At 37.7% G+C, this 115,343-nt stretch carries 120 protein-coding genes, 1 tRNA gene and 1 riboswitch (1 of these 122 running past the window's edge); of the genes, 86 read left to right on the top strand and 35 right to left on the bottom strand.

Annotation, left to right across the window (positions count from 1 at the left end; all coding sequences use genetic code 11):
• The 4 genes from MLOOGBEN_RS15315 to yhfH (MLOOGBEN_RS15300) form a co-directional block, all read right to left on the bottom strand.
• Positions 1–229, bottom strand: the 5' portion of a protein-coding gene (locus tag MLOOGBEN_RS15315) for a transcriptional regulator SplA domain-containing protein (RefSeq protein ID WP_179159288.1). 23 nt of this gene lie to the left of the window's left edge; 229 of the gene's 252 nt are visible here — the first part of the coding sequence; its start codon is at positions 227–229; its stop codon lies beyond the left edge, outside the window.
• Positions 230–248: 19 nt separating this feature from the next.
• Positions 249–419 carry a hypothetical protein gene (locus MLOOGBEN_RS15310; RefSeq protein ID WP_179159134.1) on the bottom strand — a complete coding sequence of 57 codons (171 nt, stop codon included), beginning with the start codon at positions 417–419 and terminating at the stop codon, positions 249–251.
• A gap of 107 nt (positions 420–526) precedes the next feature.
• Positions 527–661, bottom strand: coding sequence for a protein YhfH (yhfH, locus tag MLOOGBEN_RS15305; protein WP_133367049.1), 135 nt, complete (start codon positions 659–661; stop codon positions 527–529).
• 84 nt (positions 662–745) lie between these two features.
• Positions 746–880 (bottom strand): protein YhfH, encoded by a 135-nt coding sequence (gene yhfH, locus MLOOGBEN_RS15300; RefSeq protein ID WP_179159133.1) that lies wholly within the window; start codon positions 878–880, stop codon positions 746–748.
• A 305-nt stretch (positions 881–1,185) separates the two neighbouring features.
• On the opposite strand from yhfH (MLOOGBEN_RS15300), the gene MLOOGBEN_RS15295 reads away from it, so the two are divergent.
• Positions 1,186–3,729: a PAS domain S-box protein gene (locus MLOOGBEN_RS15295; RefSeq protein WP_179159132.1), complete on the top strand. Its 2,544-nt coding sequence runs from the start codon at positions 1,186–1,188 to the stop codon at positions 3,727–3,729.
• Positions 3,730–3,855: 126 nt separating this feature from the next.
• Complete coding sequence (gene fdhF, locus MLOOGBEN_RS15285; protein ID WP_256989116.1) at positions 3,856–5,937, top strand: formate dehydrogenase subunit alpha; 2,082 nt, start codon at positions 3,856–3,858, stop codon at positions 5,935–5,937.
• Between the two features lie 502 nt (positions 5,938–6,439).
• On the opposite strand, the gene MLOOGBEN_RS15280 is transcribed toward fdhF, so the two are convergent.
• Positions 6,440–7,741: an MFS transporter gene (locus MLOOGBEN_RS15280; RefSeq protein WP_179159129.1), complete on the bottom strand. Its 1,302-nt coding sequence runs from the start codon at positions 7,739–7,741 to the stop codon at positions 6,440–6,442.
• Positions 7,742–7,946: 205 nt separating this feature from the next.
• Positions 7,947–9,446: a nitrate/nitrite transporter gene (locus MLOOGBEN_RS15275; RefSeq protein WP_179159128.1), complete on the bottom strand. Its 1,500-nt coding sequence runs from the start codon at positions 9,444–9,446 to the stop codon at positions 7,947–7,949.
• A 267-nt stretch (positions 9,447–9,713) separates the two neighbouring features.
• On the opposite strand from MLOOGBEN_RS15275, the gene MLOOGBEN_RS15270 reads away from it, so the two are divergent.
• Complete coding sequence (locus tag MLOOGBEN_RS15270) at positions 9,714–10,865, top strand: acyl-CoA dehydrogenase family protein (protein WP_179159127.1); 1,152 nt, start codon at positions 9,714–9,716, stop codon at positions 10,863–10,865.
• A gap of 44 nt (positions 10,866–10,909) precedes the next feature.
• Positions 10,910–11,062, top strand: a complete 153-nt coding sequence (locus MLOOGBEN_RS15265; RefSeq protein ID WP_179159126.1) for a hypothetical protein — start codon at positions 10,910–10,912, stop codon at positions 11,060–11,062.
• Positions 11,063–11,120: 58 nt separating this feature from the next.
• Here MLOOGBEN_RS15265 and MLOOGBEN_RS15260 read toward each other — a convergent pair whose 3' ends face one another.
• Complete coding sequence (locus MLOOGBEN_RS15260) at positions 11,121–11,300, bottom strand: H-type small acid-soluble spore protein (RefSeq protein WP_095249662.1); 180 nt, start codon at positions 11,298–11,300, stop codon at positions 11,121–11,123.
• A gap of 460 nt (positions 11,301–11,760) precedes the next feature.
• Here MLOOGBEN_RS15260 and ltaS point away from each other — a divergent pair, with 460 nt between their 5' ends.
• Both ltaS and MLOOGBEN_RS15250 read left to right on the top strand, forming a co-directional pair.
• On the top strand, positions 11,761–13,833 hold the full coding sequence (gene ltaS, locus MLOOGBEN_RS15255; RefSeq protein ID WP_179159125.1) for a lipoteichoic acid synthase: 2,073 nt from the start codon (positions 11,761–11,763) through the stop codon (positions 13,831–13,833).
• A 403-nt stretch (positions 13,834–14,236) separates the two neighbouring features.
• Positions 14,237–14,767: an HD domain-containing protein gene (locus MLOOGBEN_RS15250; protein ID WP_179159124.1), complete on the top strand. Its 531-nt coding sequence runs from the start codon at positions 14,237–14,239 to the stop codon at positions 14,765–14,767.
• Between the two features lie 39 nt (positions 14,768–14,806).
• Here the strand turns inward: MLOOGBEN_RS15250 and MLOOGBEN_RS15245 are convergent, their stop codons facing one another.
• Both MLOOGBEN_RS15245 and MLOOGBEN_RS15240 read right to left on the bottom strand, forming a co-directional pair.
• Positions 14,807–15,283 carry a hypothetical protein gene (locus MLOOGBEN_RS15245; protein ID WP_179159123.1) on the bottom strand — a complete coding sequence of 159 codons (477 nt, stop codon included), beginning with the start codon at positions 15,281–15,283 and terminating at the stop codon, positions 14,807–14,809.
• A gap of 123 nt (positions 15,284–15,406) precedes the next feature.
• Positions 15,407–15,508: a YjcZ family sporulation protein gene (locus tag MLOOGBEN_RS15240; protein WP_179159122.1), complete on the bottom strand. Its 102-nt coding sequence runs from the start codon at positions 15,506–15,508 to the stop codon at positions 15,407–15,409.
• 341 nt (positions 15,509–15,849) lie between these two features.
• Between MLOOGBEN_RS15240 and MLOOGBEN_RS15235 the strand changes: the two genes are divergently transcribed.
• Genes MLOOGBEN_RS15235 through mnhG form a run of 7 tightly spaced genes read left to right on the top strand, consistent with a single transcriptional unit; the run spans position 15,850 to position 21,617 of the window.
• Entirely contained in the window at positions 15,850–18,255 is a 2,406-nt protein-coding gene (locus tag MLOOGBEN_RS15235) for a Na+/H+ antiporter subunit A (protein ID WP_179159121.1), read from the top strand.
• Positions 18,252–18,677 carry a Na(+)/H(+) antiporter subunit B gene (locus MLOOGBEN_RS15230; RefSeq protein ID WP_179159120.1) on the top strand — a complete coding sequence of 142 codons (426 nt, stop codon included), beginning with the start codon at positions 18,252–18,254 and terminating at the stop codon, positions 18,675–18,677. Before MLOOGBEN_RS15235 ends, MLOOGBEN_RS15230 begins: the two co-directional genes overlap by 4 nt.
• Positions 18,677–19,018, top strand: coding sequence for a Na(+)/H(+) antiporter subunit C (locus tag MLOOGBEN_RS15225; RefSeq protein WP_179159119.1), 342 nt, complete (start codon positions 18,677–18,679; stop codon positions 19,016–19,018). The genes MLOOGBEN_RS15230 and MLOOGBEN_RS15225 overlap by 1 nt, the downstream gene beginning before the upstream one ends.
• Positions 19,011–20,498, top strand: a complete 1,488-nt coding sequence (locus tag MLOOGBEN_RS15220) for a Na+/H+ antiporter subunit D (protein WP_179159118.1) — start codon at positions 19,011–19,013, stop codon at positions 20,496–20,498. Before MLOOGBEN_RS15225 ends, MLOOGBEN_RS15220 begins: the two co-directional genes overlap by 8 nt.
• Before the next feature lie 6 nt (positions 20,499–20,504).
• The gene (locus tag MLOOGBEN_RS15215) at positions 20,505–20,981 is read left to right on the top strand and encodes a Na+/H+ antiporter subunit E (protein WP_179159117.1); all 477 of its coding nucleotides are present in this window, start codon (positions 20,505–20,507) and stop codon (positions 20,979–20,981) included.
• Entirely contained in the window at positions 20,981–21,265 is a 285-nt protein-coding gene (locus MLOOGBEN_RS15210; RefSeq protein ID WP_179159116.1) for a Na(+)/H(+) antiporter subunit F1, read from the top strand. The genes MLOOGBEN_RS15215 and MLOOGBEN_RS15210 overlap by 1 nt, the downstream gene beginning before the upstream one ends.
• The gene (gene mnhG, locus MLOOGBEN_RS15205; protein ID WP_095249674.1) at positions 21,249–21,617 is read left to right on the top strand and encodes a monovalent cation/H(+) antiporter subunit G; all 369 of its coding nucleotides are present in this window, start codon (positions 21,249–21,251) and stop codon (positions 21,615–21,617) included. Before MLOOGBEN_RS15210 ends, mnhG begins: the two co-directional genes overlap by 17 nt.
• A gap of 47 nt (positions 21,618–21,664) precedes the next feature.
• On the opposite strand, the gene MLOOGBEN_RS15200 is transcribed toward mnhG, so the two are convergent.
• From MLOOGBEN_RS15200 to MLOOGBEN_RS15190, 3 genes are all read right to left on the bottom strand, one after another.
• Complete coding sequence (locus MLOOGBEN_RS15200) at positions 21,665–21,928, bottom strand: hypothetical protein (protein ID WP_179159115.1); 264 nt, start codon at positions 21,926–21,928, stop codon at positions 21,665–21,667.
• A 78-nt stretch (positions 21,929–22,006) separates the two neighbouring features.
• Positions 22,007–23,473: a cbb3-type cytochrome c oxidase subunit I gene (locus MLOOGBEN_RS15195; RefSeq protein WP_179159114.1), complete on the bottom strand. Its 1,467-nt coding sequence runs from the start codon at positions 23,471–23,473 to the stop codon at positions 22,007–22,009.
• Positions 23,463–24,011 (bottom strand): cupredoxin domain-containing protein, encoded by a 549-nt coding sequence (locus MLOOGBEN_RS15190; protein WP_179159113.1) that lies wholly within the window; start codon positions 24,009–24,011, stop codon positions 23,463–23,465. Before MLOOGBEN_RS15190 ends, MLOOGBEN_RS15195 begins: the two co-directional genes overlap by 11 nt.
• A gap of 224 nt (positions 24,012–24,235) precedes the next feature.
• On the opposite strand from MLOOGBEN_RS15190, the gene MLOOGBEN_RS29280 reads away from it, so the two are divergent.
• The 10 genes from MLOOGBEN_RS29280 (at position 24,236) to MLOOGBEN_RS15145 (ending at position 33,858) form a co-directional block, all read left to right on the top strand.
• Entirely contained in the window at positions 24,236–24,370 is a 135-nt protein-coding gene (locus tag MLOOGBEN_RS29280) for a hypothetical protein (RefSeq protein WP_256989115.1), read from the top strand.
• A gap of 217 nt (positions 24,371–24,587) precedes the next feature.
• Complete coding sequence (locus MLOOGBEN_RS15185) at positions 24,588–25,583, top strand: ABC transporter substrate-binding protein (protein ID WP_179159112.1); 996 nt, start codon at positions 24,588–24,590, stop codon at positions 25,581–25,583.
• Between the two features lie 107 nt (positions 25,584–25,690).
• Entirely contained in the window at positions 25,691–26,722 is a 1,032-nt protein-coding gene (locus tag MLOOGBEN_RS15180) for an ABC transporter permease (RefSeq protein WP_179159111.1), read from the top strand.
• Positions 26,697–27,491, top strand: coding sequence for an ABC transporter ATP-binding protein (locus tag MLOOGBEN_RS15175; RefSeq protein ID WP_179159110.1), 795 nt, complete (start codon positions 26,697–26,699; stop codon positions 27,489–27,491). The genes MLOOGBEN_RS15180 and MLOOGBEN_RS15175 overlap by 26 nt, the downstream gene beginning before the upstream one ends.
• Before the next feature lie 167 nt (positions 27,492–27,658).
• Complete coding sequence (hppD, locus tag MLOOGBEN_RS15170) at positions 27,659–28,774, top strand: 4-hydroxyphenylpyruvate dioxygenase (protein WP_179159109.1); 1,116 nt, start codon at positions 27,659–27,661, stop codon at positions 28,772–28,774.
• A gap of 82 nt (positions 28,775–28,856) precedes the next feature.
• Positions 28,857–29,465 carry a flavin reductase family protein gene (locus MLOOGBEN_RS15165; RefSeq protein ID WP_179159108.1) on the top strand — a complete coding sequence of 203 codons (609 nt, stop codon included), beginning with the start codon at positions 28,857–28,859 and terminating at the stop codon, positions 29,463–29,465.
• A gap of 15 nt (positions 29,466–29,480) precedes the next feature.
• On the top strand, positions 29,481–30,404 hold the full coding sequence (locus MLOOGBEN_RS15160; RefSeq protein WP_179159107.1) for a fumarylacetoacetate hydrolase family protein: 924 nt from the start codon (positions 29,481–29,483) through the stop codon (positions 30,402–30,404).
• Positions 30,405–30,418: 14 nt separating this feature from the next.
• Positions 30,419–31,576: a homogentisate 1,2-dioxygenase gene (locus MLOOGBEN_RS15155; RefSeq protein ID WP_179159106.1), complete on the top strand. Its 1,158-nt coding sequence runs from the start codon at positions 30,419–30,421 to the stop codon at positions 31,574–31,576.
• Between the two features lie 134 nt (positions 31,577–31,710).
• Positions 31,711–32,328 carry an NUDIX hydrolase gene (locus MLOOGBEN_RS15150; protein ID WP_179159105.1) on the top strand — a complete coding sequence of 206 codons (618 nt, stop codon included), beginning with the start codon at positions 31,711–31,713 and terminating at the stop codon, positions 32,326–32,328.
• A gap of 168 nt (positions 32,329–32,496) precedes the next feature.
• On the top strand, positions 32,497–33,858 hold the full coding sequence (locus tag MLOOGBEN_RS15145; protein ID WP_179159104.1) for an aspartate kinase: 1,362 nt from the start codon (positions 32,497–32,499) through the stop codon (positions 33,856–33,858).
• An 86-nt stretch (positions 33,859–33,944) separates the two neighbouring features.
• On the opposite strand, the gene MLOOGBEN_RS15140 is transcribed toward MLOOGBEN_RS15145, so the two are convergent.
• On the bottom strand, positions 33,945–34,541 hold the full coding sequence (locus MLOOGBEN_RS15140) for a DUF2238 domain-containing protein (RefSeq protein WP_179159103.1): 597 nt from the start codon (positions 34,539–34,541) through the stop codon (positions 33,945–33,947).
• A gap of 401 nt (positions 34,542–34,942) precedes the next feature.
• Here MLOOGBEN_RS15140 and MLOOGBEN_RS15135 point away from each other — a divergent pair, with 401 nt between their 5' ends.
• From MLOOGBEN_RS15135 to MLOOGBEN_RS15120, 4 genes are read left to right on the top strand one after another with little or no spacing between them, the layout of a single operon-like run.
• Positions 34,943–35,947 (top strand): ABC transporter substrate-binding protein, encoded by a 1,005-nt coding sequence (locus MLOOGBEN_RS15135; protein WP_179159102.1) that lies wholly within the window; start codon positions 34,943–34,945, stop codon positions 35,945–35,947.
• 48 nt (positions 35,948–35,995) lie between these two features.
• Positions 35,996–36,805, top strand: coding sequence for an ABC transporter ATP-binding protein (locus tag MLOOGBEN_RS15130; protein ID WP_179159101.1), 810 nt, complete (start codon positions 35,996–35,998; stop codon positions 36,803–36,805).
• Complete coding sequence (locus MLOOGBEN_RS15125; RefSeq protein WP_179159100.1) at positions 36,798–37,562, top strand: ABC transporter permease; 765 nt, start codon at positions 36,798–36,800, stop codon at positions 37,560–37,562. Before MLOOGBEN_RS15130 ends, MLOOGBEN_RS15125 begins: the two co-directional genes overlap by 8 nt.
• 51 nt (positions 37,563–37,613) lie before the next feature.
• On the top strand, positions 37,614–38,366 hold the full coding sequence (locus MLOOGBEN_RS15120; RefSeq protein WP_179159099.1) for an ABC transporter permease: 753 nt from the start codon (positions 37,614–37,616) through the stop codon (positions 38,364–38,366).
• Positions 38,367–38,448: 82 nt separating this feature from the next.
• Here MLOOGBEN_RS15120 and MLOOGBEN_RS15115 read toward each other — a convergent pair whose 3' ends face one another.
• Positions 38,449–39,237, bottom strand: a complete 789-nt coding sequence (locus MLOOGBEN_RS15115) for an IclR family transcriptional regulator (protein ID WP_179159098.1) — start codon at positions 39,235–39,237, stop codon at positions 38,449–38,451.
• A 225-nt stretch (positions 39,238–39,462) separates the two neighbouring features.
• On the opposite strand from MLOOGBEN_RS15115, the gene MLOOGBEN_RS15110 reads away from it, so the two are divergent.
• The 14 genes from MLOOGBEN_RS15110 to MLOOGBEN_RS15045 all read left to right on the top strand — a co-directional run bounded on the left by MLOOGBEN_RS15110 (position 39,463) and on the right by MLOOGBEN_RS15045 (position 53,594).
• Positions 39,463–40,248 (top strand): alpha/beta fold hydrolase, encoded by a 786-nt coding sequence (locus MLOOGBEN_RS15110; RefSeq protein ID WP_179159097.1) that lies wholly within the window; start codon positions 39,463–39,465, stop codon positions 40,246–40,248.
• Between the two features lie 39 nt (positions 40,249–40,287).
• Positions 40,288–41,076, top strand: a complete 789-nt coding sequence (locus MLOOGBEN_RS15105; RefSeq protein WP_179159096.1) for an IclR family transcriptional regulator — start codon at positions 40,288–40,290, stop codon at positions 41,074–41,076.
• Positions 41,077–41,272: 196 nt separating this feature from the next.
• Positions 41,273–42,553 (top strand): MFS transporter, encoded by a 1,281-nt coding sequence (locus MLOOGBEN_RS15100; RefSeq protein ID WP_179159095.1) that lies wholly within the window; start codon positions 41,273–41,275, stop codon positions 42,551–42,553.
• A gap of 146 nt (positions 42,554–42,699) precedes the next feature.
• Positions 42,700–43,239 (top strand): cupin domain-containing protein, encoded by a 540-nt coding sequence (locus MLOOGBEN_RS15095; protein ID WP_179159094.1) that lies wholly within the window; start codon positions 42,700–42,702, stop codon positions 43,237–43,239.
• 110 nt (positions 43,240–43,349) lie between these two features.
• Positions 43,350–44,264 carry a VOC family protein gene (locus MLOOGBEN_RS15090; RefSeq protein ID WP_179159093.1) on the top strand — a complete coding sequence of 305 codons (915 nt, stop codon included), beginning with the start codon at positions 43,350–43,352 and terminating at the stop codon, positions 44,262–44,264.
• Positions 44,265–44,289: 25 nt separating this feature from the next.
• Positions 44,290–45,081, top strand: a complete 792-nt coding sequence (locus MLOOGBEN_RS15085) for an SDR family oxidoreductase (RefSeq protein ID WP_179159092.1) — start codon at positions 44,290–44,292, stop codon at positions 45,079–45,081.
• A 24-nt stretch (positions 45,082–45,105) separates the two neighbouring features.
• Complete coding sequence (locus MLOOGBEN_RS15080; RefSeq protein ID WP_179159091.1) at positions 45,106–46,794, top strand: thiamine pyrophosphate-binding protein; 1,689 nt, start codon at positions 45,106–45,108, stop codon at positions 46,792–46,794.
• A 12-nt stretch (positions 46,795–46,806) separates the two neighbouring features.
• Positions 46,807–48,252 carry an aldehyde dehydrogenase family protein gene (locus tag MLOOGBEN_RS15075; RefSeq protein ID WP_179159090.1) on the top strand — a complete coding sequence of 482 codons (1,446 nt, stop codon included), beginning with the start codon at positions 46,807–46,809 and terminating at the stop codon, positions 48,250–48,252.
• 16 nt (positions 48,253–48,268) lie between these two features.
• Entirely contained in the window at positions 48,269–49,051 is a 783-nt protein-coding gene (gene nadX, locus MLOOGBEN_RS15070) for an aspartate dehydrogenase (protein ID WP_179159089.1), read from the top strand.
• A gap of 109 nt (positions 49,052–49,160) precedes the next feature.
• Positions 49,161–50,465, top strand: a complete 1,305-nt coding sequence (locus MLOOGBEN_RS15065) for an aromatic ring-hydroxylating dioxygenase subunit alpha (RefSeq protein ID WP_179159088.1) — start codon at positions 49,161–49,163, stop codon at positions 50,463–50,465.
• Between the two features lie 62 nt (positions 50,466–50,527).
• Positions 50,528–51,037, top strand: a complete 510-nt coding sequence (locus MLOOGBEN_RS15060) for an aromatic-ring-hydroxylating dioxygenase subunit beta (RefSeq protein ID WP_179159087.1) — start codon at positions 50,528–50,530, stop codon at positions 51,035–51,037.
• 31 nt (positions 51,038–51,068) lie between these two features.
• Positions 51,069–51,854, top strand: a complete 786-nt coding sequence (locus MLOOGBEN_RS15055) for an SDR family NAD(P)-dependent oxidoreductase (protein WP_179159086.1) — start codon at positions 51,069–51,071, stop codon at positions 51,852–51,854.
• Between the two features lie 24 nt (positions 51,855–51,878).
• Positions 51,879–52,847, top strand: coding sequence for a VOC family protein (locus MLOOGBEN_RS15050; RefSeq protein ID WP_179159085.1), 969 nt, complete (start codon positions 51,879–51,881; stop codon positions 52,845–52,847).
• 129 nt (positions 52,848–52,976) lie between these two features.
• Entirely contained in the window at positions 52,977–53,594 is a 618-nt protein-coding gene (locus MLOOGBEN_RS15045; RefSeq protein ID WP_179159084.1) for a GntR family transcriptional regulator, read from the top strand.
• Positions 53,595–53,620: 26 nt separating this feature from the next.
• Here MLOOGBEN_RS15045 and MLOOGBEN_RS15040 read toward each other — a convergent pair whose 3' ends face one another.
• Both MLOOGBEN_RS15040 and MLOOGBEN_RS15035 read right to left on the bottom strand, forming a co-directional pair.
• Positions 53,621–55,177: an ABC transporter permease/substrate-binding protein gene (locus tag MLOOGBEN_RS15040; protein WP_179159083.1), complete on the bottom strand. Its 1,557-nt coding sequence runs from the start codon at positions 55,175–55,177 to the stop codon at positions 53,621–53,623.
• On the bottom strand, positions 55,177–56,307 hold the full coding sequence (locus tag MLOOGBEN_RS15035; RefSeq protein ID WP_256989114.1) for an ABC transporter ATP-binding protein: 1,131 nt from the start codon (positions 56,305–56,307) through the stop codon (positions 55,177–55,179). The genes MLOOGBEN_RS15040 and MLOOGBEN_RS15035 overlap by 1 nt, the downstream gene beginning before the upstream one ends.
• Positions 56,308–56,503: 196 nt before the next feature.
• Here MLOOGBEN_RS15035 and MLOOGBEN_RS15030 point away from each other — a divergent pair, with 196 nt between their 5' ends.
• Entirely contained in the window at positions 56,504–57,235 is a 732-nt protein-coding gene (locus MLOOGBEN_RS15030) for a M50 family metallopeptidase (RefSeq protein ID WP_179159081.1), read from the top strand.
• A gap of 33 nt (positions 57,236–57,268) precedes the next feature.
• Here MLOOGBEN_RS15030 and MLOOGBEN_RS15025 read toward each other — a convergent pair whose 3' ends face one another.
• Positions 57,269–57,607: a hypothetical protein gene (locus MLOOGBEN_RS15025; protein ID WP_179159080.1), complete on the bottom strand. Its 339-nt coding sequence runs from the start codon at positions 57,605–57,607 to the stop codon at positions 57,269–57,271.
• A 147-nt stretch (positions 57,608–57,754) separates the two neighbouring features.
• On the opposite strand from MLOOGBEN_RS15025, the gene MLOOGBEN_RS15020 reads away from it, so the two are divergent.
• Positions 57,755–58,240: a nitroreductase family protein gene (locus tag MLOOGBEN_RS15020; protein WP_179159079.1), complete on the top strand. Its 486-nt coding sequence runs from the start codon at positions 57,755–57,757 to the stop codon at positions 58,238–58,240.
• A 50-nt stretch (positions 58,241–58,290) separates the two neighbouring features.
• Here MLOOGBEN_RS15020 and MLOOGBEN_RS15015 read toward each other — a convergent pair whose 3' ends face one another.
• Entirely contained in the window at positions 58,291–59,268 is a 978-nt protein-coding gene (locus MLOOGBEN_RS15015) for an NAD(P)H-dependent flavin oxidoreductase (RefSeq protein ID WP_179159078.1), read from the bottom strand.
• A gap of 273 nt (positions 59,269–59,541) precedes the next feature.
• Between MLOOGBEN_RS15015 and MLOOGBEN_RS15010 the strand changes: the two genes are divergently transcribed.
• Positions 59,542–60,516 (top strand): acyltransferase family protein, encoded by a 975-nt coding sequence (locus tag MLOOGBEN_RS15010; protein ID WP_179159077.1) that lies wholly within the window; start codon positions 59,542–59,544, stop codon positions 60,514–60,516.
• Positions 60,517–60,598: 82 nt separating this feature from the next.
• Here the strand turns inward: MLOOGBEN_RS15010 and MLOOGBEN_RS15005 are convergent, their stop codons facing one another.
• The 3 genes from MLOOGBEN_RS15005 to MLOOGBEN_RS14995 form a co-directional block, all read right to left on the bottom strand.
• On the bottom strand, positions 60,599–61,126 hold the full coding sequence (locus tag MLOOGBEN_RS15005) for a MerR family transcriptional regulator (protein ID WP_179159076.1): 528 nt from the start codon (positions 61,124–61,126) through the stop codon (positions 60,599–60,601).
• Between the two features lie 54 nt (positions 61,127–61,180).
• Positions 61,181–62,053, bottom strand: a complete 873-nt coding sequence (locus MLOOGBEN_RS15000) for a MerR family transcriptional regulator (RefSeq protein ID WP_179159075.1) — start codon at positions 62,051–62,053, stop codon at positions 61,181–61,183.
• A 170-nt stretch (positions 62,054–62,223) separates the two neighbouring features.
• Positions 62,224–63,012 (bottom strand): Cof-type HAD-IIB family hydrolase, encoded by a 789-nt coding sequence (locus MLOOGBEN_RS14995; RefSeq protein WP_179159074.1) that lies wholly within the window; start codon positions 63,010–63,012, stop codon positions 62,224–62,226.
• Positions 63,013–63,131: 119 nt separating this feature from the next.
• Here MLOOGBEN_RS14995 and MLOOGBEN_RS14990 point away from each other — a divergent pair, with 119 nt between their 5' ends.
• The 5 genes from MLOOGBEN_RS14990 to MLOOGBEN_RS14970 all read left to right on the top strand — a co-directional run bounded on the left by MLOOGBEN_RS14990 (position 63,132) and on the right by MLOOGBEN_RS14970 (position 67,324).
• On the top strand, positions 63,132–63,857 hold the full coding sequence (locus MLOOGBEN_RS14990) for a polysaccharide deacetylase family protein (protein WP_179159073.1): 726 nt from the start codon (positions 63,132–63,134) through the stop codon (positions 63,855–63,857).
• 161 nt (positions 63,858–64,018) lie between these two features.
• Positions 64,019–64,159: riboswitch (cyclic di-AMP (ydaO/yuaA leader) on the top strand.
• Positions 64,160–64,264: 105 nt separating this feature from the next.
• Positions 64,265–64,660: a sporulation protein gene (locus tag MLOOGBEN_RS14985; RefSeq protein WP_179159072.1), complete on the top strand. Its 396-nt coding sequence runs from the start codon at positions 64,265–64,267 to the stop codon at positions 64,658–64,660.
• A 145-nt stretch (positions 64,661–64,805) separates the two neighbouring features.
• Positions 64,806–65,150, top strand: a complete 345-nt coding sequence (locus MLOOGBEN_RS14980; RefSeq protein WP_179159287.1) for a hypothetical protein — start codon at positions 64,806–64,808, stop codon at positions 65,148–65,150.
• Positions 65,151–65,259: 109 nt separating this feature from the next.
• A complete protein-coding gene (locus tag MLOOGBEN_RS14975; protein WP_179159071.1) occupies positions 65,260–66,762 on the top strand; it encodes an aminotransferase class V-fold PLP-dependent enzyme in 1,503 nt (500 codons plus the stop codon).
• 67 nt (positions 66,763–66,829) lie between these two features.
• On the top strand, positions 66,830–67,324 hold the full coding sequence (locus MLOOGBEN_RS14970; RefSeq protein ID WP_179159070.1) for a L,D-transpeptidase family protein: 495 nt from the start codon (positions 66,830–66,832) through the stop codon (positions 67,322–67,324).
• A 492-nt stretch (positions 67,325–67,816) separates the two neighbouring features.
• On the opposite strand, the gene MLOOGBEN_RS14965 is transcribed toward MLOOGBEN_RS14970, so the two are convergent.
• A complete protein-coding gene (locus MLOOGBEN_RS14965) occupies positions 67,817–67,960 on the bottom strand; it encodes a hypothetical protein (protein ID WP_179159069.1) in 144 nt (47 codons plus the stop codon).
• Between the two features lie 41 nt (positions 67,961–68,001).
• Positions 68,002–70,410, bottom strand: a complete 2,409-nt coding sequence (locus MLOOGBEN_RS14960) for an immune inhibitor A (RefSeq protein ID WP_256989113.1) — start codon at positions 70,408–70,410, stop codon at positions 68,002–68,004.
• A 594-nt stretch (positions 70,411–71,004) separates the two neighbouring features.
• Here MLOOGBEN_RS14960 and MLOOGBEN_RS14955 point away from each other — a divergent pair.
• On the top strand, positions 71,005–71,871 hold the full coding sequence (locus tag MLOOGBEN_RS14955; protein WP_179159067.1) for a hypothetical protein: 867 nt from the start codon (positions 71,005–71,007) through the stop codon (positions 71,869–71,871).
• A 211-nt stretch (positions 71,872–72,082) separates the two neighbouring features.
• Positions 72,083–74,410 carry an RNA polymerase recycling motor HelD gene (helD, locus tag MLOOGBEN_RS14950; protein WP_179159066.1) on the top strand — a complete coding sequence of 776 codons (2,328 nt, stop codon included), beginning with the start codon at positions 72,083–72,085 and terminating at the stop codon, positions 74,408–74,410.
• Between the two features lie 37 nt (positions 74,411–74,447).
• On the opposite strand, the gene MLOOGBEN_RS14945 is transcribed toward helD, so the two are convergent.
• Complete coding sequence (locus MLOOGBEN_RS14945) at positions 74,448–74,585, bottom strand: BA3454 family stress response protein (RefSeq protein ID WP_179159065.1); 138 nt, start codon at positions 74,583–74,585, stop codon at positions 74,448–74,450.
• A gap of 83 nt (positions 74,586–74,668) precedes the next feature.
• Here MLOOGBEN_RS14945 and MLOOGBEN_RS14940 point away from each other — a divergent pair, with 83 nt between their 5' ends.
• Complete coding sequence (locus MLOOGBEN_RS14940) at positions 74,669–75,145, top strand: GNAT family N-acetyltransferase (RefSeq protein WP_218781201.1); 477 nt, start codon at positions 74,669–74,671, stop codon at positions 75,143–75,145.
• Here MLOOGBEN_RS14940 and MLOOGBEN_RS14935 read toward each other — a convergent pair.
• Positions 75,142–75,372 (bottom strand): hypothetical protein, encoded by a 231-nt coding sequence (locus MLOOGBEN_RS14935; protein ID WP_179159064.1) that lies wholly within the window; start codon positions 75,370–75,372, stop codon positions 75,142–75,144. The genes MLOOGBEN_RS14940 and MLOOGBEN_RS14935 overlap by 4 nt on opposite strands.
• Positions 75,373–75,620: 248 nt before the next feature.
• On the opposite strand from MLOOGBEN_RS14935, the gene asnS reads away from it, so the two are divergent.
• The 3 genes from asnS to MLOOGBEN_RS14920 all read left to right on the top strand — a co-directional run bounded on the left by asnS (position 75,621) and on the right by MLOOGBEN_RS14920 (position 78,088).
• Positions 75,621–77,012 (top strand): asparagine--tRNA ligase, encoded by a 1,392-nt coding sequence (gene asnS / locus MLOOGBEN_RS14930; RefSeq protein ID WP_179159063.1) that lies wholly within the window; start codon positions 75,621–75,623, stop codon positions 77,010–77,012.
• A gap of 398 nt (positions 77,013–77,410) precedes the next feature.
• Complete coding sequence (locus tag MLOOGBEN_RS14925) at positions 77,411–77,632, top strand: helix-turn-helix domain-containing protein (protein WP_179159062.1); 222 nt, start codon at positions 77,411–77,413, stop codon at positions 77,630–77,632.
• Between the two features lie 255 nt (positions 77,633–77,887).
• On the top strand, positions 77,888–78,088 hold the full coding sequence (locus tag MLOOGBEN_RS14920; RefSeq protein WP_095251122.1) for a cold-shock protein: 201 nt from the start codon (positions 77,888–77,890) through the stop codon (positions 78,086–78,088).
• Positions 78,089–78,136: 48 nt separating this feature from the next.
• On the opposite strand, the gene MLOOGBEN_RS14915 is transcribed toward MLOOGBEN_RS14920, so the two are convergent.
• On the bottom strand, positions 78,137–78,751 hold the full coding sequence (locus tag MLOOGBEN_RS14915; RefSeq protein ID WP_179159061.1) for a PH domain-containing protein: 615 nt from the start codon (positions 78,749–78,751) through the stop codon (positions 78,137–78,139).
• 227 nt (positions 78,752–78,978) lie between these two features.
• Here MLOOGBEN_RS14915 and MLOOGBEN_RS14910 point away from each other — a divergent pair, with 227 nt between their 5' ends.
• A complete protein-coding gene (locus MLOOGBEN_RS14910) occupies positions 78,979–79,947 on the top strand; it encodes a DMT family transporter (protein WP_179159060.1) in 969 nt (322 codons plus the stop codon).
• A 45-nt stretch (positions 79,948–79,992) separates the two neighbouring features.
• Here the strand turns inward: MLOOGBEN_RS14910 and MLOOGBEN_RS14905 are convergent, their stop codons facing one another.
• The 5 genes from MLOOGBEN_RS14905 to MLOOGBEN_RS14885 all read right to left on the bottom strand — a co-directional run bounded on the left by MLOOGBEN_RS14905 (position 79,993) and on the right by MLOOGBEN_RS14885 (position 83,578).
• Positions 79,993–80,853 carry a DUF421 domain-containing protein gene (locus tag MLOOGBEN_RS14905; protein WP_179159059.1) on the bottom strand — a complete coding sequence of 287 codons (861 nt, stop codon included), beginning with the start codon at positions 80,851–80,853 and terminating at the stop codon, positions 79,993–79,995.
• Positions 80,854–80,873: 20 nt separating this feature from the next.
• Positions 80,874–81,077 carry a DUF1657 domain-containing protein gene (locus MLOOGBEN_RS14900; protein WP_179159058.1) on the bottom strand — a complete coding sequence of 68 codons (204 nt, stop codon included), beginning with the start codon at positions 81,075–81,077 and terminating at the stop codon, positions 80,874–80,876.
• 64 nt (positions 81,078–81,141) lie between these two features.
• Positions 81,142–81,345, bottom strand: coding sequence for a DUF1657 domain-containing protein (locus MLOOGBEN_RS14895; RefSeq protein ID WP_179159057.1), 204 nt, complete (start codon positions 81,343–81,345; stop codon positions 81,142–81,144).
• A 94-nt stretch (positions 81,346–81,439) separates the two neighbouring features.
• A complete protein-coding gene (locus MLOOGBEN_RS14890) occupies positions 81,440–82,693 on the bottom strand; it encodes an erythromycin esterase family protein (RefSeq protein ID WP_256989112.1) in 1,254 nt (417 codons plus the stop codon).
• A 102-nt stretch (positions 82,694–82,795) separates the two neighbouring features.
• Positions 82,796–83,578: a GNAT family N-acetyltransferase gene (locus MLOOGBEN_RS14885; protein WP_179159285.1), complete on the bottom strand. Its 783-nt coding sequence runs from the start codon at positions 83,576–83,578 to the stop codon at positions 82,796–82,798.
• A 1,136-nt stretch (positions 83,579–84,714) separates the two neighbouring features.
• Between MLOOGBEN_RS14885 and MLOOGBEN_RS14880 the strand changes: the two genes are divergently transcribed.
• Positions 84,715–85,584 carry a YitT family protein gene (locus MLOOGBEN_RS14880; RefSeq protein ID WP_179159284.1) on the top strand — a complete coding sequence of 290 codons (870 nt, stop codon included), beginning with the start codon at positions 84,715–84,717 and terminating at the stop codon, positions 85,582–85,584.
• Positions 85,585–85,793: 209 nt separating this feature from the next.
• Here MLOOGBEN_RS14880 and MLOOGBEN_RS14875 read toward each other — a convergent pair whose 3' ends face one another.
• Entirely contained in the window at positions 85,794–86,045 is a 252-nt protein-coding gene (locus tag MLOOGBEN_RS14875; protein WP_179159055.1) for a sigma-G-dependent sporulation-specific acid-soluble spore protein CsgA, read from the bottom strand.
• A gap of 148 nt (positions 86,046–86,193) precedes the next feature.
• On the opposite strand from MLOOGBEN_RS14875, the gene pssA reads away from it, so the two are divergent.
• Positions 86,194–86,685, top strand: coding sequence for a CDP-diacylglycerol--serine O-phosphatidyltransferase (gene pssA / locus MLOOGBEN_RS14870; protein ID WP_179159054.1), 492 nt, complete (start codon positions 86,194–86,196; stop codon positions 86,683–86,685).
• Positions 86,686–86,834: 149 nt separating this feature from the next.
• Complete coding sequence (locus MLOOGBEN_RS14865) at positions 86,835–87,104, top strand: hypothetical protein (RefSeq protein ID WP_179159053.1); 270 nt, start codon at positions 86,835–86,837, stop codon at positions 87,102–87,104.
• Positions 87,105–87,133: 29 nt separating this feature from the next.
• Here MLOOGBEN_RS14865 and MLOOGBEN_RS14860 read toward each other — a convergent pair whose 3' ends face one another.
• On the bottom strand, positions 87,134–88,015 hold the full coding sequence (locus MLOOGBEN_RS14860; protein ID WP_179159052.1) for a VanW family protein: 882 nt from the start codon (positions 88,013–88,015) through the stop codon (positions 87,134–87,136).
• Between the two features lie 215 nt (positions 88,016–88,230).
• On the opposite strand from MLOOGBEN_RS14860, the gene MLOOGBEN_RS14855 reads away from it, so the two are divergent.
• The 20 genes from MLOOGBEN_RS14855 (at position 88,231) to MLOOGBEN_RS14765 (ending at position 107,945) form a co-directional block, all read left to right on the top strand.
• Positions 88,231–88,425, top strand: coding sequence for a hypothetical protein (locus MLOOGBEN_RS14855; protein WP_179159051.1), 195 nt, complete (start codon positions 88,231–88,233; stop codon positions 88,423–88,425).
• Positions 88,426–88,535: 110 nt separating this feature from the next.
• Positions 88,536–89,744, top strand: a complete 1,209-nt coding sequence (locus tag MLOOGBEN_RS14850) for an acyl-CoA dehydrogenase (RefSeq protein ID WP_179159050.1) — start codon at positions 88,536–88,538, stop codon at positions 89,742–89,744.
• A 96-nt stretch (positions 89,745–89,840) separates the two neighbouring features.
• Positions 89,841–90,593: an SDR family NAD(P)-dependent oxidoreductase gene (locus MLOOGBEN_RS14845; protein ID WP_179159049.1), complete on the top strand. Its 753-nt coding sequence runs from the start codon at positions 89,841–89,843 to the stop codon at positions 90,591–90,593.
• A gap of 29 nt (positions 90,594–90,622) precedes the next feature.
• Entirely contained in the window at positions 90,623–92,236 is a 1,614-nt protein-coding gene (locus MLOOGBEN_RS14840) for a long-chain-fatty-acid--CoA ligase (RefSeq protein ID WP_179159048.1), read from the top strand.
• A 97-nt stretch (positions 92,237–92,333) separates the two neighbouring features.
• Positions 92,334–92,897, top strand: coding sequence for a TetR/AcrR family transcriptional regulator (locus MLOOGBEN_RS14835; RefSeq protein ID WP_179159047.1), 564 nt, complete (start codon positions 92,334–92,336; stop codon positions 92,895–92,897).
• Positions 92,898–93,023: 126 nt separating this feature from the next.
• Positions 93,024–94,085, top strand: coding sequence for a phosphotransferase family protein (locus tag MLOOGBEN_RS14830; RefSeq protein ID WP_256989111.1), 1,062 nt, complete (start codon positions 93,024–93,026; stop codon positions 94,083–94,085).
• Positions 94,086–94,485: 400 nt separating this feature from the next.
• On the top strand, positions 94,486–95,265 hold the full coding sequence (locus MLOOGBEN_RS14825) for an enoyl-CoA hydratase/isomerase family protein (RefSeq protein WP_179159045.1): 780 nt from the start codon (positions 94,486–94,488) through the stop codon (positions 95,263–95,265).
• A gap of 15 nt (positions 95,266–95,280) precedes the next feature.
• Positions 95,281–96,255: a quinone oxidoreductase family protein gene (locus tag MLOOGBEN_RS14820; protein ID WP_179159044.1), complete on the top strand. Its 975-nt coding sequence runs from the start codon at positions 95,281–95,283 to the stop codon at positions 96,253–96,255.
• Positions 96,256–96,434: 179 nt separating this feature from the next.
• Entirely contained in the window at positions 96,435–97,136 is a 702-nt protein-coding gene (locus MLOOGBEN_RS14815; protein ID WP_179159043.1) for a response regulator transcription factor, read from the top strand.
• Positions 97,108–98,532, top strand: coding sequence for a sensor histidine kinase (locus tag MLOOGBEN_RS14810; protein ID WP_179159042.1), 1,425 nt, complete (start codon positions 97,108–97,110; stop codon positions 98,530–98,532). The genes MLOOGBEN_RS14815 and MLOOGBEN_RS14810 overlap by 29 nt, the downstream gene beginning before the upstream one ends.
• 159 nt (positions 98,533–98,691) lie before the next feature.
• On the top strand, positions 98,692–100,098 hold the full coding sequence (locus tag MLOOGBEN_RS14805; RefSeq protein ID WP_179159041.1) for a S1C family serine protease: 1,407 nt from the start codon (positions 98,692–98,694) through the stop codon (positions 100,096–100,098).
• A gap of 21 nt (positions 100,099–100,119) precedes the next feature.
• Positions 100,120–101,013 carry a peptidylprolyl isomerase gene (locus MLOOGBEN_RS14800; protein ID WP_179159040.1) on the top strand — a complete coding sequence of 298 codons (894 nt, stop codon included), beginning with the start codon at positions 100,120–100,122 and terminating at the stop codon, positions 101,011–101,013.
• A 20-nt stretch (positions 101,014–101,033) separates the two neighbouring features.
• Complete coding sequence (locus MLOOGBEN_RS14795) at positions 101,034–101,450, top strand: hypothetical protein (RefSeq protein ID WP_218781199.1); 417 nt, start codon at positions 101,034–101,036, stop codon at positions 101,448–101,450.
• Positions 101,451–101,523: 73 nt separating this feature from the next.
• Positions 101,524–101,682: an RAxF-45 family protein gene (locus MLOOGBEN_RS29610; protein WP_306430747.1), complete on the top strand. Its 159-nt coding sequence runs from the start codon at positions 101,524–101,526 to the stop codon at positions 101,680–101,682.
• Positions 101,683–101,825: 143 nt separating this feature from the next.
• The gene (gene abc-f, locus MLOOGBEN_RS14790) at positions 101,826–103,703 is read left to right on the top strand and encodes a ribosomal protection-like ABC-F family protein (protein WP_179159039.1); all 1,878 of its coding nucleotides are present in this window, start codon (positions 101,826–101,828) and stop codon (positions 103,701–103,703) included.
• Between the two features lie 90 nt (positions 103,704–103,793).
• Entirely contained in the window at positions 103,794–104,786 is a 993-nt protein-coding gene (mgrA, locus tag MLOOGBEN_RS14785; protein WP_179159038.1) for an L-glyceraldehyde 3-phosphate reductase, read from the top strand.
• 104 nt (positions 104,787–104,890) lie between these two features.
• Positions 104,891–105,319 carry a cell wall hydrolase gene (locus MLOOGBEN_RS14780; RefSeq protein ID WP_179159037.1) on the top strand — a complete coding sequence of 143 codons (429 nt, stop codon included), beginning with the start codon at positions 104,891–104,893 and terminating at the stop codon, positions 105,317–105,319.
• A 98-nt stretch (positions 105,320–105,417) separates the two neighbouring features.
• Complete coding sequence (locus tag MLOOGBEN_RS14775; RefSeq protein ID WP_179159036.1) at positions 105,418–106,731, top strand: Na+/H+ antiporter NhaC family protein; 1,314 nt, start codon at positions 105,418–105,420, stop codon at positions 106,729–106,731.
• Positions 106,732–106,816: 85 nt separating this feature from the next.
• Entirely contained in the window at positions 106,817–107,392 is a 576-nt protein-coding gene (locus MLOOGBEN_RS14770; protein WP_179159035.1) for a YitT family protein, read from the top strand.
• Between the two features lie 49 nt (positions 107,393–107,441).
• Positions 107,442–107,945 carry a mismatch-specific DNA-glycosylase gene (locus MLOOGBEN_RS14765; RefSeq protein WP_179159282.1) on the top strand — a complete coding sequence of 168 codons (504 nt, stop codon included), beginning with the start codon at positions 107,442–107,444 and terminating at the stop codon, positions 107,943–107,945.
• Positions 107,946–108,076: 131 nt separating this feature from the next.
• On the opposite strand, the gene shc is transcribed toward MLOOGBEN_RS14765, so the two are convergent.
• Positions 108,077–109,936, bottom strand: coding sequence for a squalene--hopene cyclase (gene shc, locus MLOOGBEN_RS14760; protein ID WP_179159034.1), 1,860 nt, complete (start codon positions 109,934–109,936; stop codon positions 108,077–108,079).
• An 81-nt stretch (positions 109,937–110,017) separates the two neighbouring features.
• Here shc and MLOOGBEN_RS14755 point away from each other — a divergent pair, with 81 nt between their 5' ends.
• The 6 genes from MLOOGBEN_RS14755 to MLOOGBEN_RS14730 all read left to right on the top strand — a co-directional run bounded on the left by MLOOGBEN_RS14755 (position 110,018) and on the right by MLOOGBEN_RS14730 (position 114,804).
• Entirely contained in the window at positions 110,018–111,154 is a 1,137-nt protein-coding gene (locus MLOOGBEN_RS14755) for a DUF2515 domain-containing protein (protein ID WP_179159033.1), read from the top strand.
• Positions 111,147–111,530: a CBO0543 family protein gene (locus MLOOGBEN_RS14750; RefSeq protein WP_256989110.1), complete on the top strand. Its 384-nt coding sequence runs from the start codon at positions 111,147–111,149 to the stop codon at positions 111,528–111,530. The genes MLOOGBEN_RS14755 and MLOOGBEN_RS14750 overlap by 8 nt, the downstream gene beginning before the upstream one ends.
• Before the next feature lie 245 nt (positions 111,531–111,775).
• Positions 111,776–112,192 carry a peptidylprolyl isomerase gene (locus MLOOGBEN_RS14745; protein ID WP_179159280.1) on the top strand — a complete coding sequence of 139 codons (417 nt, stop codon included), beginning with the start codon at positions 111,776–111,778 and terminating at the stop codon, positions 112,190–112,192.
• A gap of 113 nt (positions 112,193–112,305) precedes the next feature.
• On the top strand, positions 112,306–113,091 hold the full coding sequence (locus tag MLOOGBEN_RS14740; protein WP_179159032.1) for a divergent polysaccharide deacetylase family protein: 786 nt from the start codon (positions 112,306–112,308) through the stop codon (positions 113,089–113,091).
• Positions 113,092–113,183: 92 nt separating this feature from the next.
• On the top strand, positions 113,184–113,939 hold the full coding sequence (locus MLOOGBEN_RS14735) for an exodeoxyribonuclease III (RefSeq protein WP_179159031.1): 756 nt from the start codon (positions 113,184–113,186) through the stop codon (positions 113,937–113,939).
• A gap of 94 nt (positions 113,940–114,033) precedes the next feature.
• Positions 114,034–114,804, top strand: a complete 771-nt coding sequence (locus MLOOGBEN_RS14730; protein WP_179159030.1) for a class I SAM-dependent methyltransferase — start codon at positions 114,034–114,036, stop codon at positions 114,802–114,804.
• A gap of 50 nt (positions 114,805–114,854) precedes the next feature.
• Here MLOOGBEN_RS14730 and MLOOGBEN_RS14725 read toward each other — a convergent pair whose 3' ends face one another.
• Positions 114,855–115,001, bottom strand: a complete 147-nt coding sequence (locus MLOOGBEN_RS14725; RefSeq protein ID WP_179159029.1) for a hypothetical protein — start codon at positions 114,999–115,001, stop codon at positions 114,855–114,857.
• Between the two features lie 275 nt (positions 115,002–115,276).
• On the opposite strand from MLOOGBEN_RS14725, the gene MLOOGBEN_RS14720 reads away from it, so the two are divergent.
• Positions 115,277–115,343 (top strand) — tRNA-Leu (locus MLOOGBEN_RS14720).

The raw sequence follows: 115,343 nt of genomic DNA, 5'->3' as shown, positions 1-115,343 counted from the left end.
AATGTCCCTCGTATGCTCTTTGAGCAGATTCAGAGGTAGGGAAAAGAGCGTCATCGTCTTCAATCACATGAAAGGTTTCGTTTAGGAATAAGGCAAGTGCATTTGGATCCTTGGGATGGGTGACTATTTCAGCAGCTCGTATATTAGCAACAGTTGGTACATGTGGATTACGATAGATTACAAACACTTCGTCTCCTGGCTTAGCACTCGCAATATCAACAATATCCATATCCATTTACCTTCCTCTTTTACAGATTTTCATTTTGTTGACGAATTTCATCACCAGCCAACATGATCGTTGCATCCTCAATATCCTTATGTTCGTCTACAGAATCACCTGGAACATATTTTTGAGAAGGATAGATTCCCCCTTGAATCGATGTTTGCTTCTTTTTGGATGAAGTAGTTTCTTTTGCCACACAAACACCTCCTTTACTAAGCTTTTGCTAACTGAAATGTGTTTATTCCTTCCTTATTTTGAATACAAAAAAACTCCCCATTCTCTGGGGAGCATGCGCATTATATTCTATTCGTTTTTATTAGCTAAACAGCGGTCGCACTCCATTAAGTAGCTTTCTGCTTGTTCCTCCATGTGCTGCCCACATTCTGGACATTCCTTTTTTGGCAGAGTGCGGAAAAATTCAACTGGACTAATTAACATGATAAATACCTCCCCTTTTTCATTACAGTTTATTAACCTTTATTTTGTTGTAGTACAGCTTATTCAAAAAAATTTGTGTTTCCTCTATTCTTCTCTTTTTGATAAACAGCGATCACATTCCATTAAGTAGCTTTCTGCTTGTTCTTCCATGTGCTGCCCGCATTCTGGACATTCCTTTTTTGGCAAAGTGCGGAAAAATTCAACTGGATTCACTAACATATTAAAAATCTCCTCCTTTTTTAATACAGTTTATTTATTATCAACCTGTTGTAGTACAGTATAATCAAAAAAATTAAATTTGTGTAGTCCTTTTTGATAAATAATTTAATTTTTTTGAAAAATGATTCATTTATCCTGTATCAATATTCTGTGTAAGTTTTGTCCAGCTATGTATGTTGTAAATAAATTATTTGGTTAATATAATGTAAATTCGACAATTTTGTGAACAAAAACACTTCCCTCCCGTATTTGTTTCCATTACAATCAGAGTAGAAAGAGAATAGCTCAAAGGGGGAATGCCGTAAATGGACACAGTTTCTAGCGAATTTCATCCATTTTTAATAGTTATTGCCATAGGGTTAACCATCATGGCTTCATATACAAGTTTAGATATGTTTACGTTAATAAAAAATTCAAAGAATAATAAAAGACTTTTATATCTTGGCGGCTCTGTATCGATGGGAGTGGGAATATGGGTCATGAATTTTGTCGGTTTAATTGCTGCTGATATAACTCGTTTTTCTAGTTACCAAATACCCTTGACAATTTTATCCATTCTAATAGGGATTGCTTTTACTGGGATGGCCTTTATACCTTTATTTGGCAAGAAAATTCGTTCCACACATTTGCTTTTTGGAAGTTTATTTTTAACAATAGCTGTTTTTGCCATTCATATAATAAGTATTTATGCGATGAATCTGACGATTGAATATAATGTTCCAATTTTTGTAGTTTCGGGACTATTAATATTTGGGTCTTTTTTATTTTCTTTATGGATTCTTTTTACTTCTAAAACCTACTCAAAAGGAAGTCAGACATGGTTAAAACCAATTAGTGCCCTCATTATTTCAAGTGCGATTGTAGAAGGGCATTTTCTTTTAAAAAGGGCCTCCACGATTATTTCAACCAATAATCCAATGGATGAAATCATTAATGAAGAGACCTTTTTAATCTATTTGGTATTATTTGTAACAGTTTTAATCATAAGCGGGTTAATTGCCTCTAGTACCTTAATTAGTAAGCAGCTAGCTGAAACAGATACGAATCTAAATGATATCAAAGCTGCTTTAGATGCTTCGACAATTGTAGCCATTACAGATCCTACAGGTACGATTGTTTATGTGAATGATAAGTTTGAGGAAATCTCAAAGTATAAAAAGGAAGAAATTATTGGAAAGAACCATCGTATGTTAAATTCAGGATATCACCCTAAAGAGTTTTTTCAGGATTTGTGGAGGACTATTCAAGAGGGGAAGACATGGAGAGGTGAGATTAGAAATAAGGCAAAGGATGGCTCCTATTATTGGGTAGATACGACGATTGTCCCTTTCTTAGATAAAAAGGGGAAGCCAATTCAATATATTGCCATTCGTTCTGATATAACCAATCGAAAGAATGCGGAGCAGGCTCTTTTAGAATCGATAAAGGAAACTCAGGATATTACATTCGCGCTTGATCAATCGTCTATCATTGCCATTACAGATGAAAAGGGAAAGATTACAAGTGTAAACGATAAATTCTGTGAAATATCGAAATATAGCCGGGAGGAATTACTTGGTGAGGATCACAGGATATTAAATTCTGGCTTCCATGAAAAAGAATTCTTCAAAGATCTCTGGAGAACCATTGGTCAAGGAGTAGTATGGAAGGGCGAAATATGTAACAGAGCAAAAGATGGTACACAATATTGGGTTGACACGACAATTGTTCCATTTTTAAATGACAAAGGAAAGCCATATCAATATGTTGCCATACGTACCGACATTTCCGATCGGAAAAGAGCTGAAGAGCATTTAAAGGAATCAATTAAGGATAATACAGACATTCGTTTTGCACTCGACCAATCGACAATTGTTGCCTTTACAGATGCGAAAGGAATTATTACAAGTGTAAATGATAAGTTCTGTGAGATTTCAAAATATAGTCGGGAAGAGATTCTTGGAAAAGACCATGCTATCTTAAACTCAGGGCATCATCCAAAATTATTCTTTAAGGATTTATGGAAAACGATTGGCGAAGGAAAGGTTTGGAAAGGTGAAATAAGAAATAAAGCAAAAGACGGCACCTACTATTGGGTAGATACAACGATTGTCCCTTTCTTAAATGAGAATGGGAAGCCGTATCAATATGTGGCGATTCGCAATGATATTACAGAGCGTAAGAAAACAGAAGAGGTAATCCATCGACAGGATAAGCTTGCAGCCGTTGGTCAATTAGCTGCGGGTGTAGCACATGAAATTCGAAATCCGCTTACATCTATGAAGGGATATGCGGAATTTCTAACATTAGATGAGCAGGATCCTGAGCGCTTGGAATTTATGAATATTATTTTAGATGAAATTGAACGTGTCAATACCATTGTGGAGGACTTCATGGTTTTGGCTAAACCCAAAATGGTGGAATTAGAAGAAAAGAACGTGGTTCCAGTGATAAAAAATGTGGTATCGCTTTTAGAATTTGAAGCAAGAAAGAAGCATGTTAAACTTACGTTTGATTGTCCGCATGCAATTATCCAAATTGATTGTGACGAAAACCGCTTAAAGCAGGTGTTTTTGAACTTTATTAAAAATGGAATAGAAGCAATGCCAAATGGCGGAGAACTGCACGTAAAAACGATGATTCATGATAACAATGTCCAAATTTCTATACAGGACACTGGAGTTGGGATACCAAAAGAAAAATTAAAACAACTCGGTGAACCATTCTATACAACAAAGAAAAATGGAAACGGACTTGGATTAATGGTCAGCTTCAAAATTATTGAAAATCACAAGGGAAAAGTTTTTGTTGAGAGCGAGCCGAATAAAGGAACAACTTTCAATATCCTTTTACCCGCAAAGCCAGCATGATGAAAACGGAAGATACCCTCTTCCGTTTTTTTGTTACTCGAAACTTTTCGAAAAATAGACAATTATTTTTTTAAAAAACAAAGCTACTTTTAGGATAAATAGATTAATATGTTTATATAAGTACAAATGATTGAATTGGGAGGGGAAAATGTGGGGGAAGCAAATTTTGTTAAAACGATTTGCGGTTATTGCGGTACAGGCTGCGGCTTAGTGTTAGAAGTCAAAGATAATCGAATAATGAAAATACGCGGTGATAAAGATGCACCGGTTAATAAAGGTCAAACCTGTGTGAAAGGTGCCTTTGCTTATGAATACGTTCATTCGAACAATAGATTAATCAATCCTCTTATTCGAAAAGCGGGGCAATTAGTAGAAACAACATGGGATGAAGCATACAAATTTATTGCAGATAAATTATCCTCGATTAGAGATACTTGGGGACCCAATGCAATCTCTATGTTTGCCTGTGCTAGAACAACCAATGAATCTAATTATGTTACACAAAAATTTATGAGGACAGTGATTGGCAGTAATAATATAGATGGATGTAACCGAACTTGACACGCACCAAGTGTTGCCGGTCTGGCAACTGTTTTTGGAAGCGGTTTCCCAACGAATACGTTAGAGGATTTTGACAGAGCAGAAGTATTGCTGCTAATGGGATCAAATACCACAGAAGCACATCCGATTATTGCAAACCGAATAAAGAAAGCTATTAAAAACGGACTTAAAGTAATCGTCATTGATCCAAGAAAGATTGACATGGTTAAATTTGCTCACCGTCATTTGCAAATCAAGGTCGGCACAGATATCGCTCTGATTAATGCCTTCCTTCGGGTTATTATAAAGGAAAATCTATACAATGAAGAGTTTATTCAGCAATTTACGATTGATTTTGAGTCATTAGCAAAGCACGTAGAAATGTACACGCCTGAATATGCAGCTTCCATTACAGGTTTGAATGCTGAGGATATTGTAACTACAGCAAGGGAATATGCTAGTTCAAGTGGTTCAATGATAGCTTATACCCTAGGAATCACAGAGCACCATTGTGGTGTTAATAATGTCTTTGATATAGCAAATCTTGCTTTATTGACAGGTAATATCGGTAAAGAGGGAACAGGCATTATGCCATTACGCGGGCAAAACAACGTCCAAGGTGCAGGCGATATGGGGTGCCTGCCAAACCAACTGGCAGGAGCGATGAGTTTAGTCCATGATGAATACCGAGCACGTTATGAGAAAGAATGGAATGTTACGCTAAATCCTCATGTGGGTGACACACAAACAAGAACCTTTGACCGCCTCGAAAATGGTGAATTAAAGGCACTTTATATCATAGGAGAGAACCCATTGCTTGCTGATGTTCATATGAACCATACAAAAAAGCTAATGGAAAAGCTAGATTTGTTAATTGTGCAGGATATATTCCTAACAGAAAGTGCAAAAATGGCAGATGTGGTCCTGCCGGCTTCTTCATGGGGAGAGGTTGACGGAACCTATACCAATACAGACCGAAGGATACAAAGAGTTCGAAAAGCGGTAGAACCAGCTATTAATGTAAAAGAAGATTGGGTAATCCTCTGTGAACTAGCGACAATAATGGGTTATCCAATGAACTATTCAAGCAGTGAAGAAATCTGGAATGAAGTGAGAAGACTCGCTTGGGAAATGTATGGTGGTATTTCTTACGAAAGACTCGAAAAAGAATATAGCATCCATTATCCATGCCCGACGGAGGATCATCCTGGCACGTTTATCATGCATGAGAGATTTCATAATCAGGAGGCTGTTGTGAAAAAATCACCATTCGTACCAGTAGATTTCACAGAGCCATTGGAACTTCCCGATCATGAGTTTCCGTTTACATTAACTACAGGCAGACGTTATGAGTCGTATAACACACATTCGCAAACACGTTACTATGCTCCAGGTGTCAAGGTAAAGCAAACGGAAGAAACGGTGGATATCCATCCCGATGATGCACAATCTTTGGGGATTACTGACGGTGAATTCGTTCAAGTCCGTTCCCGAAGAGGAGAGTTAACGGTTAAAGCAAAAATTACAGAAATGGTTGTTCCAGGACTTGTCTTCATGAGCTTCCACTGGAGCGAAACACCAACAAATGTTTTAACCCTAAACGAATACGACCCGATATCAGGAACAGCAGAATATAAAGCATGTGCAGTAGCGATATCTCGGATATAAAGGAAGGCACGGAATTTTAGATTCCGTGCTTTTTGTTATCTGTCTGTGTTAAAGGTAACTGTTGATTTTAGAACTCTGTTGATTTGTGCGGAAGGCGCGAGACTCCTCGAAAATGCTATCGCATTTTCTTCGTGCGTGGGCAGATTCGAGGTTGTAAATCAATGTCCTGCAGGAGGGCGGGACAGGGGAGACCCCGCAGGCGCATCAGCGCCGAGGAGTAGGAAAAGCGGAAGCGCCTTGTACAGCCCCGACAAGCGCTGGAGTGCCTGACGATGAAGTCGTTCTTTGACTTCAACGTTGGGACCGAAGCGACTCGAGGGGCTAGGCGCTGCAGCTAGACAGGCTTCCCGAACCGCCTGCGGAAGGCGAAGCGCCTCGTGACAGGCAGAGATCGCCTGTCCCTGCGGTGATTATTCGAAGAAGCATTCCTTAGTGGAGCACAAATCAACAGCCTAGTTTAACACAGCCTAATATTTAAAAATAAGCAAAAACAAGCCGGGGATTACCCGGCTTGTTTGACCATTTGTTTAACAGTTGTTGTTTTTCTTTGATAGTAGAAATAGTTCAGTGCAAAAGCAATAACGTAAAAGCCAATGAAGACATAGAATGCTGTTACGTAAGAACCAGTTGTATCAACGGACCATCCAAAAAGCTTAGGAATTAGGAAGGAACCATAAGCAGCAAATGCTGCTGAAAACCCAATTACTGGCGCTGCTTCTTTTGGAATAAACATGGTTGGGATCATTTGGAAAGTTGACCCAGAGCCAATACCTGAAGCAAGGAATAAAACAAGGAATGAACCTAAGAAACCAGCAAACTGATTAAGAGTTAAGAAATAAATAACTCCTAATGCACCAATGGCCATAATCACAAATACATAAGCTGTTACTCTAGCTCCACCGAATTTATCAGCCAGCCAGCCGCCAACAGGTCTTGCTGCAGCTGCAACTAATGCACCAAGGAAGGCAAGTGAAATATATTCAGGGAACTGTGATTTTAATAGAAGCGGGAATGCCGCTGAATATCCAATGAAAGAACCAAATGTTGCGATATAAAGTGCTGTCATAATCCAAGTGTGTTTACGTTTTACAATAACAAATTGATCTGCAACAGATTGTTTTGCACCTGGTACATTATCCATTTTAAAGTAAGCAAGTAATGTCATGATCACAATCGGAATTACCCAAATGAATGCTGCATTTTGTAACCATATTTGTTGGCCATTTGCTAATACTTGACCTTTACCAGCAAATGCGAAAGCACCAGTTGTCACGATTAAAGGTGTAACAAATTGCACAACTGAAACACCCATGTTTCCTAAACCGCCGTTAATTCCTAGAGCTGTACCTTTTTCTTTTTTTGGGAAGAAAAAGCTAATATTTGCTGATGAGGAAGAAAAGTTACCTCCACCAAGACCACAAAGTGCTGCTAACAATAACATAATTGAAAATGGAGTGTCAGGATTTTGTACTGCGAAGCCAATACCTAGAGCGGGAATGGCTAAGACGGCTGTTGATATGACAGTCCAGTTTTTGCCGCCAATTGAACCGACTGCAAAAGTATATACAAATCGAAGAGTTGCTCCAACAAGTCCTGGGACCGCTGCTAAAGTGAATAATTGTTCATCTGTAAAATTGAAGCCAATATCATTTAGTCTTATTGCAACCACAGACCAAATCTGCCAAACAATAAACGCAAGCATTAAAGAAGGAACGGAAATCCATAGATTTCGTTGTGCGTGTTTTTTTCCTTCTGCTTTCCAAAACTTTTCATCCTCAGGATTCCAATAATTAATTCGTGCCATTTATATCTCTCCCTAAATCCACATTCATTTTTTTCTACGTGGAAGTTGTTTGTGTTTTCACTATAAATCAGATGGTAACATGATTTTTGTGACGTACGTCACAAAAATAGTGAAGGAACTGTGAACTCGGGGTAAAAGACAAAAAGTTGTAATATTTTGTTCGGGGAGGCTCTTAACGAAAAAAAAAGACCCTACGAAGAAGGTCTTATTTCTTTTGATCATCCACTTCATGGAACATGGCAACATAATTTTTAGTTTCGCCACTGTCATCGCGAATGGCAGTTATCGTTAACCATTCTCGATAGATTTCTTGGTTTTTTCGTTTGTTCCATATGAACCCTTCCCAGTAGCCTGCATTTATCAAACTATCCCACATCTTTTTATAAAAGGCATTATCATGTTCTCCAGATTGAAGGACACTTGGTGTTTTTCCAATCACTTCATCCATGCTATAACCTGTAATCTTTGTAAAAGCGGGATTAACACTTTGAATAGTTCCATTTTTATCGGTTACCGTTATTCCATCTGTAGCATGATTGACAATTTGGGCAGAAATATCCTGCTTTTCACGATAGTAGAGCCAGACGACTAATATTGAAGCGGCTAATGAAAATTCTGATAGCGACATGAAGCCTATTGCATAGTGTCCAGTCCAATTAAAGAGAATAGTCAAAATGATGGGCGGAAAAAAGCCTCCAAGCCCACCCATCGCCGAGACAATACCATTTACGATTCCTGCCTGTTTCGAAAAATATAAAGGTACTAATTTGAAAATGGTACCATTTCCGAGTCCTGCACAAATAGCAACGAATAAACAGCCAAATGAATAAATCGGAAGAGATGGAGTAAAAGCCAATAGAAAACCGGCGAAAGTAAGTCCAGTAAAAACACCCATTAAAATAAAAAATGGATTTAATTTATCTCCAAGCCAACCGCCAATTGGCCGGAAAACAGTAGCCAATGCGATAAAACCAGCTGTACGCAAGCCGGCATCTACTTTATCTAAATCAAAATGATTGACTAAAAAAGAAGGCAAATAGATTGTGAAGGCAACAAATGATCCGAACGTAATGAAATAGAATAAACTTAAAAACCAAAGCTTTTCATTTTTATAAACTTCTTTTATTTGATTAGTTAAGGAGTTGTTAACCTTTTTCTCATTTTTATCACCGAAAAGAAAATTCAAGACAGCAAAGATCAAGACAACAACAAGGAATATTTGTATCGTCGTTCTCCATCCAAATGCATTTGCTAGAACGGGTGAAGCAAACGATGTAAGTGCTGTACCAATATTCCCCGCACCATAAATTCCATTAATAAAGCCATGTTTTTCTTTTGGGTAATATTTAGGCAGGGAAGTAACACCGATAGAGAAAACCGCTCCGCCAATACCGAGCATTAATCCACCCAATATTAACATGAATAACGAGTCAGCAATACTTAAAATCCCAATCGGCACCAATAAAACAATAAAACTAATTGTGAATATTGTTCTAGCACCAAATCGATTTGTCCAATATCCAATTGGAACTCTAAGTAAAGACCCAAGGATTACAGGTACCGCAGTGGCCAAGGATATTTGCGTTGATGATAGCTTAATATCTGCTTGAATGTATGGCATTAGTGATGAAATAAGCACCCAGACCATAAAACCGGCAACAAGGCTTGTAGTTTGAAGATATAATTGTTTTGCACCTTGAGACATTCCAATCCCCCTTCATTTCCAATATGTGTAGTATTTCCATTAAAAATCTATACAATCGAAATTTTTGTACAAATACACTTATTGGTAAATTTTCCTTAGTGTATTATAGAACAATTTTCTAGATATAACTGTGAGGTATAGCACAAAATTTACGAGTATAGTAAGGTTTTTAGGGAAAATGGAAAATATCTCCTCATTCGTGTATTATCATATTAATTTAATATAAAATCAATCAAAAAAAAGATGATGATAGGGTGGAGGAAGTTTATGAATTTTCAACAGATAGAAACATTTGATCAGCAATATGTGTTGATGAAAGAACTTTCAGTGCGATTCTTTTCAAGAGCTCATCAAGTAGATATTGAGGGAAGTTTTCCATTCGAGAATATTCAAGAATTAAAAGATAGCGGTTATACTTCATTAACCGTTCCAAAGAAATATGGGGGTAGAGGAATTTCTTTATATGACATGATTCGTTTTCAAGAAAAAATTGCTGAAGGGGATGGTGCAACAGCGCTATCAATCGGCTGGCATATGGGTATTATCAAAAACCTCTCAGAAAAAAATTCTTGGAATGAAAACATTTTTAAAAAAATCTGTGAAGACGTAAAAAATGGTTCTTTAATCAATAGTGCTGCAACAGAGCCAAAAACAGGAAGCCCGACACGTGGGGGAAAACCTGATACTTCAGCCTATAAAGAGGGGGATAATTGGATAATAAGCGGAAGGAAAACCTTTACTACCATGGCCCCCGTATTAGATTATTTTATTGTAAGTGCAACGATAAAAAATACAAATCTAGTAGGAAACTTCCTTATCCCTAGATCTTCAAAAGGACTAATTATTGAAGAAACCTGGGATAGTATTGCATTAAGAGGAACGGGAAGTCATGATTTAGTTCTTCAGAATGTATCCGTACCTAAGGAGTTCTTTGTAGAGCAACTAGGAAATGAGGGTAAGAAACCAAATGGCTGGCTTCTTCATATACCGGCTTGTTATCTTGGGATAGCGAAAGCGGCAAAAAAATATGCGATAGAATTTGCAATAGATTATTCTCCTAATAGTGTTGAAGGTACCATCATTGACTTACCGAACGTACGGCAAAAAATTGGGGAAATGGAATTGAAGTTGATGGAGTCAGAGTATTTCTTACATTCTGTCGCAAAGCAATGGGATGAATTTGACGAGCAGGGCAGGGGGGAAATGGGGCCAATCCTGGGAGCAGCTAAATTAAATGTTACAAATAATGCCATTGCTATAGTGGATTTAGCAATGAGATTAGTAGGAGCAAGAAGCCTATCATTAAAAAATCCTTTGCAGCGATACTATCGTGATGTACGAGCGGGGCTTCACAATCCGCCAATGGATGATATGACCATCCAAATATTAGCAAATCATGCCATCAAACAATTTGATTAATTTTTACTCACCTTGAACACTTTAACTAGTAAGGGGTGAAGAAAATGCCAAGAGGAAAAGAATTAAGCAAGCTTCCTAAATCAGATACCGCAATTGATGTAGGAACAAATACAAAGGATGTACTTAAAAAAGGCTTCGACCAACAAATTACACCTCAGCCTAGAGATATAGATAAGGAAAACGAAGATATGATATAGGCGTTAAACTTCACAAATAAAAACTCCTCCACCTTTATTCGAAAGGTGGAGGTATTTTTTAGTCTTCAACAAGTTCCCCTATTTCAACAATCGTTCTTTCTTCAAGAGGACCTCTTAGGTGTACAGTAGCTGTTCTTCCATCCTCGTTTAATTGGTCAATCCAGACAGAAGTTCCATTATATTTAACTTCAATATCTGCAGAAGACGATAGAATTTGTTTAACACGGTTTACATTCATATTTTCACTCCTAATAATATTGTCGTTTTATTTTTACCTTCATGAGGGTTTTCATTCGTTAATTTTGTAATCGCTTTCTTCTATTATTAATAGTTCTAAAAGGATAGCTTGTTTTATATTCTGTAAAAGATAAGACTAAAATCATATTGCATGCTCTAAATTTCCGGTTTATGATTACTTAGAAAAAGATACCTAAAATATTTGAAACTTAATGGGTTTCCTTTCGTCCTATATAAAAGAAGTTTAAATCACCTTGGACTGCCAGTTATTTTAATTTCGAAATTATCCGAGGAATTTAACCAAGCTTCTAGAGTGTTAGATTACTAGCAAAATATAGTGAAAATTGACTAAAGAAATTGGTTATTAATGGAAGTGGATTTGTTTTTATTTTGATGGATATGTGATATAGTAATTGAGGTTCGTTTACCAAAGTTATTGGTAAGTGAGAGGAGAATTAAAAATGAAAAAGATTAGACTGCCTGAAATAAAAAATAATGGATCCATTGCTTTCTTTGCAATTGCCGTTGTTTTATTTTGGCTAAAAACATATGCAGCATATCAAGTTGAATTTACCCTTGGAATCGATAATAACCTACAAAAATTCCTCTTGTTTATTAATCCGCTAAGTTCAGCGCTATTTTTCTTTGGTTTAGCTTTACTTTTCAAAAAGCGCATGAAATTAGTCATTATTATCACAAATTTTATTTTGTCGTTCTTATTGTACGCCAATATTGCCTATTACAGATTCTTTAGCGATTTTATTACGGTTCCAGTTTTAATGTCGACCAAAACAAATGCAGGTCAACTCGGAGATAGTGCTCTTTCATTAATGTCTCCATTTGATTTCTTATACTTCTTAGACTTTTTTATTTTGATTGCATTGTCTTTTACTTTATTTAAGAAGGTTACTGTTGAAAATCGAAAGTCATTTAAAGTAGTTCTCTTGTTTGCGGTCACTGTATTTTTGTTTAATCTTGGGCTGGCAGAAAAAGATCGTCCGCAGCTATTAAGCCGTTCGTTTGATAGAAATTACTTGGTAAAATATTTAGGTGCCTATAACTTTACCATTTACGATGTTATTCAAAATATCAAATCTTCCGGCCAACGGGCACTTGCTGACAGCAGTGATATAACGGATGTAGAGAATTATCGGAAAGCTAATTTTGCAGCACCAAATCCTGAGTACTTCGGTAAAGCTAAAGGAATGAATGTAATCTATATTGCAATGGAATCACTTCAAAGCTTTGCCATCGATTATAAAATGCCAGATGGCCAGGAAGTAACACCGTTCTTAAATTCCTTAGTTCATGGGAATGAAGCATTTTATTTTGAAAACTTTTTTCATCAAACTGGTCAAGGCAAGACGTCTGACGCAGAATTCCTGATGGAAAATGGATTATACCCAATGGCTCAAGGTGCAGTTTTCGTCAATAAAGCACAAAACACCTACCATGCAATGCCAGCCATTCTAAAAGGTAATGGCTATTATTCCGCTTCGTTTCATGGGAACTATAAAACGTTCTGGAACCGAAACGTTATGTACAAAGCTTTAGGATATGATCAATTTTTTGATGCCGAATACTACAATATGACTGAAGAAAATACTAAGAATTACGGTTTAAAGGATAAGCCATTCTTTACAGAATCAATGCCTTTACTAAAGAGCTTACCGCAGCCGTTCTATACAAAATTTTTAACACTTTCTAACCATTTTCCTTTTGAAATGGACCCAGAGGATACTGAGTTTCCTGCTGGAGATACAGGGGATAAAGTGGTCGATCAATATTTTCAAGCAGCACACTATATGGATGAGGCGATTGAACAGTTCTTTAATGATCTAAAAGCTTCAGGTTTATACGATAATACAGTCATTGTAATGTACGGGGACCATTACGGTATTTCTGAAAATCACAATGAGGCAATGGCGAAGGTCCTTGGTGTTGAGGAAATTACGCCAACCCTAAATACCGGCTTGCAGCGTGTTCCTCTACTTATTCATGTTCCTGGAGTGAATGGAGGGATTCAGCAGCAATATGGTGGTCAGGCTGATGTGCGTTCAACCATTCTTCACTTATTAGGTATTGATACAAAAGACTACTTGGAACTTGGATCTGATTTATTATCAAAGGATCACCGTAATTGGGCCTTATTTAGAAATGGTGATTTCGTCTCACCTGAAATCGTTCAAGTAAAAGGGAAATGCTACAGTAACGTAACAGGGGAAATACTCGAAGGTACTGAGGCATGCAAGGAAATTGCTGATAAAGCCGCCACAGAGCTTCAAATGTCAGATGAAATCGTTTATAAAGACCTTTTACGTTTCTACCAGCCAGCTGGATATACACCAATAGATCCTAATGATTTTGAATATTTAGCTCCGAAAGTGAAAAAAGGAGTAATTGAAAGTAACGCAGTAAAAGGCACCGAAGCTACCAATGAAACTGAAAGTACGGATGGTACAGAAGGTACTGGTGAAACTCAAACTGAAACTGAAACAGAAGGTATAAATGAAACGGAATCTGCAAATGAATAACAAGTGAATAAAAAAGTAAAATGGAGCTTTCATTAACAATGAGAGCTCCTATTTTTATTAGGCTGTGTTAAATTAAACTATTGATTTAATAACCCTGTTGATTTGTGCGGAAGGCGCGAGACTCCTGCAGGAGGACGGGACAGGGGAGACCCCGCAGGCGCTTTAGCGCCGAGGAGGCTTCCCGAACCGCCTGCGGAAAGCGAAGCGCCTCGTGACAGGCAGAGACCGCCTGTCACTGCGGTGATTATTCAAAGAAGCATTCCTTAGTGGAGCACAAATCAACAGCCTGATATAACACAGTATTTTATAAATTAAAATGAATAAATATGTAGCTGTAGAATGATGTTTATAATATAATCAATAGTAAAAAAATTGCATGATGCATGGTGTGGAGGAGATTGATATGAGAGATGTAAGGTTAATTAACATATTTGAACATCATATTGCACAAAAATACTTGAATCGATCTGGCATTGCACATGCAATTGCAGTGGCCTATCACGCCTTTCATTTAGGCAAAGAACATCAATTGGATGTTGATATTGCGGCAAAAGCCGGGCTTTTACATGATATGGGGCATTACACCTGGTATAAAAATGGGAAATGGGATTATGATTTATATAAACAAAATGACATTCATCCAATTAAAGGGGCGGAGAGAGCTCACAAATTATTAATCCGTCTTGGCGAAAATCCAGTAAAGGCAAAAGATATCGCTTTAGCAATACTGTTTCATACCGATTCATTTTTACCATCAAACGATATTGTTCGTACACCTCTTCAGCAAATTGTGAAATTGGCCGATGAGAAAGACGAAGAAGAGGGTGGAATGCATCATTATCGAAGTATCGATTACGACCGGGCAAAGCAAAGCATTATCCGTTTAGATGACTGGATAGATACAGAACTAAGAAAAATAACAGAGTTGGATTAAAAAAAGCTGTGCTTTGTGCACAGCTTGAATAAATTTTCACTAAACTTTGTGGAAGCCTTCCTCAGTTAAAAACTCTTCCGCTTCACCATAGGTATCAAAGCTTTCTTCAAGATTTAATCCATAGTAAATATTCCAGGTATCGTTCTCGTTAATTAAGATCAGATGATTTTTTTCCTCGTTCACCCAACGTTCTTCAACCTGATTACCAATAATGGCTTCTTCAGCAAGTGATTTTTCAACGGGTAATAAGGATTCAATGGATTCCTGAATTAATTTTTTTAATTCATCTGCAGAAAAGTCACGGATATTAACCATTCCTTTATCATCGGTTTGATAGGTATGTAGGTTTCCTGCATAAACAAATCCGTTTCCATTTGGGTGTAGATGATAGACCACATTTTTTTTATCAGATGCACTATTTGGCAGCTGGAAATTAACACGTTTAAGTGAAACGTCTTTTCGCTCAAGTTCTGGGAATGACTCGATTATGGCTAATTTTTCGTTAAAAGTAAGCATTGATGCCTCCAATATTATCGTAATGTAACTATCATACAGATAGTTTAACTGAAGATACAACAATTTATTTAAAAAATGCTTCAGCGCCTAAACACTGAAGCATTTTTTATAGAAGCTGCATTTTTAAAATCCGCCGCCAATGAAAGCAGACCCGACAATTATTAAAAGTATAAACAAAACAACAATTAATGTAAATGCATTGTTGCTACCACCTTGTTGACCCATTCCATCTTCACCTCCACCGTTATCACTTCAATTTATGATTTAACGGGTTAGAAAGCTTGGACGAAGTTCATGGTTGTATTATTTTTTAATAAAAAACCATTGAATGGGCACTAAAGTCATGTTAACATTATGTAAATAAATAAAAACGATTTTTGGAGGAGCCTGTCACAAAGGGATAACTATGTCCCTTGGTGACAGGCTCCTTTTGTATTTCCAAAAATTGAAAGTAAAAATAATGAAATGAATCGAGAGGTGGAATGATAGTGAAGAGTTAATATGGATACCGATAATTTAGCTAATAACCAAAAGGGTTGGTATCTCAGAAATAAGGAGGTTTTGTTTTGTCTTTTCTACACTTGGCGATTGTAGCACCATTAATCCTATCAATTTTTATCCCACTATTTTACAGAACATTTCGTCAAATACATACTGGGTGGTTTGTGTTACCTTTACCGATTTTATTGTTCGGCTATTTTCTCACTTTTCTGCCGGAAACAATGAGTGGGACATCATTTATTAAAATGATTAACTGGATTCCGTCTTTAGGAATTAATTTTACAGCAAAAGTCGACGGACTTGGTCTTTTATTTTCCCTGCTTATAACAGGGATTGGGGCATTGGTTGTTCTATATTCCATCTATTACCTAGCAAAGAATAAAGAAAAGCTCAATCACTTTTATGTATATTTACTTCTCTTCATGGCTGCCATGCTGGGAGTTGTCTTATCGGATAATTTAATTGTGATGTATGCATTTTGGGAGTTAACTAGCTTTTCATCTTTTTTATTAATTGGTTACTGGTACGAACGAGATAAATCCCGCTATGGTGCACAAAAATCAATGCTTATTACAGTATTTGGCGGACTTGCCATGCTAGGGGGAATCATCCTTCTTTACATTATGACTGGAACCTTTAGCTTCACCGAAATTATGTCTCAAGCAAATGAAATTTTTAACCACTCATTATTTGTGCCTGCATTACTTTGTATTTTACTTGGTGCTTTTACAAAATCTGCACAATTTCCATTCTATATTTGGCTTCCTGATGCTATGGAAGCTCCTACGCCAGTTAGTGCTTATCTACACTCGGCGACGATGGTCAAGGCAGGAATATATTTGGTAGCACGTTTTACACCTGTGTTTGGAGAACATATTCTATGGTTCTGGCTTGTTTCAGGTGTCGGAATACTGACCATGATATGGGGTTCTGTATTTGCCGTGAAGCAAACCGATTTAAAGGCGATATTAGCCTTTTCTACAGTCAGCCAATTAGGACTTATCATGTCATTGCTTGGTGTTGGAGCAGCGGCCCATCATTATGATTTTTTGGATGAAAACATCTTTACGGTAGCTGTAACAGCGGCTATTTTCCACTTAATCAACCATGCAACCTTTAAAGGAAGCTTGTTCATGGCAGCTGGAATCGTCGATCATGAAACAGGTACGAGGGATATACGTAAATTGGGCGGTTTAATGCACTTTATGCCAATCACGTTTACAATATCTATTATTGGTGCATTCTCAATGGCAGGACTTCCTCCCTTTAATGGTTTCTTAAGTAAAGAGATGTTCTTTACAGCAATGGTTCATGTAACCGAAATGGATATATTTAACCTCGAAACCTGGGGGATATTATTCCCAGTGCTGGCTTGGATTGCCAGCATCTTTACCTTTATATATAGCATGATTCTTGTTTTTCAAACCTTTACAGGTAAATATCATTCGGAAAAATTTGATAAAAAACCGCATGAAGCGCCTATTGGATTGCTGATTTCACCGATAATATTAGTTTCACTAGTGATTATTTTCGGTTTTTTCCCAAATTTATTATCTGATAGTCTAATCTCACCAGCAATGTCCTCGATTCTTCCAAGTCTTCTAGAAGCGGGGGAAGAATTTAAGGTTCATATTTCCTTCTGGCATGGTCCTACAATTGAATTGTTTATGACACTTGGTGTAATTATTTTAGGATTAGTTCTATATAAAACACATTCTAGATGGAAAAAAGTCTATAAAGGTATTCCAGAGAAGCTTGCTCTTAATCGATTCTATGACTTTGTATTAGAAGGATTACAATCAGTCTCCTATAAACTGACAAATACTTATATGAATGGTTCAATTAGGTCGTATCTTGTATATATATTTGCATTCTTCATAATAATTCTTGCATCCACCCTTATAGGAAAGAATGCCTTTACGTTTAGTACAAGCAATGTATCTTCGATAGGAGTATACGAAGTCGCCCTAGCCATTCTTGTTGTTTTGGGGTCGATTTGTATTCTATTTGCTAAATCAAGAATGACTTCTATCATTCTGCTTGGTGCTGTTGGTTATACTGTTTCTCTATTTTATGTTCTATTTAGAGCTCCTGATTTAGCTTTAACTCAACTTGTTATCGAAACAATTTCTGTAGCATTATTCTTGGTTTGCTTCTATCATTTACCGAAATTAAGGAAGTTTGAGACAAGGATGAGATTTAGACTAATTAATGCTCTCATCTCAGTTGGAGTTGGTGCCATTGTAACCTTAATCGCACTTTCCGCTCATAGCAGTAAGCTATTTGACTCTATATCAAAATATTATGTGGAGAATACGTATACAGAGGCTGCCGGCAAAAACATGGTAAACGTAATTCTCGTTGATTTTCGCGGCTTTGATACTCTTTTTGAAATCACAGTATTGGCGATTGCTTCATTAGGAATCTTTGGCATGATCAAATTAAGATTGAACAGGAGGAAAGAAGGTTGAGAAAAACAAACAATATTATACTTGAAACAGCCATAAAAGTTCTTCTTTTCTTTATTGTCCTGTACTCAGTCTATATTTTCACTGCAGGCCATTATTATCCCGGTGGAGGGTTTATAGGAGGTTTAATGACAGCCGGTGCGATTGTACTTCTTTTAATTACCTATGATATTAAAACAGTTGAGGAGTTATTGCCAGTAAACTACCGGATTCTCACAGCGATTGGGCTGCTATTTGCAATTAGTACAAGTGCAGGTTCTCTCCTATTTGATGTCCCGTTTTTAACTCATGCATTTGGAGATGTTCAATTACCGATTCTTGGTGAATTATCACTTCATACAGCAACACTTTTTGATTTAGGAGTTTACTTTGTTGTTGTGGGAGTTACGATGACCATTATTCAAACGATAGGGGAGGATGAATAATGGAAATATTAATGGCATTTGTAATTGGTATTCTATTTATGACCGCCACCTATTTAATGCTTTCAAAAAGTCTATTACGCATTATTGTTGGTACTGGTCTATTAAGCCATGGTGCTCATCTCCTTATTCTAACCATGGGTGGACTCAAACGAGGAGCTGCACCAATTCTAGGGGGGAATGAGGAGAGCTATACAGATCCATTGCCTCAGGCGTTAATTTTAACAGCAATTGTTATCAGCTTTGGTGTGACAGCATTTTTCTTAGTATTGGCTTATCGATCCTATCAAGAGCTGGGAACAGATAATGTAGAAGAAATGAGGGGAACAGAGAAAGATGACTAACTTAATCATTTTACCTATATTAATCCCCTTATTTACTGGGGTAATATTAATTTTTCTGAATAAAAGAATCACCGCTCAGCGAGTTGTTGGAACGATTTCTTCAATAGGTACAATTATTGCAGCTTGGTTAATTGTACAAAAGGTACGGATAGATGGAATCCAATCCCTCAATGTCAGCAGCTGGGACGCTCCATTTGGGATAACTTTAGTATCTGACATGTTTTCAGCACTCTTAGTACTCACAACAAGTATTATTTCGTTTGTATGTTTCATTTACTCCTTTAAATCGATAGGAGAAGAACGTGAAAAATATTACTTCTATGCTGTTTTTAACTTTTTATTAGTAGGAGTAAACGGGGCGTTTACAACAGGAGATATCTTTAACCTATTTGTGTTTTTTGAGGTTATGCTTATGTCTTCATATGTTTTGTTAGTACTTGGAGGAACAAAGATTCAGCTAAGAGAATCCATTAAATATTTACTTGTCAATGTCATTTCATCAGCGTTATTTGTTATTGCGGTTGCCTATTTATATTCTGTAGTCGGGACGTTAAATATGGCGCATATTTCTGCTAGAATAAATGAAATTAGTGTAAATGGGATGCCAGGGATCTTAACGGTTATTGCTGTCTTGTTTTTAATCGTTTTTGGTTTAAAAGGAGCCATTTTCCCACTCTACTTTTGGATGCCGGGATCCTATTATGCGCCGCCTGCCCCTGTATTAGCTCTTTTCGGTGCTTTATTGACAAAAGTAGGAGTCTATTCGATTACAAGAACGTATACGCTTTTCTTTTATCATGATATAGACACTTTTGCTCTTCTCTCCATTCTAGCGATTCTGTCAATTGTGTTTGGTGTTATTGGTGCAATTGCTTACTGGGATATCAAGAACATCATTATTTATAATATCATTGTTGCGGTAGGTGTTATCTTATACGGGATTTCCGTCTTGAACACGGCTTCCATCACAGGTGCTGTTTACTATTTGATTCACGATATGCTTATAAAAGCAGCCTTATTCCTGTTAGTAGGAGTTGTCATTTCCATTACGGGAACTAGTAATTTAAGAAATTTCAGCGGGCTAATTACCCGTTACCCAGGTCTTGGCTGGACTTTCTTTATTGCTGCTCTGGCTCTCGCAGGAATTCCGCCGTTGAGTGGATTTGTTGGAAAGCTCCTTATTGTGCAAGGAGGGTTTGAGGGGGGGAGCTTTATTGGCGGCTTCATTACACTGATGTCCAGTTTACTCGTTCTTTTTTCGGTTATGAAAATCTTTATTAACGGTTTTTGGGGAAAGGACCGCACATACCGCGGAGAGGAAAAAGCACCTGTAAAACAATTGCTTATTGCTCCTGTTATTTTAGTAGTGATTTCAGCTCTATACGGAATTGGTTCTGAATCCATATTGCCGTATATTACGCAGGCAGCAGATACCTTATTAGATCCTAATATCTATATCAATGCTGTCTTAAAGGAGTGAAACGTTTTGGCATTTCAAATTTTATTGAATGTGGTGTTAGCCTTTTTATGGATGTTTATTAAGGTTTCCTACGATCCCATTAGTTTTATAAAAGGCTATATTTTTGGACTCGTTATTATATTCGTGCTTAGGCGTTCCTTTGGCAGCCGGTTTTATTTATTTAGATTATGGTCCTTCATAAAGCTGATTTTTATTTTTATCAAGGAACTCATTTTGTCCAATATAGCCATTGTAAAAGTTGTTCTGAAACCTAAATTAGATATGAGACCAGCTATTTTTGCAATGGACACGGAACTAACGAGGGATTGGCAAATCACACTTCTTTCTAGTTTAATTACCTTAACTCCAGGTACATTAGTGATTGATGTTTCAGAGGATAATAGAACCCTTTTTATTCATGCGATGAATATTGGGGAAGTAGAAGATGAGATTAACAGTATTAAGAATTCCTTTGAAAAGGCTATTTTGGAGGTGAGCAGCTAATGCTTGAAATCATTATTCGAATAGCTTTGTTACTCTGTTCTATTTCGATGCTAGGATTAATTTATCGTGTAATAAAAGGTCCCAGTACAGCAGACCGAGTGATTGCATTAGATGCTATTGGTGTGAATCTTGTTGCCATAACAGCATTGATATCAATTGTTTTAAGCTCTCATGCTTTTCTCGAAATCATCCTATTAATTGGTATTCTTGCCTTTATCGGAACTGTGGCGTTTGCTAAGTATTTGGAAAAGGGGGTTATTATCGAACGTGAGCGTAATCATTGATTTTCTCATCGGATTTTTTATCTTAGTTGGATCCCTATTTTGCCTGATTGCTACTATTGGAGTGATTAGACTCCCTGATGTTTATACGAGGAACCATGCCGCCTCAAAAGCTGCTACATTAGGGGTTATGTCTATTCTACTGGGAACTTTTCTATACTTTTATGCACTTGAAGGTCATTTTAATTCCAGGCTTATCTTAGGCATTATCTTCCTTTTTATGACTTCTCCTATTTCAGGTCATTTAATTAACAGGGCAGCCTATAATTCAGGAGTGAAACTTTGGGACAAAAGTGTAAGAGATGACCTTAAAGAATATAATAAAAAAATAATGAAGAAGTCATCTGTAGATTAATATCGAAAAAAAAGTGTTCCAATGATTGATTGGAACACTTTTTATTTTTATTTAGAACCTATAATCCGAACATATTCCCTAGGCTTAAAGGGCTCAAATAATTTCCATTGGACATTAGATATCTCGGTGTTTAAATTCGTATTCATCGGAGTATTTTCATTATTCATCGGAACTACATTCAAATTATTAATTTGTAATTCCATATTATTAACATTAACTTCCCGATGATTTTGCAGTTGTGCCTGCAGTAACCAAGCTGATGAAAATAAAAGTGAAAATATTGATAAACACACTCCGATTTTTATTTTCATTTTGTACAAACACCTCCCATTAGGATTAGTTTGTACAAAATTAAGCCATTATAAAAACCCTCTATGGATTTTTCCGGTTTAAGAAGCAGATTTTAGAGTTTTAGGTGTTGATTTACTTCCAACCATTTTTAATCCAACAATAAAGCGAATGGTGAAGATGACGGCAGCAGCTATAATAAATATTCCGCAAAGAGCTCCTACTTGGTCGGAAGCTGTCCATTGTGGCAAATGCTCGGCCCATCTACGCGGTGCACTGATTTTTCCTGCATATAAGAATGAACCTGCTAAACCGGTAAAGAAAATAAAATAGGTGAAAATCGCAAATTTATCATAACTATTTTGTTTCTGAGTTCCTTCGGTTTTATTAAAATAATACATAAATCCGAAAATCATCACAACGACGCCCATCCCCATATATGTATGGAAGTGACCTGGAACCCATTTTGTGTTATGCATAACATGATTGACAACAATGGTTGAGTCAATAATCGCAGGTACTGCACCGGCAACCCAGCCAAACATCGCCAAAAACATCATGCTTGATGCAAAGTCCCATTTAATTGCAGAGCGGTAGACAATCATTAACGCACCATATGCTGTAACAACCATAACAGGAAGACCGTTTGCATATGAAAAAACTTGACCGACAATTAACATCCATTTTGGTACGGCAAAATCCATAAGCAAGTGGTGTGTATAAATCATTAAAGTAAACAGTGTAGAACAATTCCAAGCAATCAAAAATGCCTTATTTGATTTCCAAGGACGTTGGGTATACTTCGATAGAATTTCATATACAGCGATAACGGCCATGTAGATGGTACAGTTTGCAAAAATATGTCCAAAAGCATAGGTTAAATGCTTAGCGAGCATTGGGTCAATACTGATCGCTGGATTGATAATATTTAAAATTGAAGCAACCAGAACATAAGCACCTGCAAGAATGGCAATAGAATTCGTGATGATGACCATTGTTGTAGCAACTGCAGCAGGTGGAGGACCATAGCCTTTTTTTCCTCCGAAAATATAATCCCAGCCAAGAGTCTTATGCAATCCGCCATATTCTTTTGTTAATCTAGCAGCTAAGTAGAAGTACATTACTAAATACCCAATACCTAATGCCAGCATTCCAAATAAGAATAATAACGCACCTAATTTACCATATAGATTTGCTGAATAAGCTGGAAGCGGGAATAGGAAGGTCCAGCCGTCTGAAAAGTTAAAACCAAAAATAGCGGTCAGGATCATGACAACCCCAATCAAAGACAATATTAAATTAGCGAAAAATACTTTTGAATTTAGATAGATATGTTTTGATAGGAAGTACCACATAATGGCACTGCCTCCTAAAGCGGCAATTCCAATCATCCCTGTTCCATGTATGGTCATAATCTTATAGAAAAACTGTGGTGATATTTTTACCACATTCCCCTGATTTAATAACATCATGACTCCAAAAATCATCATTAATACAAGAACAACGGAGGTAACCATTAAGGCTAAAGCAACGCCTTTATTATTAATACTACGAGCTTCAGTGATCATGGTCATTTCCTCCTTTTGCTTTGACAATTATGTCTTTCATCATCACGTGATGTCCGACACTGCAATATTCCAAGCATAATATTTTATACGTGCCTGGTTTGTCAAACGTAATCGTGAGCGTATTCGTGTATTCCGGCATTGCCTGTGTTTGGGCAATTAATTCTAACTCCGGGTCATAAATACCGAATCCGTGAGTAACATCTTTACTTGTTACTCGAAATTGAATCTCTTCTCCAACTGTAAAGTCTTCATCACTGAACTCCCATGCGTATTGCAGTCCAGCCACCTCAACAACCTTTGCGTGCTCTTTAGCAGCCGCATGTTGGTTATGGTATGGAAGCTTGCTCAGTGACATAGCTGAAGCAAACCCCATTACTGCGAGCAGCCCCAGAAAATAAAATTTTCGAATTTTGTAGCCCTTTTCTTGTATCGGTCCATATTCTCTTAATCTTCTCGATTCCCCGTACACAATAGCAAATGCCAAAGCAAGAAGAAAAACGAGAAATAAGGTGACGTACCATGCAATTGATTGGTACATATATATCCCCCCCAGTTAAATTGATTAAACAAGTAGTCCCCCAACCACATGTTTAATTCCAATTAACATTTTAATCTACAATTTGTGAATAAAAAGTGAAATAAATCATACCCTTCCTAACAAATCCTTCCTGAGACTAGTTCTTTATAGCTATCTTTTTTTTAACCCCCAATAATGTCCACTAGGGTACGAATACTTTGGTAAATAAACAATGGAGGTTAGATATGAAAACAACAATGATTGATATCGATAAGTTACTAGATTCTACTGAAAATCTAACATCTGAGAAAATCACAAATAAATTAAAAAAGATTGAAATTGATAAACTATTAGCTCAAACACAAGATTGGTCAAGATAAATTGAGAAATAAAGGAAAGAAGCTCTCGGAATAACCGGGAGCTTCTTCTATTTTTGATAAAAAATCTAAATAAGTAGGTCAAAGAAATTTGTCGCTTTAAAGCGAAAAAATAATTTTGGGTAATTCTATTGCTTTTAGGGCAAAAAAATACTAGAATAACTTTTATAATATAATAAATCTTTAGAAAATTAGAAAATGAGTTTTAGGGGGATGAACAATGAAAAAGCGTGTAAAAGTAGTATCCTTCGCTTTAGCAGGGATGATGATGCTTGCTGGGTGTGGCAGTAAGGAATCCACAGGCGGAACGGAAAAAGAAGGGGAAAAAGTATTTAAAGTTGGTATTTCTCAGTATGTATCACATACATCGTTGGATGAGGCCACAGAAGGATTTAAAAAGGCATTAAAAGATAAAGGCATTAACGTAGAGTTTGACGAGCAAAATGCCCAAGGTGAAGCGGCAAATGTCCAAACCATCTCTAATAATTTTGTTGGGGATAAAGTCGATCTCATTTTTGCAAATGCAACTCCTAGTGCAACGGGTGCATTGAATGCAACAAAGGAAATTCCAATTATCTTTACATCGGTTACTGACCCAGTCGGTGCTGGATTGGTGAAGGCATTTGACCAGCCTGGTGAAAATATTACCGGTACAACAGATAATCATCCTGAAGGAACAGCAAAGACGATTAACTTCATTACCGATGAGGTAAAAGCAAAGACAATTGGTGTCATTTATAATTCAGGTGAACAAAACTCTGTAGTTCAAGTGGAAGAAGTGAAAAAACTTGCAGAAGGCAAAGGTGCTAAGCTTGTAGAGGTTTCTGTCTCAACCTCTGCTGAAGTGAAACAGGCATCTGAATCATTAGTTGGTCGTGTCGATGCTATCTATATTCCTACAGATAATACAGTTGTCTCTGCTCTTGAATCCGTTATTTCAGTTGCAAACGACAAAAAGATCCCTCTGTTCGTGGGTGAGTTAGATTCAATGAAAAAAGGGGCAGTTGCTGCGAGCGGTTTTGAATATTTCGATATTGGATATCAATCAGGTTTAATGGCTGCTGAAATTTTAAGCGGGAATAAGAAGCCTTCTGAAATTCCAGTAGAATTACCAAGCAGCTTAACGCTTGTTATTAATAAGAAAGCTGCAGAAGCACAGGGGCTTGAAGTGAAAGAGGAATGGAAAGACCTTGGAGAGTTTTACGAAGGCGAATAATAAACATAGGCAATGCTGGGAGTCAGCCGCTAAAATGGTTGACTCCTTAATGCCTGTATATGGAGTTATATAACTAAGAACAAAGACTTTAAGAAAGGATGATCTCAATGTTTACAGCCATATTTGGATCATTTGAAGCAGGTATCATCTACGCGATTATGGCACTGGGCGTCTATCTTTCCTTTCGTATCCTGGATTTTCCGGATTTAACGGTAGATGGGAGTTTTGTTACAGGAGCAGCGTTATCAGCAGTCTTAATTGCTGGTGGGGTTAACCCGTTTTTAGCCACAGTAATGGCATTATTTGCAGGATTTGCAGCAGGGTGTATGACCGGGCTGCTACACACTTTTGGAAAAATTAATAATTTGCTATCTGGTATTTTAATGATGATTGCACTTTATTCTATTAATCTTAGAATCATGGGAAGATCAAATATACCGCTATTAAATACGGAAACTTCTTTTACACAAATCGGTACCTTTTTCGATAGTCTGGGTATAGATTCTTTCTTTAACAGTCTATTAACGATGGTTGGTCTGGGAGACAGCCTTCCTGGTACATGGGGAATTTTAATTTTTATGATTATTGTTACCTTTGTAATTAAATTGTTTACAGATTTATTTTTACAAACGGAAATTGGTCTTGCTTTAAGAGCGACTGGAAACAACAAACAGATGATTCGCAGTTTCTCTGCCAATACCAATCTCCTCACCATCTTGGGGCTTGGATTATCCAATGCACTAGTAGCTTTTTCGGGTGCCCTAATCGCACAGCAAGGTGGTTTTGCGGATGTGGGTATGGGAATAGGAATGATTGTTATCGGTTTAGCCTCTGTTATTATTGGTGAAGCCTTATTTGGTACTAAGTCGATTTCAAGGGCGACTCTAGCGGTTATCGGAGGAGCCATCATCTACCGTATTGTTGTTACTCTTGCATTAAGGGTGGAATTCCTAGATCCTGGTGATATGAAGGTAATCACAGCATTAATTGTTATCATTGCCTTAACTGCACCAAAATTAATTGAACACTCTAAAGAGAAAAAGCGCAAAGCCAAGAGAAGACAAGAAAAGCTGAATATGTTACAAGCATCGGCTGAGCGAAAGGGTGAGAACCATGCTGCACTTAAATCAGATTCATAAGATTTTTAACGAAGGTACTCCTGATGAAAAAATTGCAATCGACCATGTGAATCTAACCTTGAATCCAGGCGATTTCGTTACGGTAATAGGCAGTAATGGAGCAGGGAAATCGACCTTAATGAATATTATTTCTGGAGTTTTAATTCCAGATGTCGGTGATATCTATATTGATGGTAAAAATGTAACCACGATGTCGGAATATAAACGGTCGAAAATGATCGGACGTGTTTTCCAAGACCCAATGGCAGGTACAGCTCCTAGTATGACGATTGAAGAAAACCTTGCTATGGCTTACTCTCGAAATAAAACGAGAACCTTCAATAGGGGAGTCACTAAAAAAAGACGTGATTACTTCCGCGAGGTTCTTGAATCCTTACATCTAGGCTTAGAGAACCGGTTAAGTGCAAAGGTAGGATTGTTATCTGGCGGAGAACGGCAGGCACTATCGTTGTTAATGGCTACCTTCACAGAACCCGCCATTTTACTTCTCGACGAACATACTGCTGCGCTTGATCCATCGAGAGCCGAATTAATAACCAACCTAACACGTGAAATTGTTGGCAAGTACCAGCTTACCACCTTAATGGTTACCCACAATATGCAGCAAGCCATTGATCTCGGTAATCGGTTAATTATGATGGATAAAGGTCAAATCATCTTGGAAGTCGATGCAGAAAACAAGAAAAATTTAACGATTGAAGGATTATTAGAGGAGTTTAAAAGAATTCGCGGTGTACAAATGGCCAGCGACCGTGCGGTTTTGTCCTAACTCCATATAGAAACAGCCTTATAAAAGGGGTTGTTTCTTTTTTTTTGTACAAAACTTTACTACTCAAAAGCGTTATTGCTTTACCGGCCGCTCTTGATGGGACGAGTTAGTATCACGTAATATATATTCTGAATATTATTAATTAAATGATAATAGGAGGAATATAAATGAAAGAAAAACGTATAAAGGCAGAAGACCTTGCTAACGATTTTTTCCCGGTTAGGGATGTTGACTATATCGAAATTTACACAAATAATGCGAAGCAAGCCTGCCACTTTTTTTGCACCGCATTTGGGTTTAAGCCTGTTGCATATTCCGGTCTTGAAACAGGGAATCGTGAAACCGTTTCCTATGTTCTCCAGCAACGAAATATTCGTCTTGTTCTCACTGGTTCCTACAAGGAAGATACACGAGTTGCTCAGTTTGTAAAAAAACATGGTGACGGTGTAAAGGACGTTGCACTTTTAGTTGATGATGTTGATAAGGCTTATACCGCGGCTGTGGAGCGTGGAGGGATTGCCCTTATACCTCCATTTGAGTTGAAGGATGAAAAGGGGACTATTAAAAAGGCCGTTCTCGGTACATATGGAGACACCATCCATACGTTAGTAGAACGAAAGAATTATCAAGGTGTTTTTATGCCGGGATTTGATCCGTATTCCGTCTATTTGCCAATTGAGGATGCTGGCTTGATTGGTATTGACCATGTCGTTGGTAACGTTGAACGGATGGAAGAATGGGTTGAATATTATGCAAAGGTAATGGGATTTGTAGAGATGAAGCATTTCACAGATAAAGATATTACCACCGAGTATTCAGCGTTAATGTCGAAGGTCATGCATAATGGCGGTAGAATTAAGTTTCCGATTAATGAACCAGCAGAGGGGAAACGCAAATCCCAAATTCAGGAGTATTTAGAATTCTATAATGGCCCTGGTGTACAACATCTTGCGATCCTAACAGAGGACATTGTCTCGACTGTAGCTATTTTGAAAAAGAATGGGGTTGAGTTCTTAAATACACCTAGTACCTATTACGAGGATTTGGGACAGCGAATTGGCAAAATTGATGAAGAAATAGAGAAGCTCCGTGAATTAAATATTTTAGTTGACCGTGATGATGAGGGCTATCTGCTGCAGATTTTCACTAAGCCGATTGTCGATAGACCTACGTTATTCGTGGAGATTATCCAGCGTAAGGGTGCACGAGGTTTTGGTGAAGGGAACTTCAAAGCTTTATTTGAATCGATCGAAAGAGAACAGGCTCGGAGAGGTAATTTATAATAATTAGAAATATTTTAAAGGGGAAAAAGGGAGAGGGTGCCTCTCCCTTAAAAGAGTTTGATAGGAAAGAGGTGCAAGAATAATGGAAGTGTCACCAGACACGCTTGAATGGAGAGACGCCTATAAGCTGCTAATTGGCTCGATACTGCCTCGTCCGATTGCCTTTGTGTCAACCATAGATGAAAACGGTAATGCCAATGCTGCTCCCTTTAGTTTCTTTACCGCTATTTGTGCTGATCCGATGCTCATCTGTTTTTCACCGATGAGAAGGGGAAGTGATGGAGGAAAAAAAGATACCCTTTTAAATATTGAAAAAACAAAGCAATTTGTAATTAATATCGTTAGCGAGAGTATGGCGAAGCAGATGAATGATTGCGCAGTTGAATTTGCTCCTGAAGTAGATGAACTAGAGGTAACAGGGTTAACAAAAGAGCCTAGTCGAGTGGTGAGGGTACCGCGTATAAAAGAATCTCTTGTGCATTTGGAGTGCGAACTCTATCAGGTGTTGGATTTTGGTGACCAGGCTGGTGCTGGAAGTCTAGTTATTGGTAAGGTTTTAAATATTCATGTAGAGGACGATTTATTTCATAAAGGGCGAGTGGATACAGAAAAACTTCAGCCGATTGGCAGAATGGCAGGTAATACTTATACCAATCCATTAGGAAAAACGTTTGATATTATTAGGAAATAGAAATTAGGTGACTTTATGAGATTCGTAACCTTTGAAAAACGTGATGGGACAGTACGATCAGGAGTGATGTTAGAATCTGACCTAGTTGTAGATATGAGCGAAGCTACTGGCGGAAGTCTGCCTGAAAAACTGATAGATTTTCTAGAGCAAAGTGAACACAATATGGTATCTGCTGAACAACTCTTACAACTTACTGACGGAGATAAAGGGGTTTATCCCATACATGAGGTTAGGCTGATTGCGCCACTGCCAGCACCAAGAAGCTTCCGTGACTTTTATGCTTTTGAACAGCATGTAAAATCTTCCAGAGAGAACAGAGGTCTTGATATGATTCCGGAATGGTACCAAATACCTGTTTTTTATTTTTCTAATCACCTGGCGATTAAGGGACCTGAAGACAACATCTCTAAGCCAATCGAATGCAATTGGCTTGATTATGAGCTTGAGGTTGCTTGCATCATAGGGAAAGAGGGGCGTAACATCAAGGCTGATAAAGCTGAGGATTATATTTTTGGTTATTGTATCCTTAATGATTGGAGCGCGCGGGACCTTCAAAGACAGGAAATGAAGGTAGGATTAGGCCCAGCAAAGGGAAAGGATTTTGCAACCTCAGTTGGACCCTGGATTATCACCAAGGATGAACTCGAGGGCCTAAGATCAGGTAAAGGCTTTGATATTTCCATGAAGGCTAAGGTTAATGGTGTGCTTCTTTCTGAAGGGAATATGAAGGATATCTACTATTCGTTTGGAGAAATGATTGAGAGGTCCTCAGCGGGGGTTACGCTCTATCCGGGGGAGATGATAGGTTCTGGTACAGTTGGGACAGGATGTATCCTTGAACTCGGTACAGAGGTACATCGTTGGCTGCAGCATGGTGACGTGGTTGAAATCGAGATTGATAAACTCGGAGTGTTAAAGAATTCAATTGTGAATGATTGAAACGAGGTGAAATTATGTTTTATCGGCAAATGGGAAGGATTCCTCATAAGCGTCATACGATGTTTAAAAAAGACGATGGAAGTCTCTACCGTGAGCAAGTAATGGGTACACGGGGCTTCTCAGGAACACAATCAATTCTTTATCACCATTACATGCCAACCGAAGTACTAAAAGCAGAACTGATTGGCAGCTATTTGCCAGATTATGAGGAGCAAAAGTCGTTAAAGCACCGACTTTTTTTGACAAATAAGACTGTCAAAAAGGGGGATGCTCTTTCAGCGCGGGAATATATTTTAGGAAATAATGATTTATTAATTGGTACAGCTGCTGTTAACGAGCCAATGAAGAGCTATTACCGAAATGGTGATGGAGATGAAATGTTGTTTGTGCACTATGGCTCAGGCAAGCTTGAGACCATGTTCGGAACGATATCCTATCGACCGGGCGATTATCTATTAATACCAATTGGAACCGTTTATCGGATGATTCCAGATGAGCAGGAAGAAACAAAACTATTGTTTATAGAATCCTTTAGCCAGATTACAACACCTAGAAGATATCGAAATGAATATGGTCAAATGCTCGAGCACAGTCCGTTTTGCGAACGTGATTTTCGTGGGCCTGAAAAATTAGAGTCCTATGATCAAAAGGGAGAGTTTGAGGTAGTAACGAAATCGCGGGGTACGCTGCATTCTCATCTATTGGGACATCATCCTCTTGATGTCGTTGGCTGGGATGGATACTTGTACCCATGGGCATTTAATGTCGAGGATTTTGAACCAATTACGGGGAGAATTCACCAGCCGCCGCCTGTTCATCAAACCTTCGAGGGGAATAACTTTGTAGTATGTTCCTTTGTACCTAGATTGTTTGACTACCACCCTGAAGCTATCCCTGCTCCTTATTACCATAGTAATGTGAATAGTGACGAATTACTTTATTATGTAAAAGGTAATTTCATGAGCCGCAAAGGGGTACAGCTTGAGTCCATTACGCTTCATCCGAGTGGGATTCCGCATGGTCCTCATCCTGGAAAGACAGAGGCAAGTATTGGAAAAAAGGAAACACTTGAACTTGCGGTAATGATTGATACCTTTCATCCACTCAAAGTGGTTAAGAAGGCAAGTGAGATTGAAGATCCTTCTTATATGTTTTCATGGGTGGAAAAATAAGGAATAAAATATTTTAAACAATCCAATCATAGAATATTGGGTTGTTTTTTCTTAAGGAATAATCATATGATAAGCATTTAATTGTTAGTAAGTGATAGTATTAAATAAAGACTTAAACATTGGAGGTGAAAATCATGAACTTTGACTCTATTCTATCGAAACTAAAAAGCCATACGCCTACCATTTTAGGCAGCGAGAAATTTTCTAAATTTGCGGTTATGGTGCCACTTATTCAAAAAGAGGATGGTATTCATGTCCTGTTTGAGATTCGGTCCCTACAGCTGAGAAGACAGCCTGGAGAAATTTGTTTTCCAGGAGGGAGGATTGACCCGCAGGATATAGATGAAAAAAGTGCAGCAATTCGTGAAACAATTGAGGAATTAGGTATAAGTAATGAGAATCTATCGAAGGTATATCCACTAGACTTCATGATTTCCCCTTTTGGAATGATGATTTATCCCTTCGTAGCGATGATTGCAAGCCCCGAAAAAATCCAGCCAAATCCTGCAGAGGTAGGAGAGATTTTCACGGTACCGTTAACCTATTTTATTGAAAATTCCCCGGATATTTATCATATTCATTTTAAGGTAGAACCTGAGGAGAACTTTCCATTTGATTTAATTGTTGGTGGTGAAAATTATAATTGGCGGACCAGATCATTGGATGAGTACTTTTACCTTTATGAGGAGAAGGCGATTTGGGGACTTACAGCTAAAATCCTTTCACACTTTATTGAAATAATGAAACATTGAAAATATCCTTGGCTAATTAAAGTGAAATTATCCTTGATAATTTCACTTTTTTCTTTTTTTGTCCTCCCCAGAAACACAAATGTCTTTTTTGGGAAGAAAAAACACTTGATTATTTTCTGAATAGCGATAAAATTAAAATTATACTTTTTTGGGATAGGTGATGTTGTGATGAAGGTTGTAAAGTTTGGAGGATCCTCTTTAGCGTCAGGAAAACAAATCGAAAAGGTTTTTCAGATTGTGATGTCCGATCCTGAGCGGAAAGTAGTGGTTGTGTCTGCTCCAGGTAAGAGGTTTTCTGAGGATGAGAAGGTAACGGACTTGTTGATAGAGTGCGCTGAACAATGTCTACAAGATAGTAATCCAAAGGAAAAGTTTAACGCCGTTATGTCAAGATATTCCTCCATTGCAGCAGAGTTAGCTCTCCCGAATGATGTAATTAGTGAAATACATCACGATTTATCAGAGAGACTAAATGGAGATAGAAGTAAGCCTGACCGTTATATGGATCTTGTAAAAGCGAGTGGTGAGGATAATCATGCTAAATTAGTTGCGGCTTACTTTAGGGAGCAGGGAGTAGAAGCTACTTATGTAAATCCGGGAAAAGCAGGGCTGTTTGTAAGTGACGAGCCAGGTAATGCACAGGTTTTACATGAGTCGTATGAGAATTTATTTTCACTTCGTGAAGTTCCAGGAATCATAATTTTCCCAGGGTTTTTTGGCTATAGCAAAGAAGGTGATGTATTCACCTTTTCACGGAGCGGCTCCGATATAACGGGATCCATTTTAGCCAACGGTATTAAAGCGACTTTATATGAGAATTTTACGGATGTGGATGCGGTATTTTCTGTTAATCCAAACCTAGTCCATAATCCGAAGGAAATTAAAGAGTTAACCTACCGAGAAATGCGGGAACTATCCTATGCTGGATTTACGGTTTTACATGACGAAGCACTCGTACCAGCTTTCCGTGCAGGAATTCCAGTTCAAATTAAGAATACGAACAATCCAAGTGCACCTGGAACGAGAATTGTCTATGCGCGTGATAATACGAATGGACCTGTTGTAGGTATTGCTAGTGATAAAGGGTTTTGCAGCATTTACGTCAGCAAATACTTAATGAATAGAGAGATTGGTTTTGGACGAAGGCTTTTAAGTATTTTAGAAGAATACGGGCTTTCTTATGAACACACTCCTTCTGGGATTGATGATGTGTCAGTTATTTTAAGAGAAGCACAGCTTGATCCCGATATGGAAAATGAAATTGCCTGGAGAATTGAATCTGAGTTACACTCGGATGAAGTGAAAATTCAGCACAGCCTTTCGCTCATTATGGTCGTGGGTGAGGGAATGCGCCGGAATGTCGGTACCATGGCGCGTGCATCTAAAGCATTATCGAAGGCAGAAGTTAATATTGAAATGATTAATCAAGGCTCCTCTGAGGTAAGTATGATGTTTGGGGTAAAAGAAGTTGACGAAAAAAGAGCAGTTCAAGCGCTGTACGATGAATTTTTCGCAGCAGTACCCGTTTAATAGAAAAAGCAGTCTAAAATTTACATTTTCAGACTGCTTTTTTAAGCATTTCTGCATTAATTCAGATATCTGCAATAAGTATCTTTTCATGTTAATTGAGGAAATTCTTGTTTGTTCTTTAACTTAATCTTCGTTCTAACCCCAGCCCAAAGTGCAATAATCAGCCCTCCGCCGGTATCTGAGATTAAATCGATCATGGTATCGTCATTACCTCCGCCTTGTAACGTCATATTGAAAAATTGATCAGAGCTAAATTCATAAATTTCCCATAAGACGCCGCCAAATGCAGCAAAAGATAAGGTGAAAAGGAAAATAATCCAAGGAGATATTTCCACTTCTGCATCTCGGTGAACCAATCTTTCATATAAAGCGATTCCAGAAAACGCAAGAATTGCTCCACTTAGAAAATGCATAAACGTGTCCCACCAGCCAAGACCATACCAGCCTTGAATTGATCCGAAATATTGTGAACCGACCAAGAAAAGTAAATAGGAAATGACAATAGGCAAATTAAAATGGAGCTTTGTAAATAGGGCGAGTAGAAGGGGAACTGCTCCACAAACCATCCCCCCAATGGCAATGGTTGATTTAAAGGATTCCTCTGTTGAACGAAAATGAAAAAATAAATATGCCATAAAAGCTACATAGAGAAGACTGAGCAAAAGGACAAGCTTTCGATTCATTATTTTCACCTCAGATAGAATACGGATTACTATGATTATGCCCGCTACAACTCAATCTCACCCAAAGATTTCAAAAACTAAAGTAAATATTCATCATACGACCTATATGTAGGATCTTAAAAGTTGAAAAGTCTCAGGAAACTGGAGACTTTTTTCTTGTTTACGGTTGACTGAAAATTATATATTTTCAAATAAATTGATTGACTACTATTCCAACTGTTATTACAATGTATATATAACAAAACTTGTTTTTGTATATAAAACATTAAAGGGGAGTGATAGTGAAATACCTCTAGTTTTTTTGCTTTTCATGTTTATATGAAATTGGAACAAATGGGATGGAATTAGTAGGGGGATATCAAGGGTTTTAACAATTCGAGAATGAATGGGAGTTGTTCTTTGTGAAAAAGTACTTATTATTTTTCGGTCTAATCACACTAGCCTTCATGCTTGCAGCGTGTTCCGGGGAAAAGTCTTCTGGGGACGCAGAAAAGAAAGACGGTGGAGTTGTAGAAATTAACTTTGGCGGTGGCTTTGCAACGGAAGAACCAATTTGGCTATTTGAAGCAGATCCTTCATTGGCTAAAAATCTTGGGAAAACATATAAACTTAATCTCTCTCAATTTAGAGCGAATGCAGATAGATTAAATGCTTATCAAGCAGATCAAATTGATGGGGGAACATTAGGACAAGGGGCGGCAATTCTATCGAGCTCTCAAGGGATTAAGATGAAAGTGGTAGCTGTTGTATCAAAAGATACACCTGATATAGGTTTCAACTCTGCATTCATGACATTAAAAGATTCGGAAATTAATGACATTAAGGACCTTAAAGGGAGAACAATCGGGCTTTCTGATTTTAAATCTCCAACCGATATGTGGGTTCGAAGTGCCTTGAGATCTGCTGGTTTAGATCCGGATAAAGATGTGAAATATGCAATAACTCCGATTCCAGCCATGACTGAAGCAGTCAAATCTAAAAAAATTGATTTAGGGATGTTTCCACAGCCATTTGGTGCTGCAGCGGAAGAAAGTGGAGAGTTTAAAACCATTTTTACCTCGAAAACTGGAGTTCCATTTGACGAAGACTTCCTAGTAATGTTTATGCACCCCGACTTTATCAAGGAAAATAAACAAGCAGTAAAAGATTTCTTAACTGACTACGCAAATATCGTAAAGTATTACCATGAAAACGGTAAAGAAGCGAGACAGAAGATAGTTGATAACACGAAAAAGGTCCAAGCTGACCCTAATATTTATGTGAACATGACCGATAATAACCGTTCTGCTTATATTAATAGGGATGGTTGGGAGAAAGTTCAGGAACTTATGCTAAAAGATAAATGGATTGATAAAAAGATTGACCTCGATGATTTAATTGATACATCTTTATTGCCATCTGAATAAGTAGTGCGGGGACATTTGTCCTCGCATTTATAAATAGGAGGAGAACAAATGACCAAAAAGAACGCGGCAATGGAAATTGAGAATTTGAGAAAGGTTTATTCCACTAAAAAAGAAGAAACAATTGCAATAAAAGATGTAAGTTTAACAATCCCTGAAGGTAAATTTGTTAGTATCGTTGGGCCGAGCGGCTGCGGAAAAAGCACATTTCTACACATCGTCGGGGGATTTATTGAAAAGTCGTCCGGTAAAGTGAAAGTAAGAGGAAAAGAAGTTCAAAAGCCTGGCCCAGACAGGGGAATGATGTTTCAGGAATCTGCCCTGTTTCCATGGTTGAATGTATTTGATAATGTTGCTTGGGGATTAGATATTCAAGGGATGCCGAAGAAGGAGAAAAACGAGATTGTTGAAAGGTATTTGAAATTGGTGCGCCTATGGGATTTTCGAAATCAATTACCTTCGCAGCTATCAGGTGGGATGAGACAGAGAATTTCGCTTGCCCGCATACTAGCTTTCGATCCTGAAGTTTTGTTGATGGATGAACCTTTTGGTGCATTGGATGCACAAACAAGAGAGGAAATGCAGGTTGAATTGCTACGAATTTGGAGTGAATCGAAGAAAAGTGTTTTATTTGTTACCCATGATATCGAAGAGGCCGTATTCTTAAGTGATACCGTTGTTGTTTTTTCCGGCAGACCAGCTGTTATTTCAGAGATTATTGATATTAAGTTTCCGCGACCTAGAGATTTAAATCTCTATAAATCTCCTGAATTCAGAGATTATCGTAATCAAATTTGGGATCTGCTTCATCAAGAGCATCATAAACCAGTACAAATTGTATCGGAGGTAGTCAATGGATAATAAACTTCTCCGAATGATTGCTGTTATTGAGCTATTGGTTATATTTTTAATTTGGGAACTCCTAGCTGTCTTTCAATGGTTCCCAACCTACTTATCCAGCCCTTTAGCCATTATTAAATCAATGGGTGAGCTTTGGGTGGATGGAGATTTATTAAATCATGTTGGTTCAAGTCTTTTTAGATCACTAATGGGCTTTTTGTTAGTTGTTATCGTGGGTGTTACTCTAGGAATCTTAGCAGGGTACTATCGAAGAGTGGGAACATTTTTTGATCCAATTGTTAACACCTTAAACCCAATACCAAAGATTGCATTACTCCCGATCTTAATGGTTTGGTTTGGAATATCAGATACAACTCGGATATTAATTATCTTTTTAACTGCGTTCTTTCCATGCTTTGTTGCAACAAGGGACGGAGTAAAATCAATCAAGCAAGTCTATCTTTGGTCAGGACAAAATATGGGAGCAAGTACTTTGCAATTATTAAGAAAAATTGTATTTCCTGTTACACTTCCAAAGATATTTGATGGATTAAGAGTTTCATTAGGATTGACCTTTGTCATGATGTTTTCATCAGAGATTATTGGCGCTGCAAACGGTTTTGGATTAGGTTTCTTGATTCTTAATGCTGATCTAGGTGGAAGAACAGACTATATGTTTGCTGGTGTAGCATTTATCGGATTACTGGGATTTATCTTTGATAAACTGTTACTTACCATTCGAGGCAAAGTATTATGGTGGGATGTAAATAAAGCATAATCTCAAGTTGATTATGAGAGGAACTTACAAGGGACTTGAAGAGGTGAAAGGATGATAAAGAAGTTTTGGAATAAAATATTAGACTATCAATCTATTTTTATTTTATTGATTGTATGGGAAGTTATCGCTGCACTTGGTATTATGCCAGAAAGGCTATTCCCATCCATGTTTGTTGTGATAGGGGTGGCGTACGATCTTGCCTTGTCACCACTGCTTTGGGATAACTTATCGGTAACGATGGTGCGTGTATTAAGTGGATTTACGATTGCAGCTGTGATTGGTGTCCCGCTGGGAATTATGATGAGCCGATTTAATGTAATGAATAAATTGATGCAGCCGATGCTTTCAATTGGCTATCCCATCCCTAGGGTTGCGTTATACCCCATTCTAGTTTTTATGCTTGGTATTGGTTCAGGTTCAAAGATTTTCTTAATCGTTTTGGAATGCTTATTTCCTATTATTATTAATACTTACTATGGTGCACTAAGGGTAAACCATATCTATGTATGGGCTTCACAGAATATGGGAGCCAATCATTTTAACATGTTTTGGAAGGTATTGCTACCTGCAACAGCGCCATCTATCTTTACGGGCTTGAGAATTGCACTTCCTCTTGCACTCATTATTTCAATATTGACAGAAATGATTAGTTCAACAGAAGGAATGGGATATTTACTAAGTTTTATGTCTTCATCACTCGTTCAAGAAAATGTATTAGCATCCGTAATGCTGATAGCTATAGTAGGTTATTTAATGAGTGTTATTCTCGATGTAATACAGAAAAAGTTTATCTTTTGGCATTAACAAATTTTTATAAGAAGGAGGGGATATCGATATTCATTGCTCCTGTTGATGGAAATGAATATCGATATCCCCTGCTAAAAACTTAATTATGTTGGTGATAACCTGAATAGGAAGAAAGTTGGTCTGCCTGTTTTAGTAATGCTGGAATAACCGTTTCCGTAATAAAATCATCTTTACAGACGGCCACAGGTGCTACAACATTGATTGCAGCAATAATATGACCCTGTTTATTTACTATGGGAGCAGCAACAGAAAATATTCCGTTTTCAAATTCTTCATCGCTTGTAGAATATCCCTTTTCCTTAATTTCTGTTAATTCTTTTTCTAATGCTAGTAGTTCTGTTTTTGTCTTACCGGTATACGACTTTAATTCATTCCCGTTTAGCATGGCGGTTAATTTTTCTTCTTTCTGAAATGCAAGCAATACCTTGCCTAAAGCCGTAGCATGTGCAGGAAGTCTTGAGCCAACGGTAACATTGACAGTTGATACACCTTTTCCAGGAACCCTTGCGACATAAGCCACTTCATTACCCTCTAGTATTCCGAGATGTGTTGATAACCCCGTTTCGTCTCTGAGTTCTTCTAAGTAAGGTCGTGCTAAGTCTAACAAAGGCATTGTATTCAAATAGGTAAACCCTAGTTCAAGGACTTTAGGCGTCAGTTCATATCTTTTTGTTAGTTCATCCTGCCTAATATAACCTAAGGATTGAAGCGTGAACAAGATTCGGTAAGGAGTAGTACGGCTAACATTAAGCTTATTAGCTATTTCGGATAATGAAAGTGTAGGCATATCGCCATTAAACATCTTTAATATTTCTAAACCTCGAACAAGAGAATTGGATAAGTATCGATCATTTTTATCTTCAGACATATATATATCACTCCTAGTAAGACGGTAGTTGCTTCAAATAGATTCGCTGTTACATTACAAGATTCGTTAATATTATACAACATTTTCCTGTCCCGCGTCTTTTAACTATTATAAAAATGTCGATTAATCCGAAAATTCCGTTGACTATTTGAAAAAATGTTATATTATGTAAAAGTAAAACGGTGTTTTGCCAAAAAAACAAAAAAGTATATAGGAGGTAGAAAAATGCCGTATTTACCCGTAGAGGATTTATCCATTCATTATGAGAAGGAAGGGAATGGAAACCCAATAATCATACTCCATGGAATGGGGAACAATTCTCAATCTTGGAAAAAACAATTAGCAGGATTAAGTGAAAAAAATACGGTTATCGCATGGGATGCACCTGGATATGGAAAAAGTTCAGACCCAAAAGAGGAATTCAAGGAGTTTCGTCAGTTTGCAGATATTTTAAAAGGTTTTATTGAAGCCCTAAACTATAAATCTGTAACTCTCTTAGGACATTCGATGGGTTCTGCGATTGCACTTGATTTTTGTTATCGATTTCCTGAAATGGTGGAGACTTTAATCATCTCAGATGCTACAAGGGGATCCGCATCGTTAAGTATGGAAGAAAATCAAAAGAAACTAGCAGCACGCCTTAATAATATTAATACATTAGATCCAAAGGAAATTGCAGCAAAAAGAGTGAAGGAGCTTCTGTCCCCCAATCCTGACCCGGAAGTTAAAAAGGAAGCGGAAAGGATTATGTCACAGGTAAGACCAATGGGGTACCGCTCCGTTGCATATTCTTTATTTCATTTAAACCAAATGAACATATTATCCTCTATTACGACTCGGACACTCGTCATTTGTGGAGAACTCGATAAGGTAACACCGGTAAGTGAGTCAGAGATTTTCCACAATCAGTTAAAAAATTCAGAGTTCGTAATCATTCCGGGTACAGGACATTTATGTTATCAGGAAGATCCGAACAGCTTTAATAAAATTGTTTTGGACTTTCTTAAATAAATCACAGTATATTGACCGCTCGAGGGAGGTGTTTGATTGATGACAAAGGATGAAAAAGAACGATATAATGCCAATGCATTAGTAAGAGGATTAGAAATATTAAAGTTGTTTGGTGAGGAACGGCAGACATTATCCTTGGTAGAAATTGCAAAAGAACTAAAGGTAAGTCGCACAGTCCCTTATAGGTTATTATTTACTCTTCAATCACTTGGATACCTAGCTCAAGATGAAGCTACCAAGCGATACAGTTTAACACCTAAAGTTTTAGAAATTGGATTTTCATACTTAAGCAGTTTAAAGCTTCCAGAAATTGCGCAGCCATATATTGAAACCTTAAGAGATGAAACAGGAGCATCCTGTCATCTTTCGATATTGGATGGACATGAAGTTGTTTATGTAGGGAGCGCCCCTGTTAGAGGTATTTCAGCCATTAATGTTAATATTGGACTTAGACTCCCGGCTCATGCAACAGCAAATGGAAAGGTCCAGCTTGCCTATCAATCGAAGGAGCAACTAAATATGGTTTTATATGGCTCAAACCTAAAACCATATACAGATAGGACTCAAACAGATTTACTAGATTTACAGGAAGAATTAGAAGGAATCCGTAATAAAGGATATGCGATTACCAAAGGAGAATTAACGTTAGGAATTCAATCAGTGGCAGCACCGATTTTCGATCGCACTGGAAAAGTTTTGGCAGCTGTTAATGTAGTAGCTACTGAAACAACCTTCCATAATGAATTTATTGAGAAGGTAGCACTGCCTCGAGCATTAGAAACATCAGCTAAATTATCCAGCTATATGGGCTATCAATTGAAAAACTAGATAGATAGAAAAGGCTTGCAAACGCAAGTTTTTTTTTGTGATTAATAATTGATTTAGTTTTGTATGTAAAACGCTATTTTGGTAATGAAACATTTTTCGAAATATGTATTGACATAATATTCTTATAAATTTAAAATTAAATTAAGGAAAAACGTTGTTTCCTATATAAAACATAATTTATTTGAGGGGGAATTATATGTTGATGGGGAACAAAAGGTGGCTTTATATTGCAGTCCCAATCTTTTTCTTTTGGTTTTTTGGACAAATTGATAAGTTAGGCATTTCAATTATCCAAACAGATCCGGGCTTCCTGGAAGACCTTGGTATGACAGGGGCAGATAAGAACGCAAAGATTGGCTTCATCACTTTCATCTTTACAGTGTCCTATGCTTTTTCTAATCTATTTTGGGGTTTTATTATTGATAGACTAGGAGCTAGAAAAACAGCTATCATGGGCCTCTGTATTTGGACAATCACGATGATATTTGGGGGGCTGGCAACTTCCTATGAGATGTTTCTTGTAAGCCGAGTAATCCTAGGATTTGGTGAAGGGATGATGATTCCTGTATGTGGGAAATTTATATCCAATTGGTTTAACCATCGCGAACTTGGAAGAGCACAATCTTCGTGGCTGGCTGGAAACTACTTTGGACCTGCCTGCGGAGCGGTTATATTAAGCTTAGTAATCGCTACTTTTCATTGGGAAACTGCATTTTTCTTTTTAGCTGGATTAAACCTTTTTATTGTCATTCCGATGTTTGTATTTCTAACCAGAGATACTCCTGAAGAACATCACCGTATTGATCAAAAGGAATTAGCGTATATTCGCACTCCCGATCCAAATGAAAAAATAAAGCCAAAGCAAAATTTTACGCAAGATTATCGTTATTGGATTGTTTGGTTTGGAATGCTTATGTCTTCATTTTTATTTTTTGGAATCAGTATTTGGCTCCCTACCTACTTAGTTGAAGCAAAAAACTTCTCAAGAGAGGCCATGACGGGTATCACATCATTATCTTGGCTGTTTGCACTAGGCTTCGTACTAGCTTGCGGATATTTAGCGGACAAAACGAAGCGTCCTAGCCTACTCGCTACTATATTATTCAGTTTGACTGCAATTTTTCTAGCGTTAGCCATAATTGCTCCACATCCTGTTATTGCAGGAATTTGTATGGGACTTGCAATGGGAACGCAGGGCGGGGTTTTCCATTTAAGTAATTTATTTATTGTTAAATATTCTACACCAGCAACAGCAGGTCGTGCTGCAGGCTTAATGGGGTTCACAAACATACTTGGAGGTTTTTCAAGCTATATTATGGGCTGGCTTCGTGATCTTTCAGGTGGTGACTTTGGACCATCAATTGTGATGTTGATTGTGGCGGCAGGATTTGGTTTTGCAGCGTATCTCTTTACATTGAAAAAAGAAGCGGTCGAGGTCCGAAGCCATAAAGTGAATTCTAATAGAGTTATAATTTAAGAAATGGTTACTAATATAAAACAGCGTTTTGAATTTTCTTAATCTTTTTAATTGACAATTAAAGGATTGGGAATTAAAATTGGTTTAAATGAAAAACAATGTTTTATATATAAAACAAAATAAAAATTTATAGGAGAGTGTTTTTGATGGCAGAAGAAAAATTTAATGTAGCAGAGTTTGAAAAGAAATATGTGGCTAGATTACAAGATCGTAGTTTAGATTGGAACGTTTTAAAATTTCAAGAAGAAATTGATCCAAAATACAAAAGAGCTCAAATGAGATATATCGGTCGTGGAGCTACAGCTAATAATGATTCAAATGTTATTGCAGCTGAACATTTCACACTAAGCACAATGGTTCTCCCAGCAGGATGTATTGGTCCCCTGCATTTACATGATGATGTGGAAGAGGTTTTCTTCATTCTTAAGGGCAGTGTGAAAGCGCTTATTCAAGAGGTAGGAAAAGATGAAGTGCACGAAATTCGCTTAAATGAAAGGGATTGCATTAGCTCCCCTCCAGGAGTATACCGCGGCATTCACAACGATGGCGACGAAGAAGCGTTAATGCTTGTAATGCTCGGAGCAGTAAAACCAAACCTGCCAACTTATGTAGAAGGCAGTGCACTTGAAGAGCTTCGTATCCAACGTGCAAAAGAAAGAGAAGCAATTATCAACGGAAATAAATAAAAGCATTTTATAAAAAAATCTTCTTTGATGGGGATGGTCCTCTAACTTTCGCTGGGATCATCCCTATTAAATTAAGTTGTTGTTTTAGAAGCATTAATGGAGGTGTAAATATGGTTGGTATTACCCACTTAAGACATATTGGTTTAATTACCCCAGTTCTACAAGAACAAGCAGATTTTTATGAGAAAATTTGGGGATTAGATAAAGTAGCGCAAGACGAAAAAACCGTATATTTTCGTGGTGCTGGCCCTGAAAATCACATTTTAAGCTTACATGCAGGTGAAAAGAGAGGACTGCACCATATCGCTTTTGGAATGGTCGATAAAAATGCCGTTGATAGAGCAGCAGATTTCCTTGCTTCCAAAGGAGTAAAAATAATAACTGATCCTGGTTATCTAGATGAAGAAGGAAAAGGTTATGGACTGCGGTTTGTTGATCCTGAAAATCGCTGTATCGAATTATCAGCATGGGTTGAGATGCATACCACCATATGGAACAAAAAAAATGTTGACCCCGTTAAACTGAACCATGTCGTAATGAATACAGCAGACCTTGATATGATTACCGATTTTTATACGAATATTATCGGCTTTAAAGTTACCGACTGGAGCGAGCATCAGATGTCTTTCCTTCGCTGTAACCGGAAGCACCATTCACTCGCATTTAATCAAGATAAACATGCATCAGTAAACCATATCGCTTATGAAGTAGATACAGTTGATGAAGTTATGCGTGGAATTGCCAATGTCAGGAAGGCTGGATATCAAGAGATTTGGGGACCAGGACGTCATGGTCCTGGCGATAATATTTTCTGTTACTTCCAGGATCCCGCAAAGTTTGTCATGGAATATACCTGTTATTTAGAGACAATTGAAGATGAAAGTGAATGGAGAGCCCGTGTTTGGAAGCGTGTCCCTCATTTGATGGACCAATGGGGAATTGCTGGACCTCCGAAGCCAGAAACCCGCGCAGCGATGGGTGGAGAACCTGACCTTGGATGGGTAAACGTGAAAGCACTGCTCTAAAGGTTTGATAATAAGGGGTGTTGATATGGACTTGGGTTTAAAAGGAAAAGTGGCTGTTATTATGGGAGGAACATCAGGTGTCGGTTTAAAAACAGCTGAGATGTTCCTACAAGAAGGTGCCAATGTAGCAATATGCGGCAGAAATAATGAGCGGAAAGAAAAAGCTATAGATTACCTATTACAGTTCGGGTCCGCTGACTCTATTTATGGGGCAACCTGTGATGTAACGAATAAAGATGATGTTAATGCATTTATTAATGGTACTGCTGCTAATTTTGGTGGTATTGATATCTTGGTGAATGCAGCAGGGCAAAGTGTAATGGGATATTTTTTTGACGTCAGTGACGAACAGTGGATGGAACAAATTCAATTAAAATACTTCGCCATCATTTATGCAGTTAAGGCTGTCCATCCATATCTTGTCAAGCGTGGCGGTGGAAGAATTATTAATATCAACGCTACACTAGCGAAAGAGCCTGAAAGACATATGATTGCGACAGCTGCAACAAGAGCTGGATTATTGAATTTAAGTAAAACTCTTTCTCAGGAGCTTGCACCAGATAATATTCTAGTAAACTCAGTCAGCTTAGGTTTAATACGAACCGATCAATGGGAGCGAAGAAGAATGAAAAATGCTTCTGATATAGATCCAGAAGAATATTATGCTGATTTAGCAAAGAAGCGAAATATTCCATTAGGTCGGGTAGGAGAAGCAGAAGAGGTTGCAAGTGTCATTCTTTTTTTAGCCTCAAAGCAGGCGAGTTATGTATCAGGTTCAACAATTGAAACGGCAGGAGCGCTCGGTAAAGCGCTTTAATATGATTAAAGGCAGGAGTAAATCATGAGTCCACAAGTTCAAATGGAATATACAACGGCAGATGCTGTTGTTCAAGAATTAGTACGAGCAGGTGTATCTACAGCTTTCGGAATTGTCAGCATCCATAACATGCCGATCTATGATGCAATTCTTCGTGAAGGAAGCATTCACCTCGTTTGTTCTCGCGGTGAAAGCGGAGCAGTTAATATGGCTGACGGTTATGCCCGTGCAACTGGTAAATTAGGTGTCGTCATTACTAGTACGGGGACTGGAGCTGGAAATGCTGCAGGTTCACTTATTGAAGCTTGGGCAGCAGGCGTGCCTGTTCTGCATTTAACTGGTGAAGTGGCTTCTCCATACTTAGGTACAGGAAGAGGATATATTCACGAGTGTAAGGATCAGTTGTCGATGATGGAAGGAGCCTGTAAAAAGGCACTTCGTTTAAGAAAACCGGAGCAAACAGCTGCTGTAGTTAGACAAGCGATTCAAGATGCATTAGCTGCTCCGTCTGGACCAGTATCGCTTGAAATTCCCATCGATTTTCAATCTGCAATTATTCCAAATCATACTCTTGAAGAAGTCAGATTCGCAGCACCAACGAGCCATATAGCATTAGATTTACCCAAAGAAATCGTAGCCAAAATCAGTAATGCCTGCCGTCCTGTTATTTGGGCAGGCGGAGGAGTGATTTCCGCAGGTGCATCGAATGAAGTGAAGCAATTAGCAGAAATAATTGGTGCAGCTGTTATTACAAGTCAATCAGGTAAAGGAAGTATACCAGAAGATCATCCTCAGTGTATCGGTCACTTTGCTGCTTATGAGTTAACGAAAAAGTTATTAAAGGATTCTGATTTATTGATTAGTATTGGTGTAAGATTTAGAGGAAATGAAACGGCGAACTGGAAAGTATCTGTTCCGAAAGAACATATTGCCATAGATGCAGATTGGCAGGCTATTAATAGAAACTACGAAGCTACCAATGGGCTAGTAGGGGATGCCAAGCAAATCCTTAATACAATCATTCAAGACTTATCCCAAATAGAAATAAATCCTGACCCTGCATATCTAGATGAAGTACAGACGGTTCGTCAAGAATTGCGGGCAGCATTACGAGCAACTCTTGGTCCATATGAACAAATTCTAGATGGCATGCGAAAAGTATTGCCGCGAGATTCTATATTAGTACGCGATGTAACCGTCCAAGCAAATGTATGGGGAAGTCGATTATTTGAAATCTATGAACCTCGTACTTCTATTCATGCCTCTGGTGGAGGAATTGGCCAGGGATTACCTACAGCCATTGGCGCACAAATGGCATTTAAAGACCGTCAAGTGGTGTTGATGGCTGGTGATGGCGGATTTATGGTGAATGTAGGAGAAATGGCAACTGCTGCTCAAGAAAATTTACCATTAATCGTGGTATTGTTCGATGATGCTGGCTATGGGGTACTCCGTAATATTCAAGATGCTGCCTACGGACGGCAAGTAGCAGTCGATCTCTTAAGTCCTGATTTTGTACTATTAGGACAATCTATGGGATATGAATCTACTAGAATCGGCTCACCTGATGAATTTGCTTCAGCACTTGAAAAAGCAGTTGATACTAAAAAGCCAACCATTATTGTGGTTGATATGGAAGCTGTTGGACCAATGGCTAAGCCATTTGGAGGACCTCCAGGCGCAGCAGATGCATTCAAACCAAGAAAGCTTTAAGGGGGGAAAAGAATGATCTCAACATATCCATTTGTTTCAGGTAAGTACTTGATTGGCGGTAATTGGTATGAAACAGAAAAAAAAGCTAATGTCATCAATCCAGCAAATATAGATGAAGTTGTCGGGGAAGTAGCTTTATGTTCCAAAGCAGATGTCGATCATGCGATTGCAACTGCCGAAAAGGCATACGAGACCTGGTCGCGAAGTGATATTGAGGAACGAGCAAGCAGCATGCATTTGGCAGCGGAGGAAATAAAAGCAATCGTTGAAGAAAATGTAACCTTACTAGTACGAGAGAATGGAAAAGTACTAGTGGAAGCAAAGAAAGATTTGCTGCGCTGTGTAGATATTATGCACCAAGCAGCAGATGAATTGCTTGAATGGTGGAAGCCTGAAAGTTTGCCAGGCAATCAAAAGGTGCAAATTCGAAAACGTGCACGTGGTGTCGCTGCCATTATTTCACCTTGGAACTCGCCGATGATATTAACTTTTAAGCGAGTGATACCAGCTGTTTTAACAGGAAACACTGTAGTGGTTAAGCCAGCTACAAATTGTCCTCTGACAATTATGTCATTTTTAAAGGTGCTGGCTTCCTATTTCCCGGCAGGAGTTGTTAATGTCGTAACAGGTTCGGGTGGTGTGATTGGTGAGGCACTTTGTTCTGATCCAAGAGTAAAGACGATTGCTTTCGTGGGCAGTACCGAAACAGGAAAAGATATCATGCGTGCAGCTTCAGGTACGGTAAAGAACCTCTATATGGAACTTGGTGGAAATGATGCAGCCATTATTCTTGAAGATGCCAATCTTGATGAAGACAGTATTAAGCGCCTTCGATTTGGTGTACTTCGTGCTGCAGGCCAAGTATGCTCAGCTATAAAAAGGATCTATGTACATGAGTCAAGATATGAGGAAATCATAGAAAAGCTTAAAAAGGAATTTCAAAGAATCAGGGTTGGCAACGGAATTCAGCCTGATGTTGAGATGGGACCTTTAAATAATAAATCGCAATATGACTATGTTAAAGGATTAATTGAACGTGCAGCTGATTCGGGTGCAACTATCATTTCAGCTGGAATTCAGATAGACCCTGAATCATGGGATCAAGGTTACTTTATTTTACCAACGATTATTACAGGTGCAGATCAAAATAGTGAAATTGTTCGTGCAGAACAATTTGGTCCTGTCATTCCAATTTTGCCTTTTACAACAGTAGAAGAAGCCGTTAAGCTCGCAAATGACAGTGAATTCGGCTTAAGAGCGTCAGTTTGGACTGAGGATTCGGAACTGGCAATCCAATTAGCAGACCAATTAGAAGCAGGAGCTGTTTTTCATAATAACCATACCGTTTTCCAAGACCTCCATCTTGATTTCCCAGGTCTAAAAGAAAGTGGACTATCTCGTGAAATAAGGCACTGTGGGTTAGAGTATTTTGCAGATTCATACGGGTTAGCCAATTGATAAGGAGGAATGTCAGATGAATATCGGCCTAATCGGCGGTGGAAACATTGGCAGATTCCTACTTCAAAGCATTAATACTAATAAATTCTTGGTAAATTCTAAAATTGTTGGCATTTATACCCGCAATCCAAGTTCGGCTCAGCAGCTAGCATCTGAATTTGATACTGAAGTTTTTGAAGATATTCAATCACTATTACAGTCGAATATAGATTTAGTTATCGAAGCTGCTACTGTCGAAGTGGTAAAAGAGTATGCTGCTCAGGTTCTAAGCTGTGGTAAGGATTTAGTACTTAGCAGTGTTGGTGCTCTCAGTGATCTGAATTTTATTCAAACGCTTGAAGAAATCTGCAATGAGAATGGCAAAAAGATATACCTCCCCTCCGGTGCAATTGGAGGACTAGATGTCTTAAAAGCAGCGAAATCCAATGGCGAACTGTACAGTGTTTCGATTATTACAAGAAAGCCGCCCCAGGCTTTACCGGGTGCACCATTGGATATAGAAAAGATTCTTTTTGAGGGTTCTGCTCGTGATGCCATTGAGTTGTTCCCAAAAAACATCAATGTTTCAATCATTTTGTCACTTGCAGGATTAGGGCCAAATAAAACCCGAGTAAAAATCATTTCTGATCCTAGTATTAAGAATAATAGTCATAGTATCGAAGCAACAGGATCATTTGGCAGATTATCTCTAAAGGTAGAAAATGATCCTATGCCGAACAATCCAAAAACGAGTTATTTGGCTGCTCTTAGTGTATTGTCATCATTAAAAAATAAAGATGCTGTTATCCAAGTTGGCTAAATTATTTATTGGAAAAATACTTAATAATAACATACAGGGGTAAACGTTATTAATTGCTTTTTCCCCTGAATGAATGGCAACGTAAAAATATATTTAGGGGGAAAAGGCAATGTACAAAACGAACATAAATTTAGAAGAGATGTCTCAAAAAGAAGCCATTGAATACTTAAATGAAAGCGTTAAACCTGAAAATGGAGCCATTCCTGCCTATCTTCTAGGTGACCCAACGATATATGATTTAGAGCACAAAAAAATATTTTTAAAAACTTGGGTATTCATTGGACATGAATCGGAAATTCCGAACAAAAATGACTTTATCACAAGGGATGTATCTGGCTATTCCGTCATTATTTCTCGAGGTGCTGATAATCAAATCCGCGGCCTGTACAATATGTGTACACACCGGGGGATGAAGCTTTGTCGCGCAGATGCTGGCAATAAGTCATTATTTACTTGTCCTTATCATGGCTTTAATTTTAAAAACAATGGAGATTGTGTGGGTGTTCCGCTCCAAAAGGACATTTACGGGGATAGCTTAGATAAATCCCAGCTGGGTCTACACAAAATTAGAGTGGAGTCATACAAAGGGTTATTGTTTGGGACTTGGAATGATGAAGCAGAGTCTTTAGAGGCTTTTTTAGGAGATTTTAAATGGTATATTGATATATTTGCAGGAAGAGCAGAAATGGAAGTAATGGGACCGCCGCAACGATTCGTTATTCATTCTAATTGGAAAATCGGAGCAGATAACTTCGTAGGTGATTCCTATCATACGATGGTTACTCACGGTTCTATTGCCAAATTAGGAATGGTTCCAAGTGCGACTTATTCGAAAAAAGGTTATCAAATCCACACCACTAATGGGCATGGCTTAAACCTTGGCACACCGAATCCAGACTTTGCCTTCCCTGAAGAACTAAAGGATGAGTACAAAGAAAATCTAACAGAAGAACAATACGAGGTTCTATCTAATCTAAAGAATATGATTGGAAACATCTTTCCTAACCTATCGTTTTTAATTTCTCATACAAAAATTAAAGGCCAGTTAATCTCTAATACCTCAATGCGAATTTGGAGACCAATATCTGTGGATAAAATGGAAGTAATTACATGGTTTTTAGTTGAGAAAAATGCTCCAGAGGATTGGAAGAGACGCTCACGAGAATCATTTATTCTAACATTTAGCCCTTCAGGTATTTTTGAACAGGATGACACAGAAGTATTCACAGACATTACAGCTGCTGCCTCTGGTACGATGCCATTAGTAAAACAGCTGACATTTAATTACACGATGGGCTTGCACCGTAAACCAGTAACAGAATTCGTTGGCCCAGGTGTCGTTTATGATGATAAATTTACTGAAGCCAATCAAAGAAATTTTTATCGTTACTGGCTTGACTTAATGACGAAGTGAGATTGCTCTCACACTTTTCATGACCTTTATCAAAAAAATATTAAAGGATTGAGGGAGAAGTTATGACAATTGAGAGGATGCTAGCGACCTATGAATTTGAACAATGGCTTTATCGGGAAGCTAAACTGTTAGATGATATCGATTTTGATGGGTGGTTTAGCTTAATGCACCCAACATTAAAATATCAAATGCCGGTTCGTGTTAACAAAGAGGGTATAGAACGTCCAGATTATGCCTTGGATATGTTTGCATTTGATGATGACATTGAATTATTGAAAATTCGTGTGGATCGTCTAAAAACGGATTATGCATGGGCTGAAATTCCTCCTTCTCGGACTAGAAGATTAGTGAACAATGTGCGGCTGATAGATTATGTACCAAATGAAAAAGCAGTAGTAAACAGCTATTTGATGATTTACCGGAGCCGCAGCACCGATATTCATCACGATTTAATTTCTGGTGAACGACAAGATGAATTTATTTATGAAAATGGTGAATGGAAACTATCGAAACGCTTTTTCATTGTCGATCAAACGACGATTAATACACGAAATCTAGCTATCTTTGTGTAATGGCTTTAGCAGCAGGAAGGAGCAGTATTATATGGCTCAGTTAAGTGGTAAATCAGTTTATTTGACCGGTGGTGCCTCTGGTATCGGAAAGGCTGTAACAGAAGCCTTTGTGAAAGAAGGGGCAGTGCTTACCGTTCTCGATAAATCATTAGAGGGGCTGAATCAACTAAAGCAGCAGTTTGGTGATTCTGTGCAATGTATTGAGGGAGATGTTACGAATTATCAAGCACACGCTGATGCAGTTCGAATGGCCGTGGAAGCATTTGGGAAGTTAGATGTTTTTGTTGCGAATGCTGGTGTTTTTGATGGGTTTGCTAAATTCCAAACTGTTACTCCCGAAGCAATGTCAAATGCATATGACTTCCTGTTTGACATCAATGTAAAAGGATATTTCAATGGGGCAAAAGCGTCAGTGGAGGAATTGAAGAAAACAGGCGGTAATATGATTTTCACTGTGTCAGGTGCGGGGTTCTATCCTGATGGAGGAGGAGTCTGGTACACCGCCAGCAAACACGCACAAATTGGATTAATGCGCCAGCTTGCGTTTGAGCTTGCTCCTGATATAAGAGTGAATGCTGTTGCTCCGGGAGGAACGTTGACAGCACTAAATGTCATTTCTCCGCTGCAGCCATTTGTAAAAATGGTAGATAACGAGACAAAAGAAAAAAGTATTAAATCACGAAACCCGCTTCGGATTGCAATGTCATCTGAAGATCATGTAGGAGCTTACTTGCTGCTTGCTTCCGATAACGCAAGGGCGATTACTGGAGAAGTTATCTCGAGTGATGGTGGATTATCTGTCCGTGGACTAGGTTGAAAAAAAGAATTAGAGGTGATCATTTTGACTGAATCTTTAACAGAAAAAAAGCCTTTGGCAGGTAATAATGAAATCAATCAACTTGCCTTTGTTGTTCGCGATATTGAGAAGACGTCAGAATTGTTTGCTAAACTTCTAGGAATTCCAAAACCTGCATGGTTCCTAACAGGTGATAGTGCGGTTTCCAAAATGGTTTTTCGCGGCAAGCCAACGAATTCTCGAAGTAAATTAGTATTTATGAATACACCAACCGTACAGTTTGAACTAATCGAACCAAATGAAGAACCAGGTACAATGCGTGAATTTTTAGATACAGTTGGAGAAGGAATCCATCATATTGCCTTTGATGTGGATTCTATTAAGGAAAAACTTCCGGTTTTTGAAGAAAGTGGATATCCATTGCTCCAAAGTGGTGAATTTACTTCAAGTGACGGCAGGTATGTATATGTGGATACCTTGAATGACCATAAAACACTGGTAGAACTCCTTGAAAGTGCTGAACCACGGGATACAGAGCCAAGTAAAGAATCCTATGAACCTTTGCTTGGGACAAATCAGGTTGAGCAACTAGCGATTGTTGTAAAAGATCTCGATGCAGCAGCCGAGGCATACTGTAAACTACTAGGTGTTGAAAAACCACAAGTTATTCAATCCGGACAAAGCGAGCTTACCCAGGTTGTTTTTGAAGGAGAGCCAACCGAAGGTGATTCTAGATATATGTTTATTAACACTCCTCTGCTTCAAATTGAATTAATTGAGCCAGGTCTTTCTCCAAGCACTTGGAAACAACACCTTGAAACACATGGAGAAGGTGTTCATCATATTTCGTTTGTAATAAAAAACATGGATGAAAAAATTAAGCTTCTAGAGGATATGGGGTATCCCGTCATTCAAACCGGGAATTTCTACAATGGAAAAGGCAGATATGCATATATGGATACCACCTCGGACTTTAAAGTAATCATTGAATTACTAGTAAGATTTGATTCGTAAAAAAAGTGCTAGACACCTCGGGTGCCTGGCACTTTTTTTTGAAGTTTAATCTATCTGTTCGCATCGACAATTTTTTTAGAGTATAGTGGAATAATAAAATAAAATTGACTCAGTTTCGTGGAGGAATATATGCAAAGGGCACAAATACCAACTTATGAACGGATAGCAATCGACTTAGCAAATCGAATTTACGATGGTAAATTCAAAGTGGGTGAAAGGATTCACGGAAGATCTACATTGGCAAGTGAGTATAAAGTTTCTCCTGAGACAGTAAGAAGGGCGATAAAGATATTAGAAGATGTGGAGATTGTTCAATCAACAAAGGGCAGCGGGATTGTTATTTCTTCTCGTGAGAATGCCTATAAATATATCCATCGCTTTTTGAATTTGGCAAGCATCAAAGATCTTGAGAAAGAAATTAATACCCTAATTTCCGAGCGAGATAAATTAGATGAGCAGCTTTTTGATACAGTAAGGAAAATCATGGATTATTCTACAAAACTTCGACATACCAATCCATTAGCACCAATTGAAGTAGAGGTAGTTCCTGGTTGTGTACATATCGGAAAGACGATTTCAGAAGTGAAATTTTGGCAAAATACAGGTGGAACCGTGATAGGTATGAAGAGAAAGGGAGAATTGATTATCTCTCCAGGGCCATATGCATTGATTCTTGAAGGGGACGTTCTTCTCATTATTGGGGATGATGATACTTATGAGAGAGTTGTCCATTTTATGGAGGATTAAAAAAAAGCCGGCAGCGCCGGCTTCGATTATTTTATTAAACCTTCCTCTTTTAAAAACTCTCTTGCTACTTTTGCTGGTGATTCCTTCAGGCTGTCAACTTTGTAATTAAGCTTTCGCATTTTATCATCTGTCAGTATACCAGCAAGTGAATTTAGTACTTCTTTTAGTTCGGGGTACTCTTTTAATGTCTCTTCTTTGACAATGGGAACAGCATAATAAGGAGGGAAGAAGTTTTTATCATCCTCTAATACCTTTAATCCAAATTCTTCAATTAACCCATCAGTAGAAAAGGCATCGATGACATCACTCTTATGATTATCAAGCGCAGTATAGCGCAATCCACCGTCTATCGCTTTTACATCTTTAAACTTCAAATTATAGGTCTTAGAAAGACCAATTAATCCATCCTCCCGATTTGGAAATTCAATGGTAGGACCCATAATCATGCCTTCACTTACTTTAGCAAGATCGGAGATGTTGTTTAAATTATATTGTTCAGCCGTATCTTGACGTACTGCTAATGCATATGTGTTATTGAATCCAAGAGGTTTTAACATGTCGATACCAAACTTCTCCTTGAATTCTTTTTTTACATAGTCATAAACCTTGTCAGGATCACTTTGTGGGCTTTGATTGAGAATATTTACAAGTCCGGTCCCTGTATATTCTACAAACATATCTACATCACCATTTTTGATAGCACTAAAAGCTACCTGTGAGCCGCCGAGATTCATTTTTCTTTCTACCTCAATATCCGTCTTACCTTCAATTAAATCAGCCAACATATTCCCAAGAATCAATTGTTCAGTGTAATTCTTTGAGCCTACGACAATTTTATCTGCAGCATTTGCCTTTGAATAAACGGTAAAGGCACCAGCAGCAACTATGAATATACTAGCAAATGCGATTACGATACGCTTTACTTTGCTACTCGTTTTAGATGCGGATTTTCGTTTATTTGTGTAGGAAAATGACGTTTCAAGTTTACCAACAACAAAGTCGATTAAAAGGGCAAGGATACAGGCTGGAATTGCACCTGCAAGAATCATGTAATTATCAACGGTCTGTACACCAGAGAATACGAGATAACCAAGGCCTCCTGCACCCACGAATGCTGCGATGGTCATCAATCCGACTGCTGTTACGGCAGAAATTCTGATACCCGCCATAATCATCGGAAAAGCTAACGGCAGCTGAACCTTTTTCATTGTTTGACTCTTGGTCAGACCGATACCTTTGGCGGCTTCCAGAATGTCAGGATCTATATTCGTTAATCCTGTATAGGTGTTCTTTACGATTGGAAGAAGTGAATATAGGACAACCATTACAATGGCAGGTGCACTGCCAATACCAATAAAGGGAATTAAGAATCCAAGTAAGGCCAAACTTGGTATTGCCTGGATGACGTTCGTTGTTCCAATAATCGGCTTTGACAGCTTTGGCTGCCGTGAGATCAAAATGCCTAACGGAATCCCGATAATTACCGCAACGAGGACGGAAATAATACTTAAATAAATATGTTGGCCTAGTAAATCAATAATCTGTTCGTAGTTTCCACTTAAATAGTTATAAAAGTCACTCATTAAAAGGCCACCTTCAAATCAATTAGTTGGCTGCTTAAAGCCGATAAAATACTGCTTCTGGTTATAAGTCCAGTTAATTGCTTCGAATGATTAATAACAGGCACATAGCCAATTTTATGTTCATTCATCGTTGCCAAAATGGAAATTAAGTTACTATCCTCAGATACAGCTAGTACATTTTTCTCCATAACACTATCAATCTCAGAATTTCGGTTTAGTAGTTGAATTCCTTTTAAAGTCACCAATCCTATTAAAATATTATTTTTGTCGGTTACCATTAAGCTGTCGACCTTGTTGGATTTCATTATCTCAATAGCCTGTAAAACGGTTCGCTTAGTAGTAATCTTTACAGGGTTAGGAATCATAATATCTTCAGCCATTAATAATTCAGGGTTATTCCAAACTCTTCTCTTTCCTATAAATCCTTCGACAAATTCATTGGCTGGGTTCTTGAGAATATTTTCAGGAGTGTCGAACTGGAGAATATCGCCGTCTTTTAATATACAAATTTTGTCGGCTATTTTTATGGCTTCGTCCATATCATGGGTGACAAAAATGATGGTTTTGTTTAGTTCCTTTTGCATTTGAACCAGTTCATCCTGCAGCGAGTTTCTTGTTACGGGATCCAAGGCACTAAAGGGTTCATCCATTAAAATAATATCTGAATCCGTTGAAAAGGCTCTTGCTACCCCAACTCTTTGCTGCTGTCCGCCACTTAATTCCTTTGGAAAACGGTCTAAGAATTCACTAGGATTTAATCCAACTACATGGAGAAGTTCCTCGGTTTTCTCAGCAATTCTATTTGGGTCTTCACCTTTTAGTTTTGGGATTAATTCCAAATTCTCTCTAATCGACATGTGGGGGAAGAGACCTGTATTTTGGATGACATAGCCAATATTTCTCCTTAACTCGATGGCATCTATATTGGAAATATCCTTACCGTTCACAAAAATCTTACCTGCAGATGGCTGAATTAATTTATTAATCATCTTTAGTAATGTCGTTTTCCCACAGCCGCTGGGTCCAATAAAAACAACGAGTTGACCAGCTTCAATATCAACCGAGAAAGGCTTAATAATCGTTTTATTTCTATATTTCTTTACAATATCTTTAAACTCTATCAAATTCATTCCTCCTAAAAAATAATAACGGTTGCGAATATCAACAACTTAATCTTAACGTATAGGTTGTTGGTTTGTCGAATCGAGCTCTATTTTTTCGGTCACATTTTTGCCAGATAATAGAACGTAAAATTTTCGGAATATAAAGAAAAATGTTAAGATGGAAATAAAAAAGGAAGCTTAGTGAAAAGAGGGGGAAAGTAAATTGGAATATATAAAAGAAAAGCTTAGTATTAAATTTTTCCTCTTCCTTGGGTTGGCATTTGTTTTAATACACATTCCGATAATAGGTGATTATTTTAGAATTATTAATACGGTGATCCATGAATCTGGTCACGCATTTATTGCTCTATTTGGGGGTAATGTTGAATCCATTTCATTGTTTATGAATGGAGATGGAGTTACACACGGCACACAATCAATTTGGATTATTGACTTTATCACTTGTGCAGCAGGTTATTTGATTTCATCGTTGATGGCATATGTATCATTTTGGTTAATTAAAAAGAAAAAACATACACTTTTTATCGATATGCTTTTAGGTTTGATTGTAATCAATTTTATCTTATGGGTCCGTAATTTCTATGGTTTATTCTGGCTTGCATCCTTTGGTACTTTATTTCTAGCCTTGCTTATTAAAGGAAGTCAAAAGGTAATTCAAAACCTTGTATTGTTAATTTCCTGTGTCATTTTAGTAGAATCTGTAAGTACCGCATATGATATTTTCATCATTAGTTTAATTCAGCCGCATGCAGCTGGGGACGCAACAAACTTATCTCAATTAACAGCATTTATACCAGCTCAAGGATGGGGGATATTCTTCTTTGCTCAGTCACTTTTTTTCATCTTTCTTGGATTCAAGAGAGGATTGTTCAGTATTGGTGCGGTAGATGTACAGCCGAAATATCAGTTAGAAGGAACAAAAGATTATTATTAAAAAAACTCACCGTAATGGCGAGCTCCTTCTATATTAATAGTAATAAGGGAATGGGAAGAAAAATGGGAATACAAAGACATTGTATGGAAAGCGGCGTCTTCTAAAACGGCGGAACCTGCGTCTTCCGTAACCACCGTACCCGCCATATCTCATGTCATCGGAGTCGTCATCGACATCCTCAGGAACGAGCATTGTAACTCCTTCATCATCCATGTCTTGGAGTATACCATTCATTTGAGTGCCATCGTTCATTTGACCAACCACATGATAATTCATATAACGCTGGCATGTATTCATGATATTTCGATAATCGTTATATTCTTGACCCTGATAGCCTGGATTGCCAATAGGTCCATAGTGAATATTATTCATTATATTCGCCTCCTCGCCCATATATTATTCAGGGCAAAGGAATTAGTGACAGATAAAAATCAGAATCCTTAGGGTGTATTAATATTTTTATAAAAGCAACATAGGATAGATTAATGTGGTTTTTCAACCGTTAGAGGAGGGGATACATTGGATATTCTTGAAGTTATTAAAAGCCGGCGAAATATCAAAAAATTTAAATCCGATTCTGTTCAGCTTGATTTGATATACTCATGGTTAGAGGCAGCGAAAATGGCTCCTAATCACAGAATGACAGAACCCTGGGAAGTATATTTTATCGGTCCTGATACGAGGGCAAAACTTAAACATAAGACGGATTTTGGAAATGCGCCTATACTTATTGCAGTAGTATCTAAACATGGTGCCTCGGCGGTTGAGAAAGAGGAAAACGCCTTGGCAACAGCTTGCTTTGTTCAAAACTTTAATTTAGCGGCATGGTCCGAAGGTGTAGGTACTTTCTGGTCATCTATCGGAATTACTGCAAAAAACCAGGAAATACTAGAAGTTCCTGAAAATTATGACCTAGTTGGTGTATTGGGAATTGGTTATCCTAAAATTATTCCAGAAGCTAAATCAAGAACATCCATCATGAATAAAGTAAAAAATTTACCTTAATGAGAAGAGACAACCTCAAAAATGTGGTTGTCTCTTTTTATTTAGCTAATTTATTGTTGAATAGCGTTTTGATATTCTGTCGTTAGATTATCCATGATTTGCTGGACAGGGAGGATTTCCTTGATTTCATCTACCCGTGCACCAGCAAAGACAAGTCCATTTTCCACATCTCCGCCAACAGATACAAGTAAGGAATCGAGCGTACAGAAACGATAGGAGCAATTTTTTAAACAATCATGGCATTTGGCAATTTTTAATTTGTCTGGGCCACTGATTAATTTAGAAAAGTTATTAGAAATTACTCTCCCGTGTAAGCCGACAGTTGTTTTGACTAACAAAGTATCCTCTTTACGAGCATCAACATATTTCTGTTTAAATGCAAGCGGAGCGTCACATTCTTCACTTGCTACAAATCGGGTGCCCATCTGAACCCCAGAAGCCCCCATTGAAAGGGCTTTGGCGATATCCTCACCAGTCATGATACCACCAGCAGCAAGAACAGGAATCGATACAGCTTCCACTACTTCTGGAAGTATGTCAAACATCGGTCTGTCAGTTCCAAGATGTCCGCCAGCCTCGAAGCCTTCTACCACTACCGCTGCAGCGCCGAGTCTTTCTGAAATTCTTGCTAATTTGGCTGAAGAAACAATCGAAATAACGGGTATGCCAGCCTGTCTGCCCCAAGCATACATATCTCTTGAAATTCCTGCCCCTGAAATAATAAAATCAACTTTTTCTTCTAGAGCCGCTTTCATTTTTTCTGCAAAATCATTCATTGCAAACAGGACATTTACGCCAATATAACCTGCGTCTTTTACAAGACTTTTTGCTTTTCTAATATGATCACGCATTTCATCCGTTGTAATACCAGTACCTGAGATAATTCCAACTCCTCCAGCATTTGCAACCGCAGAAGCCAGTTTACTTAATGAAATACCAACACCCATTCCTCCTTGAAAAACCGGAACCTTTGGCATGATATGTGCAATTTTTAATTGTGGAAAGTTCAATTTATAACCCCGTTTCATTGTTTAAGAATTTAAAACTTACCCTGAATACTATCATGAATCTTTTTTTGTGTATGTGATTTTTATCATCAGGTCCTAAAAGTTGGTTGTAGAATTTATTACCAATAAATAGTTAATTAAGCATAGGACATTTCGATTATTATTTTGAAATTGTAAATTCACTGACATAGAAAGTAATTTATATTCAATCACTCTGTAATATTACTGAGGTAAAATAGTGTAAATACAATCTAAAAATTTTATTACAATATCTTTTTGTTTTGGAGGGATAGGATGGCTTCGACTACAAGTAGAAGTAAGTATTTTGATAATGCAAAATTTATTTTAATTTTTCTTGTTGTTTTCGGACATATGATTAGCCCTTATAAGGATCAAGATAAGGTTTTATTTACTTTATATACCGTGATTTTTCTATTTCATATGCCAGCATTTATTTTGATTTCCGGATATTTTGCCAAAGGTTTTAAAAATAAAGGGTACTTGCTTAAATCTGTTCAAAAGATCTTGATTCCTTATTTTATTTTTCAGATTATCTATTCTGTGGTTTATTTTTTAGTGGGGAAGGAAAAAACGCTTGAATTTAATCTGTTCCAGCCTCATTGGTCATTGTGGTTTTTACTAAGTTTATTTTTCTGGAATTTACTGCTGTATGTATTTGCGAAATTAAAATGGGTGGGTTTGCTCATCTCGGTTTTATTAGGAATTGCAATTGGTTATTTTGAAGATGCAGGAAGTTTTATGAGTATATCTCGGACGTTTGTTTTCTTTCCATACTTTCTGTTAGGTTTCTTATTAAACGGGGACCATTTAAAACGAATCATTGGGGCAAAGTATGCTGTTCCAGCGGGAGTTATCATTATCATTTTTACGTTTTTATATTTTGGCTCAAGTTTTCCTGAAAATGCTGTTCCATGGCTGTTAGGGGACACCTCTTATGAAAACATGGGAGGAATGCAGCTTACGGACGGACTGCTGCGTGCTTGGCAATATGTTTTAACTTTAATTGTCGTTTTTGGCTTCTTGCCATTAATCCCATCGAATCAGTACCGAATAACGAAAATAGGTGAAAGAACACTATATGTTTACTTGTTCCATGGGTTTATCATTAAGTCCATTCAATCTATTTTACCGGATGCCATTTCAGAAAATTATTTATTTTTAATTGTCTTCTCCTTTATGGTTTGCATTGTACTTGGCAGTTATATGATTAAAAAATATACACAGCCCCTTGTTGAATTAAAAATATAAGAGCCGAATGTGTTCTGAACACACATTCGGCTCTTTTTTTGTCTAGCATAAGCCCCTATGCAAGGCGCTTATGCTTTTATAGTTACCCTAAAAACCCAAATAACGAACTAACCAAATTCTTCTTTTTTCTATTAAGCTTTCCATGTTCTAATACTAGAGGTTTTTCAGGGAGGGTGGTTTTCATAATTTCAAAAAGCTGTGATTGTAGGGATTCCACTTTTTTTGTTAAGTCTATGACTTGACTCTGTAATTCTTCTATTTCCCTGCGGTGCTGCAGGAGCTGATAGGAGGCGACAGAATCTGCTTTTGAGTTTACCTTTGCTTCTAATTCGTTAACAATGGTATACAATCTTTCCAGTTCTGCGTTTGGCTCAGGAGCTGCTTTAACAGTTCCTTTCCTAGTTTTCTTTTCCTGAACAGGTGCAATTTCTTGAAGTAAGGTCCCATTTTGAATTTGTGTTTGAATGTTTCTTAGAAGATCAATATCCTCGTTATTAAAATGATAATGTCCCCGTTCATTACGCTCCATTGGCAGTTCAAGCTGTTTTACCCATCGTTGAATGGTACTTGCTGATACCCCTAATAATTTTGCTACTTCACTAGTGTTCATAATGATCCCCTCCACTTGAAAAATTTGACCATAGCAGCAAGTGTCGTGACGATTTTACTCCCAGAACTTCCACCATTTCTTTTCCCGTGCAGCGGCTACATCACGAAAACTTGTTAATAAATCCTGAAAAGCAGCTTCTCTTTGCGTGATTTCATTTCGGAATTGGTCACGTTCTTTCCCGCGATCTTCACGGTCCTTTTCGATAACTTCCGATAAACTCATGATTTCTGTATTTGTAATATCTACGTAGTGAGCAAGTTCCTCCGTAGATTCAGACAATTGCTTTGATAACGTATAAATCTCTTCAGAAGTTTCGTGTGAGGCATTGACAATACTTTTTGATAAATAATGAAGTCTTTCTGTCGTCTGTTCTGCTGATTTTTCAATGTGTTCCGAAAGTCCCTCAATTTCTGCTTTTGTCGAAGCTGACGATTTATAGATGGAATCAGAAATGGACTTCACTGTATAGAATGTACCTTTAGAGATTTCCTTTTTTACTTCTTCTACTACCTCTTTACGGAGAACACTTCGAATTTCATCTTTTACCTCACTTAAGAAGGTTTGCTTATAAGTATCCATGGCATCGAAAAATTGATCTGCATTCTTAATAGCATTTTCCTCATTCGTTACTTCGGGCATGGTTTCTGAAACAATTGGCAAAGAGGAGGAAGGGGGTTCAGAAATCTCGTTTTCTACTGGTTCATCCTTCGTTTGTAAGTTTTGTAGGATCATCTCTGTGCTTAATTTATTTTCGTACATTTGTTTAATATCCAAGAGTAAATCTAATTCTACCTCCGAATATATTCTAGCGCCTTGTCTGGTCCTGGGTATATCAAGATATTCCTCAAGTTCCTTTTCCCATTTTTTTAATGTAGCTGGCTTAACATTTATTTTTTTGGAAACTTCCTTTAACGTGAAAGTTCTCATAATATTCAAATCCCTTCTATCCAATTTACGGTAAAACATCTATGGATAGTAAATTCTATAAGGTGCACCCCATTTTCCTGCAGGGTGACAAAAGCTATCAAAACAAGACGGATAACACGAAATACCAACAAATTCATGCAAAAAAAGCTGTGCATATGCACAGCTTTCGCTTACTCGATAATCCCTAATGCTTTTAATCCATTATAGATACCTGATTCTGTTACGGAAGTGGTTCTATGTTTAGCATATTGAAAGAGGTCCGGATGGCCATTTCCCATTGCAAATCCTTCACCAACACTCAGAAGCATTTCTTTGTCATTCATTCCATCACCGAATGCAATAGCATTTTCCTTCTTAAGTCCAAGGTGCTTCAGGACATATTGAACACCAATGCCTTTATTGACTTGATCTCTTATCACGTCATAACAATGAAGCATACCTTCAAGATTTACTTGTGATAAGTGGATTTGATCTTCATGTTTATATAATGCAGTATCCTTTGTTTTTAAATTGATCAAGGTCATTCCGAGAACTTCATAATCGTTTGATGGTGAATAGGAGTCATTCTTATGTAAGTGAAACTTTTCTATAAATTCTTTTACACCATCTGTTTCTATATCAGAAAATATATTTTGGTCTTTCGTATACAAAACAAGTTCATGTTGATTTTTTTTCGCAATATCAATAAATTGTTTGACACTTTCCTTGTTCATTGGCTCTTGAAATAGGTCTTTACCTTGATAAATGGCAAAAGCACCGTTATACCCAATAAGGGAATGGACATTTAACTCTTTCGCAAGTTCCCTGATTTCATGTAAAGGTCTGCCAGTGGCTAAAAAAACCTCTATTCCTTTTTCTTGAACCTGACGAATTGCATTGATCGTAGTATCCTCGATGGTATCATCCGGCATAATGATGGTTCCATCAATATCTAAAAATAAAACCTTATAATCAGACATTAAACCTCTCCTTAAATTATGTATATTCTTTCAGTTTATCATGTTTATTTAAGAGATAAAACATACGGACTGAGGAATAATAGGTAAAACTGGCTTGGAAAAAAGGGAGGCTTTACTGCATGTTAAAACTAGTAGTTCTTCTTCTTCTTCTCATTTGCTTGCCTGACCAGGTTTTTTCACAGCAAAAGGTACCTATCTTAGTTTATCATTCCATTGATAATTATTCCGGTCTAGGGTCCAAAGAGTTATTTGTAACTCCCGAGAATTTCGAAAAGCAAATGATCTATTTGAAAAATCAGGGATATACGTTAGTAACATTCGAACAGTGGAATCAACTTGGTAAAATAAAGAAACCTATTTTTCTAACCTTTGATGATGGGTATAAAAATAATCGTAACGCTTTTGAGATTCTCCAGAGGTTAAAGGATGAAACTTTTAAGCCAAAAGCAACTTTTTTTGTAATATCGGATTTTGTCGGTAATGTAAATCGGTTAAATATTTCAGAATTAAGAATGATGTCGGACTCTGGTGTTATTTCTGTTCAGTCGCATACAGCTACACATCCAGATTTGACAAAGTCAGAAAATCTCCACTATGAATTAAAAGGATCGAAGGAGAAAATAGAAAAGATAACAGGGAAACCTGTCATTGCCCTAGCCTATCCATATGGAAGTTATAATGAACGTACAGCTTCAGAAACGAAAAAGTTTTATTCATTTGGATTGACGACAACACCAGAAATTTATTCGAAAAAGGATATCAAAAACGAGGATTTTTACCTGCCGCGACTGTATGTTAAGTATTCAACCAATTTAAAAGAATTCGCAAAATTAATTACAAAATAAAAAAGGGACAAAGTTGTCAAATATCGATGAAACATGAGCAAACACTAGAGAAATCATTGTTTTTATTTAAAATTGGAGATTAGGCAGTTAATTTAGGCGAATATCACTCTTTACAAGTAATCAGGTTGAGGATAAAATTATCGTCATAATCAATATTAAATTAAATATTTCGGCCAAAACCCATCAAAATGGGTACGGAGGAACCAATTTATTGGGGCTAATTCTACTATTGTAGAAGGGATGAGAATTTCTTTCGCCATCCTACCCGTCAGCTAACTTCGTCGGCTAAAGCGAAGGAGGTCATGGACCGCCAAGTACAGGGGCTTTTTTGTTTTGATTAACACTTTAAGCAGCTTGATTTACTGTTGGTCTTTTATTATGCCTATTTTAGGGAACAGGTGAAGAAAATGACATTAAAAGATTATTTAACAAAGCTAAAGATAGGTTTGCCAAAAACAATGGTCCATTTGGATAAGAAGGTATACGAAGCCGGAAGTGTTATTAACGGTACCATTGAGATAACAGGCGGCCTGTTAAAAAATAAAATAAAAAGATATGATATCGATCTAGTAGGGATTGATTCCCAGGCATTTGTAGAAGAAATAGTAAATAGTCATTCCGTTTTCTGTTCTTTTGAGTGTAGTCCAAACCAGACTGGAAAAATTTCGTTCTTAATCAATGTTCCTGACGATATTAAAAAAAATCAAGAAACCTTTAACTATTCTTTAATCATTAATATTGATTTAGGAAATGCAAACAATATTACGCAAAATGTCCCAATTATGATAGATGCCGTTTCTTAGTATGTATCTATTAAACTAGTTATTTAATGTAAATCGGAACATTATCCTATTTATTGATATAGCATTGTAAACTACTAGAAATTAGGCTGTAAACAATCACCGTTATAATGAAGGTAACATTAGACTTTATTAGGCGGGTGCAATGATGGAAGACACAATGGTTAAATCCTATTTACAGAAATCACTAGAAGAGTGGAAGGATGATATTTCATCAGTCCTTATCGAAATTGATAAAGAATATGAAGAAGTGGCACAAGAGTTAAAGGTATATTCTTACAAATACGGGATTACCAAGCAAGTCATTCAATCAACGGTGAACGAAGAAATTATTGAAAGTATACGACAAAGGTATCATAAACCGTTTGAGGAAAGTTATAACCAATTAAAAGAGTATATAAAAGACCTAGAAGAGAAGCAGCGAGTTTTTCACATGTTTGTTCAAAAAATTGATGAAGTGAATCGTAAGGAATCTGCAAAGAATCCTATTTAATTATAAAGGATAACAGTCTGGTCCAAATGGATCAGGCTTTTTTTGTCGGCAAGTGAAAAAGCTTTGCATATAGTAATTAACACAGATTCTCACAGAGAGGTGTTGAAGCATGATTACTGCAAGGATCGGAAGTAAGTGGTATACACTGCCGGACAATCTTGAGGAATATTTTCAAAAATTTCGGTCTCAGGTTATCGGCAATCATCAGGAATTTGACTCGCCGTACGGAAGAAAACCTATAATATATGCTGATTGGACGGCAAGCGGAAGATTATTTCGACCAATTGAACAAAAGGTTTCAGAGGTATTTGGTCCTTTTATGGCCAATACTCATACGGAATCAAATATTACGAGTTTAATGATGACGGGTATCTATAATCAATCAAAAAAAATCATCAAGGAACATGTAAATGCCAATGATTTCGACGCTGTCATTCTTGATGGATTTGGAATGACATCTGTAATGAACAAATTACAGAGAATAATTGGGGTTCGAGTCCCGGAACAATGGAAAGACAGTATTAAGCTTTCAGAAGAGGATAGGCCAGTTGTTTTCCTCACACATATGGAGCACCATTCCAACCAAACTTCATGGCTTGAGACATTAGCGGATGTTGAGATTATTAGACCTGACTCAGAAGGTCTAGTAGATGTTAATCATTTGGAACAACTTTTGTTACAGTACCGTGACCGAGCGGTTAAGATTGGCTCATTTACAGCATGCTCGAACGTAACGGGAATCCAGACTCCTTTTCATAGGATGGCCAAAATCATGCATAAGCACGGAGGTCTTTGCTTTGTGGATTTTGCTGCCTCAGCTCCCTATGTGAAGATGAATATGCACCCAGATGACCCTATGGAAAAACTCGATGCCATTTTCTTTTCTCCGCATAAATTTTTAGGTGGACCCGGTACGAGCGGTGTCTTAATTTTTGATAAAAGAATTTATACAAATAAGGTGCCAGATCATCCGGGAGGGGGGACGGTGACATGGACAAATCCATGGGGTGGACACCAATACATTAACGAAATTGAGCATCGTGAGGATGGAGGAACACCAGGGATCCTTCAGGCAATCCGTACAGCGTTATGTATCAGATTAAAGGAACAAATGGGAATAGAACAAATTTTAGCGAGAGAAAAAGAACAGCTCGAGCTGCTTTTATCTGGATTAGGGAATATTCCTAATCTGCATGTATTAGAGAGTCATCAACGCAATCGAATCGGAATTGTTTCATTTACTATTACGGATATTCATTACAATCTTATTGTACGTTTACTAAATGATCGATATGGATTTCAGGTTCGCGGTGGCTGCTCTTGTGCAGGAACATATGGTCATTATTTATTGGAAATTGACAAACATAAATCGAAGCATATCGCTGAACAAATTGATCAGGGAGATCTATCTACTAAACCAGGGTGGGTCCGGTTTTCATTGCACCCAATTATGGCCAATGCGGAAATTTTATTGTTTGTTGAGGCCATGAAAGAGATAACTAGGAACATTGATGATTGGAAAAAGGATTATATTTATGACCCAGTCAGTAATGATTATTTCTATAATCAACACAACCGAAAGGATATGGCACCTTTTTTTGATCTAACTTGATATCTTTTATGGTAGGCAACGGTTCCGATATTCCAACATATGTTATAAGAAAAAAAGGTGGGATATCATGATTCATATTGTGAAGCGGGGCGATACCCTTTATCAAATTTCTTTGGATTATCGGGTAAGCCTCGCTAGTCTTTATGCAGCAAATCCCGGGGTCAACTACCAGCAATTATATGTAGGACAAAAAATTCAAATCCCTGGTCTGCCAGATCCCAATACGATTCCCTTTTCGATTCAAATTTCGATTGGAAAAAGACGACTCTCATTATACCGGAGTGGCAAGCTGGAGAAAATCTATCCGATCGCCGTTGGAAAAATGCTGAGTGCTACCCCAACAGGTGATTTTGTAATTGTTAACCGGCAAATGAATCCGGGTGGACCATATGGTGTTTTATGGCTTTCATTATCCAAACAAGGCTATGGTATTCACGGCACCAATAATCCGAGTTCGATAGGTAAAGCTGTATCGGCGGGGTGTGTTAGAATGCATAACCGGGATGTTCTTCAGCTTGCCGAAAAGGTTCCCAACGGCACAAGGGTAATAATCCGGCCGTGAAATGAGTGACCACTTTGTTAAATATAGGCTGTTTTCGCATTGATTGTTGTTTTATAACAGATTTAACTGAGGATCTTTAAAGAGGTGGCTGATTTGGGCAAACCGCATGAGTAGCCAGAAGGACTGGTATTTAATCGAGGGTCTTGAGGACAAATCGCATGAGTGGAAAGAGAGATTTGTCTTTAATCGAGGGTCTTGAGGACAAATCGCATGAGTGGAAAGAAAGATTTGTCTTTAATCGAGGGTCTTGGGGGCAAGTCGCACTCACGCCCCTACATTCGGACACAGTTACCTTTGTACCCACCAAACTATGTCTGAAATAAACTCTTAGTGAACAATTAGGTTAAAAAGCAACACAGTTTAAAGAGCCTAAATATAAAAGGATTTTGGTCACTCATAGCCATCATGAATGACCACTTTGTTAATTTTAACAAGAGTTTAGTCAATCATACCTTTTATGAGTGACTTTGTTTATCACTACCCCATTTGTCCTTACCGTAACCTCTGGAAGGTTTCCATAAGTTCAAACGAAGTTATATCCTCATAATTACATTCATCACCATACATCCCTATATCTCTAAGCTTTCTTCCTTTGGTTTGAATAGGTGAGTCAAAAAGCAAAATTACCTCAATCAAAAATCTCACCTCCATAAAAGGGGAGGTGAGATTTTTGTTGGTTACTTGTAGATTACAATCGAACCAACTGATTTGTCTTTTGCTTGTCCATTTACACGAACCTTAAGTCCGAAGTTACCAATATTACGGCCAGCATCTGGCATGAATGTATTCATAAATGAGTTGCTGTCATTAAATAGAGAAACCGCTGGCTGACTTGGTCCAAACAATGTTTGAAGACCTGGATAGTTAAGATTTAATTCAGAAGTTGGATTTAAACCAAAAGCTGCATCTGCGATGTGGTAACGAGAAGATGCTTGGGCTGGTGCTGAACCATTGGCAAAGCTCCATAGTAAGTCTGTATTTGCATGAGCATCTACAACTCCTACAAAGCCTTCACCAGGATGTGTGCCTGTCCAGTTGTCTGTATAAGTAGGGTCTACATACCAGACGACAAGACCTCCATCATAGCTCATTAACGATTGTCCGCGTTTGATATTGGCTAGACCTTGGTCAACCCCTGCATGGTTACGCCATTCTAATAGGTAGTAGTGATCAGAGTACTTATTTCCGTCTGATTTTTCAAAACCATTTAAAGTAAATGCTGATGTTGTTTCTGCACCATCAACCACAACAGATTTTCCATCTGCTGTAACGTTAATGTTATCAACATAGAAGCCTTTTTCTGAAGTACCCCAGTCAGTAATATAACGGAAGCGAAGTTGTACTTTTTTACCTGCATAAGCATCTAGATTAAACTCTTGTTTCTTCCAGCCTTCACTATCACCTGTAAAACCAGGAAGGGCAGGAGCGATTGTAGGATATGCTTCTGGTACTGCACTTGAAACAGTGTTTGTATTGCCTATAGATTTCCATGATGCACCGCTATCCTCAGAGACTTGTACAAAAGCAAAATCCCAATCCTGTTCTATTTGATACCATGCATCAAATTCTAAAGTTGCAGAGGTCTTTCCTGTTAAGTCCACAGTTGTAACCATGTTTGTATCTATTTCATCTTGCTGTCCGCCCCAGTACTCGAAGTAGCCAGTGGCAGGAGTATTAATATTTGTAGCCTTTTGCGGCAAGTTTACTTTTGCAGCAATTGCGTTTTTGCCATTTGGAGAGTTTGCTTGATCAAGTAATACTTGTGTTCCTTTTGTAGATACTTCATTCCAGTCTAATTCAACAGTATCATTTGTCCAGTTTCCACCTAGGTAGGATTGGAAATATGATTTTGCTAATGGGGAGAATCCAGTTGGCTCGGTACCGCCAATTTTACCTGCCCATGAACCACTTGCCATAATCGACCAGTACGCTACTGCTTCACCAGTACCAGAATAAATTGTGTCATATTCATCTGGGTAGCCTAAATCATGACCATACTCATGTGCGAACACTCCAGTTGCACCGTCTTCAGGCATCATTGTGTAATCGTAAAAACCTGGTAAACCTTTGCCTAATCCATCAGTGTCAATAAATTTCGCTGAACGATGTGACCAGATGGCATCATTTCCTAATGAACCTCCACCAGCTTCTTGACCAACACCAGAGTGGATAATCATTAAGTGGTCGACTAAACCATCAGGCTCTTTAATATTTCCATCTCCATCTAAATCGTGAACATCCTCATTGTCATATTGATCTACTGGAACCCCAGCAGCTAATGCAGCTTTATAAGCATCAATTACTAACTGCTTAGATCCACCTGGAGTAACATTATCATGACCACCCGTAGCTTTATCTCCGCCATAATAAGCGGCAGTTCCTGGAACCTTTAACCAGCCAAATGCCTTACCATCAACTGAGTAAGTTCCGCCTGACTGCTCTTCATAAAATTGTTTCATGGAAACAAAATCTTCACCTTTCGGACCTTCTACACCATTTTCCCCAAAAATCATATCTTCAAAGTGTTCTAATGGATAATCTGAATAATAGTTATCCGTTTCATCAGGCTTAATGTTATTATGGGCAAAGTCAGAGTATTCGACAGCTAGGACAAGTACTTTGTCTTCTCTTTTTTCACCATTGTAAGCGGTTTCTTTTACGGGATCGGGATTCCCTTTTAAGTGTCCGTTTTTATTTCCATCTCCATTTAATAAACCATTGTTAAATTCTTTAAACTTACTTTGCTTTTCTGCTTCAGCAGCTTTTACTTTTGCTGCCAATGGGTCTGATTCCTTAACTTTTGATTGCTTCCCTTTTAACTCAAGGTAGTTCTTTAGGAAATTTTGCTTTACTTCTTCTGAAGCATTTTTTGAGAGGAGCCCTTGTTTAATAAAAGATTCTATTAATCTCTCTTCATTCACAATCGCTAGGTCAAGTGAGCTGTTTGAAGAAAAAGAAGAGGCTTCCGCTTTATGTATGAGTCCCACATCCTTAGATGAAGCATCAATACTCGGGAATCCTGCAAATAAAGTACCTGCAAGCATAACTGAAGAAAGGCTGGTTTTTATAAACTTATTCAAATTCATTCCCCATTTCAATTGTAGTACGGCCGTATTAATATAATATTTCGAAAATTAGGACAAAACAATAGGAATATTTCCCCGAATTATTAGCACTGTTCATTAGAAAATAGGTCTAATATCATGGTGTTTCGACAAAAAACTTGACTCTTTTGTAGTAATCTATCAAATTATAGAGAAAAATAAATGTGTTATGAAAATAATAATAAAGCATTTACATTTGAAATTAGATGTGCTTTTGTTAATAAGTATTTGAGTACAAAGGTGGAGTAATAACGGGACTAAAATTAAAATAAGGAACGAATTTAATAATTTTTTCTCAAGGAAGAAGACCATTCAATAAAATCTTTTTCATTATATGAAAATATCAAGGTGCATTTACAATTATTTCAATATATTAAAAATTAACTGCTTACAATCCCAAAAAGTGCCACAATCGACTAAAAAGTAGAAATACTTCAACAGGTTAATGGGTAAAGCTTTTGCATCTTGAACAGGATTTTTTGAACCAGAAATGGAATTGTAAACAAAATGTTGGAATGAAACGGGTTGTAATTCAAATACTACCATTAATACTGCTTAATGAAATGGGATATGTGTATGAAGAATTCAAAACGAAATAAAATACCCTTTATTATCTTGTTCCTTATCCATACAACTCTTCTTGGGGTTTCTTTTTATAAATCTAAAAATAAAAAACATTTATTTACTCTCTTAATGTCAAATATCGGTTTTGCCTATTTACTGGAGTTTTTTGTATTAAATCTTTTTAATGCTTATAAATATAAACCAAAAGTGATAAAAAATGATTTTTTTGATAATATTTTTGGTGCAATATTATCACAGGCCATTTTTGTTCCATTTACGGCTCTATTCTTAACTGCTTTGAAATTAGGATGGGTATGGAAATTACTTGGCGGCATATATTTTACACTGGTGGAGCTCTTATTTTTAAGGTTAAAAGTATATAAACATTATTGGTGGAAAACCGGTTACACCTTAATTTTGATTCCTTTATACTTTAACATCAGTGATTGGTGGAATATATTTTTAAGTAAGAAAAATCCGCTCATTCGCTTTATTTCGCTATTTTTAATGGTTATGGTTACAGAAGCAAATTTATTATTTCTCTTTGCGTCATCTCGTAAGATTCGTTTCGGATTTGGGAGGTATCATTCATGGACAGAGCATTTTATTATCGTCCCTTTGTATGCGATTTCCCTAGCTTTATTTTCAACCATGTCCTTCTTGAAAGAGAATAATTGGAGTGCAAAACTAAATGTTTTGGTCATGAGCGTTGGGTTAGATCAGTTTTTTAAAAAATTTAAACTCTCTAAAGAAAAATTTCATGGTATAGACTATTTTTCTATACGTATTTTAGTGATATTGCTTTATGGGCAATTTAGAGATTGGGTTTATGGAGAGAGAAAAACTGTTGAATTAGAGGATTTTGAGGTTGAAAGGTAACTGAAATAGTAAGTAATCGAGAGTAGACATAAAAAAAACGCCTTCAGGGCGCAGGATATTTATTGAAATCATTAAGTAATCATGATAATATTAATTTTGGTCTTGAAATATAATTATATAGAGAATAAAAATTCCCTAATATTATATTAGCACATCAAGGGATTGGTTGTCAAATATATAAGGGAAGAAAATTTGTCTGGAGAGTGGTCAAATGAGCGAAACCCTAAATAGGGACTTACAATTGGAGCAGGAACGAGTAAGTACAGTTATTAAGGAAATTGATAAGAAAAAGCAAAAACTCCAGCAAAATACTGGAGGAGTTAGTTCGGATGTACTAGAGCTTCGAAAGACTTTTTGGGAAGATGTAACGGTTAATATGGATGAGCCGGATGATGTGATCGAAACTGCAGCCAGCATAAAACAACAGGCAGAATTGTTATCAGAGCGGGAACGTACGTATAAACAAATGAATAAACAGCTCCGTATCCTTGAACGCTTAAGTTATTCCCCTTATTTTGGACGGATTGATTTTTTGGAAACGGGGGAGAACAACGTTGACCATGTATATCTCGGAATTGCTTCTCTTATGGATGAGAATGATGAGAATTTTTTAATTTATGATTGGCGTGCCCCTATTTCCAGCCTTTATTATGATTTTGCCCCAGGCCCAGCTTCTTATCATACGATGGACGGTAAGGTCGAAGGGGAGATGAATTTAAAAAGACAATATATGATTCGAGCTGCCAATATAAAAGCCATGTTTGATACAGGAGTAACCATTGGAGATGAAATGCTTCAAGAGGTTCTTGGAAATAACGCTAATGCACAAATGAAAAGTATTGTAGCTACTATTCAACGAGAGCAAAATTTAATTATTCGGAATGAAAGAAGCAAACTCCTCATTGTTCAAGGGGTAGCAGGCAGTGGTAAAACATCTGCTGCTCTTCAACGTGTTGCTTATTTGCTCTACCGGTATCGTGATACGTTGAAGTCTGAGAATATCATGCTGTTCTCACCGAATCCATTGTTTAACTCTTACGTTTCGACGGTACTCCCTGAATTAGGGGAAGAGAACATGGAGCAGGCTACCTTTATGGAATATTTAAATAATCGAATCGGGAATCAATTCGAAGTCGAGGACCCTTTTGACCAGATGGAATTTTTACTTAACAACAAGGAAGGGAATTCTGATTATCACGCAAGGGTTAAAGGGATTCGGTATAAATCAAGCTTAGCGTTTAAACAAATTATTGATCAATATGTAATTGATTTATCTAGAGAAGGTTTGCTTTTTAAGGACTTAATTTTCCGAGGCGAGATTGTTATTTCCAAGGAAGCGATCTATGATTACTTTTATTCGTTAGATAGTAGTTTTACCATCCCTAATCGACTGGAGATGGTAAAGGATTGGCTATTAAGAGAGTTAAAGAGAAGAGTCAAGCAGGAACGTTCAAAAAGCTGGGTCGAGGAAGAAATTCAATTTCTTGAAAAAGAGGACTATCTAGAGGTATACCAGGAACTGCAGGAGAAAGAACGTTTTACCGATAAGAGTTTTGATGATTTTGAACTGGAACAAAAGTTTCTTGCTGAAAAGGTCGTGAAGCAAAAATTTAGATCGTTATTTGCTCGAGTGAAAAGGTTGAATTTTATCGATATGCAGGGATTGTATAGTCAGTTATTTAAAAGGGGGGCTGATAATAAAGAAGTCCTTCTTGATGACTGGACACAGATATGTTTGCAGACGGTTGACCAATTAACAAATTTTAAAATTGCCTATGAGGATGCAACTCCTTTTGTCTACTTACAGGATTTACTGAAAGGCAGGAAATCAACAACTGGGATACGTCATATTTTTATTGACGAAGCACAGGATTATTCACCATTTCAGTTTGCGTTAATAGAAAGGCTTTTTCCTTATAGTAAAATGACACTACTTGGCGACTTCAATCAAGCTATCTTCTCAGGTGCGACAGGGTCACCTACGGTTATATCGGATTATGAAGAAGAGGGCGAAGACGTTGAGAAGATTATTTTGACAAAAACCTATCGTTCCACTAAGGAAATTGTAGAGTTCACCAGTTCCTTGATTGAAGGTGGAGAAAGTATCGAACCCTTTAATCGACATGGTAAAAAGCCAACAATAAAAAAAACTGAGCCACGCTTACTAAATGGTTTAATTCGAGATAAAATAAATGAGTTTTTTAAAGAAGGGCATAGGACAATAGCGGTTATTTGCAGGACGGCTGCAGAGAGTAAAAGAGTATATAATGCACTTAAGAATGAGGTTCCACTACATTTAATTGAGAAGGCTACCATCGCTTATGAAAAAGGCATCTTAGTAATACCTTCGTATTTAGCGAAAGGAATCGAATTTGACGCCGTAATTCTATATGACAGTTCTCAATATAGAAATGAAAGTGAACGAAAATTATTTTATACCGTCAGTACCCGTGCGATGCACAGGCTTCATATGTTCATAACAAATGATCTGAGCCCATTAATGAAGGATGTAGCGGAAACATTATACACGGTAGAATAAAGAACAAAAAAACAGCGTCCAAGATTAGGACGCTGTTTTAGTTATCCTGCCATTGCTTTTGAACCTGTTCATAGGCAAGACGGTAAATTTCTTCTTCAGAAGTGTTTGGGTTGGCTAAAACATTTGTTAAATAGCTTTTTCCTTCAAATGTTACTTTTACATTTACTTGGAGCATAATATCACCTTTCTCATTTAAATTTGTATTCCGTTTGAGGTCATTAGTATAATTGTTTTATCGCTTAGAATAGGAGGGCAATCATGTCAGTGCACTTTGAAGAGATAACAAAAGAAACGCTATATATCGCGCTTGAAATCATAAATTCAAATTCAGAATATAATATTGTTGAAAATGGGCGTGCCCAAAGGGAACTTCCAGAAATAGAAGAAGAGTTTTTGAACCCTGCCACTTCTAGTGTTTTTATTAAACTGGATGATACTTATATAGGGGTTATGGATTACTTAATGGAAAATCCAAAGGATCAATGCCCATGGCTGGGACTTCTAGTAATTCATGGTGATTATCAAGGATTTGGATTTGGTACACAGGCATATGCTCTTTATGAAAATGATATGCGTAAAAGAGGTTTAGTCCGGACTCGAATTGGAGTCATTAGAGAAAATGTAAAGTCGAAACAGTTTTGGGAATCATTAGGGTTTCTTTATATTAAAACAGCTTTAAGTGAAAATGGCAAGGAAATTTTCGTTTATGAAAAAAACTTCCCGAAGGAAGCCTAGACCTCAAGTAACAAAAATTCCTCGGCAAATCTTTGAACCTTCATTTTGTCGAGATGATTTTTTTTTAATGTAGATTCTGCGATTACCAAATGGGCTTGGATGGAAGCCATTTTTTTTAATTCTCTAATGGATACATCGCCATTCAGTAATTGAATGGCTTTTTCTCGGATGTCTTGACTCTTAGAAGAATGATACAGGAGAAAAGCAATACAAGTAACTTTATCCACAATCAGCACTCCTTATAACAAGAATCGAACATTTCTTAATATATTCGACTGTTGTTCTTAAAAATCCTGCAAATATTCTGAAAAAATAGTTGAGAAATTGTAGGAAAATTTGTTGAATATTGCTTATTTGTTGTGAGTTTTATATAATATTGAAGGGATTAAAGATACAAGATTCTATGGAAAATAACCTTACGTCCCATTGGCGTGAGGATTTTTATTTTTACATAAAAGTTGGAGGTTGCATTTAAATGAAACAAGCCCTAGTTAAGGATTTGTACAGAAATACTGAAAGTTACATAGAACAAAAGATTCAATTATCAGGCTGGATTCGCACAATTCGCGATTCAAAAACCTTTGGTTTCATTGAATTGAATGATGGCAGCTTCTTTAAAGGTGTTCAAATCGTTTTTGACGAACAATTGGAGAATTTCAAAGAAATCGCTAAATTGCCAATTAGTTCATCTATTAAAGTCGAGGGAGATTTCATCCATACACCACAAGCTAAACAGCCGTTTGAAATCAAAGCGACAAATATTTCTATCGAAGGACTTTCAAATAGCGATTATCCATTACAAAAGAAAAAACATTCCTTTGAATACCTAAGAACCATCTCACATTTAAGACCCCGCACCAATACTTTTTCAGCTGTATTTCGCGTTAGGTCGTTGGCTTCATATGCCATTCACAAGTTCTTCCAAGAAAAAGGATTTGTGTATGTTCATTCACCAATCATCACAGGAAGTGATACAGAGGGTGCAGGTGAAATGTTCCGAGTTACTACTCTAGACATCGATAACCCTCCTAAAAATGAAGAGGGTAAAACTGATTTGTCAAAGGATTTCTTTAATAAAGAAACAAACCTAACTGTAAGCGGCCAATTATCTGCAGAGGCTTTTGCCTTGGCATTCCGCAATGTATATACATTTGGTCCCACCTTTAGAGCGGAGAACTCCAATACGGCAAGGCACGCAGCTGAATTCTGGATGATTGAACCGGAATTGGCTTTTGGAGAGCTTCCAGATATCATGGACCTTGCTGAAGAAATGGTTAAATACGTAATCGGCTATGTCCTTGAACAAGCACCGGAAGAAATGAACTTCTTTAACAGCTTTATTGAAAAAGGCTTATTAGATCGCCTTAACAATGCTCATACTTCAAGTTTTGGTCGTGTGACTTATACGGAAGCAATTAATATTTTAATGGAGTCAGGCGAAACTTTTGCCTATCCAGTTGAATGGGGACTCGACTTGCAAACGGAGCATGAGCGCTATTTATGCGAAAAAGTCTTCAAAAAACCGGTTTTTGTTACGGATTATCCTAAGGAAATCAAAGCGTTCTATATGAGATTGAATGAAGATAATAAGACAGTCGCGGCAACTGATTTACTTGTACCAGGAATTGGGGAATTAATCGGAGGCAGCCAGCGTGAAGAGCGCGAGGATATTCTTGCAGGAAAAATTAATGACCTAGGTATGAGTGAAGAAGATTATTGGTGGTACCTAGAATTAAGGAAATATGGAGGTACAAAACACTCAGGCTACGGTCTAGGCTTTGAACGCTTAATTATGTACCTTACTGGTATGTCAAATATTAGAGACGTCATCCCGTTCCCAAGAACTACAGGAAATGCGGAATTTTAAAAATATCAATAAAAGAAGACCAATCCTATGGATTTGGTCTTTTTTCAATTATTGAGTTTGAAATTCTTCTTCGAAAAAAAATGTCCCGGGATGCTCCTTAACAATGTAAGAATATCTTTTCATATTTTTTACATATTGCCATTTTACAATGGTAACTTCCTCGCCAGTGTCCTTTAGTTTCACAGTTTGCCCGCTATTGAATCTGTTATTTGAGTTTCTCAAATCAACACCCCTTTTTTTCATCAAATTTAATTATATCATACTTTTTATTTCATCGCCTGTTACTGTCTAATGAAGCTTTTTAAGTGATTTTAAGCTGTTGGAAATAGTGGCTGAGGTGTGATTCCTTTCATTTAAATTTTCATTGTGTTACACTATTTAAAAAGTGAGGTGTCATTTTGTCAACTTATAAAGCGAAAAAGAGTAACCTCAAAGCCTTATTATCAAAAAACAGTATGAATCTTGAAGGTTTGGAAAAGAACACACACATTCCTTTAGAACAGCTTAACGGCTATATGTCAAAGAAAGTGATGAATTTAAGTACTGCCATGACGATTTCTAAAGAATTAAATTGCAAAATTGAAGATTTATATGACTGGGAATTAGAAAAGAAAGCGTAAGTTTTTATTTGTGTCACTAGGGGAATTCTCCTAGTGACATTTTTAATAACTTGACCATTCTATAAGGTGTTTATTCAATTTAAAATTGGAAGTATTGGACGAGAACTTGCTTAATTTTTCTTTCTCTGGTATGATTATGTAGAATTATTTTTGTTCGGTAGTAAAGGGAAGAATAAGTAACAGCTTTTCGCCTGGATCTTTAAAGAGCAAGAATAGTAATACAATGTGTGGATTACACACTAGGAGGCAACAAATATGGAAAACGGTAAAGTAAAATGGTTTAATGCAGAAAAAGGTTTCGGATTCATCGAGCGCGAAGGTGGAGAAGATGTATTCGTTCACTTTTCAGCAATCCAAGGCGAAGGCTTTAAAACTCTAGAAGAAGGTCAATCAGTAACTTTTGATGTTGAAAAAGGCGCTCGTGGACCTCAAGCAGCTAACGTAAACAAAGCTTAATCACATAGCATGTGAAAAAACAGACCTAGATGGTCTGTTTTTTTCTGCCTAGTTATTAATATATTTTTCAAATACAAAGCCAAAGTCTTTAACGCTATATTGCTTTTTGCTTTCCTCTAGCCATTGGAATGCAGCTTGATTTAGCATTTTGAATTGGACGACTAAGTTGTTATCTGTACTATTAACACGTCCTAATGTAGTTGAGGCAATATCAAGGCTTTCCTTGGCAAAACGAAGAGAAATCTCATTATCATGAGTCAGTTCTGATATCTTTATGAGCGCCTTGTATAAGTCTTTGACTTCTTCAATGTGTTTTTTATGAATATCAATCGAAAATGGCTGTGAGCCGATTTTAAATTTAATTTCGATATCCAGGTCGACAGTGCCAGCTGTCTCAAGCTTCACATCGGATATTTTATTTGTAACGTAACTATAACGATGAAGCATCCTTTTTTTACTCGTAGCACTAGTCCCATCAAGATGAATAAGGGCATTATTGGTGAAGCAATATTCATCCGATTTAGATTTGATTAAGAAGTAAATCCTTTCGTTATCCTCGTGCATAACATAATCATCGGAATCAACCTTATCATAATTTTCTGGTTTAATGACAGAACCAACATCACTTAAACCTAATATATCCGCTGCTACTTTTCCAAACATACTATCAACCTCACTTACCCAAATTTTAGTTGCCATTCAACTTATACGTATAGGTTCTTAAGAAGTTTCGTGTTTTTTGAACGACAAAACAATTTATGCACCATTTTTTTGTCTTATGCTCTCTTTTAAAAGTACAAATAATTCAGTATTTGGTATAATAAAAAATGCATCCATTGGAGTGAACATTTTCATTGGAAGGAAATGAATTTTAAAGGGGAATATAGGTAATGCGACCGATTTCACTAGGCATTTTAGCTGCCTTCTTTTTTGCCTTTACGTTTATTATTAACCGTTCAATGGAGTTAGATGGAGGGAGCTGGATATGGAGTGCTTCACTTCGATATTTCTTTATGATTCCTCCGCTATTGCTTCTTGTATATGGGAGAAAAAATCTAAAGCCATTATTAGTGGAGATGAAAAATAATCCCCGTGCCTGGCTCTTATGGAGTTTTGTAGGCTTTGGTCTATTTTATGGACCAATTTGTTTTTCCGCTGCCTATGCACCTGGCTGGTTAATCGCTTCTACATGGCAAATAACCATTATCACTGGATCGTTATTAGCCCCGCTTTTTTTTGAAACGGTTATGACAAAAAAGGGCCCAATCCAGGTAAAAGGCAGAATACCTTTCAAAGGCATGGCTATGTCATTCATTATCTTGCTCGGTATTATATTAATGCAATTGGAACAAGCAAGTTCTCTTAAGCCAATCGAAGTTTTATTAGGAGTGTTACCTGTCATTATCGCGTCATTTGCTTACCCTTTAGGTAATAGAAAAATGATGGATGTGTGTGGGGGAAGACTCGATGTTTTTCAACGCGTATTAGGTATGACACTTGCCAGCATGCCGTTATGGATTATACTTGCGATTTATGGATTGTTTACGGTTGGTCCGCCAAGTATTGGTCAATCGGTTCAATCGGGGCTCGTAGCGATTACCTCCGGTGTAATTGCAACCATTTTATTCTTCCAGGCAACGGATCTCGTAAGAGGGAATATGCAGAAACTAGGAAATGTGGAAGCTACACAATCGATGGAGGTTTTATTTGCCTTAATCGGAGAGTTAATTTTATTGAAAGCGGCATTTCCATCCGTGATCTCCTGGACAGGAATGATACTGGTGATGGCGGGAATGATGCTTCACAGCTATGTGTCTCACAAAGGCAATATCCCTGATGGGAAAAAAGTGAGTGCATAATCGATTAGAGCCTAATTAGTTCGTTGATTAGGCTCTAAGCAGTTATTAACTAGTAAGATAGGGTGTTAGTTTATCAATTGTATCCTGTACGAGTTTTGCATTTTTCTTATACATAGCTTTTGATGCCTCGTCTTCTGTTCCAAGAGAAAATATTTCTAAATCAGCCTGTACTTTTTTTAGTGTTGCCATTAGAAGAGGTCTTTGAGTAGGAGATGGGGTTTGCATTTTGTCGTCATAGATATCTACTGTTAATTCTCCGTATGAATCCACTTGCCCGATAAATACATTGTCGAGCGTAAGTTCGAGTTTTTCTAATTCTGTGCTTAGCCATCCTCTACTCTTCCCAGCAGACCTCAATGCTTCATCCAAAATACTACCGTCCATAATCACTGTTTGTGGTTCTTTTTCATTGGGCATCGTCATATTCAAATCTTTAGGAGTTAATGGGCGATTCTCTTTTTTTAATAAAGTACTTAAATTACCTCTAGGTTCGAGGACAGCAAATTCAACATCAGCCACCCGAAAGATATCTTTTTGACGAAGCAATGCAGATAATTCATCTATAGTATATTTTTCCTTTTTTAAATTTTCTTCTAATACCTTCCCATCCTTGATAAAGACAGTTCCTCTTCCTTCAACGATGTCTCGGAAAGATTTACTTTTTAATGCTAAAATATCGGCCAAAAGAGTAACAAGACCGAAAATAAGGACTGCAAGTATTCCATGGTAAATATTTTTTTCAAGACCGGTAATTGCTTCTCCGGCTATACTTCCAATCGTTATTCCTGATACGTACTCAAAGAAAGAAAGCTCAGAAATTTGTTTTTTTCCAAGTATTTTTGTTATTAAAAATAATAGTGCTAAGAAGACAAAGGAACGGATGAAGATATCAATCCAGCCCGGCATTTTCACTCACCTCAAAAGTTTTAACCTTTATATTGTGGTTCAAGTCTTTCTAGTTCCAAAACACGTGTTTGTAAATCCTTTTTCACACAAGTTATTGTTATCATGGTGTCATGGAAGACTTCTTGAGCACTTTTATCATTAGAATTTAAGGCAAGGGATGATAATTGTGCTTCAATTCCTTTCATATTGGCTAGGCATTGCTTAACACTTGCAGCAATGGTCATGATTATACTTCCTTTCTAATCAGATAACCAAAAGAGTTGGCAGGGATGCCAACCCTTTTCGTTTTTATTGGTTATATTGAGGCTCTTCAGCTAAAATTTCTTGAAGCCGTGGTTCGAGACTATCTAGGACGGTTTGAGTTTGTTGAGCTGCATCTTGATAGAGTTTTTTTGCGTTTTGATTATCCGTTGCCAAAGCAAAGGTTTCAAAGCTGGCTTGAGCACTTTTTAATCCTGCTAATGCTTGTTTAACTTGGGTGCCGACTGTCATGGTGTAAGGCCCTCTTTCCTTTTCAAAAATATATTACAAGCAGTAGTATGTGGATTTACTTAGAATTTATGTGATGTAAAAAATATTACGATTTTTAATAAATAAGACTTTCCATTTCTAGTGGATGGAGAGCATGTGTTTTATCTAAAAAGATAAATCCATCGTAGCGGCTGCTCATGACTGATGGCACATAGTTTCCATATTGCTCATGTTCAGGTCGATAAACAACACCGATAGCACGGTGACCAATTCTTTTGCTGAATTCTTCCCGATTTTCATCGTTAAAAATGAGGTATTGGTTATAAGCACCAGCTTTATGCATAAGGTTTTCCCAGCTCCCAATTTGAGCAGAGGGGACATTTGTAACTCGAAAATCGACTCCCCATTCCGTTGAAGCGATTACTGTACCGCTGTTAGTCCCAAAGCCAACGATGTATACATCTTCAGGGGAATTCTGTTCCCGTATCAACTGACCGACATTTACCATACCTGCATCTTTCATATCGGTTGCCCGAGCATCACCAACATGCGTATTATGTTCCCAGATGATTACTTTTGCTCCGTCACCATAATACTTCATAACCGCATTCAAAGATTCGACCATATGTATGTCTCTCACGTTCCAAGACTTCGAATCACTGGTAACCATCTTCCGGTAATACTCTTCAGCATTAACCGTAACTAGTGCATTAACCTCCATATTTAAGCTGCTTTCATCATCATCATCATATTTCCATTTGTTCTTTTGGATAGTAGTAAGAAGCGAAAGGGCTTCCTTCATGCAGTCCTCTGATAAGTAACCTGCGGATACGGCATAGGATTCATTATTACGATTAAATGGTTCAAAGCAGTTAAACGCATTTCTAGCTTGTTTAAGTCCTGTGTTACCGGTGCGTTCTAAGTATTTTATAATTTCGTCCATACTCTCCCATAGACTATATACATCCAATCCGTAAAAACCAACTTTGTTTTTTCGCTTTGCTTGTTGATTAAAGCTTTTTAACCACTCCATTAATTCAATGATTTCTTGATTAGCCCACATCCACGTTGGCCAACGATTAAAACTCTCAAGTGCCTCTCTAACATCACTCTTGGGTGAACCGATGTCTTTTATATAGCGATTTATGCTTTGGCAGGATGGCCAGTCTCCTTCTACAGCAATGACAGAGAAACCTTTTTCTTGGATTAATCTTTTAGTAAGCTCAGCGCGGAGCGTATAAAACTCTGACGTTCCATGAGATGATTCGCCGAGAAGGACATACTTGGCGTCACCGATAGCTGCCACCAGAGGATTAAGATCATTAATGGAATCGAAGGGTTTAGCATATTTCTTTATGGAATCGAACATTAAAAGACATCCTTTCATAAATAGTGATATTGCTAATCTTCCCTAAAGGCATCCTTAAATAACAAAAAAACTTCCAAATAATCAGGAAGTTTTGAATTACCATTATCGGTACATCGTCCATTTTCCAACGTCATTAAATCCAAGTCGTTTATAGATACGTCCAGCTTCAGGATTATCATAGAAAAGGCAAAGTATTTTGCCTTCGTCCATTATATCTTTAAAAAGCTTCTGCATAATGCCTGTGGCTAACCCTTTACGGCGATATTCTTTTCTTGTACATACACCAACAATCATCGCAGACATTGAATTTTCTGCTGTAGTAGATACACAAGATGTCATTTGTCCATTTTCTTCTGTGTAATAAGTTCTCGCCATATTTGATTCCATAGATGTTCGTAACATTTCAGCAGCATTATGACTGAGATGGAATTCATCAATTGTTTTACGAAGAGATAGGATTTGGTCAATTTCATTTATACTCGCCTTTTTTATGTACACATTTGTTTCACCGAGATATTCAGTACTCTTACATTCAGCAAAGAAGGTTTCTTGTTTCTTTCCAAGTTGAAGGACATTATAGGATTCAAATTTCTCGACAATATCAGTTTTCCCGGATAAGAGAACTGGCTGAGAGTGAGAAATAATAATCGAGACAAACTCAGCAACATTAAATTCTCCTTTGGCATAAGGGATAAATGATTGATAGTATCTGAGAAGAACGGCGATGATTTCTCCTTGGTGATTGAATTCTGCCCAGATTTCTTGGAAATCTGATTCGTATCCAAAAACCTCTATGTCACCAATGATAAATAAATTAATAGACGGTTCTTCACTTAAGAAAGAAATTACTTGGTCATGATCATTTTTGGTTAATTTCCTAATGATAAAAATCGCCTCCTTGGATGCTAATATTTTATCCAAAAAGTGGGTAATGTTCAATAATAATAATCTAATAGTTTGGCTTAATATGGTTTTTTTAATAGTCTGGTAATTTAGAAAAGTTCACCAATTCGTCACAACACTGTGTTTTAGGAGGGCATTAGAAGTGATATAATATAAGTGTAAAGAAGATATAAAAAGTTAACTTCTTAGGAGACTCAACCATCCGTGTTCGTTCCGTTTGTGAACGAGTAGTAAAGGTTTTCCCTTGCAATGTTTGGTAGGTGGAGCGATGTAAATTGAATTGGAAAGGTGCAAGACTAACTAAACTTCTTTTTAGTGAAAGAGGAAATCGTCTTTTCAAATGTAGGTACACAAGTTATTGTAATTTGGGAGTAAAGAAAAGTTATCTACCTATGTAAACGGTACGTAGATAAAAATCTCAAACCAAAAAAGATCTTTCTTAAAATTATGATGGAAGCTTCCTTCGCGAAGAAACCTAAAGTAATGAAGTATAGAAAGAATCTAAAAAACAATAACTAAAACAAATAGGAGCTGTCAACTGTTTGGTCCTTATATTTGATAAAGAAGCTCACCTAAAAGGTAAGGAGTAGTAAGGAGATAATGATATTTAATAAATGAAAAATCTTTATTTATATTATTATCTAAACCTTCAACCAAATCAAATCTTACATTGCCAAGAAACTAAACCAAATAAAAGGATAATGAGTCAATCGGTAGTACCGGTAAATTTGTTTCTTTTAAGGAATTTGAATTCCATTAAATCCCATGTGAATTAATTCCTTCAACGGAACAACACCCATCGGCTAATTCTCCAATCTTCCATTAGATCGTAAAATGACTAAAAGGAAGAGTAAAGAACACTTTGGCTGATGTCATGGTTGGGTCCCCTAAGAGGTTAATATTCCCAAGTAGCTGTCTCAATGGAGGCGGCTTCTTTATTTTGTGATTTTATTAAAAAATAACCTTAGAATTTTACCTAGAAAATTGGGAAATAAAGTGTTTAAAAATTCAAAAAACTATCAGTTTACTGATATAATGGAATTATAAGTCTATACGAAAGGGGCAAGATAATGACAGGATTTCCAAATGTAAATCTTAACGAACAACAGAAAGTACTTATGGAGAAAGTTCAACACAAAGGATTAACCACCAGAAAAATCATTCAAAGAATTATGCTCATTACAATCGGGGCAGCTTTAATGGCCGTCGGATTGGAAATTTTTCTCGTTCCCAATCATGTTATTGATGGAGGCATCGTAGGCATTTCGATTATGCTTTCTTATCTGACTGGTTGGAAACTCGGTATTTTTATCTTTATTCTTAACATCCCTTTTTTCTTTATCGGTTATAAACAAATTGGAAAAACCTTCGCATTATCCACTCTTTATGGAATTACCATTCTTTCTATCGGCACCACATTACTTCATCCAGTTCCTGCCTTTACCCAGGATATCTTACTTGCAACCGTTTTTGGGGGAATCGTCCTTGGGATTGGAGTAGGGATGGTCATCCGCTATGGAGGTTCCTTGGATGGTACTGAGATTCTCGCCATTCTATTTAATAAAAAACTTCCATTTTCTGTTGGTGAAATTATCATGTTTTTTAATTTATTTATACTGGGAAGCGCTGGCTTTGTCTTTTCGTGGGATCGGGCTATGTATTCTCTAATAGCCTATTTTGTTGCCTATAAAACCATCGATATTACCATTACCGGCTTAGATGAATCCAAATCGGTTTGGATTATTAGTGACAATTCAAAAGAAATTGGTGAGGCCATTATGAATCGCCTTGGTCGTGGCGTGACCTATATTAATGGAGAGGGTGCCTACTCAGGAGATCACAAGAAGGTAATTTTCTGTGTCATTAACCGACTTGAGGAAGCAAAGTTGAAGGAAATTGTTACTGAAAGTGATGAAAACGCATTCCTCGCCGTAGCTGATATCGCTGAAGTGCGCGGAGGAAGGTTTAAGAAACGAAATATTCACTAGAAAATGTGTCTTGGTTTGACGTAATCCCAGATGGGTAGAATCTTATAAAAACTCACTTCTTGTCGCTTAATGACAAAAAATGCCCACTAAAAATCGTCTTTTGTCGTTGTATGCGCTTACCTAGGAAATAATTAATAGTTATTTTGGTTTATTTCCCAAAGGAGAGATGTTAGTTTCATAACTAACATCTCTTTTTATGTAGCCAAAGTCTAAAATAGCAGTTCGAATACTTCGTTTAATTCATGAGCCCTTTTTTCATCTTGCTCTTCCTTTGCATAATTAATTTCTTGAGGAAGCATTTCATTTAAACAGTCAATCTCCTTCTGGCTTAACTGTTTCACAAAATCTCCTTCAGAAGTAAATTTTCCTTCAGTTAATTTGCGATATAATTGTTTCCCTTCAGAATGTTGATCACTGTAATTTGATAAGATTTCACGTAAATAGCCCAATGTTTTATCCATTTAAGTCAACCATCCTTTCACTTTTTATCTTTTGACGAAAAGGGATTTATAATACCTTTCCTTAATTAGATTCACATTATAATAAATGGTACAGACTATAGAAGAACCGTATTCAATGGAAGGATTGGTCTAAAAAGGGGGGACCTGCTTGTTAAACCATTTGGTTAAAGCAATACCAAATTTATTTACTATTGGGAACTTATTATCTGGTGTCTTTTCGATTACCTTTAATTTGAATGGATATTTACAAATGGCAGCAATGTTTATTTTCTTATCGGCAATATTTGATTTTTTTGATGGACGCTTAGCAAGAAGATTGAAGGTGAATAGTGAATTTGGAGTTGAACTTGATTCATTAGCCGATATTGTTAGTCTTGGAGTGGCACCAGCGCTATTATTTTACTCATTAGAACCATCATCAATTTTCACGACAATTGCATTTATGCTATTTCCAACGATGGGCGCATTACGCTTAGCAAAATTTAATGTAAAGCCAACCAGAGGCTACTTTATGGGTCTGCCAATTACGGCTGCTGGGCTGTTAATGGCTTGCATGGGAATATTTCTATACAGTAGTGCATTCATAACCATTTTACTATCCATTCTTATGGTGAGCCCTATAAGAATAAAGAAGCTATAACAACATTTTGCTAACCAAAATATATTCTGTAAACAAATAACATTTCACCAGTAGTTTTCCAATCATATTCTCACCTTAAATGTAAAGATTAAGCTAATGGAAGGGTCATTTTACTTTCCATTCTCACGTAAGATAAAGGAGTGCTTTGGATGAGAAATATGATAAAGCCGTTTTTCAATATGTTTGGTAAGAAACGAAAGAGCAGGGGGGCCATGTGGGCATCGCTGCTTGGAGTCGGAATAAGTGCTGCCGTTTTTGGATTAACAAGAGGAAAACGAAATAATATTGCAGTGCCTTTTCAAGATGTAGTCCAAAGCTTCACACCCAAAACTAACTTAAATGGTATGAGTAACACTGCATTAGCTGAATTCTCAGAAGAGTTATTAACTAGTGCACTAAGAAATGATAAAAATCGATAAAAAAAAGTCCGCATTCAATGCGGGCTTTTTCAAAGTGTCGGGAAGGGAACCTTCTTGGGTTTATATTCGATGACCTCTGAGGAATATAGCTTAATGACTAAAAGGTTCCCAATCGTTTTAGCTTGGATTAAAATGGGTTGATTATACATATTCTTAAATTCAAAATCAGGACCGTACCAACTCACGGTTGCATCACGTCCAGGTGGAATATAGGGGACATGTCTGCTGTGAGAAAAACGCTGAACGATTTTCAGTCCTGCGCTATCGACTGCATTAAATAATGTGGAAGATACCTGACATATTCCTCCGCCGATGTCTTCGGCATATTCACCTTTCACAATCACTTTAGCCTTTTCATACCCCTTCTCAGTTGTCCGTTTGCCTACTACAGAATTAAATGAAAATGTGTCACCAGGAAACACAACATGATTATTAATGGCTTCGACTGCCAATTGAATATTGGTTGACCGCTTTTTATTCCTGGGATTAAAAGAAGTAATGTACCGGCCAATTCGAATACTGCGAATATCTGAAAGTAATTCACTATCCACCTTTGGATAAACAGGATACATAGGTATTTCTAATGTTGATTTGTTCTGTTCGAAAAAAAAGGAATAGAAGCTTTCTGTAAAAGCTTGTCGATTGATGCTTAGACCAGCCTGCTCAGGAATAATATTTTCATGCTGATCCAGCCTTGCATCTTTGGGTATCACTGACAACTGCTTTTCTAATTGATTTAACAGTTTATTATATTTTTTCGTATCCAAAATAAAGAAACTTGGATTCCCTATAGCGTAATCTTCTCTATTAATAGTAGAAATTGGTTTTCCATCCTTAGTTATGTCCACACCAGCTTGAGGTGTTACCTGCTGAATTATAAATAAAAAGGTAAATAACCATGTAACACTCATATAGCACAAACCTCCCTCATGTTAATTTGAGGCAAAGTTTGTATTTTTATGTAAGAAACTAACCTGAATCATTTTGGAAAGGGATACAAAAAACAAGTGTTACTCTTTTTTTAGATTTGTTGAAAAAAGTGTAGAATAATAGTATATAATCAAGTAATAACACGAATTTCGCAAAGTGCTAGCAGTTTGCTATTTAAATGATAGGAGTGTCTCCCTTGGCTGAAAATGGAAGAATTCAATTAAATGTAAGGATTGCAAAAGAAACCTCTGACAAACTAGACGAAATTGTTGAATACTATCAGGAAAATCTTAAATTAGGCAGAGTATATAAAGGTGATGTACTAACTGATATCATAGAAAAATCATATGAATTAATGAAAAAACAAAAAATGGGTATAAAGAGATATTAAATGATTATTTTGTTAGAATATTTAGAAATAAATTTGAATATTTAATGTTTGGAGGTATAATAGTAATTGTGGCATACCAACTGGTTAGTATGTATGAAAGGGTGAAGTGAATGGAATTTTTATATTCTGATAAAGTGAAAGAGTTACAGACAAAGCTGACAAACTTCATGGAAGAACACGTATATCCTAATGAAAAAGTCTATGAGCAGCAATTAAACGAACAGGATAATCGGTGGAGTGCTGTCCCTCAGGTAATGGAGGACTTAAAGGAAAAAGCAAAGGCTGCTGGTCTCTGGAACTTATTTCTCCCAGAGAGTGAATATGGAGCAGGATTAACGAACTTAGAATATGCTCCGCTTTGCGAAATTATGGGTCGCTCAATGATTGGTCCTGAAGTGTTTAACTGCAGTGCTCCTGATACTGGTAATATGGAAGTAATGGTTCGCTATGGTAAAGAGGAACACAAGGAAAAGTGGCTTAAACCATTACTAGCAGGGGAAATTCGTTCTTGCTTTTCTATGACTGAACCGGCGGTAGCTTCTTCCGATGCAACAAATATTGAAGCAAGCATTGTAAGAGATGGTGATGAGTATATCATTAATGGACGTAAATGGTGGTCATCTGGTGCAGGAGATCCCAGATGTAAGATAGCGATTGTCATGGGGAAAACAGACTTTAATGCTAACCGCCATGAGCAGCAGTCGATGATTCTCGTTCCTCTTAATGCACCAGGGGTGCAAATTGAAAGGATGCTGCCTGTTTTCGGTTATGATCATGCCCCGCATGGGCACGCTGAAATTACTTATAAAAATGTTAGAGTTCCGGCAGAAAATATTCTTTGGGGAGAAGGAAAAGGTTTTGCGATAGCCCAGGGAAGATTAGGACCTGGAAGAATTCATCACTGTATGAGATTGATTGGTGCAGCAGAGCGTGCTCTTGAATTTTTATGTAAGCGTGTTCAAGAACGTGAAGCCTTTGGAAGACCGCTTTCAAGCCAAGGGGTTATTAGGGAATGGATTGCTGATTCAAGGATCGAAATTGAACAAGCAAGATTATTGACGCTGAAGGCAGCTTATATGATGGATACTGTTGGAAACAAAGAGGCGAAAACAGAGATTGCTATGATTAAAGTGGTGGCACCTAACATGGCTTTACGTGTGATCGACAGAGCGATTCAAGCTTTTGGGGGTGCTGGTGTATCAGATGATTTTCCACTTGCTGCGATGTGGGCAAATTCGAGAACATTACGACTTGCAGACGGACCAGATGAAGTACACCGCGCTCAGATAGCGAAGCTTGAATTAAGAAAATATCAATAATAAAAAGTTCGATATGCAAATGAAGGTATCTCAAGACAGCTGTCGAAAGAAATGGTAGTAAAGATAGAGAGATTAGAAGAAAGGCAGTGAAGTACCTTGAAATTGAATGGAAAAATTGCCATTGTAACCGGCGGGGGTTCCGGGATTGGACGCTCTACAGCGATTCGCTTTTCGAAAGAAGGGGCAAAGGTGGCTGTTGCTGATTTGGATTCCCTAAGCGGTGAAGAAACCGTCAGCCTGATTCAAGAATCTGGTGGTGAGGCTATTTTTATCAAAACGGATGTGAAGGAATCCAACCAGGTAAAAGATCTTATTAACACCACAACGAATACTTTTGGCGGCCTGCATATTTTGGTCAATAATGCAGGAATTGGTCATTCAGAGGTTAGAAGTGTAGATCTCTCAGAAGAAGAATGGGATCATGTGATTGATATCAATTTAAAGGGTGTATTCCTAGGAATTAAATATGCTATTCCTGAAATGAAAAAAACAGGCGGCGGTGCAATCATTAATACTTCTAGTTTGTTAGGCTTAAAGGGTAAAAAATATCAAGCTGCTTATAATGCTTCAAAAGCAGGTGTAGTACTTCTAACACAAAATGCTGCACTTGAGTATGGCAAGTACAATATCCGTGTAAATGCCATTGCTCCCGGGGTTATTGATACAAAAATTCTCGATGTCTGGAAGCAGGATGAGAGAAGATGGCCATTTATATCAAAGGCTAATGCTCTTGGTAGAATTGGATCTCCTGATGAAGTGGCAAATGCAATTTTCTTCTTAGCTTCAGAAGAAGCATCGTTTATTACAGGTGCAACTCTGTCCGTTGATGGTGGAGGACTTACTTTTTAACCTTAATTGATAATTTTGGAGGGAAACGAATGGCTGAAAAGAAAATAGGGATGGCACAATATCCAGACTCGATTTCATCAACAATCTCAAATCCTGAAAAAAATCTAGTAGAAATACTTCAAGAGACAACCGCAAAATATCCTACAAATAATGCACTATCCTTCTTTGGAAGAAAAATTACCTATCAGCAATTACTAGGACTTTCTCAAGGCTTTACCTCTGCTCTTCAGCAAAATCAAGTTCAAAAGGGTGACCGTGTGGCACTTATGCTTCCGAACTGCCCGCAATATGTCATTTCTTATTATGGCACGTTAGGTGCAGGGGCAATTGTGACTCAAGTAAATCCTATGAGTGTCGAGCGGGAGCTTGAATATATCCTGAATGACTCTGGAGCAGAAACCATTGTAGTCATGGATGCGTTTTATCCTAGAGTAAAAAGTGTTCAGCCACGGACCAGTTTGAAGAATATCATTGTCGTCAGCCTGCAGCCATCAGGACAAGATTTCACTCCAGATACCAGCTTTGAACAATTCTTAGCAACTGGCAACGGACAGGTAACTCCTGTAAATATTGAAATGGAGCATGACATTGCTGTTCTTCAATACACAGGGGGGACAACAGGAAGGTCAAAGGGAGCGATGTTGACACATCGAAACATCGTGGCAAACGTCCTACAATCCTATGAATTCTTCAAGCACGAATTTGAACTTGGAAAAGAACGCTGTTTAACGGTCATTCCTCTTTTCCATGTATTTGGTATGACAGCTTGTATGAACCTTACCATTTTTACTGGCGGGGAATCGATTATGCTTCCACGTTTTGATTTAGAGGAAGTATTAAATACAATTAAGCATGAACAGCCTACTACTTTCCCAGGGGTTCCAACCATGTATGTGGCAATTACCAACCATCCGCGTGCTGAGGAGTACGGGTTGAATAGTATTAAAACCTGCAATAGCGGCAGTGCACCTATGCCTGTAGAACTACTCCGTGAATTTGAAAGAAAAACAGGGGCAAAGATTTTGGAAGGTTATGGACTATCCGAAGCTTCTCCAACCACACATTGCAACCCTCCTTTTGCGGACCGTAAGCCAGGAAGTGTAGGCATTGGGATGCCATCTACGGAATATAAGATTGTAGATGTGGGTAGTGGTTTAGAAGAAGTTCCCGTTGGGGAATTAGGTGAAGTGATTATTAAAGGCCCACAAATTATGAAGGGTTACTGGAATATGCCGGAAGAAACAGCCAATACATTAAGAGACGGCTGGCTCTATACGGGGGATATAGCCAAAGTTGATGAAGAGGGTTATTTATATATCGTTGACCGTAAAAAGGATTTAATTATTGCAAGTGGTTTCAATATTTATCCTCGGGATATTGAGGAAGTTCTTTATGAGCATCCTGCTATTCAAGAAGCCGTTGTCATTGGAATTCCTGATGTATACCGTGGAGAGGATGTAAAGGCATTTGTCGTTTTGAAGGCTGGCCAAACACTTACAGAAGGGGAAGTTATTACCTATTGTAAGCAAAATATGGCAACTTATAAGGTTCCAGGAAGTGTTGAATTCCGTGAGCAATTGCCTAAGACACAAGTTGGTAAAATTCTCCGTCGTGCCTTAAGAGAGGAAACAGTTAAAAACTAGAAAGGGTAACAATTTTCTGCATATTGTCCGTGATTGTTGCTAAAAGGAATATGATATAATTTCACTAGACCTATTACAGATTGCGAGGACATAAGCGGTGAAAGATAAATTAACTGAGCATAGTATCCGATTGTTTGAGAAAAAGGGGTTTAAGGAAACGTCTATTCAGGACATTGTGGATTCCATAGGTGTAACCAAAGGGACCTTTTATTATTATTTTTCTAGTAAAGAAGAACTCTTAATGGACATTAATCTTGGTTACATTAATTATTTACTAGAAAAACAAAAAGAAATTTTAGCGGATAACAGGAGCTGTAAAGAGAAGCTATTCGAGATTGTGTACTTGCTGATAGGTAATATAAAAACACAGGGATATGCTGCTAAAATCTTCTTTAGAGAAATGAAAAATCTAAACGAAGAAAGACTAGCCTTAATCGTACCTAAACGGGATGAATTCCGTTTGAATGTTGAGAAAATACTAATCGATGGAATTGAAATGGGAGAGTTCCGAGCAGACTTAAATGCGCATATCGTAACCTTTGGTATTCTAGGTGCATCCAATTGGAGCTATCAGTGGTTTAATCCAAATGGAGTTTCTACTGATCGTGAAGTGGCAGAGATCTTTGTTGAAATGATATTAGAGGGAATTCAAGCAAATTAATGCAAATAAATGGAGGGTTTTTGTCTAACAGCTAAACTCTCCTATCTTTATTACCTACTATCCGGTCGGAATGTGCAGAAGAGACTGAGTTTTTTAAAAAAAGGGAGTGTTTCTATGCCTCACCAAATGAGTAAAGATACAATTCCAGTCCGAAAAGGGGAGGAATTAGATTTAGCTGTGTTGGAACAATTTTTACGCAGCAATATTGAAAACCTGCCAAATAGCCCCCTTGAACTTTTGCAATTTTCCGCAGGTCATTCTAATTTAACGTATCAAATAAAAATAGGTGAATGGGAAGCTGTTTTGCGACGTCCTCCTTTAGGACCTGTTGCACCTAAAGCACATGATATGGAAAGAGAATTTAAAATTATCTCTGAGCTTCATCCAGTCTTTTCTGTCACCCCGAAACCAATCCTGTTTTCCAAGCAGGAGGAGATTGTGGGAAGTCCATTTTTTATCATGGAACGGAAAAATGGTTTGGTCATTGACACTTCTTTTCCGGAGGAAATAATGGTAACGAAGGAGCTATGCCAACAATTGTCCGAGGTAATGGTTAACAAATTAGTGGAGCTTCACGGGATTAATTATAAAGAGACTGGACTAGGAGCGATAAGTAAGCCGGAGGGATTCATAGATAGACAGGTTCATAGCTGGTTAGGTCGCTATGAAAGAGCGAAAAGTGATGAAATTGCTGCGGTTGAATCCTTGAAAAAATGGCTGTCAGGTAATATTCCGGTTCAACATACAGCTGCCATCATTCACTATGACTTTAAATTTAATAATGCGATGTTTAATGAAAGCTTATCGGAAATGGTGGGGCTATTTGATTGGGAAATGACAACAGTTGGTGATCCGCTTGCAGATCTTGGAGTGGCCATGAGCTATTGGAATCAAGCTGATGATCCTGAGGAATTAAAAAAGGGGCTAGGAAAAGCGCCTGTAACCTTAAATGATGGATTCTTTACGAGAAAGCAATTTATTGAGCTTTATGCGAAGAAAAGCGGCCGGGACGTAGCCAATATGAACTTTTATTTAACCTTTGCCTACTTTAAACTAGCTGTCATTTGTCAACAGATTTACTATCGATATAAAAAAGGTCAAACCAATGATCTTCGGTTTGCTCATTTCAATTATAAAGCAAAAATGCTAATAGAGCATGCCGCTATGGTTGCTTCTGGGGAGTTGTAGGAGGTAATAACGTGGGCAGGCAGCGCGGATGTCGGGATTTACTAGCGGATAGCGGGAATTACTGGCGGATGGCCCGGATTTACTGGCGGATAGCGGGAATTACTGGCGGATAGCAGGATTTACTAGCGGATAGCGAGAATTACTGGCGGATAGCAGGATTTACTGGCGGATAACGGGATTTACTGGCGGATAGCAGGATTTACTAGCGGATGTCGAGATTTACTGGCGGATAGCAGGATTTACTGGCGGATGGCCGGGAATTACTGGCGGATAACGAAATTTACTAGTGGATAGCAGGATTTACTAGCGGATGGCGGGATTTACTAGCGGATAGCAGGATTTACTAGCGGATAACGAAATTTACTAGCGGATAGCAAGAAGATAAGGGAGGAAGATTTTATTGAAAAATAATGATTTATTAATTGAAAAGCTAGGACCAGTTTTGTCTTTAACATTGAACCGCCCAGAAAGTTTGAATGCATTTAGTCCAGATATGATACTAGGATTGAAAGCCGCACTTCAGGAAGCAAAGAATGATCTTGATGTACAGGTAATTGTTTTGTTCGGGGCTGGCCGCGCATTTAGTGCTGGCGGTGATGTAAAAACAATGGGGCAGGCAGATGGGAATCAAACCTATGAACATATAGGTAAACTAAATGAGCTCATTCTATTGATGAAGGATTTAGAAAAACCGATTATCGCTTCTGTGCACGGCTTCGCGGCAGGTGCTGGTTTCAATTTAGCGTTAGCGTGTGACATGATTGTTGCGGCTGAGGATAGTAAATTTGCCCTTAGCTTCTCGAAGGTTGGTCTCGTTTCTGATGGTGGGGGATCTTATTTCCTTCCGAAACTAATCGGACCACACTTAGCCAAGCAGTTCTTCTTCAGTGCAGAACCGATCCCTGCAAAGCGTCTCTACCAATTAGGCGTGATTAATGCTTTGTTCTTATTAGAGAGACTACAAGAAGAAACAACGAAAATAGCACTTAATTTAGCACAGGGTCCTGGAAAAGCATTTGGTAAACAAAAGAAATTAATTGACCATTCCTTAAACGCAACACTCGAAGAAATCCTAGAAGAGGAGCGGCTTACTCAAGTATTAATGGTTCAAACAGAGGATCACAAGGAAGGCGTCGCTGCCTTTAAGGAAAAAAGAAATCCAGTATATAAAGGCAGGTAGAAAGGGAGTTTTTACATGAAAGCAATTCAATTAGAAAAATTTGGCGGACCAGAAGTATTAGAGATTGTTGAGATTGATAGACCCGTTCCAACAGGGCGTGAGGTACTAATTGAAATAAAGGCAATAGGCGTTAATTATGCAGATACAGCGAGAAGAGAGGGACAATATGTCGTTAAAACCCCTCTCCCATTTATTCCAGGAGCAGAAATTGCTGGAGTGGTTACAGCTGTTGGTGAAAAGGTGGAGAGTGTTAAGCCGGGGATGAGGGTCGTAACGTTAATCGAATCAGGAGGATATTCAGAATTTGCGCTTGCTGATGAGCGCTCATTGATTCCGATTCCTGAGCAGTTAGACTTTCAGAATGCAGCAGCTTTACCGCTCCAAGGGTTAAGTGCCTATCATGTGTTAAAAACGATGGGACGTTTGGAGAAAGGGGAAACTGTTCTCGTTCACGCTGCCGCTGGTGGTGTTGGAACTCTTTCTGTACAATTAGCTAAGCTGTTTGGTGCAGGGAAAATCATTGCAACCGCTAGCTCTCCTGAAAAATTAGAACTAGCCCGCAAAATGGGTGCAGATGTCCTGATTAACTACAGTGAATCAAACTGGGTAGAACAGGTTCTTGAAGCAACTGGCGGCAAAGGAGTAGATGTTGCACTTGAGATGGTAGGCGGAGAGGTTTTCAATAACACATTAAAATGTCTAGCTACCTTTGGACGTCTTGTTGTATTTGGTGCAGCAAGCGGAGAGCAGATCAGAATGTATCCGTCTTCCCTGATGGCTCGAAATCAGTCTGTTATCGGCTTTTTCCTGCCGCAGATAATGAGAAAACCTGAGTTGCTTCAGTCTAGTTTAGTAGAATTACTAACCTATCTTGGGGAAGGAAAACTGAAGCTTACAATTGGCGGTGTGTTCCCGTTAGAGGAAGCAGCAAATGTACATGTGTTATTACAATCAAGAAAAACGACAGGTAAGTTACTATTAGAACCATAAATCCTTCACAAGTAAGTGTTTTGAGGTCTGGAGATTTCCGGGCCTCTTTTTTCGTGGGTATATTAACAAACTATGAACAAATTATTAAATAGCAGGGAAGTTTTTGCGATATAGTTGATATGAGATAAAAATCGTATAAACTGAAGAAAAGAAGAGATTTTGCTGGGAGTTGACGGATATTGAAAATACTCGTAATTGAAGATAATACAAGTGTGTGTTCGATGATAGAAATGTTTTTTGCAAAGGAAGGACTTGAAGGTACCTTTGTCAATGATGGTCTTGAAGGATACAACACGTTCAAAACAGGAACATGGGATGCTTTGATTGTCGATTGGATGCTGCCTGGCATGGATGGAGTAACCATTTGCCGGAAAATTAGAGAGGAAAAATATACGGTGCCCATTATTATGTTGACTGCGAAGGATACAGAGTCTGATCAAGTGCTCGGTCTTGAAATGGGAGCAGATGACTATGTAACCAAGCCTTTTAGCCCGCTTACTCTAATGGCAAGAATTAAGGCGGTTACACGCAGATATCAAACGCAAGTGACGTCTCAAACAGAGGATTTCCTACAGACAGAACATTTTAAAATAAGCAAAAATACCCGTGAAGTGCTTGTTGATGGGGTGCCAATTACAAATCTTACACCAAAAGAGTTTGATCTCTTATATTATATGGTGGAACATCCGCGGCAGGTTTTTTCAAGAGAACAACTGCTTGAACGGGTTTGGGGATATCAATTTTACGGTGATGAACGGACGGTAGATGTTCATATTAAACGACTGCGAAAAAAAGTTGAAACTGCATCCCAGCCATTCTTCCACACTGTATGGGGAGTAGGTTATAAGTTTGATGAGTCGATTCAAACAGATAAGAATTAAATATTTTTCTCAACAGTTTATCAGCCATATTAGTATCATTATTGTCGCATTTCTTGTCTTAAGTCTTTTGTTTGCTCATTATGTTGGAAATTTGGTTTATGAGGAAAAAGCGGATGAATTAATCTCTTATGGAGAAGCCATCATTTCTGATATTGAACGGAATCCGATTGCTATGGATCAAATTATCACTCAATATAGTAATTCTTTACGTTCAAGAAAGATTAGCTTTAGCATGTTTGACCAAGAAGCAAATCTTTATGCTGTCGGACGTAGTGGACCTGCAATTGAGTTGAAACCTTCAGAGTGGGAAAAAATTACAAATGGTAAAACCATTATTGTCCAAAGTGATTATAAACGATTTGATCAAGACGGTGTGACATTTGTTGTTTTACCCTATATTGATAATCGTGACAGGTTTGTGGGTGGGATATTGTTAACCTCACCAATCAGTGGGTCCAGTGCTATGATTCGCCAGGTGAATCAATTTTTACTTTATACAATCCTAATTGCGTTAGGGGTTTCGTTTTTACTCAGCTGGCTGCTATCAAAAATCCATGTGAATCGGATAAAACGGCTCCGTGAAGCAACATCGCTTGTCTCAGCTGGGGATTATCATGTCCATGTACCATCCTCTAATTTTGATGAAATTGGTGAATTAGCGAATGATTTCAACCACATGGTAAAAAAATTAAACTATTCTATGGAGGAAATTGATGCACTGGAGAATCGCAGACGTCAATTCATGGCGGATGTTTCTCATGAAATGAGGACACCGTTAACCACCATAAGCGGGGTTATTGAGGGCTTGAAAAATGACATGATTCCTGAAGAGGATCGAGAACGTGGGATCAATTTAGTGAGTCAGGAAGCAAAACGGCTTATGCGTCTTGTTAATGAAAACCTTGATTATGAAAAAATCCGCTCCAATCAAATTCAGTTATTTAGGGAAGACATTCAGCTATTAGAACTATTAGAAATTATCCAAGAGCAATTATTCGTACAGGCTGAAGAGAAAAATGTAGAAATTATTGTTGAGGCGGACGAAGAGGTGATGGTCAATGCTGACTATGATCGACTTGTCCAAATTTTAATTAATATAACCAAAAATAGCATCCAATTTACCTCCGATGGAACAATTTGGCTTAGAGCTAGAAAAGATATTCTAGGAACGATTATTGAAGTTGAGGATACAGGTATTGGTATTGATCCGAGTGAAGTCGAAAACATTTGGAGACGTTTTTATAAAGCAGATATTTCTAGAACAAGTAATCCATATGGGGCATTTGGTCTAGGTCTATCGATTGTAAAGCAACTGGTACTTCTTCATAATGGAGAGATTGATGTGCAAAGCGAAAAAGGTAAAGGTACAAAATTTACCATTACATTCAAACAGTAAGCAGCAGGGAGATTCCTGCTGTTTTTATTTTTCTAAATATCCGACTTTTTTCTTAATAATTTCCAAATCCCGTTATAGTTTGTTAACAATTTTTTCATAATTATGGGCTAAATTATAAGTAAGATAACTCAAATTTTAGTGTAAAGGAGAAGAAAGAGTATGAATTACAGAGATGAATTCGAAAGAGAAAGTGAGAATAATCTACAAAATACATCAGACGAAATTTCAGATGGTTATGATAGCAAACAAGAAGAAAAAGAACTAGAGACACAATCATTACTTACAGAGAACGAGCCAGTAGGGAAAACGGAGGAATTGGAAGTAGAGAAAAATGAAGAAGAAACAGTGCCTGAACAACCTGCGAACCGAGTAGAGTTTAAAAACAGTACAAAGAAAAAGAGAAAAAAGGTAAAAGGTTTTGCCTCAATGGTAGCAGCAGGTGTGGTGGGATCTGTGTTGACATTGACCGTTCTCCCATACACCAACTACTTGGATAATTTCCGACAAGCAGATGAAAAACAACCCCTAGGTATTACTCAGCAAAACGCAAATTCAGAATTGAATACCGTAACAGCACAGCCAACATCTGCAAAGTCGTCCTCATCAATTGCGGATACAGTCGAGCAACTCTCAAAAACGATTGTAGGAATTGTCAATTACCAACAGCGTCAAACCGGAGGATTTTATGGAAGCAGTTCCTCTCAAAATGTTGAGAGTGGTACAGGCTCAGGGGTTATTTTTCAAAAGAATAATGATACTGCCTACATTGTAACCAATAACCATGTAGTGGAGGGTGCTACTAAACTAGAAGTATCGCTATATAACGGAGAAAAAGTAAGTGCTGAAATTGTTGGAACAGATGCCTTAACTGATTTGGCAGTTTTGAAAATTGATAGTAAACACGTTGAAGCCATTGCACAGTTTGGTGATTCTTCCACTCTAAGGCCAGGTGACCAGGTTTATGCAATCGGAAACCCGCTTGGACTTGATTTTGCTAGAACGGTAACCGAAGGAATTGTTAGTGCAATCAATAGAAGTATTGCGGTTTCTACCTCTGCAGGAAATTGGGAAACTAATGTCATCCAAACAGATGCAGCGATTAATCCCGGAAATAGTGGTGGTGCGTTAATAAACCCGGAAGGATTAGTGATTGGAATCAACAGCTTGAAAATTTCTGAAAGCGGCGTAGAAGGGTTGGGCTTTGCAATACCAAGTAATGACCTTCTTCCAATTGTGAATGAATTAATTGACAACGGAAAGGTAGAGAGACCATATCTTGGTGTAGGACTTGCTGATTTAACAGAAGTGCCACAATTATATTGGGAGAACCTTCCTGAAAGTGTCAAGGAAGGAGTTATGATTACAGCGGTTGAACCAAACTCTGCAGCAGCCAATGGTGGTATAAAAGCACAGGATGTAATTGTTAGCATGAATGGTACAAAAATCGCCAACTCCTCAGAATTAAGAAGATTTTTGTACTCCGATGTAAAAATTGGCGATGAAGTTAAATTTGAAGTATATCGTGACGGAAAGCTTACCACTGTAAACGTTAAGCTAGCGAAATAACCTAAGGGAGCAAACAATAGAATGGTTTTTATCAAGGAAAATAAAAAATTGGTTTTCGTTATAGGAGTACTCATACTCGCAATAGGTGTTTTTCTAAGCTTAGCTCTATCAAAGGATAAAGCTATCGCAAAAATAAATGGTGATTCCATCAGTAAGGATGAATTGTATGATGTGATGGTGGAGCAATACGGAGCATCTACAGTGGAACAATTGATAGCTGATAAAATTGTTGCCTCTGAAGCAAAAAAACAAAAAATAACGATCTCAGATGAAGAATTGAATAAAGAAGTGGATAAATTAAAGGAGTCTTATGGCGGCGAGGAAGTTTTTGATCAGGTACTGGCTTCAAATAATACAACAGTCGATGTACTTAAAGAGGATCTTAAAAACTATTTGACTATGCGTAAATTAATTGAACCGCAAATAAAAATTACGGATGAAGAATTAAAGACTTATTTTGATGAAAATAAAGATTCTCTTGGTGAAGCAGAACAAGTAAAAGCAAGCCATATTCTAGTTGAAGATGAAGCAACTGCTAAAGAAATTAAACAAAAGCTAGCAGATGGAGCCGATTTTGCAGAGTTAGCAAAGGAATACTCAACGGATGAAGGGTCCAAGGAAAATGGCGGAGAGCTTGGATTTTTCCCAAGAGGTACAATGGTAACAGAATTTGAAGATGTAGCTTTTTCGCTTCCAATAAATGAAATTAGTGAGCCAGTAAAATCTGATTATGGGTATCATATTATTAAGGTTGAAGAGAAAAAGGAAGCAAAAGAGGCAAATTTTGATGATAGTAAGGCTGCAATAAAAGAAACATTGATAGATGAAAAAATGGAATCAGAATACACTACTTGGCTTGAAGAAAAGAAAAAAGATTACGATATTGAGAATAGCCTTGAAAGTGTTGTAGGATAACTTTTCATTAAGAGGTGAGAATGGTGAATCAGGTCGGAAGATATGCAGCTAGTGAAGAAGTAGATGGCCTGGAACTGATGAAAATGGTTATGGAACTACCTGAAAAAGACAAAATGCTCATGTGGTCTCAAGGGTATATCGAACTCGTAGTTGAAAAAATGCCGGAATACGCTCGTGATATTTTGGACAATCGAAAGAAAAAATGGGAGGATACGAAGGCATTTTATCTGGATCAGATTGAAGAAATACTTAATGATGAGGAATTTAAAAAACAGGCAAAGGGCGAACGGAAGGAGTTTGCCCTGTTTGTCATGGAGCACTATCGTGAGCTCCAGTCCCTATTGTTTGCTGCTTATGATGGAAAAATAACCGAAGAAGACGTAAGGAAATTTGTCTATAGGAGAAAGTTTGGCGGAAGGAAAAAGTATCTTCATTAGTTAAAACTTTTCTAATTGTCTGAATAAATAGGCTTGCAATGATGGTTAGAACTATTTACAATAGAATTGACTTATGTTGAAACGGAGGTGTAAAGAGATGGTTCGTTCTATTTTTGTACGTGTACAGTGGCTTGAAGCGCTATATTTGTGCCGTGCAATTTTTCATGAAGTAGTTTTCAAAGGGGGGAGTCTGTCCTTTTTTCAAAATTACAAAATGAATATAGAACGATAAACACATCTCTTTACCCATTATTAAAATAGGTGAAAAGAGAGTGCCTTTTAAGCACTCTTTTTTCATGCCAATTTTTCGATGCGGGTATCTATGGATGCCTGCATTTTTTATGTTAAGAGAGTGTTCAAAAAAGGAGAATGAACATGATCGTATGTAGTGTTAATCATATAGCAAAATCATTTGGCGGAAATATTATTTTTGAGGATTTATCTTTTGAAGTTCACGAAGGAAATCGGGTGGGCTTGGTTGGGCGAAACGGCAGCGGGAAAACCACATTGTTAAAGTTGCTTGCTAATCAAGAATCAGTTGATGGTGGAGTTATTCATTGGAAAAAGGGTTTAAAAATAGGCTACCTTGCCCAAATTCCTGATTATAAGGACTTAACCGTGAAAGAAGTACTAAAAACTGCCTTTGTGCAATTAGTAGAAACAGAAACAAAACTTCAACAATTAGAGGTAGAAATGGGGCAAGAACTGACACCTGTCCATTTACAAAGACTTATGGATCAATACGGAAAACTTCAGGATGATTTCATTCTTAACGGCGGATATGAAATGGATGCGCAAATGGACATGGTTTCCCATGGGTTAAATATTATTGGGCTTTTAGATAAACATTTTTCGCTCTTAAGCGGCGGCGAAAAGACGAAGGTTGGACTCGCGTTAAGTTTATTAAAGAAACCTGAGCTGCTTTTGTTAGATGAACCGACAAACCATTTAGACTTAATGGCAATTGAGTGGCTTGGGACATTCCTTAAGGAATATTCAGGGACAATTATTCTCATTTCCCATGACCGCTACTTTTTAGATGAGGTCGTAACCAAAGTTCTCGACATGGAGGATGGTGAAATTGAGCTTTACCATACAAACTTTAGCGGGTTTGTAAAAGAGAAGGAAGAGCGATTGCTAAGGGAGTTCCAGGAATATCAGGAGCAGCAGCGAAAAATCAAAAAAATGAAGGAGGCAATTAAGCGTCTTCGTGAATGGGCAAATCGTGCCAATCCACCTAGCGCAGCACTTCATAAACGGGCTACGAATATGCAGCGAGCACTTGATCGGATCGAGAAACTTGACCGTCCGAAGCTGGATGTGAAGAAAATGGCGATTGATTTTGAAGCCAATGACCGGAGCGGAAAGGTTGTTATCCAATTAGAGGGTGTCTCAAAAAGCTTTGGCAGCCGGACTTTGTTTGAGAAAGTAAATATGCTTGTTCAGTACAAGGATCGGACCGCGATTGTTGGTGAAAACGGAACAGGAAAATCGACGCTGTTAAAGATAATTCTAGGTGAATGTGAAAGTGACATGGGAATTGTTAAGATTGGTAGTAATGTGAAAATCGGCTATTTATCACAGCATGTCTTTCATACCATTGGAGAGGAACGGGTAATTGATGTATTCCGGTCTGAAGTAAGCGTTAATGAGGGGGAAGCAAGACATATTCTAGCGCGATTTTTATTTTATGGACCAGCGGTATTTCGAAAGGTCAATCAATTGAGCGGCGGCGAAAGGATGCGATTGCGCCTTGCTCAGCTGATGTATCAGGATATTAATCTTCTCGTGCTGGATGAACCGACTAACCACCTTGATATTGATTCGTGTGAGGTTTTAGAAGAGGCATTAGAACATTTTAACGGCACAATTTTGGCAGTATCTCATGACCGTTATTTTCTCAATAAATTGTTTACTAAAATTTATTGGCTTCAGGACGGAACTGTTTATTTCTTTGACGGAAACTATGACTGGGCAAAAGGAAAGCTAAATGCAGTAAAGGTTTCGCAGCCAACACCACCTGAAAAAGTAACAGCAATAAGGAATGACAAGCCTTTTAAAGCAACGTCAGTCACCAACAAAGCGGTTGAGATTGAACAAAAGATTGAGGAGTTAGAAGGCCTCATTCACACATTGAAGCAGAGGATGGAATCAGGGATAGATTTGGAAATGCTTCAAAAACAATACACCGAATTAGAGCAGCTGGAAATAGAAAGAGAACATTTATATAAACAACTGGATGATGTCGTTTAAGTTTTCTGTCAATCCTCAAGAGAAGTTCTCTCTTGGGGAATTATTTGTTAGCGTTTATAATGTAAATGGAAGCAAAAAAGGAGGAGAAAAATGGTTTATTTAGCGGATACGTCTCGTTATGGAACGATGAAATACAATAGGAGCGGTCGGTCGGGCTTACAATTGCCTGCCATATCATTAGGGCTATGGCATAATTTCGGCGGAGTTGATACATATGAGAATGGACGATCAATGCTTAGAAGCGCATTTGATTTAGGGATTACTCACTTTGACCTTGCAAACAATTATGGGCCGCCGCCTGGGTCCGCAGAAGAAATGTTCGGCAAAATAATAAAAAGTGATTTTGCACCTTACCGGGATGAGATGATTATTTCCACTAAGGCTGGTTATACAATGTGGCCAGGACCATACGGGGACTGGGGTTCAAGAAAATATCTTATTTCTAGTCTAGATCAAAGTTTAAATCGAATGGGACTAGACTATGTTGATATATTTTATTCTCATCGTCCAGACCCTAATACTCCACTTGAAGAAACGATGGGCGCACTAGATTCAATTGTCCGCCAAGGTAAAGCATTGTATGTTGGTATTTCAAACTATAGTGCGGAGCAAACACAGGAAGCGGTAAAAATCTTAAATAGATTAGGAACTCCACTTGTTATCCATCAACCAAGCTATTCAATGTTAAATCGCTGGATAGAAAATGGATTGCAGGATGTGCTACAAGAAAATGGAGTAGGCTCGATTGCGTTTTGTCCGCTGGCGCAGGGCTTGTTAACGAATAAATATTTAAACGGAATCCCAACCGATTCCCGAGCGGCAAAAACACAAAGCTTTCTAAGTAAAGATCAAGTAACAGAAGATATAGTAAATAAAGTGAAAAAGCTGAATGAAGTTGCGGTTGAACGAGGACAAAATCTAGCACAGATGGCTCTTGCGTGGGTTCTTAGGGAAGGTAGGGTAACATCCGCTTTAATCGGTGCCAGTAGGGTAAGTCAGATAGAAGAGAATGTAGCTGCTTTGAAAAACCTTTCCTTCTCTGAGGAAGAATTAAATAGGATTGAGGATATCTTAAAAAGTTAATAGGTCTTAATCCTGTCCCTTGTGCTGTTTTTGCTCCTAGATTTAAATCTGCTAGATTATCTCCTTGGAATATGATGTATGTGAACACACATGGAGGTGAAGAGATGGCAGTAGTAAAAGCCACTTCTCAACATATTGACCTTTTAGCAAGGCTGCTTAGGGCAGAAGCAGAAGGAGAAGGCATCCAAGGAATGCTGATGGTGGGGAATCTTGGAATTAATCGCATTCGAGCAAACTGCTCTGATTTTAAGGGTCTTAGGACCATTCCGCAAATGATTTATCAGCCACATGCATTTGAAGCAACAACAAAGGGTTATTTTTATCAACGCGCAAGATCGGCAGAAAAGCGCTTGGCTCAAAGGGCTATTGATGGTGAAAGAATTTGGCCGGCTAAATTTGCGCTATGGTATTTTAGACCGGAGGGCGATTGCCCGCAAACGTGGTATGACCAGCCTTTGGTTTCTCGGTATAAATTGCATTGTTTTTATCAGCCTACAGCAGAAGAATGCGAAAATATTTATAGCACCTATTAATCGAATGGAGCCGTAATCACGGCTCTAATTTTTTTGCTTTTCGAAATATACAGTAATCATTATAATTAAATTTATTAAAAAGATAAGGTTGGTCCAAAATGAAAAGATTTTCAATGAAACAATTAATTCTTCTCCTTACCGTTACATTAATGGGTGTAATATGGTCCGTTATATTTCACAAGCCGCTGGTAATTGGGTTTTTACCAGGTTTTCTTATTCTAGTCTATCTTTCAATGCAGAATAAGCAGGGTGTCATACAAATCCTTCAAATCAGTATAAGAGGAGTTTATAAGACTAGGATTGTCATATTAATTCTATTCCAAGTTAGTTTTTTACTCCCTTCCTGGTATCTTTTAGGAACGATTGAACAAATGGTGAAAATCGCACTGTATTTTATTAATCCTCATTATTTTTATGTTTTAACATTTGTCGCTGCGTTGGTCTTTTCTATGCTGCTTGGAACAACAGTTGGAACTCTGAGTGCGATTGGTATTCCTATATTGGGGACAGCTGTGGTATTAAATTTGCAGCCCGAGATTGTAGCAGGAGCATTGGTTTCAGGTGCGTTTGTCGGGGACAGAACCTCTCCATTTTCGAGTGCTCATCAGCTGCTAGCACATACAATTGAATTACCAGTAAAAAAACAATGGAATGCGATGTTATTTACTACATTTATCGCTGTAGGAATGTCTATTCTTTTTTACGGAAGTTTCGATATCTTTTCTGAAGTAAACGTACATCATTTAGAGCCTTTACGATGGAGTGAACTATCGATGATCAAGTTTATTCCACCCATCATTTTACTTCTCTTAGTTTTGTTTCGAGTTAGTATTATTAATGCTTTTCTATCAAGTATCATTTCCGCTGGCATCCTATCGTTGATTGAAGGTGTTCCGCTAGTAGAAATAGCTCTCGCATTTTGGAATGGAATTAAAGGTCTCGGCGGGGGCTTTCTTCATATGTACGAACTATTGCTGTTTCTTGCCTTAGCGGGTGCCTATAATGGTCTATTGGAGGAATTGAACGTCATTCAGCCTTATCTTGATAAATGGCTGCAAAATTCAACTTCTTTAGCAGGAGACACGTTTAAAACCTTGCTAGCCACTCTGTTAATCAGTTTTATTGCCGCAAATCAAACGCTGCCGATTATCCTAACGGGAAGGTCCTTCTTGCCTCATTGGTCAAGTAAATATGGGAAAGCAGAATTGGCAAGGGTCATGGGGGATACGACCATGATTTTCCCGGGGATGGTGCCTTGGAGTGTGTTGGCGATTATGTGCAGTACCATAGTCGGAATACCCATCCTTGAGTATTTACCCTATGCATTATTTTTATGGCTTTTACCTTTTTTGACGCTAATGGTTTCCTTGTTCAAACATTTCCAAAAATCAAAAGGAATAGCAACTGCTTAACGTAATGTGTCTTTTAGTTAAGCATGAACTCTCTTGTAATTACATATAAGTGGTTATATAGAACTTTGGACAAGGGATGGGTATCATGCTTAAAAAATTGGCGGTTATCGGATTTGGCAGTACGATGATTGGTGTTGGGGTGAACGGATTTATTTTGCCCTTTCATCTTATTAATGGCGGGATGTTTGGGATTAGTATTTTATTTAACTATCTATGGCATTTTAGTATTGGGTTGACGTTTATTTTTTTGAATATTCCTGTTTACTTACTAGCGTATAAGTCTGATATAAACTACTTTACTTATGGATTAATCGGGGCTTTTTTCTCAGGTTTCATGATTGAAATCTTAATGCCTTTAAAGGATGTATTTCATTTACCCATTATCAGTTCTGTGATTATCGGTGGTACTATCGTTGGAATTGGGGTAGGGACGATGTTAAGGAATCAGATAAGTCCAGGCGGAATGGATCTACTGGCTTTACTGTTCGCAAAATGGACAAAGGTTAACGTAGGGATTATAGCTTATGCAATTGATACCGTGATTATTATGTCGAGTCTTTTGCTGCTTCGGGAGCCTAGATTACTATATTCGTTATTAATTGTTTCAATTGTTGGATTACTAGCGACAGCCATCACCTCGGTCGGACATTATGAAAAATGAAGAGGTTTTAGTAAAATAGGGTCATTAATATTGAATAGAGGTTACTATGTTGAAGTTAGTAAATGATCATATAAAAGAGAATTTAAAGATTCTATTCGTGGGATTTAATCCAAGTATTCGTTCAAGTGAAACGGGGCATCATTTTGCCAATCCAAATAACCGGTTTTGGCGCATTTTACATGATGCAGGGTTGACTCCTCGGAAATTCGAGGCTGCTGAAGATGCCAAACTATTAGATTTAGGGATGGGGATTACAAATATTGTGGCTAGGCCTACGAAAGCTGCAGATGAGATTACAAAGGAAGAATATAAAGAGGGCAAAGAAATACTTAGGAATAAAATTGAGCTATTAAAGCCGAGGGTGGTCTGTTACGTAGGAAAGGGAGTCTATCAGGAATACAGCGGCATGAAAAATGTTCCGTGGGGGAGGCAGGAGAAACCCGTCGTCCCGGGAACAATTGATTTTGTCGCACCATCGTCCAGCGGCTTAGTAAGAATGAAAGTGGAAGAAATCGTAGAGATTTATATCGGACTTAAGGAAATAATAGAGTGATTTTAAGAATTATATATATAGTTCGATATATCAGATTTATATGAAATATATCAGTGATAAGTGGAATATATCAGCGAAAAATGAAATATATTAGCGAACAAAAACTCGAAGGACCAAATGAGTCCGTCGAGTTATTTTTCGAACTTTTTACGATAATGTGCCAAGGCCAGCAAAGGAAATATATAGCGGTAGCTGTGATAATGTATATAAAAAGCCCCGGCCATTCCTTGTCCTTTTGGATAGGAAGTGGTCCAATCTTCTTTTTGTAAATTCGTCAACAAATACGAAATACCTTTGCGGATTTCAGAAGTGGGTTGTTCTGAAACACTTATTAATGTATCCAGCGCCCAGGCGGTATGGGTTAAGGTGCTGACTCCCAGTGGTTTATAGGTTTCTTTACTATCACTATAACAGGATTCACCCCAGCCGCCATCTGCATTTTGAATTCGATGCAGCCATTGGATTGCTTTTTGAATCGAAGCATCACTACTTGGAACTCCAACCTCAGATAAACCTGTCACCGCGCCCCAGGTACCGTAAATATAACAAATACCCCATCTTCCATACCAAGAACCATCCCGCTCTTGGTGATCTAACAGCCACTTTACTCCCTTTTTAATACTTTGATGGTCACTTGATAAATTGGTATAGTTGCCAAAAAACTCAAGAGTACGCCCTGTGATATCAGCACACGATGGATCAGTTAGGATAAACTGAGCCTTCTCAATAGGCAGAAATTCAAAAAGCTTGGTATCGGTATTTTTTTCAAAAGCAGCCCAGCCGCCATCATCGTTTTGCATCGAAAGTAACCAGTTAATCCCCCGATTCCATGCATCAGAAGAATTTATTCTAGAAATTGATCTCAAAGATGCGGTTGTGTCATCGACATCCGGATTGATTGTATTAATATTTGAAAATCCCCAGCCTCCTGGTAAACTGTTAGGATTATGAATTACCCAATCTCCGAATTTGTCGTGCTGCCGGGCTAGTAAATATTGATTAGCTTTCAAAACCATTGTATCCTTTGGTGGAATTCCTGCTTCTTGCAGTGCGCAGCCAATTAACGAGGTATTCCACACATTTGCCGTCGTGTATTGCATATGCGGAAGTCCGTTAATGGTCGTTCTCATCGCTTTAATCCCATCAATAGCCGCTGTAATAACAGGGTCGTTTTTCTTATTTCCCAGTGCGAGGAGGGCGAAAATCATTAAAAAGGTGGAGCTGTAGTAGCTGAAAAACGTCCCATCTGCTTCTATGTGGTCGAGCATATATTTTTTAGCCCGCTGTAGTGCCAGCTTATGAAGCTGTTGGGGCAGACCTATTAAATCCTTAACCCCTTTTTCAATAAAAGAGAAAAGGGAATGCATTTCCTCCGAACGAACCCAGGTATCAGAATCATCACGTCCTACACGTAAATCGGAAAGGTCAGGACTCTTTTTCGTTGTTAGCGTAAATTTCTTATCAGTGAGAATTAGCAAGGGGGTCAGATTGGCCCTTCCATATACAGAAAAGGAATAGAAATTGATTGGAAAATTGAGTGGTAATAGGATGATCTCTATCGGAAGGGGGGAGAAGGATGGCCATTTCATTTGCCCTGTTAGGGACAGCATCACTTTTGTAAACATACTAACTTCATCCAAACTGCCCTTGGATAAAATAAACTTTTTTGCAGCTCGGAGCCGTTTATCCTGCTTATTAAAGTATCCAGAGTATAGGAGTGCGTAATAGGATTCTACGGTGGCAGTGAGATTACCAGTCACTTCATCATAAAAAAGCTTCCAGGCACCATTCTTTTCTTGTCTCTGTAAAATCCTCTCGGCCAGCCCCTTAATTAATTCTTCATCATTTATTTCCAATGTCCGTAATAAAATGATCATATAGGCATCTGTCGATAACCCAGTTTCAAATGGATAGTGCCAAGAGCCATCGGGAGATTGATCCCTTCTAAGCATTTCAACAAGCCAGTCAATGCCTTTACTTGTATTGATCATCGCAAAACTTCATCCTCTCCCAATTGAATTTTCTCATCTATACATATTCAGCAAGTATACAGAGAATTCTCGAGGGGGGTTATGATTATTTTTTTTATCAGAAGCAGAGAAAAAACTCCGATTGAAACCATTAAGGACGAATTAAAGGTAAAAATGAAAAAGGGTTCAGTAATGGACTCCAATACCTTAACAAAAGAGGAACAAGGTCTGTTAGAAAAGATAATAAGGAACACAAGCGAACTGAACCTGAATAATGTGACAAGGACAAAGGCCTATTTTGATGTATACCAAGAACATCCCGAAATCCATTGGGCATTTTTAGGGCATATGGTATCTAGAAATGGCGGCTGGAATATGACCGATTTAAAGGGTGAGCTCCTCACACGCCTGCTTACGAATAAAGAGAGGAATGACTTTTTTACCTTTTTAGAACGTGGAAATTGGCTGATTTTTCAAGACGCTTATCCACAATTTTTACTATACATTGAAAGCATAAAAAGAAAGAAACCATTATTTTATTTGTTGCCTTATTTGAACATATCTACCTTTATGGAGACGATTTGGAATCACTTTTGGAGGGTACCTGACACCTATATTCTCACTATGGCTCTAATTATTAATGAACAAAATTATTTGGAAAAAAGGGTAATCCAAAACCCCAACTACCAAAAGGAAGTCTTAAACACGCTAGAGTTTAAACTGCAGGATTATCTTTCATTTAATCATATTTTGTTTCCCTATCGAAAAAAGAGCCTCGCCGGGCAAACGCTTCATCAGTTTCAATCTCTACATGAGCGTATTCTTTTAGGGAAAAGATTGTATGCTGTTCTTTTTCAAAATATGGAATTGTTAAATCAATTTGTACAATGGGCAAAAGTACACCACCATACAGGGTCAAGAAAGGATTATTGGCCGCACATTTTCAATAATGTGAATGAAGGGATTCCTGGAATTCCCTATCAGCTTCGCTTAAATGCCTGCAAGCTTAGGTGGGGAGCAAGGAAAATTTATAGTCCTGATTTAACGACTGGGTGGAAAAATGTTCATCATCAAGAAGCGGAAAAGGGAGATTGGTTTAGTGATTGGCAGATAGCTGACTATCTCTCGGAGCTTAATGAAACACAAATTAACGGGGAGATTGAATATGAATACTGTAAAACGCTTGAAAGGCTTGAACTTGCCGCCTTGGCAAAAAAAGTCATTACCATTTTTGATTAAAGAGTATGGCCCTGTAATCATATTGGCTATATTGCTGGGTACTTCCTTGGATCTTTACTTTGTTGGCAAGAAAATGTACATGTTTCCAATTCGACCATTTCCTGAGGTGTTGTCATTTAATATTGCCTTCACCTTTGTAGGATTACCAATTCTCGTTCTGGTCTACTTAATGATGATGAAGAAGGTTACGAAATGGGGGAAGATTGGAATTATACTATTTCTGAGCTTACTGATGCCTATAGTTGAAAGGTTTTCTGAACTATTTGGCCTATTCGAGCATTCTGTTGATTGGAAGCATATCTATAGCTTTTTTGGCTATCTGGTTTTCTTTTCGTTTATTTTCTTATTTTATCAATTGACAAATAAAGAACATTAAAAAAGCCAAGACATCATGTCTTGGCTTCTTGTAATGCCGCTACCAACGACACTACGTACCCCTTCCGTCCGTACAGTGGTTAAGTGTCCCGCAACAAGCGAATGTTCGGAAGAGGTACTGTTATAATACCACAAAATTGAGGATTTAATCCATGAAACTTTCTTTTCTGCTGTAGAAAGTGTATGATAAAAATGATTTTTTACATAAAGGAGATGTTCATTGTGGCTAAAAAAGGACACATTCAAATGCAAAACGGAGAAAAGATTGAATTCGAATTATATCCAAACGAAGCACCAGGTACTGTTGCAAACTTTGAAAAGTTAGCAAAAGAAGGCTTTTACAATGGGTTGAATTTTCACCGCGTAATTCCTGGATTTGTAAGCCAAGGCGGCTGCCCAACTGGAACTGGAACAGGTGGCCCAGGTTACACAATTAAATGTGAAACACAAGGAAATCCACACACACATGTACCAGGTTCATTATCAATGGCGCATGCTGGTAAAGATACAGGCGGCAGCCAATTCTTTATCGTTCATGAGTCCCAGCCACATCTAAATGGTGTTCACACTGTTTTCGGCAAAGTGACTTCTGGTCTTGAAGCAGCAAAAGCAATGCGCAATGGCGATGTTATGGAAAAAGTGGAAGTATACGACGAAGAATAGGATGTACGAAAGGAGCCGAGCAATTGGGCTCTTTTTTCGTATGTTCAAAACGCAAGAATGAATCCAATCTCTCGGGGCAAATTAACGTAAAAACATCACTATGGGAGGTTTTTATGAAAAGAATTGCTCTGTTTCTAATCCCATTTCTGTTGCTGTCCTTACAAAGTCCAGCATCAGCTGAAAAAAATGACCAAAGGCAGTTTAAGGCAGCTATTATTATTGATGATTTTGGCGGTGGCACAGGCGGAGTTAGAGATTTCCTTGAAGGGGACGTCCCAATTACCGCAGCGGTTATGCCCTTTACTGAACATTCAAAGGAACACGCCGAATTGGCACATGAAAATGGCTTTGAAGTCATCGTTCACTTACCGATGCAGCCAAAAAGAGGAAAGCGCTCATGGCTCGGTCCGAAACCCATTACGGTAGATCTTTCACCACAAGAGGTGAAGCAAAGGGTGAAGGATGCATTAAAGTCCGTTCCCTATGCAGTTGGGATCAACAACCATATGGGTTCCCTAGCAGTCGAGGATGAGGAAATCGTAAGAGCGATCGTAGAAGTCGCCAAGGAGAAGAAGTTGTATATTATCGACAGTGGTACAAGCCCTAAATCAAAGTTTCAAAAGGTTACAGAGGAAATGAACGTCCCGCTTTTAAAAAGAGATGTCTTCCTAGATGATATTTCCTCCTTAAGCCATGTGAGAAAACAGATGAAAAGATTGGCTAAAATAACTGAATTTACTGGAAGCGGAATTGCCATTGGACATGTTGGGGTAACAGGAAAGGTATGTTCAGTAGGTATTTATCAATCAATGGAAGAATTTAAACAACGTAACATCAAAATTGTGCCTGCCTCGCAGCTATTTTCCACACAATTAACAGAACAATATTTAAAACCATAAAACAGGGCAACTGCGGGTTGCCTTGTTTTATGTTAAAATACGTGACAGACAATACAAATAGAAAAAAGGCTGTAAGGGAGAAGAAATTCATTATGAAACTAGTATCTTGGAACGTCAATGGGCTTCGAGCCTGTGTAAATAAAGGCTTTTTAGATTATTTTAATAATGTTAATGCAGATATTTTTTGTGTCCAGGAGACAAAATTACAAGAAGGTCAAATTACTCTTGAACTAGAGGGGTATCATCAATATTGGAATTACGCAGTTAAAAAGGGATATTCAGGAACGGCGGTTTTTACAAAGAAAGAACCAATTTCAGTCACTTATGGTTTAGGAAATGAGGATTCACAGGATGAAGGTCGAATTCTTACATTAGAGTTTGAGGATTTTTATCTTGTAAATGTTTATACACCGAACTCTCAAAGAGATTTAGCTAGACTAGGCTTTCGATTAGATTGGGAAGACAGAATCATCGCACATTTAAAAGATTTAGACCAGGTTAAGCCTGTAGTTTTATGTGGAGATCTAAACGTGGCTCATAAGGAAATTGACTTGAGAAATCCAAAATCTAATTTAGGTAATTCTGGTTTTACAGTGGAGGAACGGGGAAAAATGACTTCCCTGCTGGAGTCAGGATTTGTAGATAGCTTCCGCCATTTTTATCCGGAAAAAGAAGGCGCTTATACGTGGTGGAGCTACATGGCCAAGGTTCGTGAGCGGAATATTGGCTGGCGGATTGATTATTTTATTGTCTCCGAAAAACTTCGTGACTCCTTAATTTCTGCAGATATTCATTGTGAAATAATGGGCAGTGATCATTGCCCTGTTGTTCTAGAATTTGAATTGTAAAGTCTTATAAGTTTTTCTTATGATGAATCATAAAAACCTTGTAATTTTAATTATCGATTGATTAGAATAAATTAGAATTAAGAGGTGATTCAGTATGGATATTAAAAAAGACGTTCAGCAGCAATTTGGGAAAAATGCAAACTCTTACGTTTCCAGTCCCATTCATAAGGATGGAAAAGACTTAGCAAAAATGGTGGAAATGGCCAAACTAAATGGTCAGGAAGTTCTGCTTGATATTGCAACTGGCGGCGGACATACAGCCAATGCATTTGCTCCATTGGTTAAAAAGGTAACAGCAGTCGATCTTACTGCAGAAATGCTGGCAGCAGCTGAGAATTTCATTAAAGATAATGGTCATCAAAATGTTGAATTTATCCAAGGCGATGCCGAGCAGCTGCCATTTACGGATGAGTCATTTGATATTGTTACCTGTAGAATTGCGCCACATCATTTCCCTCATGTGGATTCATTCATAAAGGAAGTACATCGAGTATTAAAGCCGAAAGGACAATTCTTACTTGATGATAATGTAGTTCCAGAGAATAAAGAATACGATCAATTCTATAATTCGATTGAAAAGTTACGGGATTATAGCCATTATCGTGCTTGGAAAAAATCCGAATGGATCCAAAAGCTTGAGGAAAGTGGTTTGGAAATATTTGAATGGCACCGATTTGAGAAGACTTTTCGTTTTGAACCATGGTGTGCGAACATGAAGCTGCCGGAACCTGAAAAGAGTCATTTAACGCAATTGATTCTTAAATCATCAAAAGAAATCAAACATAAATTTAGAATTCTGATTGAGGATGATAAAGTTGATTCTTTTGTTGGAGAAGCCATTGTTTTAAAGGCGATAAAAAGGTAAGTAAAAACCCATAGTATAAAAGAGGATGATCTCTTTTATACTATGGGTTTTTAAAATTCAAAAGGACTATGCAGGTTATTAAGTGCTGTTCCAAAAACATCAAATTCAGGTGATTTTTCACCGTTACTTGAGTTTTCATCCTGGTTTTCCTGATTTGTAAGAATTTTGTCAGCATCTTTTTTCTGGATATAACTCAAGGTTACATCATCTCCTTTTTTTGGGAATGAATCATATTGTATTTTTTCCCATTAAAAAGGTTCTAAACCATTTTATTTTTTATTTGGTACAAATTCTTTGAAGGATTTACTGCTGGGATTGGCTAATTTATTAGTATTTTTCACTTCTAAAAAAATCATTAAAAATTAGTGTTGATTTTTGTCGTAATTCGTTGTAAGATTATCAATGTCGCCGCTACGACGTGGCGAAGTTAGCAACTTAGTTTTCTATTTTAGTTTTAAATACATGCGGGTGTGGCGGAATTGGCAGACGCACCAGACTTAGGATCTGGCGCCGCAAGGCGTGGGGGTTCGACTCCCTTC

Origin of the sequence: Bacillus sp. EB106-08-02-XG196, from assembly GCF_013396335.1 — a bacterium.
Taxonomy (GTDB): domain Bacteria; phylum Bacillota; class Bacilli; order Bacillales; family Cytobacillaceae; genus Neobacillus.
The sequence above is the reverse complement of the archived record's forward strand: the minus strand, read 5'-3'. Positions and strand labels throughout refer to the sequence as shown.

Bases quoted from the DNA above. Each gene is read 5' to 3' on its own strand.
- yhfH (WP_133367049.1), bottom strand. From the start codon at position 661: ATGTTAATTAGTCCAGTTGAATTTTTCCGCACTCTGCCAAAAAAGGAA.
- yhfH (WP_179159133.1), bottom strand. From the start codon at position 880: ATGTTAGTGAATCCAGTTGAATTTTTCCGCACTTTGCCAAAAAAGGAA.
- MLOOGBEN_RS15295 (WP_179159132.1), top strand. From the start codon at position 1,186: ATGGACACAGTTTCTAGCGAATTTCATCCATTTTTAATAGTTATTGCC.
- MLOOGBEN_RS15280 (WP_179159129.1), bottom strand. From the start codon at position 7,741: ATGGCACGAATTAATTATTGGAATCCTGAGGATGAAAAGTTTTGGAAA.
- MLOOGBEN_RS15275 (WP_179159128.1), bottom strand. From the start codon at position 9,446: ATGTCTCAAGGTGCAAAACAATTATATCTTCAAACTACAAGCCTTGTT.
- MLOOGBEN_RS15270 (WP_179159127.1), top strand. From the start codon at position 9,714: ATGAATTTTCAACAGATAGAAACATTTGATCAGCAATATGTGTTGATG.
- MLOOGBEN_RS15265 (WP_179159126.1), top strand. From the start codon at position 10,910: ATGCCAAGAGGAAAAGAATTAAGCAAGCTTCCTAAATCAGATACCGCA.
- MLOOGBEN_RS15260 (WP_095249662.1), bottom strand. From the start codon at position 11,300: ATGAATGTAAACCGTGTTAAACAAATTCTATCGTCTTCTGCAGATATT.
- ltaS (WP_179159125.1), top strand. From the start codon at position 11,761: ATGAAAAAGATTAGACTGCCTGAAATAAAAAATAATGGATCCATTGCT.
- MLOOGBEN_RS15250 (WP_179159124.1), top strand. From the start codon at position 14,237: ATGAGAGATGTAAGGTTAATTAACATATTTGAACATCATATTGCACAA.
- MLOOGBEN_RS15245 (WP_179159123.1), bottom strand. From the start codon at position 15,283: ATGCTTACTTTTAACGAAAAATTAGCCATAATCGAGTCATTCCCAGAA.
- MLOOGBEN_RS15240 (WP_179159122.1), bottom strand. From the start codon at position 15,508: ATGGGTCAACAAGGTGGTAGCAACAATGCATTTACATTAATTGTTGTT.
- MLOOGBEN_RS15225 (WP_179159119.1), top strand. From the start codon at position 18,677: ATGGAAATATTAATGGCATTTGTAATTGGTATTCTATTTATGACCGCC.
- MLOOGBEN_RS15220 (WP_179159118.1), top strand. From the start codon at position 19,011: ATGACTAACTTAATCATTTTACCTATATTAATCCCCTTATTTACTGGG.
- MLOOGBEN_RS15210 (WP_179159116.1), top strand. From the start codon at position 20,981: ATGCTTGAAATCATTATTCGAATAGCTTTGTTACTCTGTTCTATTTCG.
- MLOOGBEN_RS15200 (WP_179159115.1), bottom strand. From the start codon at position 21,928: ATGAAAATAAAAATCGGAGTGTGTTTATCAATATTTTCACTTTTATTT.
- MLOOGBEN_RS15195 (WP_179159114.1), bottom strand. From the start codon at position 23,473: ATGATCACTGAAGCTCGTAGTATTAATAATAAAGGCGTTGCTTTAGCC.
- MLOOGBEN_RS15190 (WP_179159113.1), bottom strand. From the start codon at position 24,011: ATGTACCAATCAATTGCATGGTACGTCACCTTATTTCTCGTTTTTCTT.
- MLOOGBEN_RS29280 (WP_256989115.1), top strand. From the start codon at position 24,236: ATGAAAACAACAATGATTGATATCGATAAGTTACTAGATTCTACTGAA.
- MLOOGBEN_RS15185 (WP_179159112.1), top strand. From the start codon at position 24,588: ATGAAAAAGCGTGTAAAAGTAGTATCCTTCGCTTTAGCAGGGATGATG.
- MLOOGBEN_RS15180 (WP_179159111.1), top strand. From the start codon at position 25,691: ATGTTTACAGCCATATTTGGATCATTTGAAGCAGGTATCATCTACGCG.
- MLOOGBEN_RS15175 (WP_179159110.1), top strand. From the start codon at position 26,697: ATGCTGCACTTAAATCAGATTCATAAGATTTTTAACGAAGGTACTCCT.
- hppD (WP_179159109.1), top strand. From the start codon at position 27,659: ATGAAAGAAAAACGTATAAAGGCAGAAGACCTTGCTAACGATTTTTTC.
- MLOOGBEN_RS15165 (WP_179159108.1), top strand. From the start codon at position 28,857: ATGGAAGTGTCACCAGACACGCTTGAATGGAGAGACGCCTATAAGCTG.
- MLOOGBEN_RS15160 (WP_179159107.1), top strand. From the start codon at position 29,481: ATGAGATTCGTAACCTTTGAAAAACGTGATGGGACAGTACGATCAGGA.
- MLOOGBEN_RS15155 (WP_179159106.1), top strand. From the start codon at position 30,419: ATGTTTTATCGGCAAATGGGAAGGATTCCTCATAAGCGTCATACGATG.
- MLOOGBEN_RS15150 (WP_179159105.1), top strand. From the start codon at position 31,711: ATGAACTTTGACTCTATTCTATCGAAACTAAAAAGCCATACGCCTACC.
- MLOOGBEN_RS15145 (WP_179159104.1), top strand. From the start codon at position 32,497: ATGAAGGTTGTAAAGTTTGGAGGATCCTCTTTAGCGTCAGGAAAACAA.
- MLOOGBEN_RS15140 (WP_179159103.1), bottom strand. From the start codon at position 34,541: ATGAATCGAAAGCTTGTCCTTTTGCTCAGTCTTCTCTATGTAGCTTTT.
- MLOOGBEN_RS15130 (WP_179159101.1), top strand. From the start codon at position 35,996: ATGACCAAAAAGAACGCGGCAATGGAAATTGAGAATTTGAGAAAGGTT.
- MLOOGBEN_RS15125 (WP_179159100.1), top strand. From the start codon at position 36,798: ATGGATAATAAACTTCTCCGAATGATTGCTGTTATTGAGCTATTGGTT.
- MLOOGBEN_RS15120 (WP_179159099.1), top strand. From the start codon at position 37,614: ATGATAAAGAAGTTTTGGAATAAAATATTAGACTATCAATCTATTTTT.
- MLOOGBEN_RS15115 (WP_179159098.1), bottom strand. From the start codon at position 39,237: ATGTCTGAAGATAAAAATGATCGATACTTATCCAATTCTCTTGTTCGA.
- MLOOGBEN_RS15110 (WP_179159097.1), top strand. From the start codon at position 39,463: ATGCCGTATTTACCCGTAGAGGATTTATCCATTCATTATGAGAAGGAA.
- MLOOGBEN_RS15105 (WP_179159096.1), top strand. From the start codon at position 40,288: ATGACAAAGGATGAAAAAGAACGATATAATGCCAATGCATTAGTAAGA.
- MLOOGBEN_RS15100 (WP_179159095.1), top strand. From the start codon at position 41,273: ATGTTGATGGGGAACAAAAGGTGGCTTTATATTGCAGTCCCAATCTTT.
- MLOOGBEN_RS15095 (WP_179159094.1), top strand. From the start codon at position 42,700: ATGGCAGAAGAAAAATTTAATGTAGCAGAGTTTGAAAAGAAATATGTG.
- MLOOGBEN_RS15090 (WP_179159093.1), top strand. From the start codon at position 43,350: ATGGTTGGTATTACCCACTTAAGACATATTGGTTTAATTACCCCAGTT.
- MLOOGBEN_RS15085 (WP_179159092.1), top strand. From the start codon at position 44,290: ATGGACTTGGGTTTAAAAGGAAAAGTGGCTGTTATTATGGGAGGAACA.
- MLOOGBEN_RS15080 (WP_179159091.1), top strand. From the start codon at position 45,106: ATGAGTCCACAAGTTCAAATGGAATATACAACGGCAGATGCTGTTGTT.
- MLOOGBEN_RS15075 (WP_179159090.1), top strand. From the start codon at position 46,807: ATGATCTCAACATATCCATTTGTTTCAGGTAAGTACTTGATTGGCGGT.
- nadX (WP_179159089.1), top strand. From the start codon at position 48,269: ATGAATATCGGCCTAATCGGCGGTGGAAACATTGGCAGATTCCTACTT.
- MLOOGBEN_RS15065 (WP_179159088.1), top strand. From the start codon at position 49,161: ATGTACAAAACGAACATAAATTTAGAAGAGATGTCTCAAAAAGAAGCC.
- MLOOGBEN_RS15060 (WP_179159087.1), top strand. From the start codon at position 50,528: ATGACAATTGAGAGGATGCTAGCGACCTATGAATTTGAACAATGGCTT.
- MLOOGBEN_RS15055 (WP_179159086.1), top strand. From the start codon at position 51,069: ATGGCTCAGTTAAGTGGTAAATCAGTTTATTTGACCGGTGGTGCCTCT.
- MLOOGBEN_RS15045 (WP_179159084.1), top strand. From the start codon at position 52,977: ATGCAAAGGGCACAAATACCAACTTATGAACGGATAGCAATCGACTTA.
- MLOOGBEN_RS15040 (WP_179159083.1), bottom strand. From the start codon at position 55,177: ATGAGTGACTTTTATAACTATTTAAGTGGAAACTACGAACAGATTATT.
- MLOOGBEN_RS15035 (WP_256989114.1), bottom strand. From the start codon at position 56,307: ATGAATTTGATAGAGTTTAAAGATATTGTAAAGAAATATAGAAATAAA.
- MLOOGBEN_RS15025 (WP_179159080.1), bottom strand. From the start codon at position 57,607: ATGAATAATATTCACTATGGACCTATTGGCAATCCAGGCTATCAGGGT.
- MLOOGBEN_RS15015 (WP_179159078.1), bottom strand. From the start codon at position 59,268: ATGAAACGGGGTTATAAATTGAACTTTCCACAATTAAAAATTGCACAT.
- MLOOGBEN_RS15010 (WP_179159077.1), top strand. From the start codon at position 59,542: ATGGCTTCGACTACAAGTAGAAGTAAGTATTTTGATAATGCAAAATTT.
- MLOOGBEN_RS15005 (WP_179159076.1), bottom strand. From the start codon at position 61,126: ATGAACACTAGTGAAGTAGCAAAATTATTAGGGGTATCAGCAAGTACC.
- MLOOGBEN_RS15000 (WP_179159075.1), bottom strand. From the start codon at position 62,053: ATGAGAACTTTCACGTTAAAGGAAGTTTCCAAAAAAATAAATGTTAAG.
- MLOOGBEN_RS14995 (WP_179159074.1), bottom strand. From the start codon at position 63,012: ATGTCTGATTATAAGGTTTTATTTTTAGATATTGATGGAACCATCATT.
- MLOOGBEN_RS14990 (WP_179159073.1), top strand. From the start codon at position 63,132: ATGTTAAAACTAGTAGTTCTTCTTCTTCTTCTCATTTGCTTGCCTGAC.
- MLOOGBEN_RS14985 (WP_179159072.1), top strand. From the start codon at position 64,265: ATGACATTAAAAGATTATTTAACAAAGCTAAAGATAGGTTTGCCAAAA.
- MLOOGBEN_RS14980 (WP_179159287.1), top strand. From the start codon at position 64,806: ATGGAAGACACAATGGTTAAATCCTATTTACAGAAATCACTAGAAGAG.
- MLOOGBEN_RS14975 (WP_179159071.1), top strand. From the start codon at position 65,260: ATGATTACTGCAAGGATCGGAAGTAAGTGGTATACACTGCCGGACAAT.
- MLOOGBEN_RS14970 (WP_179159070.1), top strand. From the start codon at position 66,830: ATGATTCATATTGTGAAGCGGGGCGATACCCTTTATCAAATTTCTTTG.
- MLOOGBEN_RS14960 (WP_256989113.1), bottom strand. From the start codon at position 70,410: ATGAATTTGAATAAGTTTATAAAAACCAGCCTTTCTTCAGTTATGCTT.
- MLOOGBEN_RS14955 (WP_179159067.1), top strand. From the start codon at position 71,005: ATGAAGAATTCAAAACGAAATAAAATACCCTTTATTATCTTGTTCCTT.
- helD (WP_179159066.1), top strand. From the start codon at position 72,083: ATGAGCGAAACCCTAAATAGGGACTTACAATTGGAGCAGGAACGAGTA.
- MLOOGBEN_RS14945 (WP_179159065.1), bottom strand. From the start codon at position 74,585: ATGCTCCAAGTAAATGTAAAAGTAACATTTGAAGGAAAAAGCTATTTA.
- MLOOGBEN_RS14940 (WP_218781201.1), top strand. From the start codon at position 74,669: ATGTCAGTGCACTTTGAAGAGATAACAAAAGAAACGCTATATATCGCG.
- asnS (WP_179159063.1), top strand. From the start codon at position 75,621: ATGAAACAAGCCCTAGTTAAGGATTTGTACAGAAATACTGAAAGTTAC.
- MLOOGBEN_RS14920 (WP_095251122.1), top strand. From the start codon at position 77,888: ATGGAAAACGGTAAAGTAAAATGGTTTAATGCAGAAAAAGGTTTCGGA.
- MLOOGBEN_RS14915 (WP_179159061.1), bottom strand. From the start codon at position 78,751: ATGTTTGGAAAAGTAGCAGCGGATATATTAGGTTTAAGTGATGTTGGT.
- MLOOGBEN_RS14910 (WP_179159060.1), top strand. From the start codon at position 78,979: ATGCGACCGATTTCACTAGGCATTTTAGCTGCCTTCTTTTTTGCCTTT.
- MLOOGBEN_RS14905 (WP_179159059.1), bottom strand. From the start codon at position 80,853: ATGCCGGGCTGGATTGATATCTTCATCCGTTCCTTTGTCTTCTTAGCA.
- MLOOGBEN_RS14900 (WP_179159058.1), bottom strand. From the start codon at position 81,077: ATGACCATTGCTGCAAGTGTTAAGCAATGCCTAGCCAATATGAAAGGA.
- MLOOGBEN_RS14895 (WP_179159057.1), bottom strand. From the start codon at position 81,345: ATGACAGTCGGCACCCAAGTTAAACAAGCATTAGCAGGATTAAAAAGT.
- MLOOGBEN_RS14890 (WP_256989112.1), bottom strand. From the start codon at position 82,693: ATGTTCGATTCCATAAAGAAATATGCTAAACCCTTCGATTCCATTAAT.
- MLOOGBEN_RS14880 (WP_179159284.1), top strand. From the start codon at position 84,715: ATGGAGAAAGTTCAACACAAAGGATTAACCACCAGAAAAATCATTCAA.
- MLOOGBEN_RS14875 (WP_179159055.1), bottom strand. From the start codon at position 86,045: ATGGATAAAACATTGGGCTATTTACGTGAAATCTTATCAAATTACAGT.
- MLOOGBEN_RS14865 (WP_179159053.1), top strand. From the start codon at position 86,835: ATGAGAAATATGATAAAGCCGTTTTTCAATATGTTTGGTAAGAAACGA.
- MLOOGBEN_RS14860 (WP_179159052.1), bottom strand. From the start codon at position 88,015: ATGAGTGTTACATGGTTATTTACCTTTTTATTTATAATTCAGCAGGTA.
- MLOOGBEN_RS14850 (WP_179159050.1), top strand. From the start codon at position 88,536: ATGGAATTTTTATATTCTGATAAAGTGAAAGAGTTACAGACAAAGCTG.
- MLOOGBEN_RS14840 (WP_179159048.1), top strand. From the start codon at position 90,623: ATGGCTGAAAAGAAAATAGGGATGGCACAATATCCAGACTCGATTTCA.
- MLOOGBEN_RS14830 (WP_256989111.1), top strand. From the start codon at position 93,024: ATGAGTAAAGATACAATTCCAGTCCGAAAAGGGGAGGAATTAGATTTA.
- MLOOGBEN_RS14820 (WP_179159044.1), top strand. From the start codon at position 95,281: ATGAAAGCAATTCAATTAGAAAAATTTGGCGGACCAGAAGTATTAGAG.
- MLOOGBEN_RS14810 (WP_179159042.1), top strand. From the start codon at position 97,108: ATGAGTCGATTCAAACAGATAAGAATTAAATATTTTTCTCAACAGTTT.
- MLOOGBEN_RS14805 (WP_179159041.1), top strand. From the start codon at position 98,692: ATGAATTACAGAGATGAATTCGAAAGAGAAAGTGAGAATAATCTACAA.
- MLOOGBEN_RS14800 (WP_179159040.1), top strand. From the start codon at position 100,120: ATGGTTTTTATCAAGGAAAATAAAAAATTGGTTTTCGTTATAGGAGTA.
- MLOOGBEN_RS14795 (WP_218781199.1), top strand. From the start codon at position 101,034: ATGGTGAATCAGGTCGGAAGATATGCAGCTAGTGAAGAAGTAGATGGC.
- MLOOGBEN_RS29610 (WP_306430747.1), top strand. From the start codon at position 101,524: ATGTTGAAACGGAGGTGTAAAGAGATGGTTCGTTCTATTTTTGTACGT.
- abc-f (WP_179159039.1), top strand. From the start codon at position 101,826: ATGATCGTATGTAGTGTTAATCATATAGCAAAATCATTTGGCGGAAAT.
- mgrA (WP_179159038.1), top strand. From the start codon at position 103,794: ATGGTTTATTTAGCGGATACGTCTCGTTATGGAACGATGAAATACAAT.
- MLOOGBEN_RS14780 (WP_179159037.1), top strand. From the start codon at position 104,891: ATGGCAGTAGTAAAAGCCACTTCTCAACATATTGACCTTTTAGCAAGG.
- MLOOGBEN_RS14775 (WP_179159036.1), top strand. From the start codon at position 105,418: ATGAAAAGATTTTCAATGAAACAATTAATTCTTCTCCTTACCGTTACA.
- MLOOGBEN_RS14770 (WP_179159035.1), top strand. From the start codon at position 106,817: ATGCTTAAAAAATTGGCGGTTATCGGATTTGGCAGTACGATGATTGGT.
- shc (WP_179159034.1), bottom strand. From the start codon at position 109,936: ATGATCAATACAAGTAAAGGCATTGACTGGCTTGTTGAAATGCTTAGA.
- MLOOGBEN_RS14755 (WP_179159033.1), top strand. From the start codon at position 110,018: ATGATTATTTTTTTTATCAGAAGCAGAGAAAAAACTCCGATTGAAACC.
- MLOOGBEN_RS14745 (WP_179159280.1), top strand. From the start codon at position 111,776: ATGCAAAACGGAGAAAAGATTGAATTCGAATTATATCCAAACGAAGCA.
- MLOOGBEN_RS14740 (WP_179159032.1), top strand. From the start codon at position 112,306: ATGAAAAGAATTGCTCTGTTTCTAATCCCATTTCTGTTGCTGTCCTTA.
- MLOOGBEN_RS14735 (WP_179159031.1), top strand. From the start codon at position 113,184: ATGAAACTAGTATCTTGGAACGTCAATGGGCTTCGAGCCTGTGTAAAT.
- MLOOGBEN_RS14730 (WP_179159030.1), top strand. From the start codon at position 114,034: ATGGATATTAAAAAAGACGTTCAGCAGCAATTTGGGAAAAATGCAAAC.